The following is a 102,565-nucleotide window of genomic DNA, read 5'->3' as shown; positions in this document are numbered from 1 at the left end:
GGTTGGGTGGATTGGGCGCCTGCGGGCGCGGCGGCGGCCGGGGTGGCAGGCGCCGTCGCGGCAGCCTTGCTGGCGGCGGCAGTGGGGGTGGTGGATGCGGCCTGTGCCGCGCTGCTGGCGGCGGCCCAGGTAATCAATAGCGTGCTTGCGAGCTTGGCGACGTTCATGCAGTCCTTAAGTTGTTACAGCGCGCCATCCTCCACCGGCGCCGGGGTCAGCGGCGTCATCATGTGGCCCAGCTTGGCGGCCTTGGTATCCAGATAATGCTGATTGAAGGCATTGCGGTTGACCAGCAGCGGAACCCGCTCGGCCACCTCAATCCCCAGTTTGGTCATGGCATCGATCTTACGCGGATTATTGGTCATCAGGCGTAAGCTTGTCACGCCGAATTGCGCCAGCATCGGTTTCACCAGCCCGTAGCTGCGCTGGTCGGCCTTGAAGCCCAGTTGTTCGTTGGCCTGCACCGTGTCGGCGCCGGCTTCCTGCAGGCGGTAGGCACGGATCTTGTTGATCAGGCCGATGCCGCGGCCTTCCTGGCGCAGATACAGCACCACGCCACGGCCTTCGTCGGCCACCTTCTTCAGCGCGCCTTCCAGCTGGGCGCCGCAGTCGCAGCGCTGCGAATACAGCACGTCGCCGGTCAGGCACTCCGAGTGCACGCGCGCCAGCACCGGCTCGCCGTTGCCGATATCACCCAGCACCATGGCCAGATGCTCCTTGCCGGTTGCTTTCTCGACAAAAGCGTGCAAAGTGAACTGGGCCCAGGGCGTTGGCAGGGCGCAGGAGGTGACGTAGTTCAATTCGTCGGGGGACGGGATTTCTGCGCTCTGCGACATGGTTTTGCTCTTTATTCTATTCATATCAAGGTAAAAAAGGCGCGCCGGGCTGTTCCAACAGACCCGGCGCGCCCTTCATGATACCAAAACTGGCGGAAATTTATTTTGGGCCAGACTCTAGCCCTTTCCGCTCCACTGCGCTTAGTGCTGTGGCAGGTCGAACACCAGCAGTTCGGCATCTTCCGCCTGTTCCAGCGTAATCAGCGTTTCATCGCTGATTTTCAGTGCATCGCCGGCTTTCAGGTGTACGCCGTTGGCGGTTACCGCACCCCGGATCAGATGGACATAGCCCAAACGGCCAGGTTGCAGCTCATGCTTCAGGCTGTCGCCTTCGGTCATGATGGAGGCGTACAGTGCCGCATTCTGGTGGATCAGCACCGAACCGTTGCGGCCGTCATTCGAGGCGATCAGCGCCAGTTTGCCTTTTTTGCTTTCCGGCGAGAAGTTTTTCTCCTCGTAGCTAGGTGGAATGCCAACCTGGTTAGGCTGAATCCAGATTTGCAGGAAATGCACCTTTTCATTGCGGTCGCCGTTGAACTCGCTGTGACGCACGCCGGTGCCGGCGCTCATGCGCTGGACGTCGCCGTAGTGCAGCACCGAGCCGGTACCCATGCTGTCTTTGTGCTCCAGCGCGCCGCTCAGCACATAGGAGATGATTTCCATGTCGCGGTGACCGTGGGTGCCGAAGCCCTGGCCGCCTTGTACCTGGTCTTCATTGATCACCAGCAGGGGACCGAAGCCGACGTGTTCGGGATCGTGGTAGTGGCCAAACGAGAAGCTGTGTTTGGAATCCAGCCAGCCGTGGTTGGCTTTGCCGCGGGAATCGGAATGACGTACTTGCAACATGATGAGCTCCATTTCTTGTTAGTTAATGTGCGATAATTTTGAAGGTTTGCTTCGCTATCGCCGCATCCATGAATCACATTGTAGACCCCTGATTCCAAATAAAAAAACGGAAAAATTACCCCTCTATTATCGAAAAATTCGAATGCTCAGACTTAGCCTGGAAGCCCTGCAAATCGTGGACGCCATTGACCGGCGCGGTTCCTTCTCCGCCGCCGGCAAGGAATTGCACCGCGTGCCTTCAACCATTTCCTATACCGTCAGCAAGCTGGAGGATGATTTGGGGGTGCAAGTGTTCGAACGCAATGGCCCGCGCGTCGAACTGACCGCCGCCGGCGCCGAGCTGCTGAAAGAGGGCCGTTACCTGCTGAAAGCGGCGCTGGATCTGGAACACCGGGTGCGCCGCGTCGCCTCCGGCTGGGAGACCGAACTGGCGGTCGGCATGGATTCGATGTTTTCGGCCTGCCTGTTCCATGATGACGTGCCGGCCTTCTACGACGTCGCCAAGCAGACCCGGCTGCGCATCGTGCAGGAAGCGCTGTCCGGCACCTGGGAAGCCTTGCTGGACCGCCGCGTCGATCTGCTGGTGGGCGCGGCCGGCGATGGCCCGGCCGGCGGTGGCTATGTTTCCGAAGCGATCGGCAAGATCAAGTTTGTATTCGCTGTGGCGCCCTCGCATCCGCTGGCCGCTGTTCAGGACAAGCTGAGCCGCACCCATCTGCAACATCATCGCGCCATCAGCGTGGCTGATTCCGCGCGCCAGATGGCGCCGCGCACGGTCGGCCTGTTGCTGGGTCAGGACACGCTGACCGTGCCCGACATGAAGACCAAGTACCAGTACCAGCTGGCCGGCATGGGCTTTGGCTTCCTGCCCGAGCCGTGCGCGCGCGCCGCCATCGCCGCTGGCTTGCTGGTGGAGAAGCAGGTGGAGGAGCCCAAGCCGGCCGAGACCTTCTATCTGGCCTGGCGCAGCGGCGAGAATGGCGCCGCGCTTAACTGGTGGATCGACCGCATGCGCCAGCCCGGCTTGTTCGAGCGTTTGCTGAGCCATCTGCCGCATCATAATGTTGACCAAGGCCAATAGTTTCGGAGTACCATAGCGGGATACTGTTAGTGTCTCGCTGGAACTCCAATGACTGCATCGACTGTTACGCCACCCGTGTTTGTACATGCCCTGGCTGACCGCAACGGCAGCCCGGCAGCTTTGTTGTTCGACGCCGCGCGCTTGCCGGCCACGGCGCCGGCATTGCCGATGAATCTGCTTGAAGAATTGGCCGGCGGCGGCATGCCTTGCTACTACCGCGCCGGCGCCAGCGCGGTCATCAACGATGCGTTGCAACAGGCTGGCTGGAAGGCGCTGCCGGAAGACAAGGTGCAGCGCGCCGACCTGCAATTGCCCAAGGATTTACCGCCCGGCGTCAACTGGATTGAAGGCGGCTGGTTCATGGCGCCGCCCTCCAAACCGGTCGGCAACCAGGCCGCCTCGCGCGCACTGGCGCTGCAACTGGTGCAGCTGGTCGCGGCCGATGCCGACACCCACGAAATCGAAGCGCTGCTGCGCCAGGACCCGACGCTGTCGTATCACCTGCTGCGGCTGGTGAATTCGCTTGGCATGGGCACCGGCCGCCGTGTCACCAGTTTTTCCCAAGCCATCTTGATTCTCGGCCGTTCGCAGCTGCGACGCTGGCTCAACCTGATGCTGTTCTCGTCGCGCGAAAACGACCAGCGCTCGGCCATGCTGCTGGCGCGGGTGGCGGTGCGGGCGCGTTCGATGGAGTTGCTGTCCAAGGCGGTGGGCGAGGACAAGCATCATCAGGAGCAAGCCTTCATGGTCGGCATGTTCTCGTTGCTGGGCGTGCTGTTCGGTATGCCGCTGGAAGATGTGCTGAAGCCGCTGGCGGTCAGCGAGTCGGTGCAGCAGGCGTTGCTGTCGCACGCCGGCGAGATGGGCCAGTTGCTGTGCGTGGTGGAATCCGCCGAGCAGGAGGATTATGAGTGCCTGGCCGGCTGTCTGCAGGCGGCGCAACTGGACAGCGCTATCTTCAACCGTATCGCCATCGACGCCTGGCTGTGGATGCAGGACGTGGTGGCCGGCAAAGCAGGCAATCCCCATGCTTGACGTAATCGAGCGCTGCCTTGCGCTGAGCCGGCAAGCCCGCACCGAGCAGGGCGAGGCGCTGGCGCAGACGCTGGCCGCGCTGGATGAGGCGTTGCTTGAGGCACGCGCCGCCATCAAGCCGGCCGATATGCCGCCGCTGCCTTCGGTGTCGTCGGACGCCACGCTGGAACTGGACCTGGCCGGCTACGTGACCGCCTGGAGCGCTGGCGCGGAGAGCATGTTCGGCTACAGCGCGCAGGAAGTGGCGGGGCAGCATGTGCTGTTCCTGTACGCCGAGGATGATGATGACGGCAATATCGCCGAGCTGTTCTTCGAGCACCAGCCCGGCGAGCAGGCGGCCCGCACCGAGGTGCGCCGGCGCCGCAAGAATGGCGACATCATCTGGGTCCATCTGGACATCGAACTGCGCCACGACGATGGCGGCGATCCAGTCGGCATGCTGGTGCGGGTGTCGGCGGCCAACCAGGCGTTGTCGGATCTGGACAAGGTCAATCTGCACGCCCGCATCATCGAGGATAGCGAGCAGGGCGTGCTGATTACCGATGCGCATGAACGCATCGTCTCCATCAATTCCTCGTTCACCCGCATCACCGGCTACACGCCGGCCGAGTCGATCGGCCAGACGCCCGATCTGCTGCGCTCCGGCGCCCACGACGCCGATTTCCGCGCCAAGGTGCGCGCGGCCATGCTGGGCGGCGGTGCCTGGCGCGGCGAGATCATCGGCCGCCGCAAGAACGGCGAACTGTTCCCGCAATCGGTGACCATCAGCGCGGTGCGCGACCCAAGCGGCAAAATCAGCCATACTTTTTCGCTGTTCTCCGACATCAGCGTGCACAAGGATGCCGAGGCGCGCATGCAGCGTCTGGCCAATTACGATCCGCTGACCGGGCTGCCGAATCTGTTCCAGCTGAGCCAGCTGGTCGGCCAGGCCATCACCGAAACCAAGCGCTCCGGCGAGCATGGCGCGGTGCTGGTGGTGGAGATTACCCGCATCGGCGCCATCAGCGACACGCTGGGGCATGAGATTGGCAACCAGCTGTTCTGCGAAATCGGCCGCATGTTCCGTGGCGCGCTGCGCGAGGGCGATGTGCTGGCGCGGTTGGACGGTCATCGTTTCGCAATCGCGCTGCTGCAGGTGGAAAAGCGCGAACATGCCGGCATCGTCGCCAAGAAACTGCTGGCCACGCTGGCGGCGCCGATCGCGATTGCCGCGCACAGTCTGCAGGTGGGGGCGCACATTGGCATCACGCTGTACAACGACGACGGCGCCGATGTGTCGACGCTGATCCGCTTTGCCGACGTGGCGCTGGCCAAGGCGGCGCAAAGCATCGAATCCAATTTCCTGTTCTACAGCGAGGAGATGAATCAGCGCGCCAAGGAGCATCTGCGCATGGAAAGCGAGTTGCGCCACGCGCTGGTGAACAACCAGTTGCAGCTGTATTACCAACCTAAAGTCAGCCTGCGCAGCGGCCGCATTGTCGGCGCCGAGGCGCTGCTGCGCTGGAAACATCCGGTGCGCGGGCTGGTGTCGCCGGGCGTGTTCATTCCGGTGGCGGAGGAGACTGGGTTGATCCTCGATCTCGGCGCCTGGGTGCTGGAGGAAGCTTGCCGCCAGGTCAGCGAATGGCGCGATGCCAATCTGATCATGCCGCCGATCGCGGTCAATTTGTCGGCGCGCCAGTTCGACAGCGGCTTGCCGCAGCGCGTGGCCGAGGTGCTGGAGCGGCACCACGTGCAGCCGGACCAGATTAACCTGGAAATCACCGAAAGCCTGCTGGTGCGCGGCACCGACAAGGTGATCGCCATCATGAATCAGCTGGTGGCGATGGGCATGGCGCTGGCGCTGGATGACTTTGGCACCGGCTATTCCAGCCTGGCCTACCTGAAGAAATTCCCGATCAGCACGCTGAAGATCGACCGTTCGTTCGTGATCGGCCTGCCGTATGAAGAGAACGATTGCGCGATCGCGCGCGCCATCGTCACCATGGCCCAGCAGTTGCGCCAGGAAATCGTGGCGGAGGGTGTGGAGACGGCAGAGCAGATGGCGTTCCTGCGCGAGCTGGGTTGCGATCAGCTGCAGGGCTATCTGTTCAGCCAGCCGGTGCCGGCCGCCGAGTTCGCTGCCATGCTGCGCGAAGGCAAGCGTCTGTCCTTCCCGAACGGCCGGTGAGCAGTGTGATACGGAAGAGAGATGGCGTGCTATGTTACGTGGTGACAGAATGGTCTGTTTGATCCACTCACGGGAGAATTCCATGCTAAAACGTACCTTTGCCGCCATGACGCTGGCCTGTGCCGGCCTCGCGCTGAGCGGTTGCACCACCACCACCAACGCCGCCAAACCGAGTGCCGCCGCCGTCAAGACCGAGATCGAGCAGGGCGCCTACACCACGCTGGAGCGGCTGTACAAGGAAGTTCCGGGTTCGCGCGAACTGGTGCACAAGGCCAATGGCGTGCTGGTGTTCCCGAACGTGGTGGCGGCCGGCCTGGTGGTGGGCGGCGAATATGGCAAGGGCGTGCTGCGCACCGGCGGCCAGACTGTCGATTACTATAGCGTGGCGTCGCTGTCGGTCGGCTTCCAGGCTGGCGCCCAGTCGAAGGCGGTGGTGTTGCTGTTCATGAGCCGCGAAGCGCTGGATAAATTCCGCAGCGGCAAAGGCTGGACTGCCGGCGTCGATGGCTCGGTGGCGCTGATCAAGGTCGGCGCCAACGGCGAAATCGATACTTCCACCGCGAACAATCCAGTTCAGGCATTCGTGCTGACCAACGCCGGCTTGATGGCCAACCTGAACCTGGAAGGCACCAAGATTTCCAAACTCAACCTATAAGGCATACATGACCCGCAAGCTGCTCGACCCCGCCCGCATCCATCCCGCCGCCCTGGCGCAGATCAGCAACTATCACACCGATCTGGTGGCCGAGGTGGAAGCCGCCATTGCCGCCAACAAGGTGGTGGTGGTCGGCATGGGACTGAATCCATTCCCGGCCAAGGCGCGCAAGATTCTCGATGCGCAGGGTACGCCGTACAAGTATCTCGGCTACGGCAACTACTTCTCGCAATGGCGCCCGCGCCTGGCGCTGAAGTTGTGGAGCGGCTGGTCGACTTTCCCGCTGGTGTTCGTCAACGGCACGCTGATCGGCGGCGCCACCGATCTGCAAAAGCTGATCGACAGCGGCGAGTTCGCGCGTCTGGTGGGCTGATGATCACGCTGCCGCTGCGGCTGAGTCCGGGCGACGATCTGCGCGTGGCGGTGGTGGCGGCCTTGCTGGATAGCGGTCAGCAGGCTGGCTTTGTGTTGCAGGGCATCGGCAGCCTGAGTGTGGCGCAGCTGCGTTATGCCGGGTTGCCGCAGCCGACCGTGCTGCAGGGCGATCTGGAGATATTGACGCTGGCCGGCTCGGTGTCGGCCGATGGCGCGCATCTGCACATGTCAGTGTCGGATGCGCAGGGGCGGGTGCTGGGCGGACATGTGGCGGCCGGCTGCATCGTGCGCACTACAGCGGAACTGCTGCTGGCGCTATTGCCGGCGCATCGCTTCACGCGCGAGCATGATGCGCGCACCGGCTATCCGGAGCTGAAGATCAGTCCGGATCCACTTCCTCGTTAAGCTTTTCCGTCAGCTGTTTCAGCGACGGCGAGGCTTCATCCAGGTGATAGCGCACGCAGTGCGCCTGGCCGTCGCCATCCACCTTCAAGTCGTACTGAAAATCCCAGGACTTGGGGGCTTCCTTGATGAGCTTGGGTGGCAGCGCAAAGAAATCGCTGGCGTGCAGCAGCTGTTCCAGCTGGCTGGCTTGTTCCTGCGGCAGTTGAGCCAGATCGACCGTGCGCGTTTGCGCGCCGGCCGGTCCGGCGAAGCCGCCGGTGCATGTCAGAGTCAGGCGCATAATGCTTTCCTAAACAACGCCGACCACTTTCCAAGCCGCCTGCACGGCATGCTGCTCGTCCGAGTCGGCGCCATACAGCAGCGAGGCCGCTTGCGCAGTTGCCTTGGCCATGTCGGCAAAAGTGGCGTTCGGCGTCAGCAGCGACAGCGCCTTGTACCAGATCGGCGCGGCCTTGTCCCAGGAATTGCCCTTGAGCGCGATCGCGGCCGCGTAAAAAGCATGGTTGGGGATGCCGGAATTGGTGTGCACATCGCCGCCTTCGACATATCCTGCCATAGTTTTCGGTTGATCGTCGCCCGACCAGGTGAGCGCCTGATTGCCCGGATCAGCCATCGAGCGCAGCGCCTTGCCGACCGTGGGCGCCATGATGCCGGCGCCGATCAGCCAATCGGCCTGCTCGACGCTTTGTTTCAGCGTCCACTGCTTGACCACGCTGCCGAACACGTCCGAGATCGATTCGTTGAGCGCGCCGCTCTGGTCCTGATACACCAGGCCGCCCGGCACCGCGTATTGGGTGACGCCGTGGGTCAGTTCATGGGCGATCACGTCCAGCGCGCCGGTGAAGCCGAGGAACAGCTTGCCGTCGCCATCGCCGTAGACCATCTGCTGGCCGTTCCAGAACGCGTTGTTGAACTTGTTCTGATAGTGCACGGTCGAGTCCAGTCGCAAGCCCTTGCCGTCGATGGAATTGCGCTTCAGCACTTCGCGATAGAAATCGTAGGTGGCACCGGCGCCGTCGTAGGCCTGATTGACTGCGACGTCGGTGACCGGCTGGCTGCCTTCGTTGCGCACCAGCTTGCCGGGCAAGGTGGACTTGCTCTGGGCATCGTAGATGGTTCGGTTCTTCTCGCCCGTAGCGCCGGCGGTGATGCCCAAGGCGATGGGCGCGACCGAACGCTGGCCCCGCAAATGCGCGGATGTCTCGGCCTGATCTAGCAGGCAGTGGCGTTCGCTTCGGTCTGCTGTCTCTTCAGCCAGCTTGCGCAGCATCTTGGGCGGGATGATGAAGCAGGTGCAGGCATGCGGGTGCGCGGCCATGACATTCTCCTAAACAATGCAATACCGTATTTATACACGGATTTCGGTGTCAGGATGTCACTGTTGCCGATGGGCTGGCCTCAACGGGGCGAGCAGGGCGCGCAGATTGTTGTGATCGATCTCGTACATCAGCGCGATCAGCGCGCCGAGTTCGCCGGAAGGAAAGCCTTCGCGCGCGAACCAGCCCAGATAGTGGCCCGGCAAATCGGCAATTTTGCGGCCCTTGTACTTCCCATAGGGCATTTCGCGGATAGTGAGCAGGGCGAGTTTTTCGGAATTCATGTCGCCACTATAGCAGCCGCTTGAACGCCTCGCGCAGCGCACGTTTCTCGGGATCTGTCAGTGAGCGGCCGAGTGATTTTCGAGCGGCCGTAAGTAAAATCGAATCAACTTCTTTAGGTAGCAGTCGGAGATTTGATATTGACGGCAAGCTTAGCTGGTCTCTTTCCAGTCCGGCCATAATCTGTCTTTTTCCTGCGGTTGCGAGGGCCTCGAACATCTCTTTTGTAATCACCTGTGTACCAAGAGCGGTTGATGCATCGCCTAAAGATGGGCTTACCTGTCTTGCCGCTTTCGCAAACTGCGAGGTTTCTTTTTGACACCAAGAATGCTTGGAGTCAGCTTCCGCTGCGAGATATGGGGATGTTGCAGCAGGCGAGCCCAACGATAGCAAATGCACGCGCAGTCCCATGTTCTGTGCCGCTACCACGCCTGGAGTGATGTCGGAGTCGCCTGTCATCAACAAGGCGTGTGTGATAGCGCGCAACTGTGTTAGGCCAATCAGATCTGCAACGATCAACCCATCCACGCCTTTCTGAGCGCCTATGCTGTTGCGTGTGCCGAGCCGAAGTTTGAAGTCATCTAACAACTCAATTGCGCGGTGCTCTGAGGTTTTTCCGCTAGGCCCAGGCCCGTCATACCAATAAACTCGTAGAAAATGACAGCCTACGCCGAATTGCTTTTCCACCTCTGCCAACATGATTTTGCGCAGTGCTTCATGATCGATGCTGACTTCAGTTCGAAAATTGTACGTACCCAGAACGACCTTGCAGAGTTGCACCCAGAAATAGCCTGCATCAAGAAAAACCGCGACGCTTTTCATCGTTTGCCTCCGCCGGATGGAAAAAGGGCGCATTTGAAAATGCGCCCTTTTAGTAAAGGTACTGTTGAAGTACCGATGGTAGCCGGGTGTGTTTTGACACCAAGGTAAGTACGACTTGATACTAGCCTTACCAGTGGCCACGGTCAATCAGTGTCCATTTGATGTCAGTTCATGCCACGTGAGGATTTTCTGGTATGCGAGCCAGGAGTCTGATTGGACGGATCAGTTTATTTCCCGATAGCTCGATCCGAGCCATTCTACGTTAGAATCTGGCTCGTTTTGGAGACCGGGCTCGTGTCATGCTGACTAATCTTTGGTATGTGGTGCTGCCGTCGGCGCAGTTGAGGGATGGCTTGCAGCCGGTGCAGTTGTTGGGACAGCACTTCGTGGCGTTTCGCGATGAGGGTGGGGTGGCGCGGCTGTTGTCGGATATTTGCGTGCATCGCGGCGGCGCGTTGTCGGCCGGCGCCAAGGTCGGTGGCAGTGTGCAGTGCCCGTATCATGGCTGGCGCTTCGGCGCGGATGGCGTCTGCAATCACATTCCGGCGCAGCCGGATTTGCGGATCCCGGCCAAGGCGCGGGTGGATGCTTATCCGACCATCGAGCGCTATGGCTGGATCTGGGCCTTCCTGGGCGATCTGCCGGAAGCCGAGCGGCCGCCATTGCCGCAACTGGACTGGGTTGATGATCCGAACGTGCGCGTGGTCGCCGGCCACTTCGACTGGGATGCGAGCTGGGACCGCGTGATGGAAAACGGTCTCGATTTCGCTCATGCGCCGTTCGTCCACGGCGACACCTTTGGCGATCCCGATCATCCGGAAATGGCGAGCTTCGAGGTCGAACGTTCGGAATGGGGCGGCAGCGCGCTGATGACCATGCGGCGCCCGGTGCGTAAAGGGCTGTTGCGGCGCCCGACCGGCGAGCATGTGGCGGTGGCCACGCGGCCGGGCTTTCATCTGTCCGGCCCGTGCGCGATTCTGGAAGTGGCGCCGGCCAACGGCTGGAAAATCCACATCGTCTCGGCCCACACGCCGGTCGATGGCCAACGCACCCGCACCTGGTGGATGATGGGCCGCACCTTTCTGCGTTCCGCATTGTTCGACAAGCGGGTGGCGGCCAGCAACCTCAAAATCTTCAAGCAGGATCACGTCATCCTCAGCAAGGTGCGCCCCGAGCGGGTGCCGGATTCGTGGCAGGAGGAAGTCTCGGTCAAGTCGGACGCGTTGCAGATCGCGTTCCGCCAGAAGATTCGCGAGCTGGAACAGCGTGGCTGGCGCATCGACGAAGCCCGCGTCGCCAGCGAATTCACCGGCCGCACCGCCTGCGTGGTGCCCAGCCCGCAGCGCCGCGATGGCGGTGCCTGGGCCATTCAGACCATCCCGATCATCACAGAATAAGCCTTATGTCCGCAGTCTCCCTTTTTAGCCTGATCTTCGCTTATTTCGCGCTGTTGCTGCTGGTGGCCTGGCGCACCTCGCGCAACGCCAACAACGACAGCTTCTACATCGGTAACAAGAGCAGCAACTGGATGCTGGTCGCCTTCGGCATGGTCGGCACCACGCTGAGTGGCGTCACCTTCGTCAGCGTGCCCGGCGCGGTGGGGCGCGACGGCTTCGGCTATCTGCAGGTGATCTTCGGCTATGTGCTGGGCTATATCGCCGTCACCTTCATCCTGCTGCCGCTGTACTACCGCCTCAAGCTGACCTCCATCTACACCTATCTGGAACAGCGCCTCGGCCCGCGCTCCTATCAGAGCGGGGCCGCCTTTTTCATCATCTCGCGCCTGATGAGCGCCTCGGGGCGGCTGTACCTGGTGGTGAATATCCTGCAGATCACCATCCTCGATAGCATGGGCGTGCCGTTCTGGCTGACCACCAGCGTGATTCTCGCCATGATCCTGCTATACACCTACGAGGGCGGCGTCAAAACCATCGTCTGGACCGACACGCTGCAAACCACCGGCATGGTGCTCGGTCTGGTGATCTGCGCCGGCTGGCTGCTGCACGCCTTGAATGTCAGCCCGCTGGACAGCATCGCCCAACTGCAGACACACGGCCTGACGCGGGTAGTGACGACCTCCATCGACAGTCCGGCCAACTTCTGGAAGCAACTGGCCGCCGGCTTCTTCATCGTGCTGGCCATGACCGGCATGGACCAGGAGACCATGCAGAAGAATATCTCGGTGCGTACGCTGCGCGACGCTCAAAAGAATATGCTGCTGACCACCGCTGTACTGACCGCTGTACTGGTGCTGTTCATGTACCTTGGCGGGCTGCTGTACCTGTACGCCCCCACGGTCGGCATTACGGCGACCGGCGACAAGATCTTCCCGGCGGTGGTGATGCAGCACATGCCGGCCGCGCTGCAGCTGATTTTCTTCATTGGCCTGGTGTCGGCCTTGTTCCCCAGCGCCGATGGCGCCATGACCGCGCTGACCGCCAGCTTCAGCATCGACATCCTCGGCGTGCAGCGGCGCGGCATGGACGAGGCGACGCAAAAGCGGTTGCGCCATCGGGTGCACCTCGGCTTCTGCGCGATCTTCCTGGCGCTGGTGCTGATGTTCAAATGGCTGGACAACCCCAGCATGGTCGGGCTGGTGCTGAAGTTGACGGGTTATACCTATGGGCCATTGCTGGGCTTGTTCGCCTTCGGTATCCTGACCCGCCGTTCACTGCGCGACCGCTGGGTGCCGTGGGTGGCGCTGGCCGGCCCGGTGCTGTGCTATGTTGTTGATTTTAATCAGCAATCGCTATTTGGTAGCTACCGTATCGGCCTGGAGCTGCTGATCCTGAACGGCGCGCTGGTGTTTGCCGGCCTGTTACTGATTTCAAAAAAACAGTGTTAGCAGTATCATCATTGCAAAATCCTTAATGAACGGAGTGTTGATGAGCCAATCACCCTTGAGTTATATCCGTCACGGTTTCGTGTTTTTCTGGCGAGCGCTGGACGCCAGCCGCCGGACGGTTCTGAATCTGATCTTTCTGGCGCTGGTGCTGATCCTGCTGTATGCGATCTTCGGCGGTGGCGCCAAGCCGCTGCAGCCCAAGACCACGCTGGTGCTGGAGCTGAAAGGGCAGTTGGTCGAGCAGTCCAGCGTCAACGCCACCGACGCGTTGCTGGCCAACGCGCGCGGCGCCGAAGTGCACAAGATGATCCAGCTGCGCGACGTGCTGGCGGTGCTGGACCACGCCGCCAAAGACCCGGACATTGGCGGCGCAGTGCTGCTGACCGACGAATTGCAAGGCGCCGGCCAGGCGTCGCTGCGTGAAGTGGCCAGCGCCATCGATCGCTTCAAGGCCGCCGGCAAGCCGGTGGTGGCCTGGGGTTCCAGCTACGACCAGCGTCAGTATCTGCTGGCGGCGCACGCCAACGAGGTGTATCTGCATCCGATGGGCATGGTGATGCTGGAGGGCTTTGGCCGCTACCGCAATTACTACCGCGACGCGCTGGACAAGCTGGGCGTGACGGTCAACCTGCTGCGGGTCGGCACCTACAAGAGCTTCGCCGAGCCTTACATCGCCAACGGTCCGTCGCCGGCGGCGCAGGAGGCCGAGTCGTATCTGTATAACGCGCTGTGGGCTTCGTACACCAGCAACGTGGAAAAAGCCCGCAAGCTGCCGGAAGGTCAGATCATGAAGAACATCAATGATCTGCCGACCCAGGTGGCGGCGGTGAATGGCGATCTGGCCAAACTGTCGCTGTCGACCAAGCTGGTGGACGGCCTGAAAACCAAGGATGAACTGCGCGCGATGCTGATCAAGCGCGGTACGCTGGATAGCGAAGGCAAGAGCTTCCGCCAGATCGCGTACGATGATTATCTGCCGCGCGTGCCGCACAAGCTGACCGGCGACGCGGTTGGCGTGATCGTGGCGCAGGGCGAAATCAGCGACGGCACCGCCGGTCCGGGTTCGATCGGTGGCGATTCGACCTCGAAGCTGATCCGCATGGCGCGCGAGGACGATAGCATCAAGGCGGTGGTGCTGCGCATCGATTCGCCTGGCGGCAGCGCGTTTGCGTCGGAACTGATCCGTCGTGAGCTGGAGCTGACGCGCGCGGCCGGCAAGCCGGTGGTGGTCTCGATGGGGAATGTGGCGGCTTCCGGCGGCTACTGGATTTCGATGTCGTCGGATGAGGTGATCGCGGAGCCGAACACCATCACCGGTTCGATCGGCGTGTTTGCGATTCTGCCGACCGCCGACAAGGTGATCGACAAGCTGGGTATCCACACCGCCGGCCAGCCGACCACCTGGCTGGGCGACGCCGGCAATCCGCTGCGCCCACTGGACCCGCGCTTTGGCCAGGTAATCCAGGGCAGCATCAATCATATCTACGCCGAGTTCACCGGCAAGGCGGCGCAGGCGCGCAAGACCACGCCGGAGAAAATCGACGCGGTGGCGCAGGGCCGGGTGTGGACTGGCGCGCAAGCCAAGGACCGTGGCTTGGTCGATCGTCTGGGCAGCTATGGCGATGCGCTGAAATCGGCGGCGGTACGCGCCAAGCTGCCGGCCGATTATCGGGTGGTGTATGTGGAGCGTGATGTCAGCAAGTTCGATCGCTTTGTCGAGATGCTGGGTGGTGGTGCCGCGCAGGCGCTGGTGAAGCAGGTGGCGGCGCAGCTGAAACTGAGCGCTGCGGCCAGCACCGGCCTGCCGCCAAGCGCGGCCACCGGCATTGCCAACGACTTTGGCTGGCTGGCCGATATCACCAGCGCGCACAAGCCGTTCACGGCGATCACCCACTGTCTGTGCGAATCGCCATGACCGTCGTCCCGGCGAAAGCCGGGACCCATGCTGAGCAAGCGTTGCATGGACTCCGGCTTTCGCCGGAGTGACGTCAGGGCCGGAGTGACGTCAGGATTTTAGCGGCAGCGTCACTTCGAAGCAGCTGCGTCCATTCCTCATCAGGGCGCAGCGCGCTTCGCCGCCGTGGCGGCGGGCGATCTGGCGCACCAGTGCCAGCCCCAGTCCGGCGCCATTGTTATCCAGCGTGCCGCGTGGACGGAAGAAGGGCTCGAACACGCGCTCGAATTCCGGGTCCGGCACGCCCGGCCCCTTATCCCACACGCGCAAAGTCGCGATGCCTTGGGCACAGCGGATTTCCACGCTGGCCGGCGGCACGCCGTGGCGGTGCGCGTTCTCCAGCAGATTGCGCAGCAGCCGGCGCAGCAGGCGCGGGTCGCCCATCATGAGTGCCGATTCACCGTCCAGTTCCACCTCATCGTAATGCGCGCATTCCTCGGCGGCCAGGGCCAGCAGGTCCAGCTCCTCGACGTCGGTGTTTTCGGGGATGGCGCCAAGGCGGCTGGCCAGCAGAATTTCGTCCAGCAGGTGATTCAGCTCGGCGATGTCCTGTTCCAGGCCGGCGCGGCGCTTGGCGTCGATACCGTCCTTGATCAGCTCCAGCGCCAGCCGGATGCGCGCCAGCGGCGTGCGCAATTCATGCGAGGCGTTGGCCAGCAGCGTTTTGTGGGCACCGACCAGTTGCTCGATCTGATCGACCGCGCGATTGAAGCTTTGCGCCAGGCGCGCCACTTCATCCTTGCCTTCCACCGGCACGCGCGCGGTCAGGTCGCCGGCGCCCAGCGATTCCACGCCTTGCTGCAAGCGCTCCAGCCGCTTGGTCAGATGCCGCACCAGCGGGAACGCCGCCACGCCCAGGCCGATCGCCAGCAGTATCAGCGCGTTGTGCAGCATGGCCTTGGGCCGCACAAAGCCCAGCGGTTCGCTGGACAGCAGTTTGCGGCCATCGGGCAGACGCACGAAGGATTCCGGCGGCGGCCCGGTCACGCCCTGGCGGCGCCAGTGACGGGCCGGGATCTGCACCCCGACCACGGCCAGCGTCCGCCAGTCGCGGGTGTATAGCGTCATGTTGGCGTTCAGACCCTGGGCCACGCGTTCCAGCGCGGCCTGCTGTACTTCGGGCGGCGCGTCCAGCGGCGCCAGCGCGTTCTGCATCACTTGCGACAGAATCACGTTGGAGCGCTCCAGCGGGCTGCCGGTACGGTTCCAGATCATCATCACCGCCATCGAGAACAGCGCCAGGATCAGCAGCAGCGTGACATAAAAACGGAAATAAAGGCGTGGTAGCCCCATGCTAAATCTGCGCATCAATCCTGCACCTTGGCGAACAGATAGCCGGCGCCGCGCACGGTGATGATGCGGCGTGGCTTTTTCGGGTCATCCTCAACGGTGGCGCGGATGCGCGACATGTGGACGTCGATCGAACGGTCGAAGGCTTCCAGCGGCTCGCCTTTCAGCAGGTCCATCAGCGCGTCGCGCGACAGCACGCGGCCGGCGTGGCGCGCCAGCACCAGCAGCAGGTCGAACTGGTAGGCGGTCAGCTCGCACGGCACGCCGTCCAGGCGGGCGGCGTGGGCGGCCGGATCGATCTCCAGCCGGCCGAAACGCAGGTAGTCGTCGCTTCCTTTGGCCGACGGCGCGTCGAGATGGCGCGGATCGACCCGGCGGCGCAGGATGGCGCGCAGGCGCGCCAGCAGCTCGCGCGGCTCGAATGGCTTGGGCAGGTAGTCGTCGGCGCCGATTTCCAGGCCGACGATGCGGTCGATGGCGTCGCCACGCGCGGTCAGCATCAGCACCGGAATGTCGGAGCCGGCGCGCAGATGGCGGCAGACGTCCAGGCCATCCATATCGGGCAGCATCAGGTCCAGGATCACGGCGTCGATGTCGCCACCGGCGATGTGATCGAGCGCTGCGCGGCCGGTGGCGGCGTGGGTTACGCGGAAGCCGGACTGGCCCAGGTACTCGGTGAGCATCTCGGCCAGGCGCGGGTCGTCTTCTACTAAAAGTATGCGGTCTACAGGGTTCATGCAGTTCATTTTACGCTACAGCGGCTTTACATTTCCCGGTGCGGGCCGAAGCCGCGCATGTGTTCCAGCCGGTCGGCCAGCTTCTTGCGCTGGTCCGGCGTAAGGGCATCCCCTACGTCGGCCACTACCTGGATGATACGTTTGGATGCCTGGTCGGCCAGCGCCAGTCCTTGCTGGCGCGTGGTTTCCAGCGCGGCGCGGTCGATGCTGGGCGCGCTGGCCTGTTGCAGCAGCTGTTTATGCAGCTGGTTTAACTGCTCGTGCAGCGGCTTCAGATCTTTCAGCGCGGCCTGCACCAGCGGGTCGATTTTGGCTTTCTGGGCGTCGCTGGCTTGCACCTCGGCGTACAGGCGCGCCAGCGGTGCGTGCTCGCCGTGACGGTGGTGGCGGTCCACCGCCCAAGCGCCGGCGCCAGCAGCCAGCGCACCGCCTAGCAGGAACGCGGCGATGGTCTGGCGGTTAACAATGCTCATGTCGTCTTCCTTGGCAAGTTGACAGTGAAGCCAGTATGCGCGAGGCACGTGTAGGGGCGATTTCGGCCCGGTAAAGATATGTAAAGGTAGATGAACGATATCGCTCCAAAGTCCTTGATTTGTAGCGAGATTGTATCGTCGGTACTCGACTGGGAGACAGCGTATGAACCTTGTGCTAGAGTCCCACGCTATTGACCCTAGGCGCGTTTGCCGTGGGCACGCACGCCTGAACAAAAAGGATAACGATGGATTCGCAAGCCAAGCCGACTTTGAATGCCAACCCACCTAAGCGCAGCCGCAAGCTACTCGGCAGCGTGATCGCTGTCGCCGCCATGGCCGGTCTTGGCGGCCTGGCGTGGTACCTGACGCACCAGCCGTCGAGCGCTAACGCCGGCGCGCAGGGTGCGGGTGGTCCTGGCCCCGGCGGTCCTGGTGGTCCGGGCGGCCCTGGCGGTGGCGGCGGGCGCCGCATGCCGGCCACCACGGTCGGCGTGGCGACGGCGGAGAAGGCGGATATTCCGGTTACGCTGGAGGCGCTGGGCACGGTGACGGCGGCGGCCACCAGCACGGTGCGGCCGCAGGTGACCGGCATCCTGCAAAGCGTGTTGTTCAAGGAAGGCCAGATGGTCAAGGCCGGCCAGGTGCTGGCGCAGATCGATCCGCGCCAGTTTGAAATGGCACTGATGCAGGCCACCGGCACCCGTCAGAAAGATGAAGCGCAGCTGGAAAACGCCAAGCTGCTGCTGAATCGCTACCGCACTCTGTTGAGCCAGGACTCGATCGCGCGCCAGGACGTGGATACCCAGGCCGCCACCGTTAAGCAGCTGGAAGGCACGGTCTTGACCGACAAGGCGGCCGAAGGCACGGCCAAACTGAATCTGGGCTACACCAAAGTGGTGGCGCCGATCTCCGGCCGGGTGGGCTTGCGCGGTGTGGACATCGGTAACCTGGTCAGCTCCAGCGACACCACCGGCATCGCCACCATCACCCAGCTGTCGCCGATCGACGTTGAATTCGCCATCCCGCAGGATAACGTGCCGTCGGTGGTGCAGCGCGTGAACCAGGGCGCGGCGCTGCCGGCGCTGGCGCTGGACCGCACCCGCACCAATACGCTGGACAACGGCGGCTTCTACGCGCTGGATAACCAGATCGATACGACCACCGGCACGGTCAAGGCCAAGGCGCGCTTCACCAACACCAAATCGACGCTGTTCCCGAGCCAGTTCGTCAACGTGCGCTTGCAGCTGGATACCATCAAGGATGCGGTGATGGTGCCGGTGACCGCGCTGCGTCATGGCACCAACGGCGATTTCGTTTATGTGCTGAAGGAAGACAAGACCGTCACCGTGCGCCAGGTCAAACGCGGCGCTTCGACCACCGACAAGGTGCAGCTCACCGAAGGCGTGAAGCTGGGCGAGCAAGTCATTACCGAAGGCGCGGACCGCCTGAAGGAAGGCGCCAAAGTCACGCTGCCTGGCGCCAAGCCCGCAGGCGAGGGCGCCGCCGCCGGCGCAGCGGCTTCCGGTCAGCACCACCGTCGCAACAAGGAAGGCGCTGCACAGCAATGAGTCCATCCGCACCATTCATTCAGCGTCCGGTAGCGACTTCGCTGCTGATGCTGGCGATCGTCCTGGCGGGCATAGTCGGCTTCAAGTTCCTGCCGCTGTCGGCGCTGCCGCAGGTCGACTTCCCCACCATTCAGGTCCAGACCCTGTATCCGGGCGGTAGCCCGGAAGTGATGGCGCAGACCGTGACCGCGCCGCTGGAGCGCCAGTTCGGCGCCATGGCCGGCCTGTCGCGCATGAGTTCCACCAGCGCTTCCGGGGTCTCCATCATCACGCTGCAGTTCGCGCTGGGCCAGTCGCTGGACGTGGCCGAGCAGGAAGTGCAAGCCGCGATCAACGCCGGCTCCTCGCTGCTGCCGACCGACTTGCCGGCGCCGCCGGTGTACGCCAAGGTCAACCCGGCCGACGCGCCGGTGCTGACGCTGGCGATCACCTCGGACTCGATGCCGCTGACCGAAGTGCAGAACATCGCCAACACCCGGCTGGCACTGAAAATGAGCCAGGTGTCCGGCGTCGGCCTGGTCACGCTCAGCGGCGGCCAGCGGCCGGCGGTGCGCATCCAGGCCAATATCAACGCGCTGGCGTCGTATGGCCTGGGGCTGGATACGCTGCGTACCGCGATCACCGCCGCCAACGCCAACGCCGCCAAGGGCAGCTTCGACGGCCCGACACGCGCCTACACCATCAACGCCAACGACCAGCTGGTGACCGCCAAGGATTACAAGCAGCTGATCCTGGCCTACAAAAACGGCGCCCCGGTGCGCCTGACCGACGTCGCCAGCGTGGTGGATAGCGCCGAAAACGTGGAGCTGGGCGCCTGGTCCGGCACCAAGCCGGCCATCATTCTCAACGTGCAGCGCCAGCCTGGCGCCAACGTGATCGCCACCGTCGACGCCATCAAGCAGCGCCTGCCCGAGCTGCAGGCCAGCCTGCCGGCCGCGATGCACCTGGAAGTGCTGAGCGATCGCACCACCGGCATCCGCGCCTCGGTGGAACACGTGGAGATGGAGCTGGTACTGGCCGTGGTGCTGGTGGTGCTGGTGATCTTCGCCTTCCTGCATAGCCTGCGCGCCACCATCATCGCCAGCCTGTCGGTACCGATCTCGCTGATCGGTACCTGCGGCGTGATGTATTTGCTGGGCTATAGCCTGAACAACCTGTCGCTGATGGCGCTGACCATCGCCACCGGCTTCGTGGTCGATGACGCCATCGTCATGATCGAGAACATCGCCCGTTATATCGAAGAGGGCGAAACGCCGATGGCCGCCGCGCTCAAGGGCGCCAAGCAGATCGGCTTCACCATCATCTCGCTGACGGTGTCGCTGATCGCGGTGCTGATTCCGCTGCTGTTCATGGGCGACGTGGTGGGCCGGCTGTTCCGCGAGTTCGCGATTTCGCTGGCGATCACGATTCTGATTTCCGCCGTGGTTTCGCTGACGCTGGTGCCGATGATGTCGGCGCGTTGGCTGAAGAGCCACGCCGAGGAGCATCAGTCGCGCTTTGCGCGCCGCTTCCAGCAGTTCTTCGACTGGGTGATCGGTCATTACGACAAGGCGCTGACCTGGGTGATCCGCCACAGCGGCCTGACGCTGCTGGTGGCACTGGGCACGCTGCTGCTGACCGTACTGCTGTACGTGGTGATTCCAAAAGGGCTGTTCCCGACCCAGGACACCGGCCAGCTGCAAGCACGGGTTGAAACCAGCAAGGCGGTTTCGTACGACAAGATGGCGGCGCTGCAGCAGCAGGCCGCCAAGGCGGTGCTGGAAGATCCGGACGTGGAAAACCTCAGCTCCGTGGTGGGCGTGGACGCGGCCAACAACACCATGCTGCACACCGGCAGCATGCTGATCAATCTGAAACACAAGCGCACCACCAGCCAGCAAGAGACCATGGACCGGCTGCGCGCGCGTGTGGCGCAGATTCCTGGCCTGACGCTGTACCTGCAGCCGACCCAGGACTTGACCATCGACGCCGAAACCGGCCCGACCCAGTTCCGCGTATCGATCGAGGGTGCCGACAACGCCACCGTCAACGAGTGGGCCACCAAGCTGGCCAACCAGATGCGCACCAAGAAGGAAGTGCGCAATGTGGTGTCGGACGTGGGCGCCAGCGCCAACGCCGCCTACATCAGCGTCGACCGCGACACCGCGTCGCGGCTGTCGGTGACCGCCGCCGCCATCGACGACGCGCTGTACAGCGCCTTCGGCCAGCGTATCGTCTCCACCATCTTCACCGAGACCAATCAGTATCGCGTGATTCTGGAGGCGCGCCGCGACGACGTCACCACGCCGTCCGAACTGGGCAACCTGCAGCTGAAGACCGGCTCCGGCAAAGCCACGCCGCTGTCGGCGGTGGCCACCATCAGCGAGCGTCCGGCGCCGCTGCAGGTGACCCACGTGGCGCAGTATCCGGCCACCACGCTGGGCTTCGACACCGCGCCTGGCGTTTCGCTGGGCACGGCGGTGGACAGCATCAAGGAAGCCGCCGCCGAGATTCACTTCCCGGCCTCGGCGACCATGACCTTCCTGGGCGCGTCCGGCGCGTATCAGAACTCGCTGTCGAATCAACTGTGGCTGATCCTGGCCGCCGTGATCTGCGTTTACATCGTGCTGGGCGTGCTGTATGAGAGCTATATCCATCCGCTGACCATTCTGTCGACGCTGCCGTCGGCCGGCGTCGGCGCCTTGCTGGCACTGCTGGTCTCGGGGCAGGATCTGGGCGTGATCGGCATCATCGGCATTATTCTGCTGATCGGTATCGTCAAGAAGAACGCCATCATGATGATCGACTTCGCGATCGAGGCCGAACGTGACGAAGGCAAGTCGCCGCGTGACGCCATCCACCAGGCCGCGCTGCTGCGCTTCCGTCCGATTCTGATGACGACGCTGGCCGCGCTGTTTGCCGCCGTGCCGCTGATGTTCGGCTGGGGTGAGGGCGCCGAGTTGCGCCGTCCACTGGGCCTGGCCATCTTCGGTGGCCTGATCCTGAGCCAGTTGCTGACGCTGTTCACCACGCCGGTGATCTACCTCGGCTTCGATAACCTGGCGCGCCGCTTCCGCGGCAAGCCGGATCGCAAGCCGGCGCCGCAACCTGAGGGTGGTGCGCTGTGAACCTGTCCTCGCCATTCGTCAAGCGTCCCATCGCCACCGTGCTGCTGACGGTGGGCGTGGCGCTGGCCGGCATCGGCGCCTTCTTCGCGCTGCCGGTGGCGCCGCTGCCGCAGGTGGACTTCCCGATCATCTCGGTGAGCGCCTCGCTGCCGGGCGCCAGTCCGGAGACCATGGCCACCAGTGTCGCCACGCCGCTGGAGCGCCACCTCGGCACCATCGCCGGCGTCAACGAGATGACCTCGCAGTCCAGCAATGGCTCGGCCAACGTGATCCTGCAGTTCGATTTGAACCGCAATGTGGATTCGGTGGCGCGCGAGGTGCAGGCGGCGATCAACGCCAGCCGCGTCGACCTGCCGGCCACGTTGAAGAGCAATCCGACCTACCGCAAGGCTAATACCTCGGGTGCGCCGGCCATCATCCTGGCGCTGACATCACCAACCCGCACCCCGGGCCAGATTTACGACGAAGTCTCCAACATCGTGCTGCAACGCCTGTCGCAGGTGACCGGTGTCGGTGACGTGGAACTGGGCGGCAGCTCTCTGCCGGCGGTGCGGGTGGAGCTGAATCCGTACGCGTTGAACCAGCAGGGCTTGTCGATGGAGGACGTGCGCGCCGCCATCCAGGCCACCAATGCCAATCGGCCGCGCGGCGCGCTGCAGGGCCATGGCCAGCGGCTGCAAATCTATACCGAGTCGGCCAACGCCATCGGCGGCCGCAGCGCCGCCGACTACCGCCAGCTGATCGTCGGCTTCCGCAACAGTGTGCCGATCCGCTTGCAGGACGTGGCGCAGGTGGTGGATGGCGTCGAAGACCAGAACAACCTCGGTCTGTTCAACGGCAAGCCGGCCATCATCGTGATTCTGCGCGCGCAGGCCGGCGCCAACGTCATCGAGACGGTGGACAGCGTACGCGCCCAGCTGCCGATGCTGCAGGCGCAGTTGCCGCCGGACGTCAAGATCCAGGTGGCCAGCGATAGCACCAACTCGATCCGCTCGTCGCTGCATGAAATCGAGATCACGCTGATTATCTCGATCCTGCTGGTGGTGCTGGTGGTGAGCGTGTTCCTGCGTAATGTGCGCGCCACCATTGTGCCGACCGTGGCCACCATCGTTTCGCTGCTGGGCACCTTCGGCGTGATGTATCTGCTGGGCTTCAGCTTGAACAACCTGTCGCTGATGGCACTGACCGTGGCCACCGGCTTCGTGGTCGACGACGCCATCGTGGTGCTGGAAAATACCACCCGCCACATCGAGGCCGGCATGGACCGCTTCAAGGCGGCGCTGCTGGGCGCGCGCGAGGTGGGCTTCACGGTGCTGTCGATTTCGCTGTCGCTGATCGCGGTGTTCATTCCATTGCTGTTCATGGGCGGCCAGTTTGGCGCGCTGTTCAAGGAATTCGCCGTCACGCTGTCGGCGGCGGTGATGATTTCGCTGGTGATTTCGCTGACCACCACGCCGATGATGTGCGCCTGGCTGCTGTCGCCGGACGGTCACGAGACCAAGCCGCAGGGCCGCATCGCGCGCTTCTTCGAGCGCGGATTCGACGTCATCCTCAAAGGCTATGAGCACGCGCTGGACTGGGCGCTGCACAGCGTGTGGCTGGTGATGCTTAGCCTGATATTCGTGGTGGGCCTGAACTTCTACCTGTTCGCGGCGATCCCGAAAGGCGGCTTCCCGCAGCAGGACACGGGCCAGATCAATGGCGGCATCCGCGCCGACCAGTCGATTTCCTTCCAGGCCATGCAGGACAAATTGCGCCAGCTGGTCAACATCATCAAGGATGATCCGGCGGTGGACACGGTGGTCGGCTTTACCGGCGGCCGTCGTGCCGGCGGTGGCTTCATGTTCGTCAACCTGAAGCCGGCCAACCAGCGCACGGTAGCGGGGCAGGCGGTGATCAACCGGCTGCGTCCAAAACTGGCCAAGGTGACCGGCGTCAGCCTGTTCCTCAGTCCCGTGCAGGATTTGCGTGCCGGCGGCCGTTCGGCCAACGCCAACAATCAGTACACGCTGAAGTCCGATAACGTGGCCGACTTGAAGAAGTGGGCGTCGCGTCTGGCGGAGCAGATGAAGACCAAGAAATCGATGACCGACGTCGATTCCGACCAGGCCGACAATGGCGTCGAGACCTTCGTCACCATCGACAAGGACAGCGCTTCGCGCTTGGGCGTGTCGACCAAGGATATCGACAATGCGCTGTACAACAGCTTCGGCCAGCGTCAGGTGGCGACCATCTACGATGAGCTGAATCAGTACCACGTCATCATGGAAGTGCCGCGCGAATTCGCCAAGAGCCCGAATGCGCTGGGCGATGTTTATGTGCCGTCGACCGGGCTGCCGTCGCCAACCGCCGCCAACCCGACCGGGGCGCAGACCGCGAGCACCAGCAGCACGACCAGCAGCACCAGCTCCAGTTCGAGCACCAGCACTGCCACCGCCGCCAATGTGGCCGCACCGGCGGTGAGGGATGCCTCGTCCGGTTCCTCGCTGAGCACCTCGGCCACCACCATGGTGCCGTTGTCGGCGATGGCCAGCTTTGCCGAATCGTCGGCCGCCACTTCGATCAACCACCAGGATGGCGAACTGGCCACCACCATCGCCTTCAACCTGGCCGATGGCTACAGCCTGTCCTCTGCGGCGGCCGAAATCGCCGAGGCGGAAGCGGAAATCGCCATGCCGAACAATGTGCGCGGCAGCTTTGCCGGTTCCGCCAAGGCGGCGCAGGACAGCAACAAGTCGCTGCCGCTGCTGATCCTGGCCGCCATCGTGGTGATCTACATCGTGCTGGGCATCCTGTACGAAAGCCTGGTGCACCCGGTGACGGTGCTGACCACGCTGCCGTCGGCCGGCGTCGGCGCGGTATTGGCGCTGCTGGTGTTCAAGATGGAGTTCTCGACGATTGCGCTGATCGGCATCTTCCTGCTGATCGGTATCGTCAAGAAGAACGCCATCCTGATCATCGACTTCGCGCTGGAAGCCGAGCGCGCGCGCGGGCTGACGCCGATGGAAGCGGTGCGCGAAGCCTGTCTGCTGCGTTTCCGTCCGATCCTGATGACCACCGTGGCCGCCGCCTTGGGCGCGCTGCCGCTGGCGATCGGTTTCGGCGAAGGCTCGGAGCTGCGTCAGCCGCTGGGCGTGGCCATCATCGGTGGCCTGATCGCCAGCCAGATGCTGACGCTGCTGACGACGCCCGTGGTCTACATCCTGATGGACAAGCTGCGTCGCCGCAGCCCGTCCGAACAACAACTGAGCCGCATTCATAGCGACGAGTCGCCGATTACACCATGAGCAAATACGCATTCTCTTTACGTCATCAACCGATCGCGCTGGCCGTAGCTGCCGCGTTGCTGGCCGGCTGCTCGGTCACGCCGACTTATAAGGTGCCGGACGCGCCGGCGCCATCGGCCTACAAGGAAGCGCTGAACGACGCCGACAAAACCGCCGCCGGCTGGACCGCGGCGACGCCGGCCGATACGCTGGAACGCGGCCCGTGGTGGCAGCTGTTCGGTGATCCGATCCTGAACCAGATGGCCGACAGCATCGAGGTGAATAACCAGAACGTGGCGGCCTACGCCGCCGCCTATGCCGAAGCACGCGCCACCGTGGCCGAGCAGCGCGCCACGCTGTTCCCGACCGTGGACCTGAACGGCAGCGGCACCCGCTCCGGCGGTGGCGGCAATACCGCCACCACCAACGCCTATCGCGCCAACATCGGCGCCAGTTGGGAGCCGGACCTGTGGGGCAAGCTGCGCGCCGGCGTCGGCAACGCCAACGCGGCGCTGCAGGCCAGCGCCGCCGACCTGGCCGCCGCGCGCCTGTCGGCGCAGGGCGAACTGGCCACCAACTACTTCTCGCTGCGCCAGGCCGACGCCGAAAAAGCCATCCTCGACGCCACCGTCGACGGCTATGCGCGGGTGCTGCAGATCACCCAGAACCGCTTTGACGCCGGCATCGCCGCCAAGTCCGACCTGCTGCAGGCGCAGACCCAGCTGGCCAGCGCCCGCATCGACCAGATCACGCTGGTGCGCACCCGCGCCACCTATGAGCATGCGATCGCGGTCCTGCTGGGCAAGCCGGCCGGCGACTTCACGCTGCCGGCGGCCGAGTGGAAGATCACCGTGCCGGACATTCCGACCGGCGTGCCATCGACGCTGCTGCAGCGCCGTCCCGACATCGCCGCCGCCGAGCGCCGCGTGGCCGCCGCCAACGAAAGTATCGGCATCGCCCGCAGCGCCTACTTCCCGAGCCTGAGCCTGACCGGCTCCTATGGCTATGGCGCGGCCGCCACCGGCGGCTTGTTCAACGCCTCCAACAATCTGTGGTCGCTGGGCCTGACGGCGGCGCAGACGCTGTTCGACGCCGGCGCCACCAAGGCCAAGGTGCAGGGTGCCGAGGCGGCGCGCGATCAGGCCATCGCCACCTATCGCCAGACCGTGCTGACCGCGTTTGCCGCGGTTGAGGACCAACTGACCGCGACCCGCGCGCTGGCGCAGCAGCAGGACTTGCGCAAGGCCGCGTCGGAAGCCGCCGACCAGGTCGAGGTGCAGCTGCTGAACCGTTACCGCGCCGGCCAGGTGAGCTACAGCGACGTGGTGACGGCGCAGCAGACCGCGCTGACCGCGCGCCGCTCGCTGGTGCAGGCCCAGGCCGACCGCCAGACCACCGCCATCGCCCTGATCCAGGCGCTGGGCGGCGGCTGGCACGCGCCGCAGGAGTAGTATTTTACGGCGCGAGCCATGCTGTATAATCATCTGGCATTATGTACATAATGTACATAACGACACGCCTCGATGACCAAGAAAAGTGCTCTTGCCACTCCCGCTGCTGCAACGCTGATGCCCATCGTGGGCATCGGCGCTTCTGCGGGCGGGCTTGATCCGATCTGTGAATTCCTCGTCAGCGTTTCGCCGCACAGCGGTTTCGCTTACGTGGTGGTGCAGCATCTGGACCCGCTGCACAAATGCATGCTGCCCGAACTGCTGCAGCGCATGACCAGCATGAAGGTGTGCGAGATCGAGGATGGCATGCCGGTGCTGGCCAATCACGTCTACGTCATCCCGCCCAATTCCGATCTCACTGTCGAGCATTATCACTTCGTGCTGCGTCCTGCGGCGGCGCGGCGCGGCCATCATCTGCCGATCGATATTTTTTTCCGCTCGCTGGCCGAGCATAGTTGCGATGTGGCGGTCGGGATTCTGTTTTCCGGCATGGGCGCGGACGGCACGCTGGGCTTGAAGCTGATCCGCGAGAGCGGTGGCCTGACCATGGCGCAGTTGCCGTCGTCGGCGCGGTTCGACCCGATGCCGGCCAGCGCCATCAGCGCGCGCGCGGTAGACATCATTGAACTGCCGGGCCAGATGGCGAGCCACATCGCGGAATGGTGGAGCACCCAGGAATGCGGCTTGCCAGAGCAGGCGATGATACAGCGCGACGGTTTGCAGCAGCTGTTCCAGTTGCTGCTCAAGCAGACCGGCGCCAACTTCTCCGACTACAAACTGAGCACCGTGCTGCGCCGCATCGACCGCCGCATGAAGCTGCGCCAGTGCGCCACGCTGACCGATTACGTCAAATTCTTGCGCGTCAATCCGGCCGAGGTGGAGCTGCTGTTCAAGGAGCTGCTGATCGGCGTGACCAATTTTTTCCGCGATCCCAAGGTGTGGGATTACCTGATGAGCACCGCGCTGCCGCAGCTGATCGGCGAGCATCCGGAAGGCGCGTCTTTCAAGGCCTGGGTCTCGGCCTGTTCGACCGGCGAGGAAGCCTACTCGCTGGCGATCGCCTTCAACGAGGTGCTGGAGCGGTTGCGGCCGACGGCGCGCTACACGCTGCAGATCTTCGCCACCGATCTCGATGAGGATGCGGTGGACAGGGCGCGCCAGGGCGTGTTCGATACCGATATCGAGGCCGATGTGTCGCCCGACCTGCTGCAGCGTTATTTCATGCCGGCCGAGCGAGGTGGTTACCGGATCCGCAAGGACGTGCGCAACTCCATCATTTTCGCGCGTCAGAACGTGATTTCCGATCCGCCGTTCACCAAGCTGGATATTCTGTGCTGCCGCAATCTGCTGATCTATTTCACGTCCAAGCTGCAGGAACAGTTGATTCCGTTGTTCCACTACGCGCTGCGCACCGGCGGCCTGCTGATGCTGGGCAGTGCCGATACGCCCGGCCATTTCAATGAGCTATTCATTCCGATGGCTGGCGCCGGCCGCATCTACCGCCGCCTGGATGCGTCCATTCACCGCGTGGCCAACTATTTCCCGACGCGCGTGAGCAGCTTGTCGGCCCCCACTGTCAATGAACCTGTCAATCCATCCATGAACGGCAATCTTCAAATCCAGGTTGAGCAGCAACTGCTCAAAAAGCATGCGCCTGCGGCTGTGCTGTTGAACACCCATGGTGACATCCTCTACATCCACGGCCGCACCGGCGCCTATCTGGAACCGGCGGCGGGCAAGGCCAATTGGAATATCCACGCCATGGCGCGAGATGGCTTGCGCCACGAGATGGCGGAACTGCTCAAGCGCGCCACCCAGGAGCCGGGCGTGATCGCGGTGCGCGGGCTGATACAGCGCGACGAAACCGGCAAGCCCTCGCAGGCCTTGGACCTGACAGCGGAAGCGATGCCGGAAAACGGTCCGTTGCCCGGCACCGTGTTGCTGACCTTTTCCAGCGTGCCGCTGCCGCCGAAGAAGCGCCGCACCCGCTCCACCAATCCCTATGTGCTGGAGCTGGAGCAGCAGCTGGCGCAGTCGCGGCTGGAGATTCAGGCGGTGCGGGATGAGATGCAGGCGTCGCGCGAGGAACTCAAGTCCTCCAACGAGGAACTGCAATCTACCAATGAGGAACTGCAGTCCACCAATGAGGAGCTGACCACCTCCAAGGAAGAGATGCAGTCGCTGAACGAGGAGCTGTACACCGTCAACGCCGAGCTGCAATCCAAGGTGGATGACCTGTCGCTGGTTAATGGCGATATGAAGAATCTGCTCAACAGCACCGACGTCGCCACCATCTTCCTCGACAGCGAACTGCGCATCCGTCGTTTCACCGACCAGACCACGCAGATCTACAAGCTGATACCGAGCGACGTCAATCGGCCGCTGAGCGACATCGTCAACGACCTGCTGTATACGGATCTGGAGGAAGACGCTCAGCACGTGCTGCGCACGCTGGTATTTTGCGAAAAGCAGATCGAGACCCGCAGCGGCGGCTGGTACACCATGCGCATCCGGCCCTACCGCACGGTGGATAACGTGATCGACGGCGTGGTGGTCACCTTCATCAACATCACCGAGTTGAAGCAGTTGGAGGCGCGGCTGCTGACCATGCACAAGGACGCCGGGCGCGTATGACCAAGCGCTCGCGCCCCGAACTGAACCCCGGACAACTGCGGGAGATGGCGGAGCGTGCGGTCAGCGCATTGCCGCCAGAGGGCGCCGACAGCGATCAGCTGCGCTACTGGCACGAAATGCAGGTCAACCAGATCGAACTGGATCTGCAGCAGGAAGCGCTGGCCGAGTTGCGCAGCGAGCGCGATGAAGCCGACACCATGCATCAGCGCTACGCGGCGCTGTACGACCAGGCGCCGGCCGGCTATCTGTCGCTGAATCATGACGGCGTTATCGTGCGCGCCAATCTGGCGGCCTGTGAGCTGGTGCAATGCGATCGTGATGCGCTGATCGGCAAGCGCTTCGAACAATTCGTGGCGCCACAGGCGCAGGCCGGCCTGCGGCGCTTCCTGTCTTACGTGGGCGAGAGCGGTGCCCGCGCGGTGATGGAGGCGCCACTGTTCGATGGCCAGACAGCGGATGGTGCCTCCACACTGCGCCGTGTGCACATCGAAGCCAACCTGGATGAGGCCAGCGCCACCTGTCGCATGATCTTGACCGACATAGGCAGCGCCGACCTGCGCGACGCGGTCCGGCTGCGCGCCATGCGGGTGCTGGACAGCATCAACGAGGGGGTGCTGGTATGCGATGTCGATCACAACATCGTCTCCGTCAATCACGCATTCACCACGCTGACCGGCTATCCGGTGGAGGAAGCGCTGGGCCGCAATCCGCGCTTCCTCGGGCGGCGGGAGAACCATCCGCCCGGCTACTTTGCCGACGCGATGCGGCAATTGCGCACGGCCGGCCGTTGGGCTGGCGACGTATTCAACAGCCGCCAAGATGGCACGCCCTACACGGCGCACATGTCGCTGACGGTGATCCGTGACGACAACGGCGCGATCAGCTATTTCATCGGCGTGTTTTCGGACGTGACGGCACAGCGCGAGGTCGAGGCGGCGCAACTGCGCTGGTCGCAAGAGCTGGACGCGCGGGTGGCGGCGCGCACGGTGGAGCTGAGCGAATCGCGCGAGCAGTTGCGCAAGCTGGCCGCGCATCAGGAGCAAATCAAGGAGGAGGAGCGCAAGCGCATCGCGCGCGACATCCACGATGAGCTGGGACAGAACCTGCTGGCGCTGCGTATCGACATGTCGATGCTGAGCGCCCGCACCGCCGGCCGCCAGGGCCTGCTGCACCAGCGCGTCAACGCCGCGCTGGAGAACGTGGACGCCACCATCCGCAGCGTGCGCGGCATCATGAACGAGCTGCGGCCACCGGTGCTGGACCTGGGGCTGGCGGCGGCGCTGGAGTGGCAGGCGGCGGAATTCCGCAAGCGCAGCGGCCTGGCATGCGGGCTGACGCTGCCCGACGAAGCGGCATGCGCGACGCTGCACTCGAACGTGGCCACCACGCTGTTCCGCGCCGTTCAGGAGGCGCTCAGCAATGTGCGCCGGCACGCGCTGGCCAGCCGGGTCGACATCGTGCTGGCGGTGGCGGACGGACGGCTGACGCTGAGCATCGCGGACGATGGCGTGGGCATGGCGCCGGAAGCGGCCAGCCGTGCCGGCATCCATTCATTTGGCCTGATCGGCATGGCGCAACGGGTGGCGGCGCTGGGCGGCACGCTGGATATCGACTATGCGCGGCAGGCGCAGGGGGGCAAGGGCTGTAGGCTGACGTTGGGCTTCGATCTATAATACTGGCGCCGAAAATCATTCAGGGGCCATACCTTGTTAAAAAATCTAGTCATTCCCGCCGCGCTGCTGTGCGCCACGAGCGCATATGCCGACGAAGGGCAATGGCAGCCATACCAGCTGCCGCAACTGAAATCCGAATTGAAACGCATCGGCATCACGATTCCAGCCGAGAAGCTGGCCGACCTGTCGAAACATCCGATGAGCGCCATGGTGGCGCTGCCCGGCTGCTCCGCATCCTTCGTGTCGGACGCCGGCCTGGTGGTCACCAACCACCATTGCGCGTATGGCGCCATCCAGCGCAATTCCACGCCTGAACATAACTACATCGCCAACGGCTTCCTGGCCAAGACCCGCGCCGACGAGCTGCCGGGTGGCCCCAACACGCTGGTGTACGTGACCGACAAAGTGGAAAACGTCACCAGCCGCGTGCTGAAAAATATCACGCCCGCGATGAGCGGCAGGCAGCGCAGCGAAGCGGTTGAACGCAATATCAAAGCGCTGATCGCGGAATGCGAGAGCGACAAATTCTACCGCTGCTCGGTGCCGGCCTTCCATCGTGGCCTGGAGTACTACCGCATCCGCCAGATGATGATACGCGACGTGCGCCTGGTGTACGCGCCTGCCAACTCGCTGGGCGACTTTGGCGGCGACATCGACAACTACGAATGGCCGCGCCATGTGGGCGACTATTCCTTCCTGCGCGCCTACGTCGGCAAGGACGGCCGTCCGGCTGAACCGTCGCCGGACAATGTGCCTTACCATTCGAAGGACTTCCTGGTGGTGTCGGCCGAGGGGCTGAAGAACGGCGATCCCGTGCTGCTGGCCGGTTATCCTGGCCGCACCAGCCGCTACAAGCTGCCGTCCGAAATCCGCTATGCGCGCGATGCCGCTTATCCGGCCAAGGCCGGCGAAATCCAGGCCGACCTGGACGTGATCGCCGCCGCCACTAAAGACAGCGAAGCTGGCGTGGTGCGCTATGCCAGCGTGGTCAAGAGCTTGAACAACGTGCTGAAGAAAACCCGTGGCCTGATGGACGGCTTCGCACGCAAGGACATCGCTGCCATCAAGGACGTGCAGGATGCCGAGTTCCGCGCCTGGTACGGCAAGCAGGCCAACGCCGACAAGAAGCTGCTGACCGAACTGGATGCGCTGATCGCCGCCGACATCGCCCTCAGCGACGAGGAATTCGGCCACAGCGTCGCCACCACCAGCGATCTGCTGAAGTCTGGCGCCACACTGTATCGCCTGGCGCTGGAAAGCGCCAAGCCGGACGCAGAGCGTGAGAGCGGCTACCAGCAGCGCGACCTGGCCTTCATCAAGGCGCGCCTGAACCGTCTGGAACAGTCCTACGTCGGCAGCGTCGACCAGGCGCGCTTCAGCGCCGCGCTGCAACGCTACGCCAAGCTGCCGAAATCGATGCACATGAATGGTCTGGACGAGTTGTTGCCAACGGCGGACGCGGTGCCGGCGCTGTACGCGCAGTCGCAACTGGGCGATACCGCGATTCGCCTGTCGTGGCTGGGCAAGGATGCCGCCGCCATCGCCGCATCGGATGACGCCTTCCTCAAGCTGGCGGTGAAGCTGGACGGCGTGTCGCAGGCGTTGAAGGAGCGTCGCCGTGAACTGGACGGCAATCTGGAACGCGTGATCCCGCAATACATGGCGGCCGTGATCGCGTGGAAGAAATCGCAGGGCAAGCCGGTGTATCCGGATGCGAATTCGACCTTGCGCGTTACTTACGGCACCGTGGCGCCGTATTCGCCGAAGGATGGCATCACCAAGGGACCGTTCACCACTATCGAAGGCATCGTCGAGAAGAACACTGGCAAGGCGCCGTTCGACGCGCCGCAGAATCTGCTGGATGCGATCAAGGCCAAGCGCTATGGCCAGTTCAAGGATCCGGTATTGGGCACGGTGCCGGTCGACTTCCTGACCAGCGCCGATACCACCGGCGGCAATTCCGGTTCGGCGGTGATGAACAAGAACGGCGAGCTGATAGGCCTGAACTTCGATTCGACCTACGAGTCGATTACCAAAGACTGGTACTTCGACCGCGACATCACGCGCGCCATCCATCTGGATATTCGCTATATGTTGTGGGTGATGTCGGAGGTGGACCACGCCGACAACGTGCTCAAAGAGCTGACCATCAAATATCCACATAAATAAACGGCTTCCATGAACGATTCCCTGCTCGCCATGGTCAACAGCGGCATCACGCTGTTTGGCCTGCCCACCACGCCGCTCGAAGTGGCGGGCTTTGTGCTGGCGGTGATCACCGTCCTGCTGAACATCTACCAACTGCACTGGGCGTGGCTGTTCGCCATCGTCTCGTCGGCGGTGTATGGCCTAGTGTTCTACGCCTCGCGCCTGTATGGCGACATGGGCTTGCAGCTGGTATTCATCTCGGTGTCGTTCTGGGGCTGGTATCAATGGCTGCGGCCTGGCTTGCAGCACACGCCGGCGTTGCCGGTGACGCGGCTGTCGGCGCGCGGCTGGCTGTGGGCCTTGGCCGGCTGGGTTGCCGGCTTTGGCGCGCTGTGGTGGTTCCTGGCCAGCTACACCGATACTGACGTGCCGCGCGCCGATGCCTTCCTCACCGCCGGCAGTCTGGTGGGGCAGGTGCTGCTGTCGCGTAAAAAGCTGGAAAACTGGCACGCGTGGATCATCGTCGACGTGCTGTACGTCGCGCTGTACATCCACAAGGATCTGCATCTGACCGCGATTCTGTACGCGGTGTTCGTGGCGATGGCGGTGGCCGGCCTGCTGGCCTGGAAAAAGGCGGCGCCGGATGCGCCGGACACCATGGTGCTTAAATGACGCTGCGGCGCATCGCCATACTTGGCGCTGAGTCGTCCGGCAAGTCGACGCTGGCGCGCGCGCTGGCGGAGCGTTACGTCACCGGCTGGGTGCCGGAATATCTGCGCGAATTCGTGCTGACGCGCGAGCGCGTGCCAATGTCTTCCGATCAGTATTTCATCGCCAGCATGCAGGCGCAGCGTGAGGATGCAGCGGCGCAGGATGCGCAGCGCTGGCTGTTCTGCGACACCACGCCGTTGATGACGGCGGTCTACAGCCAGCACTACTTCGGCGGCGCCGATGTGCCGCTGGTCGTGCTGGTGGCCACGCGCCGCTATGACCTGACCATCGTCACCGCGCCGGACAGCCCGTGGGTGGCGGATGGCCTGCAGCGCGACTCCGATGAAGTCCGCCAGCAGGTGCATCGCCTGCTGCTGGCTGAGTTGAGCGCGCGCGGCACGCCGTATGTGCTGGTCAGCGGTGAGCTGGAACAGCGCGTCGCCCAGGTGGCCGACGCGCTGGCCGCGCTTTAAAGGTCGAACTGCACCGAGGCGCGGTAGGTGCGGGAGGCGCCCGGCATCAGGTAACCGCCCAGATCCGGCGTGACGTCGCGCCAGTAGAAGCGGTCAAATGCATTGTCGATACCGGCGCGGAAGGTGGTGCCGACGTTGCCGATGCGGGTGGCGTACGACGCGCTCAGATTCACCACATGATAGGCCGGCACGAACACCGTGTTGGCTGCATCAAACGCCTTCTTGCCCGAGTACTGCCAGTTGGCGCCCAGCTTCAAGCCCGCTACCTGCGGCACCAGATAATCCGCATACACCGATGATTTGAACGCCGCTACATCGGTCACGCGTTTGCCGTCCGTGTCCGCCAAGCCGGTGCCGCTTTGCTGCGTGTTCAGCGCGGTGGCCGAGACGCCCACCGTCAACTCACGCGAAGCGCGGCCGTTCAGCGCCAGTTCCAGGCCACGGCTCTGCGCCTCGCCATTGCGCACGTAGTAATTACTGGCGGCGTCGAGGTACTCCAGTCCCTTGCGGATCTGGAACAGCGCCACGCTGGCGCTGATGTCCTGACGGATGTCAGCCTTGATGCCCACTTCCACCTGCTTCGATTTGCCCGGCGCCAGCGCACGGCCGTAGTTTTTGGCGCCAAGCGGCGCGGTACCGCCATGCTCCAGACCCTGGGCGTAGGACGCATAGGTCGCGACATTCGGGCGCACGTTGTAGACCAGCGCCACGTTCGGCAGCCAGAAGCCCATGTCGGTGTGGGCGTAAGGCAGTACCACGTCATCATCGTCGACGCCGATGTACTCGTCGCGCTTAACTTTGACGTAGCGCGCGCCGGCGTGCAGCTTCAGTTGCTCGTTCAGGCTAACGATATCCTGTGCGAACACAGCGCGTTCGTTGTCGCGACGGCGCTCCGAGACCGGGCCGCTGTCGCCAGTCGCCGGCGTTACCGCAACCGGATGGTAGATGTTGCTGACGCCAGACAAGTCGTACAGATAGTCGCCCCATTTCTCGCTGTTCTTGAAGAACGAGGTGCCGAAGGTAGTGTCGTGCTGAATTCCGGCGGTGGCGAAGCGGCCCTGCAGCAGCGCTTGCGCGGTCAGCGGCGACTTCTTCTCGCCACGGCTGATGTAGTTGTAGACATCGTAATCGCCATTGCCGCAGTAGCCTGGATACAGATCCTGATCGCTGCAGCCGTAAGGGAAGGCGGTGTAATCGTCGCGCTTGAACTGGTGCTGATTGGCGCTCAGCGTCGCGTTCCACTGTGGCGAAAATTTGTACTCGAAGCGCACGCCGACGTTGGTACTGGTGGTTTCCACCGGACGGCTCCATGGCTGATCGTTCAGCATGGTGTCGGCATCGACCACCGGCAGCGTGGTGCCGTTAATCAGCTGGAAGCCAGGCGCCGTGACCTGGGACTTGCGCTGGTAATCGGCATCCACTTGCAGCAGCGCGTCAGGCGAGATGCGCCAGTCGAAAGCGGCCGAGATGAACTTGCGGTTGCCGTCCGCGCCCTTGATGTAAGAACGCAGGCGTTCGGCGGCGGCGTTGATGCGGTAGCCGAAGCGGGTATCCTCAAAGCGGCCACCCAGATCGACCGCGCCGTACAGCGTGCCGCGTTCACGGGTTTCCAGCACCACCGTGCGCAGCGGCGTATCGGTCGGACGCTTGGTGACGTAATTGATGATGCCACCCGGCGCCGACACGCCGGCCTGCAGACCGGACAAACCTTTCAGCACCTCCAGCCGCTCCTTGTTCTCCAGCGGAATCTGGGTATCGCCGGTGATGGCCATGCCGTCCTTGCGGTAGCTCGATTCGTTATCCAGCTTGAAGCCGCGAATCGAGAACTGCTCGGCGTAGCCGACCGCGTTGTACGAATCGCTGAGGCTAGCGTCGTAGCGGGCGGCGTCGGTGGTGGAGCGGATTTGCAGGTCCAGCATCTGTTGGGCGGTCAGCACACTGACTGACGCCGGCGTCTCCAGCAGCGGCGCGTTGCCGAAGCCGGCCACGCTGGCGCTAGCGGCGCGCGCCTTGGCGCCGCTGACAACGACTTCCGGTAGCGATTGATCGGCTTCTTCCGCGCGCGCGGTCACGGTGGTCAACTGTAAAACCGCCAGGGCGATGGCGGACACTGCAAAGTTTGGTGTGGACATATCTGCTCTCTACGTGTTCGGCTGGATGCCGGCGAAGAGAGCCATAAAGGAGGGGAGACCGACTTTTGCGCTTTCCTTCGCTGGCATTATCCAGATCAGGTACGAAGGGTATCTCTCACCCGGAAACAACGTTCCAGGACCCCTAGCGAGCCGCCAGTGTAACACAGATAACTCCGGGGTCAGGTCCATCATTTCTACACGAGCCCAGCTGTAGCCGTACGGCTACAGCTGGGCTCGTGTAGAAATGATGGACCTGACCCCGGAGTTGTGCGACGTGTTTTGCGTGGCGTCGCTACACTTCCGACTTGCGCCGTCGGGCGCTTTTGAAAGGGTTGGAATGAAGCAGTCGTATCAAGAGGGGAGCTGGTTTGCCGTGCCATTGCTGGACGGCGGCTACGGTTGGGGTTTGGTGGCGCGCTTGTCGCCGGGCAGTAAGATTATGCTGGCCTATCTGTTCGGCCCCAAATTGCCGCGCTTTCCGTCGGTGGAGGAGTTGAATACTTTGCAGCCGCACGATGCGGTCAAGGCGTTGCGCTGTGGCGATATGGCGCTGGCCAGCGGCCATTGGCCTGTGCTGGGTCAGATCGAGGTCTGGCAGCCGGCGATGTGGCCGGTGCCGCAGTTCCTGCGCCGCGCCGATGCGCTCAAGCGTGCCTGGCGCGTTACTTATTCGGATGCGGATCCCAGCCGCTCCGAGCGCGAGGAGTCCGTACCCTACGAGACCGAGGGACTGGAGACGGATTCGCTGTATGGCTACGGTTCGACCGAGCTATTGTTGACCAAGCTGCTGGAGGCGCCGGAGCATCCGATCAATCAGCAGAGTCCTGCGCACAGTTGACGTTCCACGCGACGTATTCGCCACGGTGTTTGCGCACCGCGACTTTGACGCGGGTGTCGCGGTCGCTCTCGAATACCATGCCAACCATGGCCGGCGCGCCGTTGGCCGGCGCCGCCGGTTCGATGGCGCTGAAGCGGAACGTCAGCGCGCGCTGGCGCGCACAGGATGAGTTCCCGGCAAACAGTAGCCGCGCCCGCGCCAGCAGTTCGCGGTGCTGGCGCAGCAGGGCGGTGACGTCGGCCGGATTCACCGCCGGGTCCATCCGGGTGGTGTATTGGGCGGCGGTGCAGATGACGTTGGGCGTGGCCAGCCACACATACCATTCTGGCGCGGCGGCGGACGAGATCCAGCGCTGGCCCTTGGGTGCTTTGGCGTCGTAGATGTAGCTGGTGCGGATTTGCCGGCACAGGTCGGGCGTGAAGTGGCGCGGCGAGGAGTCGACGCGGGCGATCACTTGCCACGGCTGGCCGCGCCGGCGCTGGATGTCGAACGCCGGCGCAAACAGCGAGGCGCCGCCGCTGACGTTGGCCGGCACCTGCTGGCGATAGTAGTCGTCAAACGAGCTGCGTTCTTCCGCGCTCGGCTCGCGCGTTTGCGGCGGCTGCGGCGGCTGCGGCGCCTTGGACTTGGCCAATGGCGCGGCATACGCACTCCACGCCATGGCCGCCAGCGCGGCCGGGAGCAGGGCGCGCCGCATCACAATGCCTTCATCACGATCTGGATCAGCAGCCCGCCGCCGTCGCGGTTGCGCACCTGCAGTTCGGCGTTGTGGCGCTGGATCACGCGCTCGACGATGGCCAGTCCCAGCCCGGCGCCATTGGCCTGGCCGCGCGCCGCGTCCAGCCGGGTGAAGGGCTTGAGCAGTTGCTCGATCTGTTCCGCCGGCACGCCGACGCCATGGTCCTGCACTTCGATCGTCACGCGGGCGCTCTTGACGCTGCATTTGATGTCGATCTCGGTGTAGTCCTGCCCCGGCGTTTTGCCATAGCGGCGGGCGTTTTCAATCAGGTTGTTGATGACGCGCTTGATGTCGGTGGGATTGCCCATCGCATGTACGCCTGGCGCGATGTCGGTGGCGATGCGCACGTCCGGCAGCCGCGCCGCTTCGTGCGCGGTGTCGCTCAGTAGTTCGCTGAGGTGGACGTTGGTGAAGCTGGACGCCTCGGTTGGTTTGGCGTAGTCGAGGAACTGGCCGATGATGTCGTCCATCTGGCTGATGTCGGACTGGATGCCGTCGCGCGCTTCGTCGGACAGGTGGGCCATCTCGACCTCCAGCTGCATGCGTGCCAGCGGCGTGCGCAGGTCGTGCGAGATGCCGGCCAGGATCACGGCGCGGTCGGATTCAACCTGCTGCAAATCGTCGACCATCTGGTTGAAGCTGCGGTTGGCCTCCATGATTTCGAGCGGGCCTTTTTCCGGCAGCGGCGCCGGGCGCTTGCCCTGGGCGAAGTCGCGCGTGGCCTGGGTCAGGCGGCGCAGCGGCAGGTTGATCAGGCTGGAGATGAAGGCCGCGCCCAGCAAGGACACCACCGACACCACGCTGGCCCAGCCCAGCCACTGTATGCCGGTCAGGCCGCGTATGCGTTCGCGCTCCAGCATCAGCCAGTACTGGTCATCGTCGATGTTGAAGCTGACCCAGAAGCCGGCCACGCCATTGACCTTGGACGAAAAACGCGTGTCGGCGCCCAGTTTGGCCTTGACCAGCTTTTCGATGTCCGGCATCAGCGCGTTGTCGGCCGGCGGCTCGACTTTGTCGTCGTCCTCCAGCGGAAACACGCGAATGCCTTCGTTGGACACCAGCTCAAACAGCAGCTCGCGCCGCAGTTCGGGCGCGGAGTGGGTGAGGGCGGCGTGGGTGATGGTGACCACCGAGATCACCTGGGCCGAGATCTGCTGCACCATCGGCTCGTGCTGCACCACGCTGATCATGCCGACCCAGGCCGTCATGCTGGTGGTGGTGAGCGCGCCAAGCAGGAAGAAGGTGCGCCAGAATAAGCCGCTTTTCAGGCTGGCCAAACGCAGGGAGAACAGCGACTTCATAGGCATGCGCGGGTTATCGCGGCTGGCCCTCCGGAATGAACACATAGCCCAGACCCCACACGGTCTGGATGTACAGCGGGCTGGATGGATCGGGCTCGATCAGCTTGCGCAGGCGCGAGATCTGCACGTCCAGGCTGCGGTCGAATACTTCGTACTCGCGGCCGCGCGCCAGTTCCATCAGCTTCTCGCGCGACAGCGGTTGGCGCGCGTGGCGGGCAAACACTTTCAGCACCGAGAATTCGCCGGTGGTCAGCGGCACGGTCTCGCCGTTTTTCTTCAGCGTGCGGGTGCCCAGGTCCAGCACGAACTGGCCGAACTCGAAGGTCTGCGGGGTTTCCGACGGCGCGCCGGGGATTTCGTCCGGGCCGCGGCGACGCAGCACGGCGCCGATGCGGGCCACCAGTTCGCGCGGGTTGAAGGGTTTCGGCAGGTAGTCGTCAGCGCCCATTTCCAGGCCGACGATGCGGTCCACGTCTTCACCTTTGGCGGTCAGCATGATGATCGGGGTCTGGTCGCCGGCGCCGCGCAGGCGGCGGCAGATCGACAGGCCATCTTCGCCAGGCAGCATCAGGTCCAGCACCAGCAGGTCGTAGCGTTCGCGCAGCCATAGCTTGTTCATGGCGGTCGCGCTTTCGGCGGTGAAGACGTTGAAGCCTTGCTCGGTCAGATAGCGGCGCAGCAGATCGCGCAGACGCACGTCGTCGTCCACCACCATGATCTTCGCTGCGTGGCCTTGCGAGTTGGCGTTGTTGTTGCCGGATTCAGTCGTTGTGCTAGTCATTTGGCTGCCAGATTTGTCTTATTCATGTTGCTATGGTAACGTCATATTCGTCCTGCGAAAACGAGGACAGATAACCCATTACAAAGTGTTACAAACTTTACCCAATTAGCCTTACCCCCTCAGTCAAAGCATCATACACTGCGGGCATAGATTCAGCTCTTTAGGAACACCATGTTCATCGATCACAAAAAAAAATTCGCGGCAGCTAGCGCATCTTTTTGCGTTCGATCGGCGGTGGTCTTCGCGCTGATTTTGGGTTCGCTGGGTGCCGGTATTGTGCGTGCCGAAGGTCCGGATGGCGGCGGCCCGCAACGCCGCGATCCACCGCCGCAACAGCAACAGGGCAGTGCCTCGCGCAGCAGTTCGTCCGACCAGCGCAGCAGCGATGCGCGTTCGCTGGAGCGCTACGAAGCGCGCACCGAAGAACAGCGTCGCCAACTGCAGGAAGCCAACCACAACGCCGAAATCAACCGTCGCATGAACCGCATGACGCCGGACGAGCGCCGTGATCTGCGCCGCCAGATCAACGAGGTGGGGCAAGACCTGTACGCGCTGCCGCCGCGCCGTTAATTCCACATCAATAAAAGATAATTAAACTGCACTGTTGATGTTTAATTATTATTGATCTGTATCAATATCCTCACAGTCTTTGTGCTTTTAGTGGCAGTCCTCCTATCTTTTGCATGGTCAGCGTGTAAGATTAATTAATTACACGCAATGCCTTCCGGCCCACGCGTGCCGTTTGGAGGAAGACCGTGGTTCAAGACGTTGCATCCGCAGCGCTAGCCGCCGGCTCGGAGTCAGAAGCTCCCGGCCCCGGCTTGCCTCTTGGTTTGGTAAAGCGAGCGGACGGAATTTATATCGATCTGGGCATGAATAAACCGGCGCTGGTGGCGGCGGTCACGCATGTCTATCAATCCGGCTGGTACCTGGCCGGCCTGGATTATCCCGCGCTCATCAAGGCATTGTACGGCGTCGGTCCCGACACCGGCGCGCTACAGGCGTTGCGCCTGGCCGACGAACTGCGGCTGTTCGAGGGCAGCCGGCTGGCGCTGTATAAAAATCCCAAAATGAGTCTGTCGTACGCCGAGTATTACTTCCAGCAGCTGTACACGGAAGAGATGACGCTGCCCGACGGTACCGTGATTCCGGAACGCCCGGTGCAGCTGGATATCGACGAATTCATCGCCGACATGTGGAACAAGGGCATACGCTTCGGCATCGACGTGGCGGCGGTGAAAACCGCGATGGTCGCCATCAAGGCCGATCGCATCACCTTCGCCTCCGACCTGGAGCCGGCGCCGGGGCAGGACGCCACCGTGGTCGAGGTGTCGCAGGATCTGCATCGCAGCAATGCGCCCAAGGCGCGCGCCGATGGCCGCATCGACCTGCAAAGCTTCCAGAACCGCTTCCCGCAGATTCAGGCCAATATGCGGCTGCTGAAGAAGATCCCGTCGGTGCCTGGCCTGCCGGGCTTCGATATGGCGGGCCGCAAGACCGAGCCGGAACCGCCCAAGGATCTGACGCTGCGCTTCTACGCCGGCGAGGGCACCGAGGCGCAGACGCAGGCCGACGGCGAATATCTGGTGTCGACGCGCGAGGGCTTTCTCAGTGTGGATTCGAAATCCAGGCGCATCTCCATCACCGACAAGATCATCAGCCTGGAGGGCGTGAGCGGCCGCACCACCGGCAACCTGCAGCTGGCCGGCGCCTACGAGGAATACGGCGACGTGCAGGAACAGCGCGATGTCACCGGCAGCGACATCACGGTACACGGCCATGTGTACGGCAATATCAACTCGCGCGGCGGCACGGTGGTGCTGGACAAGAACCTGGTCAGCGGCAGCGTGCATAACGCCAGCGGCAGCATCGCCATCGCCGGCGTGGCCTCCAATTCGGTGATTTATGCGGCCAATGGCGCGGTGACCATGAAGCGCGCCGAGAACTGCATCATCTCCGGCACCAGCGTGAAGATCGAGGAAGCCTCCAACTGCGAGATCATCGCGGACGAGGTGTTTATCGAACTGGCCGAGGGTTGCGCCATCGCCGGCCGCAACGTGGAAGTGGAAAGCGCCGGCCCGCGCCGCCGCACCGAGATGATTATCCATGTGCTGGTCAAGGATGTGACCCGCTTCGATCAGGAGATCGCGGATCTGGAAATGCGGATTGCGGCCTTCGCCCAGTCCAATCTGGCCAGCCAGCAGGAGATCGACCGCATCTCGGCGCTGCCGGACGTGCGTCGCTATCTGGCGCTGGCGGCCAAGCTGCGCACCCAGGAATTGATGCTGACGCCGGAGCAGGGCACGCATCTGCGCAAGATCGCCGGCGCGGTGGCGGAGGAGGTGAAAGCGATCCAGAAGCACAAGACCGATCTGCAAGTCGGTCAGACCCAGCACAATCTACTGAGCGACAGGCTGGGACGCGTGATTCAGCAGAAGCTGGAAGCGGCCGGCGTGGCCCGCTGCGGCCTGCACATGACCAGCGGCGAGACGGTGGTGCGCACCATGCCGTTTGCGGCCGATACCGCGGCGCTGCGCCAACTGCCGCCCAAGGACCTGAAGCAGCGGCTGCGCGGCACGCCGAGCGGTGGCGAGTTGCTGTTTGCCGACAGCGCGGGCTCGCTGGACTGGCATCTGAATCCGTTGCAACGGCCGGCATCCCCTTGACCGGCTGGCGCAAGCCCTGTGTAACATGCTAATCTTGGGCTAACATCAAAAAGTGAAGGGCGTCGTCCGCCCGACGTACATCTTCCTGGGGATCACACTGTGTCAGACGACGCCAAGGCGCTGGAACAAACTGCGGAAGGCGAGTTGCCGGCAGGGCTGGTCAGGCGGCCGGACGGCATCTACTTCCTGGCCGATGCGACCGCGGTGACTTGTCTGACGGCGGTGAGCCAGATCTTCCTCAGTAGCGCCTATTTCGCCGGCCTCGATTACGCGGTCTATAGCAAGATGCTGTACAACGTCGGCCCGGACTTGCCGGAGCGCTTGCGCGATCAACCGCTGCTGCGCTTCGCCGACAGCATCCAGCCGTTTCATGCGGCGCGGCGGGCCTTGTACAAGACCGTGAAGATCATCAACGGCGAGGCCGAATACTATTTCGAGCCGGTGTTCTTTGAGGTGCCGGACCTGCCGCCGCAACCGGCGCGGCTGAATTTCGATGAATTCGTGTCCGACATGTGGGTCAAGGGGATACGCTTCGGTATCGATGCGCCGGCGGTGCGCGATGTGATAGCCACCGGCCGGCTGGCACGCATCACGGTGGCGCGCCGGCTCAATGCGACGCCGGGCAAGGATGCTTCTATCGTCGAAGTGTCGCAGGATATCCACCGCAGCAATGCGCCCAAGGAGATGGGCGACGGCCGGCTGGATCTGCAGACTTTCCAGAACCGCTTCCCGCAAGTGAAGCCGCACGTCAAACTACTGCGCAAGGTGCCGAGCGCGCCGGGTGTGCGCGGCTTTGAGTTATCGGGCCTGGTGCTGGAGCCGCCGGTGCCCAAGGATCTGGAGTTGAGCAGCGTGGCCGGCGAGGGCACGGTGATCGAACATCTGCGCGGTGGCGAGTTCCTGTTGTCGGCGGTGGAGGGTTTTTTGAGCGTCGATCCCGGCTCGCGGCGCCTGTCGATCGGGCCCAAGATCATCAGCCGCGAAGGCGTGAGCGCGCGCACCACCGGCAATCTGCAGCTGACCGGCGAGTACGAAGAGTTTGGCGATGTGCAGGAACAGCGTTCGGTCGAAGGCGGCAATATCACCATCCATGGCAACGTGTTCGGGAATATTGTTTCGCGTGGTGGCGACATCGTATTGAGCAAGAACCTGATGGGCGGTACGGCCACCAACGCCGACGGCGGCATCCGCGTGAAGGGCGTGGCATCGGGTGCGGTGCTGCAGACCAAGCGCGGCGAGATCATGCTGACGCGGGCTGAGAGCTGCATCATCTCCGGTTCGCGGGTGGTGATCGGTGAAGCCTCCAACTGCGAGATCATGGCCGACGAGGTGGTGATTAAAGTGGCCGAGGGCTGCGCGATTGCCGCCCGCAAGATCGAGATTGTGCATGCCGGGCCGCGCAAGCAAACCGAGATGCTGTTGTACGCGCTGGTGCCGGATACCTCCAAGTTCGACAAGAAAATCGCGGATCTGCAGCCGCGCGTGGCCTCGGCGGCGCGCGAGGCCGATGTGCGCAGAGCCGAGATGGACGCCATCACCGGTCAGACCGAGGTGCGCAACTACCTGACGCTGGCCAACCGCGTGCGCAAGCGCGAGGTGGTGCTGACACCGGAGCAATTGCCGCTGTTCGAGAAGATGGCGGAAGCGGTGGGACCGTCGCTGCGGCGGGTGGCCAAGATTTCGCTGGCGGTGAAGGCGGCGCAGGTGCAGCAGCAACAGGCGCAGGAAGAGGTCAATCAGGTGCAGCGGCAGAAGCAGGCGCTGGTACGCGGTTCACGCTGTGTGGTGGAACTGCTGACCGGCGACGTGCTGCTGCGGACCATGACTTTCACGCCGGGCGAGCCACCGCCGTATGACCGTGCGCCGAAGGACGTCAAGGCCAAGGTGCGCACCGCCGTGCCGGGCATGAAGGTGCTGCATTCCGGCCCGGTGGGGCCAATCGGCTGGACGCCTTACGAAGAAGAGTGATCGCGGCGCAGCGCCGCCACCAATTCCCTCGCATAGACCGGCAGCGCATCGGCGTCGCGTACACAGATCAGCAGCTTGCGGTCGGCCCATTCGTCGCTGAGTTTGACGATGCGCAGTTGCTCGGCGCTGCGGCGCGCCGCCGCTTCCGGCAGCAGTGCCACGCCGGCGCCGCTGGCGGTCATGCGGCAGATCGCTTCAAAGCTCAGTAGACGGATCTTGGTATGAATGCGCCGCCCCAGCCGCGCCGCCTGTTCGTTGGCGTTTTGCTGGAAGGCGCTGTCGCCATTCAGGCCAATGAAGTCGGGATCCAGTGCTTCCGCGAAGGCGATATGGCGGCGCTGCTTCAACTGATGCGCCAGCGGATGGCTGCGCGCCATCACCAGCACCAGCGGGTCGTCGCGGAAGGGGAAGGTTTGCAATGCCGTGTGGTCGACCGCGTCCGAGATGATGCCAATGTCGGCGGCGCCGTCGGCGATCACCTGCACGATTTCGCGGCTCATGCCTTCTTCCAGATTGATGTTCAGCTGCGGATGGCTGGTGAGGAAGGCGGCCAGCGCATCGGGCAGGAATTCGGTGATGGCGGAGGTGTTGCACAGCAGCCGCACCTGGCCTTTGAGGCCACTGGCGAATTGCGCCAGCTCGGCGTGCATGGTTTCAACCTGCCGGGTGATGCTGCGGGCGTGCTGCAGCAGCGTGCGGCCGGCTTCGGTGGGCTCGGCGCCACGCCGGCCGCGCTGCAATAGCGGCACGTTCAGGGCTTCCTCCATGCCACGGATGCGGGCGCTGGCCGAGGGCAGCGCCAGGTGCGCGCGTTCGGCGCCGGCGGTGATGCTGCCGCTTTCCGCGATGTGGATGAACAGTTTCAGGTCGGTCAGGTCGAAGCGCATAGCCTATGGATAATCCGAAGTCTGACTCAGTATATTCCAGATTTTCAGGCCGCGCGCCGCACGTCACAATGGCTCCCATGGATATCTTGTTTATTGCCGTTGTTTTTATACTGGCCGGCCTGGTGAAGGGCGTTACCGGCATGGGCCTGCCGACCGTCGCGGTGGCTCTGCTGACGCTGCGCATGCCGCCGCTGGAAGCCGCCGCGCTACTGATTGTGCCTTCGTCTGTCACGAATGTATGGCAGCTGGCGTCCGGCAGCGCGCTGTATCCGCTGTGGCAGCGCTTCAAGTGGCTGTTGCTGGCGGTGTGCGCCGGTACCGCGTTTGCCGCCTTGCTGGGCGCCGCCTGGTGGGCCGGCGCGGTGCTCGGGCTGGCGCTGCTGGGCTACGGCGTGCTGGGGCTCACTGGCTGGCGTATGCGGGTCGCGCCGCGCCACCAGGCATGGGCTGGACCGTTGGCCGGCGCCACCACCGGCCTGGTGGCCGGCATGACCGGCGTGTTTGTGATGCCGGTCGCGCCGTATCTGCAAGCGCTCAACCTGAGCAAGGATGAGCTGATCCAGGCGCTGGGCATGGCTTTCACGGTCGGCACGCTGGCGCTGGCCACCATGCTGGCGGTGCGCGGCGAATGGCACGCCACGGCGGCCGGGGCTTCCTTGCTGGCGCTGATCCCGGCCATCGCCGGCATGCGGCTGGGGCAGTGGCTGCGTGACCGCATGCGCCCGGAAGTGTTCCGTCGCTGCTTCTTCAGCGCGCTGGTGGCGCTGGGCGCGCATCAGTTGATCTCCGCCTTCGCATAGATCGCCAGCCGCAGGTGGCGGTCCTCGTCAACGGTCAGGGTAGTGTGCTCATATTCCTCGACGCTGCCGTCAATCAGCAATGGTCGATGGCCGGCGCAGGGCGCGCTCATTTCATGTTGGCGCCACCAGGCTTTGAACTCGGGGGAGGCGCGCGTCAGTTGCTCCACCAGTTGGTGGATATCGGCTTCCTGGGCGGCTCGCACGTAGTCGCGGCGGAAGCTGGACAGCATCTGCTGCGCTTGTCGCTCCCAGCCAACCAGCCGCTCCCGCAGCAGTGGGTCGGTGAACAAGAGCCACAACAAATTGCGCTGACCGGGCGCATGGCCGCCGAAGCCGAACAGTTGGTCGGCGGTGGCGTTGAAGCCCAATACGTCCCAGCGCAGGTTCAGCACATAGGCCGCGTGCGGCGCCAGATCGTGCATCAGGCGACGCACCAGCGGCGGCAGCACGCACCAGGTTTTGCCGGGTTCCACCGGTGGCCGCTGATGCGCCAGCAGGAACAGGTGACGGCGCTCGGCGGCATCGAGTTTCAGCACGCGGGCCAGGTTGTCCAGGAACGCCGCCGACACGCCGATCTCGCGGCCCTGTTCAAGCCAGGTGTACCAGGTTAGCCCGACGCCCGCCAGCGCCGCCACTTCTTCCCTGCGCAGTCCGGGCGTGCGCCGCCGCGCGCCGCTGGGCAGTCCAACTTCGCTCGGCGACAGGCGTTCACGGCGCGCGCGCAAAAACGCGGCCAGATCGTGGCGGTTTCGTTCCAGGGTTCGCATCATTGGCGATTGCTTTCAGTAATAGTATAAACAGTTAAATTGTAACGGTTTAAAAGCGGCTTGATAATCATGCGTTTTATCCCGGACCCGCCCGATGACCCTACCTCCTTTTGCGCTCGCATCGCCTCCGCCCTGGCGCGGACTGGCCGTGCTGCTGCTGGCCGGCTTTGTTACGATATTCGATCTGTTTGTGGTCAATGTGGCCATCCCCAGCATGCAGGCAGGCCTGGGGGCTGATCTGGCGCAGATCGGCTTTATCGTGGCGGCTTACGAACTGGCCTTTGGCGCGCTGCTGATTACCGGCGGCCGCCTGGGCGATCGCTTCGGCCGCCGCCGACTGTTCGTCGTGGGCATGGCAGGCTTCCTGGTCGCCTCGGCCTTGTGCGGGTTGGCTCCCGATACCGTGTTCCTGATCGTCGCCAGGGTGTTGCAAGGGCTGGCGGCGGCGCTGCTGTTCCCGCAGGTGTACGCGTCGATTCGCGTCAATTTCAACGGCGACGACAGTCGCCGTGCCTTCGGCTGGTTGGGGATGACGCTGGGTCTGGCCGCCATCGCAGGCCAGGTACTGGGCGGGTGGCTGGTGCATGCCGATCTGTTTGGGCTGGGCTGGCGCAGCATTTTCCTGATCAACGTGCCCATCAGCCTGATCGCGATCGCGACGGCGCGCGCGATTCCTGAAACGCGCGCGCGCCAGCGGCCGACATTGGATTGGCCTGGTGTGGCACTGGTCAGCACCGGACTGGCGCTGCTGTTGGTGCCGCTGATCGAAGGGCCGGCACAAGGCTGGCCAGGCTGGAGCCTGTGGATGCTGGCCGTGGCCATCGTGCTGCTGGCGGCTTTTTATCACCAGCAGGAACGGCGGCGCGCCGCAGGTTTGCTGCCGCTGGTGGATATGCGCCTGCTGGCGCAGCGCCGCTTCGCGCTGGGGGCGCTGCTGGTGCTGCTGGTCTATTCCACCTCCAGTTCCTTCTTCCTGTGTTTCGCGCTGCTGGTGCAATCCGGCCTGGGGCTTGATCCATTTGTGGCGGGCAGTATTTTCGCGCCCTGTAGCGGCGGGTTTATCGCGGCCTCGCTGCTGGCGCCGCGCATGGTCGCGCGCTGGGGCGTTCGCGCGATACTTGGCGGCGCGCTGATTTACGCCATCGCGATCGGACTGCTGATCGCCCAGGTGCGGGCGGCGGGGGCGACGCTGGCGCCGGCGGCGCTGATACCGCTGCTGATCGTGGTCGGCGCCGGCCAAGGGAGCGTCATGACACCTCTATTGAATCTGGTGCTGGGCGTGGTGGACGAAGCGCAGGCCGGCATGGCGTCGGGCCTGATCTCGACCGTGCAGCAGGTCGGTGCGGCACTCGGTGTGGCGGTGGTTGGCATGCTGTTTGGCGCGCAGCTGGCCGCTGTCGATGGATGGGCCGCGCCAGCCGCGCGCTATGTTTCGGCCTTTGTGGCGGGGATGGGCTACAACCTCGGCGCGGCCTCGCTGGCCTGCGTTTTGTTGTTCATGCTGGTCAGGGTGCAAGCACGCCACTAGATGGTGACTTTGCCGCGCAGCTGTTTGCGGGCGCTGTCCTTGGCCTTGCCGTCAAGCCGGCGACGCTGCGAACTGCGCGTCGGCTTGGTCGGGCGGCGGGTCGGCGGCAGCACGGCCACGCTGTCCACCAGTTCCTGCAGGCGGCGCAACGCGTCTTCCTTGTTGGCTTCCAGGCTGCGCGACTGCTGCGCCTTCAGCACCACCACGCCTTCGCGCGTGATGCGGTTGTCGTGCAGTGCCAGCAGGCGCTCCTTGATATGCTCTGGCAGCGACGAGGCGCCGATGTCGAAGCGTGCGTGCACCGCGTTGGATACCTTGTTGACGTTCTGACCTCCCGGGCCCTGGGCGCGGATGGCGATGAAAGCTACCTGGTCGGGATCGATGTTCATGCGCCGATTGTAGCAAACACGCCCACGCTTCCGAAGACATTGATGTTGCTCAACGCTTGCCGCAAGGCACGCGGTTAGGATGGCACTTGCTGTTCTCCGAACGAAAGGATCATCATGTCTACCCCGAACACGCAGGATGCAGAGGCGCGCCAGTATCTGGTCTTCCGGCTGGGCGGACTCGATTACGCGCTGGAATTCAACAAGGTGCAGGAGCTGCGGCCCTTGCAGGCGCTGGAGCGCTTTTCGTCGGACGGGGAGATCATCAGCGGCGTGGTGGTGTCGCGCGGTGTCATCATGCCGATCGTCGACATGCGCATCGCCTTCGGCCCACGGCCGCCGCAGCACGATCCGCTGACGGACGTGATCATCCTCAAGCTGTCCAGCTGCGTGATGGGAATGGTGGTGGATGGCGTGACGGATATCGTCGCGCTGAAGCCGGAACAGATCCAGCCGATTGCCGGCGCGGCGGCGGTGGATTACCTCACCGGCCTGGTGGAAGTGGACGGGCGCCGTTTAATCGTGGTGGACATCGATAAGCTGATGTCCATCCGCAAAGTGCAATTCGGCGCCCGCCAGGCTGCTTAGGCTAACGCCTCCAACTGCTCATTCAACGCCAGCCACTGCTCTTCCAGTTCACCCAAGTCCTTGGTGAAGAAGGTCTGATCCGCCAGCAGCTGCTTCAACTTGGCCTTGTTGGCGGCGTCGTAGATGGATTCCTCACCCAGCTTGGCATCCACATCCGCCTTCTGCGCGGTGCGCTTGGCGATCTGCTCATCCAGACGCTTGATCTTCTGCTCGATCGGCTTGCGCAGCGCGGACAGGCGCTGGCGTTCTTCCGCGTCCTTGCGCTTCTGTTCCTTGCTGTTGACCGCCACGGCGGCCGGATCGGCCTTGGCTGGCGCCACCGGCGACTGCACCGGGAAATCGGTCTTGTTGTCCTTGCCCGCCGCCGGCAGCACGTCGGTGCCTTTACCCAGCTTGGTCTGGAACAGCCAGTCCTTGTAGTCATCCAGGTCGCCGTCGAACGGCTGCAGCTTGCCGTCAGCGACGATGATGAACTGGTCGGTGGTGGCGCGCAGCAGGTGACGATCGTGAGAGACCACCACCAGCGTGCCCTCAAACTGCGCCAGCGCCTCGGTCAGCGCCTCGCGGGTTTCCAGATCCAGGTGATTGGTCGGCTCATCGAGCAGCAGCAGGTTGGGGCGCTGCCACACGATCAGGGCCAATGCCAGGCGCGCTTTCTCGCCGCCGGAGAACGGCGCGATCGAGCTGGTGACCATGGTACCGGGGAAGTTGAAGCCGCCCAGGAAGTTGCGCAGCTCTTGCTCGCGCACGGTCGGTGCGATCTTCGCCAGGTGCCACAGCGGCGATTCGTCGTGGCGCAGCATCTCCACCTGGTGCTGGGCGAAGTAGCCGATGTTCAGGCCCTTGCCGGTGGTCGATTCGCCGGTCAGCGGCGCAATGTCGCCGGCGATGGTCTTGATCAGCGTCGATTTGCCGGCGCCGTTCACGCCCAGCAGGCCGATACGCTGGCCGATCTGCAGCGAGAAGTTGATGTTGTTGACGATGGTCTTGTGCGTGATCTCGCCGGTGTTCTGGTTTTCGATCTTGTAGCCGGCGTCGACATCTTCCATCACCAGCAGCGGGTTCGGTGCGCTCAGCGGCTCGCGGAACTCGAACGAGAATTCGGCGGCGGCGCGCAACGGCGCCAGTTCTTCCATCTTGGCCAGCGCCTTCATGCGGCTCTGCGCCTGGCGGGCCTTGGAGGCTTGCGCTTTGAAGCGGTTGACGAACGACTCCAGGTGGGCGCGCTTGCGCTGCTGCTTTTCCAGCGCGCCGGCGGCCAGGATCATCTGCGCCGCGCGTTGACGTTCGAAGGCCGAGTAGTTGCCCGAGTAGCGTTTCAGCTTGCGCTCGTCGATGTGCACCACGACGTTGACGATTTCGTCGAGGAAGTCGCGGTCGTGGGAGATGATCAGCAGCGTGCCGGCGTAGCGTTTGAGCCAGTCTTCCAGCCAGATGATGGCGTCCAGGTCCAGGTGATTGGTTGGTTCGTCAAGCAGCAGCAGATCGGAAGGGCACATCAGCGCCTGCGCCAGATTCAGGCGCATGCGCCAGCCGCCGGAGAAGCTGGCCACCGGCTGCTGCATCTGGTCCAGCGAGAAGCCGAGGCCCAGCAGCAGCTGTTCGCCGCGCGACTGCACGGTGTAAGCGTCGGCGTCGGCCAGTGCGCTGTAGACTTCACCGATGGCGATGCCGTTCTCGGTCGATTCCGGCTCGGACTCCAGGCGCGCCAGTTCGGTTTCCAGCTTGCGCAGGTTGACGTCGCCGTCGATGGCGTAATCGAGCGCCGCGCGATCCAGTGGCGGGGTTTCCTGCGCCACGTAAGCGACGCGCCATTTGGCGGGGAAGTCGATATCGCCCTGGTCCGGATGCAGCTCGCCGCGCATCATCGCGAACAGGCTGGATTTGCCGGCGCCATTGGCGCCGATCAGACCGATTTTGTCGCCGGGGTTGAGGGTAACGTCGACTTGTTCCAGCAGCGGCTTCACGCCGCGCATTAAACTAACTTGATTGAAGCGGATCATTTTAGATTTTCAGTTGGTCGGCCGTCAGCAGGAAGACCATGTCATCGCCATTGCTGGTGGTGAGCCAGGTCAGGCCCAGTTCACCAAACGCGGCTTCAGCAAACTCTTTTTCGTTACCGATTTCGACGATCAGGATGCCGTCGTCGGTCAGGCGCTCGGCGGCACCGGCGACGATGCGGCGCACGATGTCCATGCCATCCTTGCCGCCATCCAGCGCCAGTTCAGGTTCGGCGCGGTATTCCATCGGCAGCTTGCTCATCGAGCCGCTGTTGACGTACGGTGGATTGGTGATGATCAGGTCATACTTCTTGGCCGGCACATTGGCGTACAGGTCGGACTGGATCAGCGTCAGACGGTCTTCCAGCTCGTAGGTGGCGACGTTGCGCTTGGCGACTTCCAGCGCGTCGGCCGAGATGTCGACCGCATCGACGGCGGCATCCGGGAAGGCATCCGCCATCATGATGGCCAGGCAGCCGGACCCGGTGCACAGTTCCAGAATGTTGGACACATTTTCAGGCTCGTTGACCCACGGCGCGAAGTACTCGGGAATCAGCTCGGCGATGAAGGAGCGCGGCACGATGGTGCGTTCGTCGACGTAGAACTTGTAGGTACCCAGCCACGCCTCGTTGGTGATGTAGGCCGCCGGCACGCGTTCGTTGACGCGGCGATCCAGCACCGCCATCACCGACGCCACTTCTTCCGGCAGCAGCTTGGCGTCCAGGAACGGGTCCAGCCGGTCCAGCGGCAGCTTGAGCGTGTGCAGGATCAGATAGGCTGCTTCGTCAAACGCTTCCGCGCTGCCGTGGCCGAAGAACAGCTGGGCGGTGTTGAAGCGGGTGACGGCGTAGCGCAACAGGTCGCGCGGCGTGGTGAATGGAGTCGTGGTCATGGCTTTTCAGGTCAACAGGTTTTCCAGCGTACGGCGATAGATGTTCTTCAACGGATCGACGAAACGCAGTTCGATATGCTCGTCGATCTTGTGAATGCTGGCGTTCGGGGGGCCGAATTCTATCACCTGCGGGCAGATCTGCGCGATAAAGCGGCCGTCCGAGGTGCCGCCGGTGGTCGACAGTTCGGTCTCGACGCCGGTTTCCGTCTTGATGGCCGAAGACAGCGCATCGCTCAAGGTGCCGCGCGGGGTCAGGAACGGCAGGCCGCTCAGCGCCCACTTGATGTCGTAGTGCAGATTGTGCTTGTCCAGGATGGCGTGCACGCGGCGTTTCAGATCCTCGTGCGTGCTGGCGGTGGAGAAGCGGAAGTTGAAGTCGACTACCATCTCGCCCGGAATCACGTTGTTGGCGCCGGTGCCGGCGTGGATATTCGACATCTGCCACGACGTCGGCAGGTAGTACTCGTTACCGTGGTCCCAGACCTCGGCCGCCAGTTCGGCCAGTGCCGGCGCGCCCAGGTGGATCGGGTTCTTGGCCAGTTGCGGATAGGCGATGTGGCCTTGCACGCCCTTGATGGTCAGCTTGCCGGACAGCGAACCACGGCGGCCGTTCTTGATCATGTCGCCCAGGGTTTCGTCCGAGGTTGGCTCGCCGACGATGCAGTAGTCCAGCGTTTCGCCACGCTCTTTCAGCAGATTGCAGACGATGACGGTGCCGTCGGTGGCCGGGCCTTCTTCATCGCTGGTGATCAGGAAGGCGATCGAACCTTTGTGGTCGGCGTGCTTGGCGATGAACTCCTCGCAGGCCACCACGAAGGCGGCGATCGAGGTTTTCATGTCGGCCGCGCCACGGCCATACAGCTTGCCGTCGCGATGGGTCGGGGTGAAGGGCTGCGAGCGCCATTGTTCGACCGGGCCGGTCGGCACCACGTCGGTATGGCCGGCGAATACCATCACCGGCGATTCGGTGCCGCGACGCGCCCACAGATTGGTCACGCCATTCGATTCGATGGTCTCGCACTTGAAGCCCAACGGCTCCAGCAGGTCGATCAGGTGGCGCTGGCAGCCTTTGTCGTCCGGCGTAACGGATGACAGGGAGATCAGCTTTTCGGTCAGCGCCAGGGTTTTGGATGGAGTCATATCAGCTGTTGAAGATTTGTTGGTACTGGGCGTCGGAGAAGCCGACGGCGTAGGTGCCGTTCTTGTCCAGCACCGGGCGTTTGATGACCGAAGGGTTCTCCAGCATCAGCGCGATGGCCGCTTCGTCGTCGACGATGGACGCCTTGCGCTCATCGGACAGGGCGCGCCAGGTGGTGCCTTTACGGTTCACCAGCACATCGCGCGACAGGTGCTTGAGCCAACCGGCGACGATGTCGCGGCTCAGACCCTGCTTTTTAAAATCGTGAAAAACAAAATCCTGCTGCTGGTCGGCCAGCCAGGTGCGTGCTTTTTTGACGGTATCGCAGTTAGGGATGCCGTAGACGGTAATGGTCATGATAAGTCGGGGAAGTTAGACCCGGTAGGATACCACGCCGGGTGGGTGCACTGATAGTTGCAATCTATCTATCAATCCTGCGGCGGCAGGAATTATCAAATGGCTATTCTCTCGCTAGTTACCGATACTAAGCTGGCTGTCTGGACCTCACGGGAGAGAAAAAATGAAAATAAAATCAACAATCTTCGCTGGCCTGGCCAGCATGGCGATCGGGCTGCCGGCGGTGCAGGCGGCGGTGCTGGATTTTGACGGCGCCGGTATTTGCACCAGCGACGCCAGCGGCATGGGCGCGGCCAGCAATTGCAATAACAGCGCCTACATCCTGCAATCCTATGGCGATGTGGCGGGTGTGGTGGATGTCAGCTACGCCGCGCCGCGCTACAACGACGGCCGCTCGCTGCGCTGGTGGGCCGACGATTACAACAATCTGCACGGCGTGTTATGGGCGGATGGCAGCGACGCCAATTCGCTGGCGCGTATCGACCTGACGCCAGGATCGGGGCAGTCGGTCACGCTGACGCATCTGGACCTCGGCGCATGGGTCAACACCACGCGCAATACCACGCTGACGATTTCGGACCTGAATGGCAATCTGCTGTACAGCTATAAAGGCCCGGTGGGCGACGGCAGCACCAGCATGCCGACTGCGTTCAACGGCAGCTGGAGTTCGGCCAGCGGCATCCGCATCGAATGGGAGGATAGCGCCTACAACGTCGGTGTCGACAACATCACCTACAACATGGCACCGGTGCCTGAGCCGGAAAGCTACGCCATGCTAGTGGTCGGCCTGGCGGCGTTGGGTGCGTTGGCGCGTCGTCGGCGGGCATGAAGCTGTGGCCTATGCTTCGCAGTTCAGCGACGCCATAATCGGTTTGCGGTAGCGGCGGCTCATGCGCAGGTGCTGCGCGTCGTGCAGCACCACTTCGTATTCGCCGTCCGCGCGTATTTCCAGTGCGCGCACCCGATCCAGGTTGACGATTGCGGAGCGGTGGATGCGCGAGAAGCCGTGCGCCGCCAGCAGTGTCTCCAGGTCCGTCAGACTGCGGCGCAGCATATGCGTGCGGCCTCCGACGTGCAGGGTGGAGTAATAGTCGCTGGCCTCCACCCAGTCGATTTCCGCGAATTTGACCACTTCCAGTGCGCTGCCGTTCTTGATGAGGAAACGCCGCTGTTCGCCGGCGCTGCGCAGGCGCTCTTTTGCGCGTTCCAGAACCTGGGCGAAGCGCTGGTCGTCGAAGGGCTTCAGCAGGTAGTCCAGCGCGCCGACTTCAAATGCGCGCAGCGCAAATTGATGATGTGCGGTGACGAACACGATCGCAAATGTCGGCGCGGGACCGATGCGTTCCAGTAGCTCGAATCCATCGCATTCAGGCATTTCTATATCGAGGAACACCAGATCGGGCATGGTGTCGTCGATTGCCGCCATGGCTTCCTCGGCCGAGCCGCATTGTCCCACCACGGTGATGCCGGTATCGCGCGCCAGCAGCGCGGCGACATTGCTGCGTGCGAGCGGCTCGTCGTCGACGATCAGCGCGCGCAAGGGGGTTCTGGACTTGTCCATCAATGTTCCCGATAGGGCAGGGTGATGGTCGCCAGCACGCCGCTATCGGCGTGGTTCCGCAGCAGCAGTGCCGAGGCGTCGCCGTACAAGGCTTGCAGGCGCTGGCGGGTATTGGACAGTCCGACCTGCTCTTGTGCAGGTGCCGCCAGCGGCGGTCCGTCATTGGCGACGCTCAGGGTAAGTACTTCACCATCGCGGCTGGCGGTCACTGTCAGCTCACCTCCTTTGGCGCGGCGAGCGATGCCGTGTTTGATGGCGTTTTCCACCAGCGCCTGCACAATGAAGTCAGGTACCTGCGCGCGCATCAGTGCAGGTGGAATGTCGATCCGGTAGCGCAGCCTTTCAGCGAAGCGCAGCTGCTGGATCTCCAGGTATTTGCGCAGAAAATCGATCTCCTCTTCCATGCTGACGAACTGGCGCTGGGAGCTGTCGGTCACCCGGCGTAGCAAGTCGCCCAGTGCGGCGATCAGTGCGATCGCATCGTTGTCCTTTTTCTCGCGGATCAAAGCGGTGACGGCGTTAAGGGAGTTGAAGATGAAGTGCGGTTCGATTTGCAGTTTGAGTGCGGATAACTGCGCTTGCGCCAGCAGTTCGGCCAACTGCGCGCTGGCGGCGCGTTGATGCCACAGCCGGTGTTGGGCGTCCAGCGTGATGCATAGCGCGGCGATGGCGCCATACAGCAGGGCGTCGGTGATCAGATTGCCGAGGAATTTTTCCTTCCACAGCAGCGCAAACGGCGCGCTGCCGGCAGCGTAGGCAAACGGATTGGTCGCATGTTCCAGCAGCGCGGCCCACGTCGCCCACGCTGCGCCGACAGCCAGGCAGGCTGCGATATGTACGGTCCACGGCAAGGCATTCCGCGTCGGCAGCGGGAAGCGTTGCAGCAAGCCGAGTATGAGCGGAGTAAGCACAGCCCATGGTGCCCATGAGGCGGCGGTTACGACGAATAGCGTGAGCCAGGCGTGATGCATGCCCATGGCGTGCATGGAGACCACGGTCTGGATTGCGTCGAACAGGCCGAAGGCCAGCCAGCCGCCCGCCATATATCGCCATGAGCCGGTGGGGTAATAGGTGCGTGTCGTCATGGCGCCATCATAGGGGAAAACAGCTCGCCCGGCGACGCTTTGCAGCCAACTCACGGCGGCATGCAGCCAGGGGACTCGTGCTGTTGTCGGCGCGCTGAGAAACTGGATGCCTTGAAAATATCCTGGAGCTTGTAATGAAACGACGTGATTTTTTTGTCTTATCGAGCGCGATGGGGGTGACGGCGGCGCTGCCCGGGCTGGCCCACGCCAGTGGTGGAGACGGGGCAGGGGGAGCACCGCTTGTTGCGCCGGCTGGTGGCAGCATCCTTGTGGCTTTTTTGCTGTCGGATGGCGCGGATGTTATTGATTTCGCCGGACCGTGGGAGGTGTTTGAAAACGTCAGCGTTTCAGGACGTCAGGGAGGGCCGGTGTTCCGTTCCTATACGGTGGCCGAGACCACGGCGCCGATCAAGGCCGGCGGCGCGTTGACCATCATCCCTGAATGCACCTTCGCTACGGCGCCGCAGCCCCAGGTGATCGTTATTCCCGCGCAGGGCGAACCGAGTGAGGCCATGCTGGCCTGGATCCGGCAGGCGGCAAAGACTGCGGATCTGACGATGTCGGTCTGCACCGGCGCGTTTTTGCTAGCCAGGACTGGACTCTTGTCCGGCAAAGCCGCAACCACGCATCATAGCGCCTACATGGAATTCCAGATGGCGCATCCGGACGTTTTGCTCAAGCGCGGAGCGCGCTATGTAGAAGAGGGCAAGGTGGCCAGCGCGGGTGGACTGTCGTCTGGCATCGATCTCGCGCTGCGGGTGGTGGAGCGGTATTTCGGCCGCAGCGTTGCGCTTAATACGGCGGACCAGTTGGAATATCAAGGGCAGGGGTGGTTGAACCCGGAGTCCAACATGGTGTACGCAAAGCGCCGCAAGTCCACCGAGCAGCACCCGTTGTGCGTCGTCTGCGAGATGGACGTGGCCAAGGCGAGCGCGCCGTCATCGGTGTATCGCGGGCAGACGTACTATTTCTGCATGAGCTCTCACAAGCAGATATTCGACGTCGGCCCTGACAGGTTTTTAGCCGGGGGCGCGTAGTTCGCGCTCGATGGCGTCCTTCAGCAGGGCGTCATCGGTGGTCGTGTCGGGCGCGAAGCGGCCGACCACCTTGCCGTCTTTACTGATCAGGAATTTCTCGAAATTCCACAGCACGTCGGTTGGGTTGTCCTGCTTGATGCCGTAGCCGGCCAGCTTGGCGCGGAAATCGCTGCCCGGTTTTTCCTGCGCCTGCGGCTGTTCTTCGATCAGGCGCTGGTACAGCGGATGCTGGCTCGGACCTTTGACCACGATCTTTTCAAACATCGGAAACTTCACGCTGAATTTGCTGGTGCAGAAAGCAGCGATTTCCTCGTTGGTGCCCGGTTCCTGGGCGCCGAATTCATTGGCCGGGAATCCCGCCACCACCAGGCCATCGGCCTGCTTTTCTTCGTACAGCTTTTCCAGACCTTCATACTGCGGCGTCAGGCCACAGGCGGAGGCCACGTTCACCACCAGCACCACTTTGCCGCGATAGGCGCCGATGCTGGTCTCTTCGCCGTCGATGCGGCGTACTGGAATGTCGTAGACAGGTTGGCTCATATGATCCTCAGGTATTCAGGGTGAACTCGGTGAAGGAGGCTTCGCTGGCGGTTGGCGGCTTGGCTTCTGGCGCGGGCGCCTGGGCGATTTTGCTGTCGGGGCCATTGTTCAACAGCCATAGCAGGTTGGTGGCGGAATCGGCGTTGGCCAGCGCTTCGTCCTGGCTGACCACTCCATCCTGCACCAGCTTGAGCAAAGACTGCTCGAACGATTGCGAGCCGGGTGACATGCTCTTTTCCATCGCTTCCTTGATCTGGCCGATTTCGCCTTTTTCGATCAGGTCCGAGATGTAGCGGGTGTTGACCATCACTTCCACCGCCGCCGAGCGCGTGCCGCCATTCGCGGAGCGCACCAGCCGCTGCGACACTATCGCCTTGATGGTGGTCGACAGATCCTGCAGCAGCGCCGCGCGGTTTTCAATCGGGTAGAAGCTGATGATGCGGTTTAAGGCGTTGTAGCTGTTATTGGCGTGCAGCGTGGCCAGCACCAGGTGGCCCGACTGCGCATAGGCCAGCGCCGCCGCCATGGTTTCCTTGTCGCGGATCTCGCCGATCAGGATGCAGTCCGGTGCCTGGCGCATGGAGTTGCGCAGCGCGGTCGCAAAGTCCTTGGCGTCGCTGCCGATCTCGCGTTGGTTGACGATGGATTTTTTATTCTTGAACAGATACTCGATCGGATCTTCCAGCGTCAGAATATGGCCGGAGCGCAGTTCGTTGCGATGATCCAGCATCGAAGCGATGGTGGTCGATTTGCCGGAACCGGTGGAGCCCACCAGCAGCAGCAAGCCGCGCTTTTCCATGATCAGGTCCGCCAGCACTGGCGGCAACTGCAGGTCGGCCAGCACCGGAATCACGGCGGGCACAAAGCGGAACACGGCGGAAATGCTGCCGCGCTGCTTGAACGCGGACAAACGGAAGCGGCCCAGATTCGGCACCGACACGCCCATGTTCAATTCATTGGTGGCGGCCAGTTCGTCCATCTGCTCCGGCGTGGCGATTTCGGCCAGCAGGGCATGGATGTTATCGGGTTCCAGCTTCTGCTGGTTGATCGGGATGAGATTCCCGTTGATCTTGATGTGAACCGGAGAGTTCACCGCGAAAAACATGTCCGACGCGTTCTTTTCCTTCATCAGTTGGAACAGACGATCCATGGCCATGATGACTCTCCGATTTTAGTGGCGAATTAAACGCCGCGCAGCAGTTCGTTGATGCTGGTTTTGGAACGGGTCTGCGCGTCCACACGCTTGACGATCACGGCGCAGTACAGCGAGTACTTGCCGTCATCCGATGGCAGCGAACCCGATACCACCACCGAACCCGAAGGTACGCGGCCGTAGGTCACTTCGCCGGTGGCGCGGTCGTAGATCTTGGTCGATTGGCCGATGTACACGCCCATCGAGATCACCGAGTTCTCTTCAACGATCACGCCTTCGACGATTTCCGAACGGGCGCCGATGAAGCAGTTGTCTTCGATGATGGTCGGATTGGCTTGCATAGGTTCCAGCACGCCGCCGATGCCAACGCCGCCCGACAGGTGGACGTTTTTGCCGATCTGTGCGCACGAACCGACGGTGGCCCAGGTGTCAACCATCGCACCTTCATCGACGTAGGCGCCGATGTTGACGTAGGAAGGCATCAGCACCACGTTCTTGGCGATGAAGGAACCGCGGCGCGCCACAGCTGGCGGCACCACGCGGAAGCCGCCCTTGGCGAAATCGTCAGCGGTGTAGTTGGCGAACTTGGTTGGCACTTTGTCGTAGAACTGCATGGTGCCGTCCGAAGGCAGAACTACGTTGTTCTCCAGGCGGAACGACAGCAGCACGGCCTTTTTGACCCACTGGTTCACTACCCAGGTGCCGGTGGCTTTGTCGGCCACGCGGATGGTGCCCGCGTCCAGGCCGGCCAGCACGTGGTTGACGGCGTCGCGCAGTTCGGCGGAGCCGTTGGCTGGGTTGATGTTCGCGCGGTCTTCCCAGGCGGTTTCGATGATGTTCTGGAGTTGTTGGCTCATGATAGGACTCGATAATTAAAGGGACTTGCAGAATTTGACGATGCGCTGCGCGGCTTCCAGGCCTTCCGCCGTTTCGGCGACCAGCGCCATGCGGATGCGGTTGGCGCCGGGATTGATGCCGTGCGCTTCGCGCGCCAGGTAGCTGCCTGGCAGTACAGTGACATTATATTCGGCGTACAGGCGTTGGGCGAATTCGGTATCGGACAAGCCGGTACGGGTGACGTCCGCCCACAGGTAGAAGCTGGCGTCCGGCAGTTCCACGTCCAGCACTTCCTGCAGCAGGGGCGTGATGGCGTTGAACTTGGCGCAATACATTTCGCGGTTCTGTTCGACGTGGGTTTCGTCGTTCCAGGCCGCGATCGACGCAGCTTGCACGGAGGTGCTCATGGCGCCGCCGTGATAGGTGCGGTACAACAGGAATTTTTTCAGTACGTCGGCATCGCCGGCCACAAAGCCGGAACGCAGGCCCGGCACGTTGGAGCGCTTGGACAGGCTGCTGAACACCACCAGCCGTTTATATGGCTCGCCGATGCTGGTCAGGCCCAGTTTGTGGGCGGCTTCCATCGCGCCCAGCGGCGGCTCGTCGCCGAAGTAGATCTCGGAGTAGCACTCGTCGGAGGCGATGATGAAGCCATAGCGCTCGGACAGCGCGAACAGGTTTTCCCAATCGGTCAGCGACAGCACGGCGCCGGTCGGATTACCCGGCGAGCAGACGAACAGCAGCGCCACGCGCTTCCACACTTCTTCCGGAATGCTGTCGTAGTCGCAGCCGAAATTGCGGGCCGGGTCGGAGTTGACGAAATAAGGCTCGGCGCCGGCCAGGTAGGCGGCACCTTCATAAATCTGGTAAAACGGATTCGGTGAAATCACCAGCGAGTTGGCGTCCTTGTCGATCACCGCCTGCGCCAGCGCGAACAGCGCCTCGCGCGAGCCGTTCACCGGCAGCACCTGAGTAGCGGGATTCAGCTTGGGAATGTCGTAACGGCGTTCCAGCCAGCCGGCGATCGCGGCGCGCATTTCCGGCGTGCCGAGGGTGGTCGGGTAGACGGCCAGGCCATCCAGGTTGTCGATCAGCGCTTGCTTGATGAAGGCCGGCGTTGGGTGTTTAGGTTCACCCATGCCCAGGCTGATGGCCTTGTACTGCGGGTTGGGCGTTACTTGCTCAAACAGCAGGCGCAGTTTTTCGAACGGGTAGGAATGGAGTTTGTCGAGAAGTGGATTCATAGTCTTTGATTATAACGTGTCATCGTCGGACCGGTCATCCATGCTAAATTATTAAAATAACTGAATTGATAATGTGGGCGGGGTATGGAACAACACGAAATCACGCTGGATCAGGAGGTCAGCCGGCGCGTAATGGCGGCGCGGCTGGCCATCGGGCTATTACAGGGCGTGCTGCTGTACTGGCTGTACGCGGCGCACCGCGACCTCGCCTGGCCGGCCACCGAGCCGTATCTGATGGGGCCTTTGACCACCGTGCTGCTGATATTGCCGGTGCTGTCCATCTCCAGCCTGGGGCATCTGGCGCCGCGCAAGGCCGCCATCTGGCTGCTGGTGGCGCTGGCGGTGCTGCTGGTGCTGTCGCTGCACGACAGCTGGCGCGGACTGAATGCCTGGCCGCTGCTCAGCAACTGGGACCAAAAGCCGGTGTTCTCGCCATCCACGCTGGTGGTGAGTTTCAGCGGCGTGTTCTTCTTCATCGCCCACAGCATGGTGACGGCCGGCGCGCAGGAGGGCCGGCGCATCGCCAGCTACAACGCCTACTTCGAAACCGCGTGGAAGCTGGCTATACAACTGTTGTTTTCCGCATTCTTTGTCGGCGCGCTGTTCCTGGTGTTGATGTTGGGGGCGGAGCTGTTCATGCTGGTCAAGCTGCGCTTCCTGCGCGAGCTGCTGCAGAAATCGTGGTTCAACGTGCCAGTGATCTGCACCGCCTTTTCCTGCGCCATGCATGTGACGGACGTGCGGCCCGCCATCGTGCGCGGCATCCGCACTTTGCTGCTGGTGCTGATGTCGTGGATTTTGCCGGTGGCGGTGGTACTGGTCACCGGCTTCCTGTGCACGTTGCCGTTCACCGGCCTGACCGCGCTGTGGGAGACGCGGCACGCCACCGCCGTGCTGTTGAGCGCCGCCGCCGTGCTGCTGGTGCTGACCAACGCCGCGTTCCAGAATGGCGACGCCAAAGTGGCTCTGCCGCTGCGCGTGGCCGCGCGCACTGCGGCGATCGTGATTCTGCCGGTGACCATGGTCGGCATTTACGCGCTCGGGTTGCGGGTGGCGCAGTATGGCTGGACTACGGACCGCGTGATCGCCGCCGCCTGTTTGCTGGTGGCGTCGTGCTACGCGATTGGCTATCTGTGGGCGGCCTACCAGTACGATACTTGGCTGGCGCCACTCACCACGGTTAACATCGGCGCGGCGTTTCTGATTCTGGCCGTGCTACTGTCCCTGTTCACGCCGATTGCCGATCCGGCGCGCATCGGCGTCAATAGCCAGGTGGCGCGGCTGGAGCGGGGCAAGACCGCCGCCGAGCGTTTCGATTTCCGCTATCTGCGCTATGAGGGCGGCCGTTATGGCAAGGCGGCGCTGGAGCGGCTGAAGCAGGCCACCGGCCCCAATGCCGCGCTATTACAGCGCGAGGCCACGGCGGCGCTGGCGCTGCCAGACAAGGATCGTTGGCGGGCGTCGCCGCGCGCCAGCGCGCCGGTCTCGGTGGCGACTAATCTCACCGTGTGGCCGGCCGGCGTGCAACTGCCGGCCAGCTTCCTCGCTCAGAAATGGGACGCCATCCTCGATAACGTCAAGCCATCCTGCCTGACGAGCGCGGAGGGCAAGTGCGATGCTTTTGTGCTGGATCTGACCGGCGATGGCAAGCCGGAGATCCTGCTGGTGGAAGCGCCGCGTGGCGCCCACAGCGTGGTGTATGGCGAAGGGGAGGATGGCAGCTGGAAGGCGATTGCCCATCTGAGCTATCGGCTGTCGGTGTGCCAGCCCTTGCTGGAAAAGCTGCGCCAAGGCGCTTACAGCGTGGTCGAGCCGAGCTTCAAGGATCTGAACGTCGGCGGCCAGCGCGTGGAGCTCGAGCCGGAGTTCGTGGAAGGGAACCTCTGCGATAAATTCAAGTAGCTTGCAGCGGGCAGGCTTGCATGTCCTCGCCGAGGCGGCGTTCCAGCTCGCCGCGCAGCAGGTGCAGGCCGTGGATGCGCTGGTCGATGTCGGCCAGCTTGCGCTCCAGCGCCGCTCGCAGCTGCGGCGCGGCGGCGTCGGGATCGGCCAGCAGCGGCAGGTCGGCCTCGATTTCGGCCAGCGTGAAGCCCAGCGTCTGCGCCAGCCGGATGTAACGCAGCCAGTCCACCGCCTGTGGCGGATAGTCGCGATAGCCATTGGCGTTGCGGCGCGCGCGCAGCAGGCCGCGCTTCTCATAGAAGCGCAAGGTATCGCGACTCAGGCCGGTGGCCTCGGCCACTTCTCCAATTTGCATGCAGGGACTCCAGATTGTGCTTGACCCTGGAGTGTACTCCAGCCTTTAGCATGGCTCCAACTTTGAAACAGGAGACCCGCATGCTCACATCCACCACCTTCCGCAAAATTGTCCTCGGCAGCGCCATCTACGACCTGGTCGTGACCGCGCCCTTCGCGACGCCGTGGAGCTTCGCCTACGCGCACGCGCAGCTGGATGCCATCAACCAGGCACTGGGCGGCACGGCGCTGCCGGCGTTCACGCCATTCCACGTGCTGTTCGCTTGCCTGCTGGGCAGCGTGGTGCTGGTGTGGGCCGCGCTGCGCATCAGCGATCCGCAACCGCGTTATGGCCGCTTTGACGGCGTTGCCCGGCTGCTGTTTACCACCTGGATGATCTGGGCGCTGGTCGCCACAGGCGCGCCGCTGCTGTGGCTTTTCATCGTGCCGGAACTGGCCTGGGGCGTGCTTCAATGGCTGCCGCTGACGGCCAGCACCGCCCCCAGCGCCATCAGGATGGAACCGATGGAGCGGTCGACCGCTCCCTGATGTCGTAACACTCGCGCGCGCAGCGCCTGCTGTGAGAAAAACAGCGCCACTAGCGCAAACCAGGCCAGATGCGTCAGTGACATGAACAGGCCGTAGCCGAACTGCGTCGGCAGGCTGGTGCCGGGATGAACCACCTGCGTGTAGGTGCTGACGACGAACATGGTGGTCTTGGGATTGAGCGCATTGGTGAGAAAGCCGCTGGCCAGCATGCGCAACGGCGGCACCGGCGGTGCGTCGGACAGGTCGATGCTAAGCTTGGCGCGGTTGGCGAAGGTCTTCCAGCCGATGTAGATCAGGTAGGCCGCGCCGGCGATGCGGATTACATTGAACAGCAAGGGCGCGTGCGCGATCAGCAGCGCCACGCCGAACATGGTGTAGAACACGTGCACCTGCACGCCCAACCCTATGCCCAGCGCGGCCAGCAGCCCGGCATTGCGGCCATGCAGATAGCTGTTGCGCGTGACCATGGCGAAGTCCGGGCCGGGGCTGATGGTGGCGAGGATGGTGATGAGGGCGACGGCAATCAGTTCATTCATGGGTTTTCTCCTTGGTTGTGCGGGCATTATGTTTTCGTTGCCGGCGCGCGAAAAGCGATTTATGCTTGCGCTAATGTGTGAGAAAAACTGACAGATATGAGCCGCCAGCCACCGCTGAATTCCTTGCGATTTTTTGAAGCCGCCGCGCGGCTGGGCAGCTTCGTCAAGGCTGGCGAAGAGCTGCATCTGACCCATGGTGCGGTCAGTCGACAGATTCGCATGCTGGAAGAGTCGTTAGGCGTGGCGTTGTTCGAACGGCGCAATCGCGGCGTGTTCCTGACGCCGCAGGGCGATCAATTGCTGGCCGCCGTGCAGTACGCCTTCGGGCATCTGAATACGGCGGTGGAGGCGCTGCGCAAGCCGGCGCATCACCAGCCGCTGGTGGTGTCCTGCGAGCCGACGATTTCGATGAAGTGGCTGATCCCCCGTCTGCCGGATTTTCACCGCCGGCACCCGGACGTCCAGTTGCACATCTTTGCCTCCGGCGGCCCGGTCGCCTTCCAGCGGGACGGCGTGGACGTAGCCTTGCGGCGCAATGACTTCCAGTGGCAGGCCGGCGTGCACGCCGAAAAGGTCTGCGACGAGTGGATAGGGCCGGTGTGTGCGCCATCGCTATTGAAGCGCCGTCAACTGGACCTGTCGACGCAAAAGCTGCTGCACACATCGTCGCGCAAAAACGCTTGGGCGGCATGGCGCGGCGCCACTGGGATGCCTGCCGCCCACAATGGCGCGCAGACCTATGAACATTTCTATCTGACCTTGCAAGCCGCCGGCGCGGGCCTCGGCGTCGCCATCGGTTCGGTGTTCATGGTGGAGGAAGAACTGGCCAATGGTCGTCTGGCCGCACCGTTAGGCTTTGTGCGCGACGGCTCGGAATACTGCCTGCTGTCGCTACAGCCTTTCGAGGCCGACCCACGCCGCGCCGCCTTCCTGCACTGGCTACGCCAGCAGATGCGCTACGGCGCTTAGCAACCGCCGCCGGCCCCACTCGCGAGTGATTTCCACTGCTTATGCCGCTGGCCGAAGACTTCAAACCACCACCATTCGTAGCCGCTGCCGGTCATGACGATTTCATCGCCGCCGTCTCCATCGAGATCGGCGGCCGTCAGGAAATCGTAGTAGCTCATGTCGGCTTCACCTTCGGCGTGATTGAACCAAACCTGGGCGTGCCGCCGTGCGCCGGGATGGCATAGCTTCCTTCGCGTGGGCGTGCGGTCATCTGGCGTGCCACTTCTGGCGGAACGCCGTGCCGCAGCAGTACCTCGCGTGCGATGTGCCGCAGAACCTCGGCCTGAACTGGCGAGGGGCTGAGAATGCGATGCCCCGGATCCGCTGGCAAGGCAAAGGTGGTCAGCAGGCCTGGGCTGGTGGAGCCGGTATCCACGTCAACGCCGGCGCTGTTCGATGAGCAGCCCTGAGTTTGCTCCAGCGGCGTGGTGACAGTGCCGGTGCCGCGTACGCCATCACGGCCAGTGCGATTGCGCACAGCAGTGCTGGCAGCAAGCAGCGCTTCATGCAGCCTTGGCCAGTTGCTCAGGCACGCTCCACACCTGCTGCGCGACACGCATCATGTTGCGGCCGAGGACCAGTTCGATCTCGATGTCACTCATGCCGGCCCTGCGCAGTGCGCCCGGCAGTTCGCGCCAGACTTCCGGCGGCGTGAAGCTGGGCGGCTGGTCCATGCTGTAGCCGGCCGATGCCGGCCACCAGTGGCTTGGATCGAAGTCGCCAGGCGGTGTGTCGTCCAGGCCAGGCTGCTGGAAGCAGATATCGAGGCCGATGCCGACATGCTTCACGCCCACCAGATCGGCGATGTAGGCGGCATGGCGCGCCACGTCGTCCGCGCCCGGTTGCGCGCTGCCGAGGAAGAACGACAGGCCGGACACGCACACCACGCCGCCGGTCGCGGCACAAGCGCGGATCTGCTCATCGGTGACGTTGCGGCCATGCTGCACCAGCGTGTACGGATTGGCGTGACTGAAGATCACCGGCTGCGACGACGCGTTCATGATCTCCAGGCTGCACAGGCGGCCAGTATGCGAGCAGTCCATCAGGATGCCGTTGGCGTTGACGGCTTCCACCATGCGCTGCCCCAGTGCGGTCAGGCCGCGTGGTTCGTCGTGGCAGCCGCCGGCCACGCTGTTGTTACGGTTGTAGGCGAAGTGGATCTGGCGCACGCCCAACTGCGCATACAGCGCCACCATGTCCGGCTGGTCCAGCAGCGGCATCGACCCTTCGAGATCGAAGGTGATGGCCATGCGGCCATCGGCGGCGGCCTGGATGATGTCGTCCACGCTGTTCACCAGCACATAGCGCTGCGGATCGGCGGCGATGGTGGCGCGGTAGCCGGCAATCACCGACATCACCTGCGAAACCGGATTCATGTCGGCGCCGACGTTGAGCGACACATAATTGACCCCGGCCGCGTGCAGCCGGCGTACGGGCGTGAAATCGGCAAGCGGGTGCTGTGGCAGGCAGGCGTGGGCGTCCCAGTTAATCATGATCGTCAACGTTGGTGAAAAGCCTATATTCCCACGAAAGCCGGCGCAGGGCAAATCCGGCGCATGCTTTATACTGGCGGCTTTCTGTTCACACGCTAAAGGCCGACATGTCTTTCTCCACGCTGGGCCTTGCACCCTCACTGCTTAACGCCATCGCCGAAATCGGCTATCACGAGCCGACGCCGATTCAAAGCGCCGCCATTCCCGCCATTCTGCGCGGCGAGGATGTGCTGGGCGCCGCCCAGACGGGTTCCGGCAAGACCGCCGCTTTTGCGCTGCCGCTGCTGCAGTCGCTGCTGGAAAAGCGTGGCGGCCCGCGCCAGCTGCATGGCCTGATCCTGGTGCCGACGCGCGAGCTGGCGGTGCAGGTGGGGGAGGTGGTGCGCAAGCTGGTGTCGCATCTGCCCTCGCCGTACAAGGTGGCGATTGTGTTTGGTGGCGTGTCGATCAACCCGCAGATGATGGCGCTGCGCGGCGGCGCGGATATCGTGGTGGCCACGCCGGGACGTTTGCTCGATCTGGTCGATCACAATGCGCTGAATCTGTCCAGCACCGCCACGCTGGTGCTGGACGAGGCGGACCGCCTGCTGGATCTGGGCTTCAGCGAGGAGCTGGGGCGCATACTGGAACTGCTTCCTGAGCAGCGTCAGAATCTGTTCTTCTCCGCGACCTTCCCGCCTGCGGTGCAGAAGCTGGCGGACAGCATGCTGCGCCAGCCGACGCGCATTGAGGTGCAGTCCGAGGCGGTGAGCAAGCCTGCTATCACCCAGCGCGCCATCTCGGTGGACGTGCCGCGTCGTACCATGCTGCTCAAGCATCTGATCCTCGAAAACAAATGGCGTGGCGTGATGGTGTTTGTCGCCACCCAGTACGCCACCGAGCACGTGGCCGATAAATTGAACCGCAATGGCATCAGCGCCGCGCCTTTTCACGGTGAGTTGAGCCAGGGCGCACGCACCCAGACGTTGACTGACTTCCGTTCCGGCCATGTGCAGGTGCTGGTAGCGACCGACGTGGCGGCACGCGGCATCGACATCGCGCGTTTGCCGGCTGTGGTCAATTACGATCTGCCGCGTTCCGCCGTCGACTACACGCACCGCATCGGCCGCACCGGCCGTGCCGGCGAGAGCGGCGTGGCGATCAGCTTCGTCACTGCCGAGGCGGAGCAGCATTTCCGTCTGATAGAAAAGCGCCAGGACGAGCGCGTGCCGCGTGAAGTGATTGCGGGCTTTGAACCGACCGAAGTAGCAGCGCCGGTCAACGCCGTGACCGATACCGTCAACGGCGGCATCAAGGGTAAGCGCAAGAGCAAGAAGGACAAGCTGCGCGAAGCCGCCGCCCTCGCTGGAGAGCAGTAAGGGTTTCAGCCGCCGGCACGGAACTGGCGGCGGTAGTCCGATGGCGAGGTGCGCAAGTGGGCACGGAAATGCTGTCGCAGTGACAGTGCCGAGCCGAAGCCCGCTTCCTGCGCCACCATTTCCATCGACAGCTCGCTGGTCTCCAGCAGCCGCTGCGCGTGGGTCACGCGCTGGTTCAACAGCCATTGCTTGAACGAGGTGCCGGTGGCGTCGCGGAAGTGGCGCGTGAAATTGCGGCGGCTCATGGCGGCGCGCGTGGCCAGCGTGTCGATGCTGTGGTGCTCGGCCAGATGGCGGTTGACCCAATCCAGAACTTGCGTGAAGCGGTCGTCGCTGCCGCTGGCCGGCACCGGGCGCTCGATGAATTGTGCCTGACCGCCCTGGCGATGCGGCGCCACCACCAGTTGTCGCGCCACGTGGTTGGCCGCATCGGCGCCGCACAGCTGGCGCAGCAGATGCAGGCAGCAGTCCAGGCCCGCCGCCACGCCGGCGGAAGTCAGTATCTCGTCATCCACGTACAGCACCTCGCTATCCACCGCGATGGCGGGATAGCGCTCGGCCAACGTATCCGCATAGGCCCAGTGGGTGGTGGCGCGGCGCTGGTCCAGCAGGCCGGCTTCGGCCAGGGTGAAGGCACCGAGGCACAGACCGACCAGGCGCGCACCGCGTTTGTGTGAGCGGCGCAGGGCTTCCAGCAGTTTGGCTGGCGCTGGGCGGCAGTCGTCGTGCCAGGTCGGGACGATGACGATATCGGCGTCGGTCAGCGCGCGCAGGGTGTGGCGGACCGTGATGTCGAAGCCGGCGGTGGTGCGCAGTGGCGAGGGATCGGCCGCGCAGATCCGCAGATCGAAGATTTGCGCGTCGCGAAACACCATGCCAGGCACGGACAGGTGGAAGGGCGTGATGCCGTCGAAGGCGATGACGGCGATCCGGTGGCGACGGGCGGTTGGCGTGTTCATGGCCCGATTATATCGAATGTATGCCTTCGGGCCGCTTTTGCGCGTGGGCTGGGGGGCGCACAATGGCTGCTCCATCTAACAGGAGAACACCATGCGCCGTGCCTTGATCGTGATTGATGTGCAAAATGAATATGTCAGCGGGCAACTGCCGATTGAATATCCACCAGTGCAGGATTCGCTGCGCAATATCGCGCTGGCGATCGATGCCGCGATTGCGGCTGAAATTCCGGTGGTGGTGGTGCAGCACGATGCGCCGGAACAGTCGCCGATCTTCGCCATCGGTTCGGATGGCTGGCAGCTGCACGCGTCGGTGGCGGAGCGCAAGGCCAGTCACCATATCAACAAGAAGCAGGCTAGTGCCTTTGCCGGCACCGATCTGGCGCAATGGCTGGCTGCGCGCGGCGTCGACACGCTGACGGTGGTGGGCTATATGACGCATAACTGCAATGCCTCGACCATTTTCGAAGCGTCGCACAATGGGCTGACGGTGGAATTTCTGGCCGATGCCGCTGGCTCGCCGTCGTATGCGAATGCGGCCGGCAAGGCCAGCGCGGAGGAGATACACCGCGTATTCAGCACGGTATTTCATTCGAGCTTTGCGGCGGTGGCCAGCACCGAGGCTTGGATTGCCGCCGTGCGTGAAGGGAAGGCGCTAGAGCGGGATAATATCTACTTATCCGCCCAGCGCGCGCGTAACGCGGGCTAGCCGCCGACGCGCTTCGGCTTGTAGCCGTGTTTGAGCAGTTCGGCCATCACGCGTTCGCAATGGTCGCCCTGAATTTCAAGCACGCCGTCCTTGACGGTGCCGCCGGAGCCGCAGGCGCTGCGCAGTTGTTTGCCCAGGGCGGCCAGCGCGTCGGCGTCGAGCGGCAGGCCGCGTACCAGTGTGACGGTTTTGCCGCCGCGTCCTTTGGACTCGCGTGACACGCGCACATTGCCGTCGCCGGCCGGTTTGGTTTTGGCGGCGGCTTTGCACGCGCAGTCGGTCAGCGGCTTGCGGCAGTCCGGGCACATGCGGCCGGTTTCGGTGGAGTAGACCAGGGCCATGGCATCAGTCCTTCAGCAGGCGTGGCATCAGGATTTCGAAGAAGCGCTTCTGGTCCGAGGCCAGGCACACTTGCGCGTTCGGCTTGCCGGCTTGTTCGCGGGTGTAGCCGTCCTTGTCGACCACGATATGCAGCGGCGTGGTCGGGCAGACCGTCGGGTCGATCATCCACGCCACTGGCACCACGTCGAACAGCGATGGCATGTTGCTGGACCAGGGCTGGTAGGCGTCTATCCACTGGTGATAGAGCAGCGCCAGTTGATCGGTGACCGGCGAGCCGTGGCCGAGCAGGGCGTTGCGTTCCACTTCGTCGAGGCGGATCTGGGTCGAGTCGACTGGCATCATCACGATAGGCACGCCGGAAGTGAACAGCTTTTGTGCGCCGGCGATGTCGGAGGCGATGTTGTATTCCTTGTCGGCCGGGCGCGATGGCACGTACTGCGATTTGCGATAGCCGCTGCGCACCGAGCCGCCCATCATGGCCACTTGTTTGAGTTTGCCGAAGGTGGCGGCATCGCGTTCGATGGCGGCGCCGACGTTGGTCAGAGGGCCGAGGGCCAGTAGCGTGATCTGGCCGGGCTGGCGTTTGATCTGCTCCAGCATGAAGTTGACGGCGTCGATCTTGGGCGGCAGCTTGCCGCGCTGGGCGTAGCGCGCTTGCGTGAAGGGCTGCGGATTGTCCTTGGTGAGGATACCTTGCGCGACCGGGATCTGGCTATGGCCCGTTTCGCGCAGCAGGCGCTCCAGCAACTGGGCGCGCAGCGCGGTGTCGCCCCAGGCGGTGGTGATGCCGACGATTTCGATGTCGGGGCTTTGCAGCAGCAGGCCGAGGGCGAAGGCGTCGTCGATGTCGTCGCCAATGTCCATGTCGACGATGACTTTTTGCGGCGCCGCCTGCGCCAGCACGGCGCAAGACAGGGCGAATGCGGTGAACAGCCCGCGCAACGGGCGGGCGAGAGAGTAAGCCATGTGATCCTCAATGCGGTGAAGGAGGAATTTTACCGGATGTACAGACGAGCTCGTGTTGAAATGATGGACCTGACCCCGGAGTTTGGGGATGAGCTCGTGTTGGAATTCGGGACCTGACCCCGGAGGTGGACATTAGTTGGTGATGAGGGCGATGCGGCGGCGGATGCGCTGGGCTTCGGTGCTGTCGCCGGCTTGGTCGGCGCGCATGGCTTGCACGCCTAGCCAGGCTAGCAGGGGGCGTCGCCAGCCTTGGGCGGAGGCGGTGTCGACGGCGTCGGCCAGCACGGACGGGCTGGCGCGGCCGGTGCGCAGTAGTACGCCGCTGGCTACCAGTTTCGATAGCGGGTCGGTGATGGCTTGTGCCGCGCTGGCTGCGGCCGCGTCGCTGCTTGCTGATGCCACGGCTTGATGTTGGGTTGGTAGTAGTGCCACGTCTGCGGCGCTGGATGGGCGGCCGGCGAGGTAGGCGGCGTAGGCGCGATCGGCGGGGCTGGCGTCTTGCGCTAGTTTGTCGTAGCCGGCGCAGTCTTCGAAGACTAGCGAGGCGACGCGGGCGGCGCAGCGTATCAACTCTGCGCGGATGATGAGGTCTACTTTGCCGGTGCTGGCCAGCGCGCTGCGGGCGCGCTGGTATTCGGCGGCTTCGACGCGGGCGTTGCCTTCCATGTAGGCGGCGTTGGCGCGGTCGATGCTGCTGTGCGCTGTCATTTGCCAGTCCGGCACCGGTGGGTTGTTGCCGCAGCCGGCCAGCAGCAGGGCGGTGAGGATCAGGGGCTTGTTCATGGCAGCTTGATCTCCGTGTCGCGTTTGAATGGCCATTTGCGGTTGATTTCATTGACCAGTTGTTCCACCCGCCGCAAGCTGCTTTCGACTTCGCCTCGCAACGCGCCCAGGTCGGCGGTGGCTTCTTTGGTGTTGGAGGCGACGGCTTGTGCTTCTACCAGCACGGCGTCCATCTTCTTCAGGCTATTACGGGCGTCGGCCAGCAAGCCGTTTAGCTGCTGGATGGTGGCTTGGGCGTCGGTCATTACGCCTTGCTGGCCGAAGACGCGATCGTCGGCATGGCCAATCAGGCTATCCGCTTTGACCGCTAGCGCGTTCACTGTCACCAGCAGTTTGTTGGCGCGTTCGGTCAGTTGTGCGGCGTTTTTGTCGTCGCCGGCGATCAGGCCCATGGCGCCGTGCGGGCCATTCAGCTTGCCGGTGACGCCGGCCACGTTGGCCAGGCTGGCGGCCAGCGCGGAGTTCTCGGCGGTGAGGTCGTTCAGGTTTTGCAGCAGGTCGCGCGCGGCCGACAGCAGACGTGGAATTTCGGCGGTAGGGTCGCCCACCAGCAGCGCACGCGAGGCGCCGTCTTCCAACGGTGGATCGGTGGGGATGCCGCTGAAGGCGCGCAGCTTGGCGCCGCCCACCAATGCGCGCTCCAACGTGAAGATGCTGGAACTGCGCAGCCAGTGCGCGTCTTTGCGTGGCACGTCGACTACCACGCGGGCTTTGCCTTCTGGGCTCAATTCGATGCGCCGCACGCGGCCTATGGGGAAGCCGGCGAAGGTGACGTCCATGCCGACCACCACGCCTTCGGAGTCTTCGGCCTGCAGGATCAGGGTTTGCGTGGATTCGAAGGCGCCGCGCGCGTACAGCAGGTAGACGGCGGAGCCGAGTACCAGCACTACCATCAGTACCAGTAGCAGGGCGGCTTTGAATTCGGCGTTGCGCACGGGCGCGGCTTGGTTGGCAGGTTCTGTCATATCAGTAGTAGTTACCCATGAGCGAGGCGACTTCGATCAGCAGCATGACGGCGAACAGGCGCACCATGTCCGACAGGCCGTGCGTGACTTTGTTGCGGTAGCTGGCGCCGAAGTAGAACGAGGACGCCATCGGTATCAGGCCGACGGCAAAGCTGAAGAATACGATCTTCAGTACCAGGATCAGGGTGACGGCGGGATTGAACACTTGTCCCACCACGCGCGTGTAGCCGGGCAGCGCCCACGGCGTGAAGCCGTACAGCGACAAGTAGGCCAGCATCAGCGTCAGCACGCAGCTGACGGCGGCCAGCATCCAGACGGCGAAGATGCCGGACGCCACGCGCGGGAAGAATTCATCGCGCAGTTCCGCTTCGGTGATGCTCGCGGTGGCGACGCGGGATTGGGAGAATTCCAGCCCGGCGGGCAGGGTGGTGCGCAGCGCGACGAAGGCAGCGGCGGTCAGGGGGATCAGCTCCAGCACCAGCACTCGTACCACCATCTCCAGCGCAAAGCGCGACAGGCCGTAGCTTTGTGAGGTGACCACCACGATCCTGATCAGCACCAGGCTGACTAGCGCCGACAGCACGCCGTACCACGCCAGATTGGGCGCGGTGTCCGCCACCAGATGGTGCGCCAGCACCGGCCGTCGCTCGCGTCCATAGCTGGATGGCGACAGCGCCAGGGAAAACATCAGCACCGCAAAGTGCAGCAGCCGCCACCAGCTGTGCAGCCAGGCGACTGTGCCCAGGTGCAGCCGTTGCAGGAGGTGAAGTGTCGATGCTTGGGTGCTCATGTTGGCATCTTAGCACCGTAACGTACAGGAGCGGCGTCCGCTACTCGTCCTGTATGGTGGCGATGACGGCGTCCGCAGCTGCCCGCACCCGCGCGCTGCGGCTTAAGTCGCTGTGCATCACCAGCCACACGTCGTACTGGTCGACGCGCTCCGGCCACACCCGTACCAGACGCGGATCGTGGTCGGCCATGTGGCAGGGCAGTTCGGTGATGCCCATGCCCTGGCGCGCGGCTTCGATCAGCGCCATGCCGCTGTTGACCTCCATCGCCACGCGCGCGTTGTGCACCGGCTCCAGGCAGATCTTTTCCTGATGGCGCTGCGCCACCGAGGGCTGGTAGATGACGATGTCATGCCCGGCCAAGCCGTTGCCCGGCACCGGCATGCCGCGCTCTTTCAGATACTCTGGCGTGGCGTACAGGCCCATGCTGCGCTTGACCAGATGGCGTGTGATCAGGTCTGGGCTGGTCGGCTTCAGCGTGCGCACCGCCAGATCAGCCTCGCGCCGGGTCAGGTTGGTGATATCGGTGCTGGTGCTGAGCACAATGCGGATTTCGGGATGCATCACATGCAGCCGCCGCATGGCGGCGATGACGAAGTGGGCGGCCATGGTGTCCGAGGTGGTGACGCACACGCTGCCGGACAGGCGGTTGTCGATGCCCTGCATCTCGCGCTGGAACTGCAGCGCCGCCTGTTCCATCTTCTCGGCCGCGCTGAGCGCCGTTTCGCCGGCGGGCGTCGCCATATAGCCGGACGGGGTGCGCAGGAACAGCCGCGCGCCGAGCGATTTTTCCAGCGCGTTGAGGCGGCGGCCGACGGTGGCCTGGTCGATATCCAGCAGCGCGGCGGCTGCACGCAGCGTGCCTTTGCGGTAGATGGCGAGGAAGATGCGGGCGTTGTCCCAGTCCATGGTGTGCTCCATGATGCATTTTTGCATCAGAGTGCCGATGTTATGCGTATTTACTGCATCACGCAAGCGGCCTAACATGGGTAAATGACTACTTCCACCATAGTGGCGCCAGCGCGCCAGGTTCCCCCTTTGCTGATGCTGATGACGCTGGCCATCGGCTTTGTGATGGCGATGATCGATGTCACCGCCGTCAATACCGCGCTGTCCGACATTTCGCTCAGCCTGAATGTGCCGCTCACCGGTCTGGTGTGGGTGGTGGACGGTTACACGCTGACCTTTGCCGCGCTGCTGATGGCCGGCGGCGCGCTGGCCGACCGTTTCGGCCCCAAGACCGTGTACCAGGGCGGCTTGAGTGTGTTCATCCTCGGCTCGGTGCTGTGCGCGGTGGCGCCCAGCGGTCATACTCTGATCGCTTCGCGGCTGCTGCAGGGCGTGGGCGCGGCGCTGTTCATGCCCAGTTCATTGAGTTTGATGACGCATGCCTACGAAGACAAGGCGACGCGGGCGCGCATGCTGGGCACCTGGTCGGCCATCGTCGGCTGTTCGTCGGCGGCCGGGCCGCTGGTAGGCGGTGCGCTGGTGCACGCTTTTGGCTGGCGCAGCGTGTTCTGGGTGAACGTGCCGATTGGTCTGTTGGGCATTGTGCTGACGCAGGTGCTGGCGCCAGCTACGCCGCGCCATGCGCGTGATCTGTCGATGCTGAGCCATGCGCTGGGCGTGGCGGCGTTGGCGGCGCTGAGTTTTGTACTGATCGAAGGGCCGGTGTTAGGATGGACCTCGGCCGGCGTGCTGGCGGCCGCCTTGGCGACGCTGCTGGCGACCACGCTGCTGGTGCGGCGCGAACGCACCGGTGCGCATCCCTTGCTGCCTAAAGCGCTGTTCGAGACGCCGGCCTTTGCGGCGGCCAATGGGGTTGGATTCTTAATTAACTTTGCCGTGTTTGGCCAGTTGTTCTTGCTGAGTTTATTCATTCAGCAGGAGGGCTCGGATGCGCTGCAAACCGGCTTGCGGCTGATTCCGATGATGGCGGCTTTCGCCATCGGCAATCTGACCTCGGGCCGGATTACGGCGCGCGTCGGCACGCGGCCGCCGATGCTGTATGGCTTGCTGGCGGGGCTGGCGATGGCCTTGCTGATGCTGGCCGGCCTGCGTCCGGAAACGCCTTACTGGCTGCTGGTGACGGCAGCGGTGGTGATGAATGTGGCGATCGGGATTGCGATTCCGGGCATGACGGCGACCGTGATGCTGGTGGCGGGGAAGGACCACGCCAACAGCGCCGCCGCCGCCCTCAACGCCAACCGGCAGGTCGGCGCGCTGGTCGGCGTGGCGCTGATGGGCACCGTGTTGCACACGGTGCCTGATTGGGCGCTGCGTTTGCCGCTGGCGTTTACCTTGATCGCCGCAGCCTACGCTGGCGCGCTATGCCTGGTGTATCGCTACATCAGGCTGGGCAAGCCGGTTTAGATACCGCGCGTGGTGCGCCATTCGATCATCTCGGCGATGGTCAGAATTGGCATCTGGTGCTGTTCCGCGAAGCGTTCGATGTCGGCGCCGCGCATCATGGTGCCGTCCGGGTTCATCAACTCGCACAACACGGCGGATGGCTGCAGGCCGGCCATGATAGACAGGTCGACCGAGCCCTCGGTGTGGCCTTTGCGGGCCAGCACGCCGCCTGGCGTGGCGCGTAGCGGGAACACGTGGCCCGGATGTACCAGGTCGGCCGGCTTGGCATCGGCCGCAATCGCGGTGCGGATGGTGGTGACGCGGTCGGCGGCGGAAACGCCGGTGGTCACGCCTTCGCGCGCTTCGATCGAGACCGTGAACGGCGTGCCGTAACGGCTGCCGTTATTGGCCGCCATCATCGGCAGTTCCAGTTCGCGCACCTTGTCGGCGCTCAGGCACAGGCAAACGATGCCGCTGCATTCGCGGATCATCATGGCCATGGTCTGCACAGTCATCTTCTCGGCGGCGACGATCAGGTCCGCTTCGTTCTCGCGGTCGAAATCGTCCAGCAGGATGACCGGCACACCGGCGCGCATGGCTTCCAGCGCGGCGTGGATGCGGCCTTCGAGATCATCGGATACCAGGGTATAAGGGGATACTGCGGTTTGGTCCAGCATAGGTGAAACGCTCCTTGATAAAGTCAGGAACGCGACAGGGCAAGCGAATACGCGCAGCCAGCCGCGCCTTAAAAGGCAGGCAGGATGCGTACAGCGCACATCTTCTTTCATCCGGACTGTAACCGTCGGCCCTGGAATTACACCAGATCTGCGCATTTCTGCGCTCGCGGGCTTGGCTGTTAACCTTACCGCCGGTGGGGAATTACGCCCCGCCCCGAAGACGTTGTTGTTGCCTGCCGGGCGGCAGGCCCAAGGATTTTAGCCTAAATCGCGGGTTTCGGTGTAAGGTAGCTGTTCTCTTACATTTTGTGCATTCGGAATGAAGCTGCTTAACCTGCGTACCCTGTCTGGCGCTGTCTTGTTGGCGTGTTCTTTTCTGGCGCAAGCCGACAATCTGCCAGCGCTGAAGCTTAGCGACAAGATACCGGTTGGTCCCCAGGTTAAGGTTGGCAAATTGGCCAATGGGCTGACTTACTACATCCAGCAGAATAGCCGCCCCGAGAAAAAGCTGGAGCTGCGGCTGGTGGTCAAGGCCGGCTCCATCCTTGAAGACGAGGATCAGCAAGGGCTGGCCCACTTCACCGAGCACATGGCCTTCAACGGCTCGACCCATTTCAAGCGCAACGAGATGGTGTCTTACCTGCAGTCGATCGGCGTGAAGTTCGGTGCAGACCTCAATGCCTACACCAGCTTCGACGAAACCGTGTACATCCTGCCCATCCCCACCGATAAAAAGGAAGTGGTGGAGCAGGGCTTCCAGGTGCTGGAAGACTGGGCGCACGGCGTATCCTTCAATAACGAAGACATCGACAGCGAGCGCGCCATCGTGCTGGAAGAACTGCGCCTCGGCAAAGGCGTGGACGACCGCATGAACAAGGTGGTGCTGCCCAAGGTGTTGAACGGCTCGCGCTACGCACAGCGCATGCCGATCGGGCAGGAAGAGATCATCAAGCACTTCAAGTACGACGCCATCAAGCGCTTTTACCGGGACTGGTATCGTCCGGAGCTGATGGCGGTGGTGGCGGTGGGCGATATCGACCCGGCCGAAGCCCAGCGCCTGATCGAGCAGCATTTCGGCAAGCTGAAAAATCCGGCCCATCCGCGTCCGCGTGAATACGCCAAAATCCCGGAGCGCCAGGATTCCGAGGGCATCGTCTTCACCGACAAGGAAGTCAGCGCCAACACCGTCTACATCCGTTATCCGATCCAGTCCTGGCCGGCCGGCGACAATATCGCGGACTATCGCCAGAAGCTGATCGAGGGCATGTACAGCTTTATTCTCAGCCAGCGCATGTACGAGTTGACGCAGCAGGCCAATCCGCCATTCCTGCAAGGCGGCAGCGGCATGAACAAGATCGTGCGCGGCTACCGCTCCTTTGGCGCCGGCGCGGTGCTGGGCAAGGACGGCGTGACGCCGGCCATCAACGCGTTGGTGGAGGAAGATCAGCGCGCGCGCCAGTACGGCTTTACCGAGGCCGAAGTGGAGCGCGCCAAAAAGGGCATGCTGCGCAATTACGAACGCCTGTATAACGAGCGCGATAAATCCGATTCGTCCGGCTATGCGTCCGAATACATCCGCAATTTCCTTGAACAGGAAACCATTCCGGGCATCGCCGCCGAATACCGTTACGCCAACGAGCTGATACCGGGGATTACGGTGGCTGAAGTGAATGCGGCGGTGCGCGCGGCGATTCCGGACAATCAGAGCAAGCTGGTGATCTACAGTGGCGTCGACAAGCCGGGCATCGTGCAGCCCAAGCCGCAGGAGCTGGTGACCACCGCCACCGCCGCCGAGCGCATCGCCGTCAAGCCGCTGCAGGAGAAGGTCTACGCCAACCAGCTGATGCCGGTGCCGCCCAAGTCCGGCAGCATCGTCGCTGAAACCTACAACGAAAAAATCGGCACCACCCAGCTCACGCTGAGCAACGGCGTCAAGGTGGTGCTGAAGCCGACCGACTTCAATAACGATCAGGTGATCCTGGGCGGCTTGCGCTACGGCGGCTGGTCGCTGCTGCCGGACAGCGATGTCTTCGCCGCGCACTATGCCAGCAGCATCGTCGGTCAGATGGGCGTGCTGAATTATTCGCCCAACGATCTGGGCAAAGTCCTGGCTGGCAAGAGCGTCAGTTCCAGCGCCAATGTCAGCTCGCTCAATGAATCGGTGGGCGGCAGCTCCGGGCGCGATGACGTGGAATCCATGCTGCAGCTGGTCTATCTGCAGATGACGCAGCCGCGCAAGGATAACGCGATCTACACCGCTTATGTCGACCGTCAGCGCGAGCTGGCACAGAACAATCTGGCGCGGCCGGAGTCGAAGTTCTACGACACCGTGACCGCCACGCTGTATAACAACAGCCCGCGCGTGCTGCGTGCCGCCAAGCCGGCCGATTTCGATCAACTGGCGCTGGACCGCGTGCTGGACATCTACAACAGCCGTATGTCGAGCGCGCGCGATTTCACCTTCTTCATTGTCGGCAGTTTCGATGTGGAGAAGCTCAAGCCGCTGCTGGCAACCTATCTGGCCAGCCTGCCGGTGGGCGAGATTCCGGTCGCCTTCAAGGATGAAGGCGTGCGGCCGATCAAGGGCGTGGTGAAGAAAGAGGTGCATGCAGGCGCGGAGCCGAAGAGCACCATTTCGCTGTCCTTCACCGGTGACGTCGAGTATTCGCGTCCGTCGCGCATGCGTATGCAGGCGCTGATCGAAGTCATGAACATCAAGCTGATTGAAACCCTGCGCGAGAAGATGGGCGCGATGTACAGCGGCGGCATGAGCGGCAGCATGAGCCGCATCCCTTACGGTAACTTCAACATCAACGCCACGCTGCCGTGTGCGCCGGAGAATGTGGACAAGGTGCTGGCCGCGACCTTTGCCGAGATCCAGAAGGTGCAGCGCGATGGTATCGACGAGGCGGACCTGAACAAGGTCAAGGCATCGTGGATCAAGGGCTACCGCAAGGGGCTGCGCGAAAACGGCTACTGGATGGCGTCGCTGCAGAACGCCTTCTTCAACAATAACAATCCGGACGAAATCCTGACCTACGAAGACCGTGTCAACGCGCTGACCACGGCCGACATCCAGCAAGCCGCGCAGCGCTACCTGGACACCAACAATTATCTGCAGGTGGTGCTCTACCCCGAGCAGTAAGCCTTATTCCGACTGGGGCTCGTGGCAGACCACTGCCAGCTTGTTGCCGTCCGGGTCGCGGAAGTAGGCGCCGTAGTAGTTGGCGTGGTATTGCGGCCGTAGTCCCGGCGCACCTTCGCAGATGCCGCCGTGGGCGCGGGCGGCGTCGTAGGCGCGGTCCACCATGGCGCGCGAGCTGGCCATTAACGCCACCATCTGACCATTGCCGCTGTCGGCGGCCTGGCCGTCATAGGGCGCGCCGATGATGAACAGCGGCCGCGCGCCTTCCGCCGGCTGCCACGCGGCCCAGGGACGGCTGGCGTCGACAAAGCGCAGGCGCGTGCCCAGCGTCACCATCACTGCCTTGTAAAACGCCAGCGATGGTTCGAAGTTGTTAATTCCCACATAAACATGCGACAGCATTGCATCCCCCGGCAAGTGAGTATATCGTCAACATTATGGAGACATTAGTGTACGCGGAGACGGACAACTATGGAAAAAAACACGATAGAACTGACGCCGGGGATGGCGCCGCTACGCAGCATCGCCGAGCTGCCCGGGCCGCAGGGGCGGCCGCTGTTCGGTAACATCCGCGATATTCGCGCCCAGCCTTTTCACCAGGTGATGGAACGCTGGGGGCGCGAGTACGGGCCGCTGTACCGCTTCCGCATCATGCGCCGGACCATGCTGGCCACCGCCGACCGCGATCTGATCGCCACCATGTTGCGCGACCGGCCGGACCTGATACGCCGTTCCACCCGCAGCGCGGACATGCTGAATGAAGTCGGCACGCGCGGCCTGTTCACCGCCGAGGGCGAGGAATGGCGCCGCCAGCGCAAGCTGGTGATGCGGGCGCTGACGCCGGAAGTGATCCATAACTTCTTCCCCACGCTGACCGCCATGACCGAACGCTTGCGGCTGCGCTGGGAGCGCGCGCTGGCCGCCGGCCAGCCGGTCGACCTGCTGCGCGATCTGAAGGCGTACACGCTGGACGTGACCATCGGCCTGGCGATGGGGCAGGACATCAACACGCTGGAGCTGGAGGAGCATCCGCTGCAGCGCGATATCGAATTCCTGTTCAAACTGGTGGCGAAGCGTTTGACTTCGCCGTTCGCCTACTGGCGGGTGCCGGTGCTGCGGCGGGCGCAGGATCACGAGGCCATTGCCGCCTCGGCGCGCATCCAGCAGGCCATCTTCGGGTTTATCGCCGAGGCGCGCAAACGCATCGCGCAGAATCCGGCGCTGCGCGCCAAGCCTTCCAATATGCTGGAGGCGCTGATCGTCGCCCGCGACGAGCCGGATTCGGGCTTCAGCGATGCCGAGGTGGTGGGCAATGCCATCACCATGGTGTTTGCCGGCGAGGACACCACCTCCAACACCATGGCCTGGCTGATCGACTTCCTGGCCGATTATCCGCAGGCGGCGGCGCGCATGAGCGAAGAGGCACAACAGGTGCTGGGCGCGCGCGCGGTGCTGGACGACTATCATCAGCTGGACCAGCTTAAATATGTGGATGCCGCCACCCGCGAAGCGATGCGATTGAAACCGGTGGCGCCGTTCATGGCGGCCGAAACCACGCAGGATGTGACGTTGGGCGACCTGGCGGTGCCGGAGGGGACGGTGATCTTCCTGCTGCTGCGCCACGCGTCCGAGCGCGACGCCGAGTGGTCGCAACCGGACCAGTTTCTGCCGGAGCGCTGGCTGGACGGCGCCCATGGGCCGGGCGATGATCCGGGCCGCAAGGTGTTCCCGTTTGGCGCCGGGCCACGCTTCTGTCCGGGGCGTTACCTGGCGATGGCCGAGATCAAGATGGTGATGGCGATGTTGGCGCGGCAGTTCCGGCTGGAGCGTGTGCCCGGTGCTGCACCGGCGCGCGAGTGCTTCACCTTCACCATGACACCGGATGTGCTGCCGGTGCGGCTGGTGCAGTCATAAATCCAACAACAGGGGGAAGGCCATGTTCAAAAAAATTGTTATTGTGCTGGCGGCGCTGATTGTGATTCTGCTGGGCGTAGCGGCCATGCAGCCGGCCACTTACAGCGTGCAGCGCTCGGTCAGCATCAAGGCACCGCCGGAAAAGATCATTCCGCTGATTAGCGACTTCCACAACTGGGCGCAGTGGTCGCCTTGGGAAAACCTGGACCCGAATATGAAGCGCACCTTCAGCGGTGCGCCCAAGGATCTCGGCGCGGTCTATGCTTGGGAGGGTAACAAGGAGGTGGGTTCCGGCCGCATGGAAGTGGTGAGCCTGACGCCGGCCAAGGTCGGCATCAAGCTGGACTTCCTGGCGCCGCGCGCGTCGTCATCGGTCACGGAGTTCATTCTGGCGCCACAGGGCGACACCACCACGGTGAACTGGACCATGTCCGGCGATAGCGACTTCATGACCAAGCTGATGACGGTGTTCGTTAGCCTGGACAGCATGATCGGACCGTCGTTTGAAAGCGGTCTCGCCAAGATGAAGGCGGCGGCGGAAAAATAAGCGGAGGTGTGCGATGCGGATGCTGGCTTTGATGATGGCGATGACGGCCGCAATGGCCACAATGGCCACTGCGGCTGCGCCCGCGTCGCTGCGGCACGACCATCCCGTCATCGGCATCTGGCGCATCACGCTGCCGGACGGCTCGTGCAGCGAGACTTACCGCATCCGCGCCGACGGCACCACGCTGGTGTTCAGCAACGAGGAGGTGGCCGAGTCCAGCTTCACCATTGAAGACCAGCCGGACAAGAACGGCTTCTACAAAGAAGTCGACACCATCGTCAAGGACAACGGCAAGCGGGATTGCAGCGGCGAGATCACCAAGCCGGGCAAGCCGGTCACCAGCTATCTGAAATTCCATCCCGGCGGCGACATGTTCCTGATGTGCGCCGAGCGTAACACGCAACGCTGCCTCGGTCCCTTCATGCGGGTGCGCGGCAAAGCGATCTAGCCGTTGCGCCAGGCGCCCGGATTGACGCCGGCCCATTCCTTGAAGGCGTGGTTGAAGGCGCTCTGCTCCTGGTAGCCGAGCAGGAAGGCGATATCCACCAGTCCCAGTTCGGGGCGGCGCAGATAATCCTTGGCCAGTTCAAAGCGCACCTGATCCAGCAACTGCTGGAAGGTGGCGCCGGACTCGCTCAGCTTGCGCTGCAGCGTGCGCGGCGTCAGTTTCAATTCCTCGGCCACGCTGGCCAACCGCACCTGTCCGCGCGACAGGCTGGCCGCGATTGCCGCCTGCACCTGATGCGTGATCGACGGCTGACTGGCTGCGCGCTGTAGCAGCAGCTGTTCGGCGTGCTGCTGCAGGACCGGATACAGACTGACGTCGGCGTTGGGCACGGGCCAGGACAACATCATGGCGTTGAAGCTGGCGACGTTGGCTTCGGCGCCGAATACCGGCATGTCGCCCAGCACGCGCACGTATTCGTCGCGCAGTTCGGGCGGACCGCCGTCGTGCGTCAGCGTCAGCTGGTGGGCCGGCAGCGTGATCCCGGCCAGCCAGTTGCTGAATACGCGGATGCCGGCAAACACGCTGTCGGCCAGATGACGGTGCTGGCTGCCGTAGTTGCTGTGCCAGGTGTAGTAGGCGGTGTCGTCATCGATGTCGATCGCGGAGCGGCCCAGATCGTGCGCCAGCTGCTCGTAGCGCATAGTTTGCTCGAACACGTGGCCGAAGTCGCGGCAACTGAGCAGGATCAGGCCATACACGGTATAGGTGCCCAGCTTGACGCACTGGCCGACGTGCAGGCCGAAGTGGGGATCGTCGGCCAGCGTGGCGCCGATGTCGAGCAGGCGCACGTAGTCGTCGGCGGGCAGGGATTCCGGCAGCGGGTCCAGCGAGCCGGCGGCGAGGCCGGCGGCCTGCTCCAGCGCTTGCGGTGTAACGCCGCGCTGAGCGGCGGCTTCCAATAGCGGTTGCAGGTAAGAGCCGGCGACGCGCCTGGCATGATCTAACAAGGCGGATGGCATGAATGCGCAATACCGGCGGGCGGCATTGTTTTACTCTAAAGTCGTCAATATTCGGAGTATACAATGAAGCGCTGGAACGGATGGGGTGATGAGTCGGTGGAGTTTGCGCTGAACGGCGACGCGCTGGCGTTTCTCGCGCAGCGTGTCGGCGCCGGTACGCCGGTGGCGGACGCCGGCTTTGCGCAAGCCTGCGCGCAGCTGGGCGTGTCGCGGCTGCCGCCGCACCGGCTGATCGAGGTATCGCCCGAGGTCCGGCTGCGCAATGCGCTGGGCCAGAGCCTGCCGGACTGGCTGCGGCTGCGCTATGGCGTGATCGGCACCGCGCCGGATGGCGTGGCGTATCCGGAGAGTGCGCAGGATGTGCGCGATCTGCTGGATTATGCGCAGCAGTACCGCGTGGCGGTGATCCCGCAGGGCGGCGGCACCAGCGTGGCCGGCCATCTGACGGCACCGGGCGGCAGCCAGCCGGTGCTGGCGGTGAACATGACGCGCATGCGGCAGTTGCAGTATCTGGACACCGAGTCGCAGCTGGCGACCTTTGGCGCCGGCGTGCTGGGGCCGGACCTGGAGGCGCAACTGCGGGCGCGCGGCTATACGCTGGGCCATTTCCCGCAATCGTTCGAGTATTCGACGCTGGGCGGCTGGGTCGCCACCCGTTCGTCCGGCCAGCAGTCCTTGCGCTATGGGCGGATCGAGCAGATGTTCCGTGGCGGCTCGGTGGAGACGCCGTCCGGCACGCTGCATCTGCCGACTTTTCCGGCATCGGCGGCCGGCACCGATCTGCGCGAGCTGGTGCTGGGATCGGAGGGGCGGCTGGGTATCCTGACCGAGGCCACGGTGCGGGTGACGCCGATGCCGGAGTACGAGGCATTCCATGCGGTGTTCTTCCCGAATTGGGCGGCGGCGGAGACGGCGGTGCGGCAGATTGTGCAGGCCGGCCTGTCGCTGTCCATGCTGCGCTTGTCGAATTCACTGGAGACGGTGACCATGCTGGCGCTGGCCGGCCACCGCAAGCTGATTGGTCTGCTGGAGCGTTACCTGTCGCTGCGCGGCTGCGGCGACGGCAAGTGCATGCTGATGGTGGGCGTGAGCGGTCGGCGCGCTTTGGCGCGGGCGGCGCTGCGCGAGGCGCTGGTGCTGGCGCAGCCGCATGGCGGCGTGCACGTCGGCCGCTTCATGGGCGAGAAGTGGAAGCAGAACCGCTTCCGCAATGTCTATCTGCGCAATGCGGCATGGTCGCACGGTTATGCCATCGATACGGTGGAGACGGCGGTGGACTGGCCGCGCGTGGAAATCATGATGCGGTCGGTGGAGGCGGCGGCTGCGGCGGCGCTCAAGTCGCATGGGGAGCAGGTGCACGCTTACACGCATCTGTCGCATTTGTACGCGCAGGGGGCCAGTGTGTACAGCACTTTTGTGTATCGGCTGGCGGGTGACTACGAAACCGATCTGGCGCGCTGGAAGTCCTTGAAGAAGGCGGTGTCGATGTCGATTGTGGGGAACGGCGGCACCATCAGCCATCAGCATGGCGTAGGGCTGGATCATGCGCCGTATCTGGCGGCGGAGAAGGGGCGGCTGGGGATGTCGGTGATGCGCTCGCTGTTCGAGCATGTGGACCCGCAGCAGATCATGAATCCGGGGAAGCTGCTGTCATGAACGCGCGCGCCGGCATGCTGGCAGGGGCTTGGGATCTGGTGGTGATCGGCGGTGGCATCACCGGGGCCGGTATTTTGCTGGAGGCGGCGCGGCGCGGGTTGCGGGTGCTGCTGGTGGAGCAACGCGATTTCGCGTGGGGTACGTCGAGCAGGTCTTCAAAGTTGGTGCATGGCGGTTTGCGGTATCTGAAGCAGGGACAGTTTGCGCTGACGCGGGAGTCGGTGCATGAGCGCGAGCATTTGCTGCGTCAGGCGGCGGGGCTGGTGGAGCCGCAGAGCTTTGCGTTTGGCGATTATGTGGGACGCAAGCCGGGCCGGCGCGCTTTCCTGGCCGGGTTGGCGATTTACGATCGCATGGCGGGGCAGCACGGGCGTCATTATTTTTCGCGCGACGAGTTTGCGGCGCTGGCGCCGAATGTAGCGACCGAGGGGCTGCAGGGCGGAATGGTCTACACCGACGCCAAGACCGACGACGCGCGGCTGGTGCTGCGCGTGCTGCAGGAAGCCCGCGCGCATGGCGCTGTGGCGTTGAACTACATGGCCGTCGAAGCGCTGCTGCGGGATGGCGCGACATCGCCCGGCGGCGTTGAGGCGGACAGCGACATGCGCGGCGAGGGCAGCGTGTGCGGCGTGAGTTTGCGCGATGGTTTGAGCGACGAGGAGTATGAGGTGCGTGCGCGGCTGGTCATCAACGCCACCGGCGCCTGGGCCGACCAGTTGCGGGCGCAGACCGGGCCGCGATCTGCGTCGGCGGCCACCTCGCCTGGCGGCGTGCAGGCATCGCGGCAATCGTTGCCGCAACGCCTGCGACCTTTGCGCGGCAGTCATCTGCTGCTGCCGGCCTGGCGGCTGCCGCTGGCGCAGGCCATTAGCCTGATGCATCCGGCCGACGGCCGCCCCGTCTTCGCCTATCCATGGGAAGGCGTGACACTGGTCGGCACCACCGACGTCGACCACGGCGCCGATCTGTCGCGCGAAGCCGCGATCACCCGCGCCGAATGCGACTATCTGATGGCCGCCTTGCACACCCAATTCCCGCAACTGCACCTGAACGACGCCGACATCATCGCCACCTACGCCGGCGTACGTCCCGTCATCGACAGCGGCAAAGCCGATCCATCAAAGGAAACCCGCGACCACGCACTGTGGCTGGAAGACGGCCTGCTCACCGTCACCGGCGGCAAGCTGACCACTTTCCGCGTGATCGCCCTCGATACCCTCAAGCTGGCCGCCACGCGTTTGCCGGAACTGCGCGAACGGCTAACGCCACAAGCCGTCTTTGCGCGCACGCCCAAGCTGCGTTACACGCCGGAACTGCCGCCCGGTCAGGCGCAGCGACTGCAGGGCCGCTACGGCGCCCAGGCACAGGCGCTGGTCGGCACAGCCCAAGCCGGCGAACTGGCCTGCATCCCCGGCACCGAAACCCTGTGGGTACAACTGCGCTGGGCCGCGCGCCACGAAGATGTGTGCAAGCTGGAAGACCTGCTGCTGCGCCGCACCCGCATCGGCATCCAGTTGCGCGGCGGCGGCGCCGACATCCTGCCGCGCATACGCGACATCTGCCAGCCGGAACTCGGCTGGAGCGACCAGCGCTGGGACGACGAACAGGCCGCGTACCAGACGCTATGGCAATCCCATTACAGCCTGCCGACAAAATAAAAGAGACACATCATGGCAGACCAATACCTGCTTTCCATCGACAATGGCACGCAGAGCGTGCGCGCGCTGCTGTTCGACTTGAACGGCAACCTCGCCGCCAAATCGCAGATCCATCTGCAAGCCTACTTTTCCGAGCATCCCGGCTGGGCCGAGCATGACGCCGACGGCTACTGGGACGCCGTGGCCGCCGCCTGCCAGCAGCTGTGGCAAACCACCAGCATCCCACGCAGCGCGGTCCGGGGCGTGGCCGTGACCACCCAGCGTGGCACGGTGCTCAACCTCGACCGCGACGGCAAGGTACTGCGGCCCGCCATCACCTGGCTGGACCAGCGTCGCGCCGGCGAGCAACCGCCATTGCGCTGGTGGTGGCGCGCCGCGTTCAAGGCGGCGCGGGTGGATAACACCATCGCCTACTTCCGCCGCGAGGCCGAAATCAACTGGATTGCCGAACACCAGCCGGAGATCTGGGCGCGCACTCACAAATATCTGCTGCTGTCCGGCTTTCTCAATTACCGGCTGTGCGGACGCATGGTTGATTCGACCGGCTCGCAGGTGGCCTATCTGCCGTTCGACTACAAGCGGCACCAATGGGCCGGCGCGCGTGATTGGAAATGGGACGCGCTGAAGATCCGCAAGGACATGCTGCCGGAACTGGTAGCGCCGGGCACTGTCATCGGCGCCATCACCGCCGCCGCAGCCGCAGCGACCGGCATCCCCGAAGGCACGCCGCTGGTGGCCGCCGCCGCCGACAAAGCCTGCGAAGTGATCGGTGCCGGCGGACTGGCGCCGCACATCGCCTGCCTGAGTTACGGCACCACCGCCACCATCAACACCACCAGCCGCAAATACATCGAAGTCACACCCTTTATCCCACCGTATCCGGCGGCGATACCAGGCGCCTACAGCACCGAAGTACAGATCTTCCGTGGCTACTGGATGGTCAACTGGTTCAAGGAGCAGTTCGGCCATCTGGAGCAGATGGCCGGGGCGGAGCAGGGCATGGCGGCGGAAGCGCTGTTCGACCAGTTGGTGAATAGCGTGCCGCCAGGCTCCATGGGCTTGATGCTACAGCCCTACTGGAGTCCCGGCGTGCGCACGCCAGGGCCGGAAGCCAAAGGCGCCATGATCGGATTCGGCGACGTGCACACGCGCGCCCATATGTACCGCGCGATCCTGGAGGGGCTAGCCTATGCGCTCAGGGAAGGCAAGGAGCGAATCGAAAATCGCAGCGGCGTCGCGGTGACGGAACTGCGCATCGCCGGCGGCGGTTCGCAAAGCGACGCCGCCATGCAGCTGAGCGCCGACATCTTCGGCTTGCCGGCGGCGCGCGCGCACGTGTATGAGACCTCAGGCCTGGGCGCGGCGATCGCGGTGGCGGTCGGCCTCGGACTGCACCAGGATTTCGATCGCGCCATCCGCGCCATGACGCGGCCGGGCCAGGTGTTCCAGCCGATCGCCGCCAACCGCAAAATCTACGAGCAGCTTTATCGGCGCGTCTATCTCAAGATGTACAAGCAGCTGCAGCCGATGTACCGGCAAATCGCCGATATCACCGGCTATCCCGAGCAGTTATAAGCTGCCGCGCAATTCGACGGCGATGGTGCGTGGCGCGGTGACACTGGCATAGGGCAGGCCGAATGCTTTGGTCTGGCCATCCAGGTTGTAGACATAGCGTTTGTCGAACAGATTGTTGACCAGCAGGCCGATGCCGAACTTGCCATTGGCCGTGTCCCAGCCCAGCCGCAGATCGGCTTTGCTGCCGGCGGTACCGGTGCTGAAGGCCGGAGAATTCAGGCATTGCAAGGCGCGCGTGTCGTCGTTACAGCGCGATTTGCTGTGATAGCTGCCCTGCAGCGTGGCGCTCATGCGGCCGTTGAGTGCTTCCCAGTTGGTGTTGATGCCGGCCATGCCGTTGAAGAACGGCGTGCCGACCGGTTGGCCGGACAGGTTGAGCGTGGCGCCGCTGGTGTCGCTGGTGGCAAAGCGCTGGTAGGTCTGATCGATGAATTCCAGTCCCGCGAACGCCGTCAGGCGCGGCGTGATGCGGATGCGGCCATCCAGATCCAGCCCTTTGGCCTTTTGGTCGCTGTTGATGATGTTGTAAGTCGGGATGGCGCTGCTGCCACCCAGTTTGACGTCCTGCAGGTTCTTGAAGCGGTAGGCAAACAGGGAACCATTCAGCGTGGCGCGCAGCGATGGCGCGTACAGCTTGAAGCCCAGCTCCAGATTGGTCATCTTCTCCGGACTGAAACTCGGATCGCGTTCGCGCGGATCGGATGACGCGGGATTCGGCGGCGTGAACACATTGAAGCCGCCGGCCTGATAACCGCGCGACAGCGAGGCAAACAGCAGCAGGTCTGGCGTCAGCTTATGGTCCAGCACCAGGCGCGGACTCCAGTCGCTCCAGCTGTGCGAGGCGTTGACCGGCGTGGCGGCCAGCGGTCCTGCGGCGGCGAAGATCACGTTGGCCGGCAGCGCGGAAGCGTCGATGCCGGCCGCCGGGCCGTAGGTGTTGAGCAGCGCGTCCAGCGCCGCGGACTGCCGGCCTGGCACATACCACTGCATCTGCTTGCGGTCGCGGCTCCAGCGCAGGCCCGTAGTCAAGCGCGTTTCGGGCGCCAGGCGCCAGATCAAGTCGCCGTAGACCGAGGCGGCGCGCGTGCGCAGTGTGGCGTAGTTGTCCTCCTGCCAGCTGAATACTGAATTGCCGTCGACGCCAGGCACGCCGGCCATGCCGAGACCCGCGAACAGGTTGGCGAAATCGGCGCCGCCGCCTTGCATCAGGCTGATGCTGTCGAGGGTGGCGGTGTTGACGATGGCGGAGCTGCGCTGGCGTTCGCGGTTGTCGTAGAAGCTAAGGCCCGCAACCCAGTCCAGGCGGTCGTTGGAACCGGACAGTTTGAATTCCTGCTGCCAGTTGTACGCCTTCTTCTGGTCCTGCGTGGCCAGCATGAAGTCGACGCGCGCGGTGCCGTCGTTGTCGGTCAGGTTGCGCGAGGAGAAGGTGCGGTAGGCCGTGATGGAGCGCAGCGTCACGCCACCCAGCGGTATGTCGGCGCGCAGCGTCACGCCATCGAAGTTGCGGGACTCACCGCCATCGATATCGTTCTCCAGCGCCGCCTTGCGCGGATCGCTGAAGTTGGCGACATAGGCGGCATCATAGACGCCGGTGTAGCCGGCCATCGGCAGCGAGGTATCCTTGACCACGCCGAACGCCGGCCAGCCATGCTGGCGCAACTGCTCGTGTTCCCACGACAGCACCAGCGCCGCGTCGCCGAGTTTTTGTTTGACGGCCAGCCGCGTGGCCCATGAGTTGTCGCCGGCGGTGCGGCTGCCGGTGCTGGCATTGCGCACCCAGCCATCGCTGCTGGCGCGCACGAACACCAGGCGCGCGGCGGTGCTGTCTCCCAGCGGCACGTTGAGCATCGCATCCAGATTGGCGCGGCCGTAGTCGCCCACCTTGATATGGCCGGCCGCGTCGAACTCGGCGTCGGGCTCATTGGTGACCACCGAGATGGCGCCGGCCGCGCTGTTGCGGCCAAACAGCGTGCCTTGCGGCCCTTTGAGTACCTCCACCCGCTGTATGTCGATGAAGTTCATCAGCGCGCCGCCGGTTTTGCCGGTATAGACACCGTCGACATAAATGCCGACCGGGGTGTCGGTGCCGATGCCGAAATCGCCCGCCTGCACGCCGCGAATGCCGAATACCGGCTGCGTGGCCTGGGTGGCGTCGACCTGCAGGCCAGGCAGATAGCCGGTCAGATCGCCGAGGTTGCGCGCGCCCAGATTCTGAATGTCGCGCGCGGTGACCACTTCCATCGAGATCGGCACTTCCTGCGCCGACTGCGCGCGCGATTGCGCGGTGACGATCACCTTCTGCATATCGTCGTCCGCCTGCGCTGCGTGCGGAACCAGCGAGCCGGCGAAGGCGAGGGCGATGCTGTGCGCAAGTATGCGCATGTGTGGTGACTTCAAGATCTCTCCTCGGTTGTGTGATTTTTTTTCAATGTAGACGCGCGCCTTGTCGCGCCGGGGGCCGGATCGGACATTAAAGGACGCTGACGCGGCCAAACCGCCCAGCTGTTGCGTGGCCGCTTCGGCTCCCCCGCTGTCCTTTTAGCCCCCATGCGTGACGATCTTTGTTTGCACAATGAAGCCAGGACATTCAACTATGGGGAGATCAAAAAATGAGCAACGAGATTGTCGATTGCGGCAACGCGGTGTGCGTGGTGGGGGCGGGGCCGGGCGGCTTGTCGGCGGCGCGCGCGCTGAAGGCGATGAATCTGGGCTATGAACAGTTCGAGCGGCATTCTGACGTGGGCGGCATCTGGGATATGCAGAATCCGGGCAGCCCGATTTATGAATCGGCGCATTTCATTTCATCGCGCGATTTGTCCGGCTTTATCGGCTTCCCGATGCCGAGCTCCTATCCCGACTATCCGACCAACCAGCAGATACTCGGTTACGTGCGCAGCTATGCGGAAGCGTTTGGCCTGCGCCAGGCGATCCGCTTCAATACGCCGGTGCAGCATGTGCACAAGGAGGACAGCGGCAAGTGGCTGGTGACGCTGGGTGACGGCACGCGTCGCCGTTACCTGGCGGTGATCTGCGCCACTGGCTGCAATTGGGACCCGAATATGCCGCAGGTGAAGGGACAGTTCAACGGCGAGATACGGCATTCGGTCACCTACAAGAGCAGCGACGAATTTGCCGGCAAGCGGGTGATGATCGTCGGCGCCGGCAACTCGGGTGCCGATATCGCCTGCGATGCCGCCAATCGCGCGTACCGCGCCTTCATCAGCATGCGGCGCGGCTATCATTTCATTCCCAAGCATTTGTTTGGTATTCCGGCCGATCAGGTGGGCGAGAGCGGCCCGCCGCTGCCGATCTGGGTGGCGCGTCCGGTCATGAGTTTGTTGTTGAAGATGTTCACCGGCGATCTCACACGCTTTGGCCTGCCCAAGCCGGACCACAAGCTGTTTGAGAGTCACCCACTGCTGAATTCCCAACTGCTGCACAATCTCCAGCATGGCAATATCGCGGTCAAGCCGGACATCTCCCACTACGACGGTGATGATGTCGTGTTCAAGGATGGCAGCCGGGAGAAACTGGATCTGGTGATCTACGCCACCGGCTACAAATGGAGCTGCAAGTATGCCGCCGAATACTTCGAATGGCGTGGCGGCAGGCCGCAGTTGTATCTGTCGATGTTCAGCCGCGATCACCGCAATCTGTTCGGCATCGGCTACGTGGAGACCAATTCCAGCGCCTACAAGCTGTTCGACACGGAAGCCTTCATGATCGCGGCCTATTTGCGCGATCAGCTGGACAATCCCGCCAGCGCAAGCCGTTTCGATGCGCTGATTGAGCGCGACAATCCCGATTTGTCCGGCGGTTTGAAGTTCGTGCAGTCGCAACGGCATGAGGTGTATCTGGAAGCGCATGCCCTGAAGTCCTACCTGAAGCGCCTGCGTCGCAAGATGGGCTGGCCGGAGCTGACCGAAAATTACTACGACAAGCTGCGCGTGGATAGCGCGGCCGCGCAGCCGGTCGGCCTGCGCGCGGCGGCTTGAGGAGCGCGGCATGGAAAAAAACTATGCTTACTACCAGCAGCAGGCCGCGCAGCTGGACTTTGAAACCCGCGCGCTGATTGATGGCCGCTTCGTCAACGCCATCTCCGCTGAAGAATTCGACACCATCAATCCAGCCACCGGCAAGCGGCTGGCCGGCATCGCCCGCTGCGGCGCGCTGGAGGTGGATGATGCGGTCGGCGCCGCGCGGCGCGTGTTCGAGCGTGGCGACTGGTCGCGCGCCTCGCCCAAGCATCGCAAGAAGGTATTGCTGCGTTTTGCCGATCTGGTCGAGGCCAACCTGGAGACGCTGGCGCTGATGGAAAGCCTGGACTCCGGCAAGCCAATACGCGACGCGCTGTCGGCCGATCTGCCGGACATGATAGAAAGCCTGCGCTGGCATGCGGAAGCGGCCGACAAACTGTACGACCAGGTGGCGCCCACCGCGCCGGACATCGTGGCCATGATCGTGCGCGAACCGATCGGCGTGGTGGGCGCGGTCTTGCCGTGGAATTTCCCGATCTATCTGGCCGGCTGGAAGATCGGACCGGCGCTCGCCAGCGGCAATTCCATCGTCATCAAGCCCGCCGAACAAACCACGCTGACGGCGCTGGTGCTGGGACGGCTGGCGCTGGAAGCCGGCGTGCCGGAAGGTGTGCTGAATATCGTGCCGGGCTATGGCGAGACGGTGGGGCAGGCGCTGGGACGGCATCGCGATATCGATTGCATCAGCTTCACCGGTTCCGGCGAAGTGGGGCGGCTGTTCCTCAAGTATTCCGCCGAGTCGAACATGAAGCGCGTGGTGCTGGAATGCGGCGGCAAGAGCCCCGCGCTGGTGCTGGCCGATGCGCACGATCTGGCGGCAGTAGCGCAGCAGGTGGCGCTGGGCGCGTTGTTCTGTCAGGGTGAAAACTGCAGCGCCGGATCGCGGCTGATCGTGCATCGCTCGCGCAAGGACGAATTGCTGGAGCAGGTCAAGCGCGCCTTCGATGAATGGCGGGTTGGCGATCCGCTCGATCCCTCCACGCGGGTGGGCGCGATGATCGAGCCGCAGCACATGCGGCGCGTGCTGGGCTATATCGATGGCGGCAAGGCGCAGGGCGCGCGGCTGGTCTACGGTGGCCACCAGGTACGGCAGGATAGTGGCGGCAGCTTCGTTGAGCCGACCATCTTTGACGACGTGCGGCCGTCGATGACGATTGCCCGCGAAGAGATTTTCGGCCCGGTGCTGTCGGTGCTGACGTTCGACGAGTTGGCGGAGGGTGTGGCCATCGCCAACGACACCAGTTACGGCCTGGCCTCATCGGTCTACACCGGCAGCCTGGATGCGGCGCACAGCGTGGCGAAGGCGATCCGGGCGGGTACCGTGTCGGTCAATTGTTTCTCCGAGGGCGACACCGGTGTGCCATTCGGCGGCTACAAGGAGTCCGGCTTCGGCGGCCGTGAAAAATCGCTGCAGGCGCATGACCAGTACACCGAAACCAAGACGGTATGGATACAGTTGGGAAGGGGAGCTGCATGACGACATCCGCAACGGCGCGCGTGGCGCTGATTACCGGCGGTGCCGGCGGCATTGGACGAGCAATCTGTCGCGGCTTGATTGAGCGTGGCATCCAGTGTGTACTGGCGGACCGGGATCAAGCCGCGCTGGATCGCGCCACCATGGAGCTGGGGCCGTCCGCGACCGGCGTGGCGATCGACCTGACCGATTTCAACAAGCTGCCGGATTTGCTGGCGTTGGTGCAGGAGCGTTACGGCAGGCTGGATATCCTGATCAATAACGCGGCCATCACCGGCACCGGTCATTTCGAAGAGCGCTCGGTGGAGAATATCCTCGGTGAGCTGAATATCAATCTGCTGTCGCCGATTGTGTTGACGCGGCTCGCGTTTCCGGCCTTGCAGCGCGTTGGCGATGGGCGCGTGATCAACACCGTGTCGCTGGGCGGGATTTTTCCGCTGCCGGAAACCGGCATCTACTCGGCCACCAAGTTCGGCCTGCGTGGCGCGATGCTTTGCCTGGGCATGGACGCCGAACGGCATGGGATCAAGATCGGCAGCGTGATGCCGTCCGCGACCGAGACGCCGATGCTGATGCGCGAGGCCATCGAGGGCGGCAACACGCTGCAATTCATGGACCCGCCGCAGCAGCCGGAGGATGTGGCCCGGCAGGTGATGCGCATGCTGGATAGCCCCTGTCTGGAACGTTATCCGCGCATCAGCGAGTCATGGACGGTGCGGCTGGCGATGCTGGTGCCGAATATGCTGCCAAGGCTGATACCGCTGTTCCGCAAGAAGGGCTTGCGCGGCCATGCGCGCTATCTGGAGTCGCTGCGGCGGCGTGGATTGGTGCAGGTCCGCGCCGGTAAATGGGAACTATCCTAGGCCGTCGCTGCAGCCGCCCGCTCCGGCATCAGCATGCGCGGTGCGGGCGCGCCCTGGCGGATCTGGTTGGGCAGCATGCCGCACCAGCGTTTGAAGGCGCGGCGGAAGTTGCGGGCATCAGTAAAACCGGTGGCCATGGCGATATCCACCAGCGGCATGTCGCTGCGCTTCAGCAGATCCAGCGCGCACTCATAGCGCACCTGGTCCACCAGGCGCTGGTAGGAGGTATCCAGCGCCGCCAGCCGGCGCCGCAGCGTGCGTTCGCTCAGGTTGAGCGCCTCGCCTATCATGGCCAGCGCCGGTACTTCGTCGATTGAGCCGCGCAGTTCGTTCATGATGGACTCCACCAGATCGTTGCGCGGCGTATCCTGCTCCAGCAGTTCGTCGATCTGCGCTTGCAGGCTGTCGCGCATGTAGCGATCGTGGGTCGGCAGTGGGCAGTGGTACCAGGCCATGTCGCAGATCAGGCGATTCAGCGGAGCGTTGAAAATGACCGGGCAGCGGAAGTACTCGCTGTAGGCCGCAGCGTATTCCGGACGCGGATAGCGTAGTTCCAGCCGCGCCGGCCGGAAATGCGAACCAACCAGCGCGCGCGAGACTTCCACGCCGCTGACGAAAATCTCCTCGATGAAGAATGGTTCCAGTTCCGGATCATGAAAGCGGGTGCTGACTTCGGTGACGAAGTGGTGCTCGTCCAGGATGCTCATCTCATTAATGGTCAAAGCGCCGGCGGCGCGTTGGTATTTGATCAGATACTGAAAGGCTTCGCCCAGCGTGGCGCAGGTCAGCATGCCCAGTCCCGGCAGGCCGAAACACACCACGGTCTGGCGCGCGCCGGTGGCGATGCCGATCGCTGGATCGCCCCAGCGCTGCATGGCACGCCGCACCAGCAGGCTGGTTTGGCGATAGGAGACGCGGAAATTGGCGTCGCACAGATTCTCCGGCGTGAAGCCCAGCCCTTTGCACAAGCGCTCCGGCGAGTGGCCATGGCTCGCCACCAGTTGCAGTACCTGGCGGATGACGTGCGGCGGCACATCGGCTTCGGCGTCGGGAAGATGCGGTTTGACCGGCATGGACTCTCCTTGTCTGAACTTTGCGGTTAGCATAGTACGGTTTGTGGCGGCTGGATCACGCTGTGGTGAAATGGCCGCTTGGGTGCCATTTTTGGCCATTTTAGACCCGTTATGCGACGGCGCCATCGTAAGCTTGCAAAAAAGGCGGCGCCGCCGTCTGTCACCGGGGACTGACCATGACCACCACACCAGTTGGTGCCGCCCGCCGGGCCGGCCCGACGCTGATCCTCTCCTGCGCCTGGGCGCTGGGTATCGGCGGCACCACCATGATGCCGCTGCTGGTGACCAATGCGATGGCGCGCCTGCACGTGGACGAAGGACAGGCCACCATGCTGACCGGCGCCGAGATGATCGGCATGCTGGCCGGCTGCATCGTGCTGCCGGCGCTGGCGCGGCGCGCGCCGATGGCGTTGACCAGCGCCGCCCTGCTGTTGCTGGCGCTATGCCAGGCGGTGTCCGCGCTGGTGCTGCCGGTGGCGACCTTCGCCGCGCTGCGGCTGGCGGCTGGCGTGTGTGAGGCGCAGATGATCGTCATGGTCGGCATCTGCCTGGCCTGCCATCCGGATGCGGAACGCTTGTGGGGGCTGGTACTGCTGCTATCTGGGCTGGTGGTAGCCGGCGTATTCACCGTGCTGACTTTATTTCCGGACGCGGCCAGCGGCGCGGCGGTGTGGCAAGGATTGGCGTTGATGACGGCGGCGCTGGGCGTGGTGGCGATGCGCGCGCCGTCGCTGATGCCGGCGCGCGCGGTCAGCGTGGCGCTGGAGCGGCGCCACGACATGCTGGGAATTTGGCTGGCCTGGGGCGTGTTTGTCGGCGTGTACAGCGTGCAGGCTGGCGTGTGGGCGGTATCGGCGCTGCAGGGTGAGCGGATCGGCCTGACGCTGCCGCAGACTGGCGTGCTGCTGTCGGTGTCGTCGCTGCTGGGATTCTTCGGCGCCGTGGTGCCGGCGATACCGGCGCTGGCGGCGCGGCGCGGGCTGACGGTGATCGGCGCGCTGGCGGTGATGCTGGCATCGGTGGCGTGCTTCTTCACCGCCCACAGCGCGGCGCTGTTCTTCGTCGGACAGCTGATGCTGAACGCGGCGTTCTACAGCATCATGGCGGTGCTGAACAGCTTCATCTCGGCGCAGGATCGCGATGGCACGCTGCTGTCGCGCTCCGTGGTGGTGACGTTTGCCGCGGTGGCGCTGGGCACGGTGGGCGCCGGCGTTTTGTTCCAGGATGCCGGCGGCGTTGGCGTCATCGTGTTTGCCGCGCTGGCGCTGGCGGGTAGTGTACCGCTCGGACTCAAGGCGCTGCGCGCGCCGGCGGGTGTCAGCGCATCACCAGCGCTTTGACGGCGGCCAGCGAGGCGCCGCCGGTTTTGGTGGCTTGTACCTGATTGCGGCCGCCTTCCTTGGCCACGTACATGGCGCGGTCGGCGGCGACGAACAGCGATTCGGTGTTATCCAGTTGATGCGGGTGGATGGTCGCCACGCCGATGCTGACCGTCAGCCACGGCGAAGTGGTCGAACGCGGATGCGGGATCTGCAGCGATTCGATGTGAGCGCGTATCGATTCGGCCAGCAGGTAGGACGAGTCGCCATCGGTTTCCGCGAACAGCAGCACGAACTCCTCGCCGCCGTAGCGCGCCGCCAAATCGGTCGGGCGCAGCGCGTGCGAGGCGATCGCCTGCGCCACCTGCTGCAGACAGGCGTCGCCGGCCGCGTGGCCGAGGGTGTCGTTGTATAGCTTGAAGTGGTCGACGTCCAGCACCACCAGCGACAAGGGCTGGCCGCTGCGCATGGCGCGCTGCCATTCCTTTTCGAGGAAGGTGTCGAAGTGGCGGCGGTTGGCGATCTTGGTCAGCGGGTCGACCATGGCGGCGCGCTGCAAGGCGTCTTCCGACTGCTTGTGATGGGTGATGTCATGCAGCAGGCCGATGAACAGCGGCTGGCGCAGATACATCGGCGTCAGCGTCAGGTCCATGCACACCGAGCTGCCATTGCGATGGCGGATGATGACTTCGCGCGTACCGTGATTGTGCGCGCTTTGCGGCGCGGCGGCGTAGCGCGCGAAGTAGTCCAGGTATTCCTGCGCCACCAGTGGATTCAACAGGTCGTGGATGCTGCGTCCGGCCAGTTGATCGACCTGATAGCCCAGGTATTTGTCGCAGGCCGGGTTGGTGAACTGGATGCGGCCATCGGCTTCGATAATCAGCAGACCCTCGGCCATGTTGTTGACGATGGTGCGCAGGCGCTCGGCCTGTTCTTCGTGCGTTTCGCTGCGGCTGCGGATGGCCAGCTGGGTGCGCACGCGGGCGCACACTTCGGGCATGCGCAGCGGCTTGCTGATGTAGTCCACCGCGCCCAGGTCGAAGCCGGCCACTACGTCGTCGGTGTCGGTGCGGGCGCTCATGAAGATGACGGGAATGCGCTGGGTCGATGCCTGACTTTTCAGCTGGCGGCAGGTTTCGTAGCCGTCCATCCCCGGCATCATGATGTCGAGCAGGATCAGGTCCGGGTGCACGCGGCTGGCGATGCGCAGCGCGCGTTCGCCGCTGGTGGCCACAAAGGTCTGGTAACCCTGTTCGACCATCATCTTGCGCAGTGCGCCGAGATTTTCGGGTGCGTCGTCGACGATCAATATGGCGGCATCACGCCGCGTGGCATGACTCAGACTTCCAGAATTCATTGGTATGCGCCTTTAACCTGGTGGGTTGTGTTGGCGTGGGACGGCAGTTGCGCGGGTCGGCAACGAAGTGGGCAAGCACGGCTGGTAGGGGCGTGTTTCAACAAAGGCTGGCCTGACTTGAAAGTGACTATCCGTTCAAATCATACCGCTTCATAACGCTTACAGGTGAAAAAAAGTGCTGCAGAATTCTTACAATTGCTTTGGATGCATGATCCGCAGCCAGCCTTGCGCCTAATGGTGTAAGTAATGTTGGCGGGAAGTTATGGCTTTTACCGTTTTTAGTGACTTTTGGTGATAAAGTTTGCGGCGTTGCTGTTGTATTTTTGTGGGCGGCGAGCGCCGCCCACGGCGTGTTACTTAGATCTTGGCGGCGATCAGTTTGCCCAGTACTTCGATGCCGTGACGGATGCGTTCCGGCGGCACGGTGACGAAGGACAGACGCAGCGTATTGGTGGCCGCGTCGTTGGCGTAGAACGGCGAACCTGGCACGAAGGCGACCTTCTGCGCGATCGCTTCATCCAGCAGTTTCAGCGCGTCGACATGCTTCGGCAGCGTGACCCAGATGAACATGCCGCCTTCCGGCTTGGTCCATTCGACGCCGGCCGGGAAGTACTGCGCCATCGCGTCCAGCATGACCTGGCACTGGTCGCCGTACAGCTGGCGGATTTTCGGGATGTGACGTTCCAGGAAGCCATCCTTGACCACTTCGTGCACCACCATCTGGGTCAGCTGCGAAGTGTGCAGGTCGGCGGCTTGTTTGGCCAGCTCCAGGCGGCGCGCCAGCGGCAGCGGGGCGCACACGTAGCCGAGGCGGATGCCAGGGGTCAGCACCTTGGAGAAGGAACCCATGTAGATCACGCCGTCCGGGTTCATCGCCACCATCTTCGGCAGCGGCTCGCCCTTGTAGCTCAAGGCGCCATACGGATCATCCTCGATCAGCGGCAGGCCGAGACGGGCGCAGGTTTCCACCAGCTGCTCGCGGCGTTCCAGCGACATCGAGCGGCCGGTTGGGTTCTGGAAGTTAGGCAGCGAATACAGCATGCGCGCGCCTTCCGCCACGGCGTCGATCGACGACGGCACCAGGCCGTGTTCGTCGGTTTCCACCGATTTGAATTCAGGACGGTACACCGAGAACGCCTGCAGCGCGCCCAGGTAGGACGGGGTTTCGACCAGCACGCGGCTGCCTTCGTCGATCAGCACTTTGCCCAGCAGGTCCAGCGCCTGTTGCGAGCCGGAGGTCATCAGGATCTGTTCCGGCACGATCTTGGCGCCGTTGACCGACAGCTGGTCGGCGATCCATTGACGCAGCGGGGTGTAGCCGTCGGTCGGGCCGTATTGCAGTGCCACTTTGCCATTCTCGCGCAGCACCTTGTCGAAGGCCGCTTGCATTTCGTCGACCGGGAAGGTCAGCGGCGATGGCAGGCCGCCGGCGAACGAGATGATCTCGGGCTGCTGCGTGATTTTCAGGATTTCGCGGATGAACGAGGCTTGCAGCTGCTCGGCGCGTTCAGCGAAGCGCCACTCGATCGGGTTGGAGTTTTCGATTTTCATACAGGTCTCACTAAGAGGATTCAATCAGCGCGCTTGTGGCGTGCTCTTATAAAAGGAACGACAGCGGGTAAGCTGTCGCCCGCTTACGCGACTTCCGCGATCAGTTCGATTTCGACGCAGGCGCCAAGCGGGATTTGAGCGACACCAAAGGCGGAGCGGGCGTGTTTGCCGGCGTCGCCGAAGACTTCGCCCAGCAGCTCGGAGGCGCCATTGGTGACCAGGTGCTGTTCAGTGTAATCCGGGGTCGAGTTTACGAGGCTCATGACTTTGACGATGCGCTTGACGCGATTCAGGTCGCCGCCGACGGCCGCTTGCAGCGTGCCGATCAGGTCGATGGCGATGGCGCGCGCGGCGGCCTTGCCTTCGGCGGTGTCGATGTTCTTGCCCAACTGGCCAACCCAGACGCTGCCGTCGGCGCGTTTGGCGATATGGCCCGACAGGAATACCAGATTGCCGGTTTGGGCGTACATGACGTAGGCGGCGGCTGGGGTGGCCGGTGCTGCCAGGGTGATATCAAGCGCTTTCAGTTTTTCGTAAACAGACATGTGGTTATCCAAATATTAAGGTGTTTTGCACGTGGTAAGACCGTTATTGTACTCTTGCCGCCGTGGATGCTCACAGTGGGGGCAAAATCAAGATACTGTATGGCATCAGGCGCGTTTTACCTGCATTTTGCGTCCCGTGCCCACCACGGCGATGACGGCGATTGCGAACAGCACGGTCTGCAACTCCAGCGGCTCGCCCAGCACCGCGCTGGCGCCCAGTACAGATAAAAAGGGCTGTACCAATTGTACTTGTCCGACCCGGGACACGCCGCCCAGCGCCATGCCGCGATACCAGAAGAAGAAGCCGATAAACATCGAAAACACCGAAACATAGCCGAAAGCGGCCCACGCGGTTAGTGAAGCATGGGCGATCTGCGCGGCCTCGTGCCACGCCATCCAGCCGACCACCGGCAGCAGCGGTGGTGCCGCCAGTACCAGCGCCCAGCAGATGGTCTGTTGTCCGCCCAGCGTTTGCGACAGGCGGCCGCCGGCGGCGTAACCCATGCCGGCCAGCAGGACGGCGGCAAAGATGGCGGCATCGGCGGCGTGCAGGCTGCCGCCGCTCTGGCGCAGCGCAAAGCCGACCACCAATACCGAGCCTAAGATGGCCATTACCCAGAAGCCTTTGGATGGTTTTTCACCGCCCAGCAGCGCCGCAAACACCACAGTGGCCAGCGGCAGCACGCCGACCAGTACAGCGCCGTGGGCGGCCGGCAGACTGCGCATGGCGACGGAGGTCAGCCAAGGGAAGCCGATCACGCAGCCGATGGCGACCATGGCCAGCGCGGGCAGGGCGCGGCGTGGCGGCAGCGGCGCGCGTTTCCAGTACAGCCAGACAGCGGCCAGTACAGCGGCGGCCAAGGCGCGGGCCAGGGCGACGAACAGCGGGGACAGGCCGGCGCCGGCGCTGGATGGCGCACCGCCGACCGCCAGCCGGGTCATGGGCAACGTCAGGCTGAAGATGGCGACGCCGATCAGGCCAAGCAGCATGCCGGCGGTTTCGTCGCTCAGGCGGCTGTGGGTGGGCAGGGCTGGGGTAATGGTGGTTTTATTCATGGGTTTATCGTACGTGACAAAACCAGTACAGTGCCAGTACACTTAACGACATAATTCCTCATACTGTGACGGTAAAATGACCAATACACGACCACGCACTTCGCTGTTGGGGGCCGCTGCAGCGGCGGCGGCAGAAGCAGTCAATGAGGCGCTGGCCGCCGCACAGGCGCGCGCCATGGCGGCGCCGGCGCCCGGACCGGCGGTGGCGTCGGTGCCGCTGCCCAGCGTCG

Annotated in this window: 91 protein-coding genes and 2 riboswitches; of the genes, 44 read left to right on the top strand and 47 right to left on the bottom strand. The window is 63.6% G+C overall.

All coding sequences use genetic code 11. The features are described 5' to 3' along the window. Window positions 1-182 precede the first annotated feature (182 nt). Together ribA and GJ699_RS29415 are read right to left on the bottom strand one after the other, a co-directional pair. Entirely contained in the window at window positions 183-836 is a 654-nt protein-coding gene (gene ribA, locus GJ699_RS29420) for a GTP cyclohydrolase II (protein ID WP_154382989.1), read from the bottom strand. Between the two features lie 141 nt (window positions 837-977). Continuing rightward, window positions 978-1,682, bottom strand: coding sequence for a pirin family protein (locus GJ699_RS29415; RefSeq protein ID WP_154382988.1), 705 nt, complete (start codon window positions 1,680-1,682; stop codon window positions 978-980). A gap of 142 nt (window positions 1,683-1,824) precedes the next feature. Here GJ699_RS29415 and GJ699_RS29410 point away from each other — a divergent pair, with 142 nt between their 5' ends. The 6 genes from GJ699_RS29410 to GJ699_RS29385 all read left to right on the top strand — a co-directional run bounded on the left by GJ699_RS29410 (window position 1,825) and on the right by GJ699_RS29385 (window position 7,403). Beyond that, on the top strand, window positions 1,825-2,763 hold the full coding sequence (locus GJ699_RS29410) for a LysR family transcriptional regulator (RefSeq protein WP_154382987.1): 939 nt from the start codon (window positions 1,825-1,827) through the stop codon (window positions 2,761-2,763). A gap of 48 nt (window positions 2,764-2,811) precedes the next feature. Further along, window positions 2,812-3,798 (top strand): EAL and HDOD domain-containing protein, encoded by a 987-nt coding sequence (locus GJ699_RS29405; protein ID WP_154382986.1) that lies wholly within the window; start codon window positions 2,812-2,814, stop codon window positions 3,796-3,798. Beyond that, window positions 3,791-5,968: a putative bifunctional diguanylate cyclase/phosphodiesterase gene (locus GJ699_RS29400; protein ID WP_154382985.1), complete on the top strand. Its 2,178-nt coding sequence runs from the start codon at window positions 3,791-3,793 to the stop codon at window positions 5,966-5,968. Before GJ699_RS29405 ends, GJ699_RS29400 begins: the two co-directional genes overlap by 8 nt. An 82-nt stretch (window positions 5,969-6,050) precedes the next feature. Next, window positions 6,051-6,623, top strand: coding sequence for a BPSL1445 family SYLF domain-containing lipoprotein (locus GJ699_RS29395; RefSeq protein ID WP_154382984.1), 573 nt, complete (start codon window positions 6,051-6,053; stop codon window positions 6,621-6,623). Between the two features lie 7 nt (window positions 6,624-6,630). Continuing rightward, entirely contained in the window at window positions 6,631-6,996 is a 366-nt protein-coding gene (locus GJ699_RS29390; RefSeq protein ID WP_154382983.1) for a glutaredoxin, read from the top strand. Further along, window positions 6,996-7,403, top strand: a complete 408-nt coding sequence (locus tag GJ699_RS29385; protein ID WP_154382982.1) for a PPC domain-containing DNA-binding protein — start codon at window positions 6,996-6,998, stop codon at window positions 7,401-7,403. The genes GJ699_RS29390 and GJ699_RS29385 overlap by 1 nt, the downstream gene beginning before the upstream one ends. Here the strand turns inward: GJ699_RS29385 and GJ699_RS29380 are convergent. From GJ699_RS29380 to GJ699_RS29365, 4 genes are read right to left on the bottom strand one after another with little or no spacing between them, the layout of a single operon-like run. Beyond that, window positions 7,378-7,683 (bottom strand): protealysin inhibitor emfourin, encoded by a 306-nt coding sequence (locus tag GJ699_RS29380; RefSeq protein WP_154382981.1) that lies wholly within the window; start codon window positions 7,681-7,683, stop codon window positions 7,378-7,380. The two genes, GJ699_RS29385 and GJ699_RS29380, sit on opposite strands and share 26 nt — an antisense overlap. A 9-nt stretch (window positions 7,684-7,692) precedes the next feature. Then, entirely contained in the window at window positions 7,693-8,721 is a 1,029-nt protein-coding gene (locus tag GJ699_RS29375; protein ID WP_154382980.1) for a M4 family metallopeptidase, read from the bottom strand. 57 nt (window positions 8,722-8,778) lie between these two features. Continuing rightward, window positions 8,779-9,003 (bottom strand): DUF3820 family protein, encoded by a 225-nt coding sequence (locus tag GJ699_RS29370; RefSeq protein ID WP_154382979.1) that lies wholly within the window; start codon window positions 9,001-9,003, stop codon window positions 8,779-8,781. A gap of 7 nt (window positions 9,004-9,010) precedes the next feature. Further along, window positions 9,011-9,823: an NYN domain-containing protein gene (locus GJ699_RS29365; RefSeq protein ID WP_195763678.1), complete on the bottom strand. Its 813-nt coding sequence runs from the start codon at window positions 9,821-9,823 to the stop codon at window positions 9,011-9,013. 299 nt (window positions 9,824-10,122) lie between these two features. Between GJ699_RS29365 and GJ699_RS29360 the strand changes: the two genes are divergently transcribed. The 3 genes from GJ699_RS29360 to sppA are packed head-to-tail and all read left to right on the top strand — an operon-like array spanning window position 10,123 to window position 14,583. Beyond that, window positions 10,123-11,220, top strand: a complete 1,098-nt coding sequence (locus tag GJ699_RS29360; protein WP_154382977.1) for an aromatic ring-hydroxylating dioxygenase subunit alpha — start codon at window positions 10,123-10,125, stop codon at window positions 11,218-11,220. Window positions 11,221-11,225: 5 nt separating this feature from the next. After that, complete coding sequence (locus GJ699_RS29355) at window positions 11,226-12,668, top strand: sodium:solute symporter (RefSeq protein WP_154382976.1); 1,443 nt, start codon at window positions 11,226-11,228, stop codon at window positions 12,666-12,668. Between the two features lie 40 nt (window positions 12,669-12,708). Continuing rightward, on the top strand, window positions 12,709-14,583 hold the full coding sequence (sppA, locus tag GJ699_RS29350) for a signal peptide peptidase SppA (protein WP_154382975.1): 1,875 nt from the start codon (window positions 12,709-12,711) through the stop codon (window positions 14,581-14,583). Window positions 14,584-14,673: 90 nt separating this feature from the next. On the opposite strand, the gene GJ699_RS29345 is transcribed toward sppA, so the two are convergent. The 3 genes from GJ699_RS29345 to GJ699_RS29335 are packed head-to-tail and all read right to left on the bottom strand — an operon-like array spanning window position 14,674 to window position 17,122. Continuing rightward, a complete protein-coding gene (locus GJ699_RS29345; protein ID WP_229262356.1) occupies window positions 14,674-15,915 on the bottom strand; it encodes a sensor histidine kinase in 1,242 nt (413 codons plus the stop codon). Window positions 15,916-15,929: 14 nt separating this feature from the next. Next, a complete protein-coding gene (locus GJ699_RS29340) occupies window positions 15,930-16,649 on the bottom strand; it encodes a response regulator (protein ID WP_154382973.1) in 720 nt (239 codons plus the stop codon). A 26-nt stretch (window positions 16,650-16,675) separates the two neighbouring features. Beyond that, the gene (locus GJ699_RS29335; protein ID WP_154382972.1) at window positions 16,676-17,122 is read right to left on the bottom strand and encodes a Spy/CpxP family protein refolding chaperone; all 447 of its coding nucleotides are present in this window, start codon (window positions 17,120-17,122) and stop codon (window positions 16,676-16,678) included. A 245-nt stretch (window positions 17,123-17,367) separates the two neighbouring features. Between GJ699_RS29335 and GJ699_RS29330 the strand changes: the two genes are divergently transcribed. The 9 genes from GJ699_RS29330 (at window position 17,368) to GJ699_RS29290 (ending at window position 34,153) form a co-directional block, all read left to right on the top strand. Then, the gene (locus tag GJ699_RS29330; protein ID WP_154382971.1) at window positions 17,368-18,690 is read left to right on the top strand and encodes an MdtA/MuxA family multidrug efflux RND transporter periplasmic adaptor subunit; all 1,323 of its coding nucleotides are present in this window, start codon (window positions 17,368-17,370) and stop codon (window positions 18,688-18,690) included. Beyond that, a complete protein-coding gene (locus tag GJ699_RS29325) occupies window positions 18,687-21,797 on the top strand; it encodes an efflux RND transporter permease subunit (RefSeq protein WP_154382970.1) in 3,111 nt (1,036 codons plus the stop codon). The genes GJ699_RS29330 and GJ699_RS29325 overlap by 4 nt, the downstream gene beginning before the upstream one ends. Next, window positions 21,794-25,084 carry an efflux RND transporter permease subunit gene (locus GJ699_RS29320; protein ID WP_371867709.1) on the top strand — a complete coding sequence of 1,097 codons (3,291 nt, stop codon included), beginning with the start codon at window positions 21,794-21,796 and terminating at the stop codon, window positions 25,082-25,084. Before GJ699_RS29325 ends, GJ699_RS29320 begins: the two co-directional genes overlap by 4 nt. Continuing rightward, window positions 25,081-26,514, top strand: a complete 1,434-nt coding sequence (locus GJ699_RS29315) for an efflux transporter outer membrane subunit (RefSeq protein ID WP_154382969.1) — start codon at window positions 25,081-25,083, stop codon at window positions 26,512-26,514. The genes GJ699_RS29320 and GJ699_RS29315 overlap by 4 nt, the downstream gene beginning before the upstream one ends. 117 nt (window positions 26,515-26,631) lie before the next feature. Continuing rightward, window positions 26,632-29,148, top strand: coding sequence for a chemotaxis protein CheB (locus GJ699_RS29310; RefSeq protein ID WP_154382968.1), 2,517 nt, complete (start codon window positions 26,632-26,634; stop codon window positions 29,146-29,148). Next, window positions 29,145-30,821, top strand: a complete 1,677-nt coding sequence (locus GJ699_RS29305; protein WP_154382967.1) for a sensor histidine kinase — start codon at window positions 29,145-29,147, stop codon at window positions 30,819-30,821. The genes GJ699_RS29310 and GJ699_RS29305 overlap by 4 nt, the downstream gene beginning before the upstream one ends. Before the next feature lie 33 nt (window positions 30,822-30,854). Beyond that, window positions 30,855-32,990, top strand: coding sequence for a S46 family peptidase (locus GJ699_RS29300; RefSeq protein ID WP_154382966.1), 2,136 nt, complete (start codon window positions 30,855-30,857; stop codon window positions 32,988-32,990). 9 nt (window positions 32,991-32,999) lie between these two features. After that, on the top strand, window positions 33,000-33,641 hold the full coding sequence (gene pnuC, locus GJ699_RS29295; protein WP_154382965.1) for a nicotinamide riboside transporter PnuC: 642 nt from the start codon (window positions 33,000-33,002) through the stop codon (window positions 33,639-33,641). Next, a complete protein-coding gene (locus tag GJ699_RS29290) occupies window positions 33,638-34,153 on the top strand; it encodes an AAA family ATPase (protein ID WP_154382964.1) in 516 nt (171 codons plus the stop codon). The genes pnuC and GJ699_RS29290 overlap by 4 nt, the downstream gene beginning before the upstream one ends. Here the strand turns inward: GJ699_RS29290 and GJ699_RS29285 are convergent. Then, window positions 34,150-36,285, bottom strand: a complete 2,136-nt coding sequence (locus GJ699_RS29285; RefSeq protein ID WP_154382963.1) for a TonB-dependent siderophore receptor — start codon at window positions 36,283-36,285, stop codon at window positions 34,150-34,152. The two genes, GJ699_RS29290 and GJ699_RS29285, sit on opposite strands and share 4 nt — an antisense overlap. A 55-nt stretch (window positions 36,286-36,340) precedes the next feature. After that, window positions 36,341-36,439: riboswitch (TPP riboswitch) on the bottom strand. A 183-nt stretch (window positions 36,440-36,622) separates the two neighbouring features. On the opposite strand from GJ699_RS29285, the gene GJ699_RS29280 reads away from it, so the two are divergent. Continuing rightward, on the top strand, window positions 36,623-37,123 hold the full coding sequence (locus tag GJ699_RS29280; RefSeq protein WP_154382962.1) for an Imm26 family immunity protein: 501 nt from the start codon (window positions 36,623-36,625) through the stop codon (window positions 37,121-37,123). On the opposite strand, the gene GJ699_RS29275 is transcribed toward GJ699_RS29280, so the two are convergent. Genes GJ699_RS29275 through ompR form a run of 3 tightly spaced genes read right to left on the bottom strand, consistent with a single transcriptional unit; the run spans window position 37,095 to window position 39,944 of the window. After that, complete coding sequence (locus tag GJ699_RS29275) at window positions 37,095-37,820, bottom strand: hypothetical protein (protein ID WP_195763677.1); 726 nt, start codon at window positions 37,818-37,820, stop codon at window positions 37,095-37,097. The genes GJ699_RS29280 and GJ699_RS29275 overlap by 29 nt on opposite strands. Next, complete coding sequence (locus GJ699_RS29270) at window positions 37,820-39,169, bottom strand: ATP-binding protein (protein WP_371867708.1); 1,350 nt, start codon at window positions 39,167-39,169, stop codon at window positions 37,820-37,822. The genes GJ699_RS29275 and GJ699_RS29270 overlap by 1 nt, the downstream gene beginning before the upstream one ends. 7 nt (window positions 39,170-39,176) lie before the next feature. Further along, on the bottom strand, window positions 39,177-39,944 hold the full coding sequence (gene ompR, locus GJ699_RS29265; RefSeq protein WP_154382961.1) for an osmolarity response regulator transcription factor OmpR: 768 nt from the start codon (window positions 39,942-39,944) through the stop codon (window positions 39,177-39,179). Window positions 39,945-40,115: 171 nt separating this feature from the next. Here ompR and GJ699_RS29260 point away from each other — a divergent pair, with 171 nt between their 5' ends. From GJ699_RS29260 to GJ699_RS29250, 3 genes are all read left to right on the top strand, one after another. Continuing rightward, window positions 40,116-40,514, top strand: a complete 399-nt coding sequence (locus GJ699_RS29260; protein ID WP_154382960.1) for a hypothetical protein — start codon at window positions 40,116-40,118, stop codon at window positions 40,512-40,514. Window positions 40,515-40,816: 302 nt separating this feature from the next. Continuing rightward, entirely contained in the window at window positions 40,817-42,610 is a 1,794-nt protein-coding gene (locus GJ699_RS29255; protein WP_229262355.1) for a flagellar assembly protein A, read from the top strand. 99 nt (window positions 42,611-42,709) lie between these two features. Beyond that, complete coding sequence (locus GJ699_RS29250; protein ID WP_371867707.1) at window positions 42,710-44,578, top strand: flagellar assembly protein A; 1,869 nt, start codon at window positions 42,710-42,712, stop codon at window positions 44,576-44,578. Here the strand turns inward: GJ699_RS29250 and GJ699_RS29245 are convergent. Continuing rightward, window positions 44,563-45,465: a LysR family transcriptional regulator gene (locus tag GJ699_RS29245; RefSeq protein ID WP_154382958.1), complete on the bottom strand. Its 903-nt coding sequence runs from the start codon at window positions 45,463-45,465 to the stop codon at window positions 44,563-44,565. The genes GJ699_RS29250 and GJ699_RS29245 overlap by 16 nt on opposite strands. 68 nt (window positions 45,466-45,533) lie before the next feature. Between GJ699_RS29245 and GJ699_RS29240 the strand changes: the two genes are divergently transcribed. Next, window positions 45,534-46,265: a sulfite exporter TauE/SafE family protein gene (locus GJ699_RS29240; RefSeq protein WP_154382957.1), complete on the top strand. Its 732-nt coding sequence runs from the start codon at window positions 45,534-45,536 to the stop codon at window positions 46,263-46,265. Here GJ699_RS29240 and GJ699_RS29235 read toward each other — a convergent pair. Beyond that, window positions 46,241-47,035: a helix-turn-helix transcriptional regulator gene (locus GJ699_RS29235; RefSeq protein WP_443093243.1), complete on the bottom strand. Its 795-nt coding sequence runs from the start codon at window positions 47,033-47,035 to the stop codon at window positions 46,241-46,243. The two genes, GJ699_RS29240 and GJ699_RS29235, sit on opposite strands and share 25 nt — an antisense overlap. A gap of 91 nt (window positions 47,036-47,126) precedes the next feature. Between GJ699_RS29235 and GJ699_RS29230 the strand changes: the two genes are divergently transcribed. Continuing rightward, on the top strand, window positions 47,127-48,560 hold the full coding sequence (locus tag GJ699_RS29230; RefSeq protein WP_154382956.1) for an MFS transporter: 1,434 nt from the start codon (window positions 47,127-47,129) through the stop codon (window positions 48,558-48,560). On the opposite strand, the gene arfB is transcribed toward GJ699_RS29230, so the two are convergent. Next, window positions 48,557-48,949: an alternative ribosome rescue aminoacyl-tRNA hydrolase ArfB gene (arfB, locus tag GJ699_RS29225; protein WP_154382955.1), complete on the bottom strand. Its 393-nt coding sequence runs from the start codon at window positions 48,947-48,949 to the stop codon at window positions 48,557-48,559. The genes GJ699_RS29230 and arfB overlap by 4 nt on opposite strands. A gap of 114 nt (window positions 48,950-49,063) precedes the next feature. On the opposite strand from arfB, the gene GJ699_RS29220 reads away from it, so the two are divergent. Next, complete coding sequence (locus GJ699_RS29220) at window positions 49,064-49,534, top strand: chemotaxis protein CheW (protein WP_154382954.1); 471 nt, start codon at window positions 49,064-49,066, stop codon at window positions 49,532-49,534. On the opposite strand, the gene GJ699_RS29215 is transcribed toward GJ699_RS29220, so the two are convergent. The 4 genes from GJ699_RS29215 to GJ699_RS29200 are packed head-to-tail and all read right to left on the bottom strand — an operon-like array spanning window position 49,531 to window position 53,921. Continuing rightward, window positions 49,531-51,510 (bottom strand): ATP-binding cassette domain-containing protein, encoded by a 1,980-nt coding sequence (locus tag GJ699_RS29215; protein ID WP_229262354.1) that lies wholly within the window; start codon window positions 51,508-51,510, stop codon window positions 49,531-49,533. The two genes, GJ699_RS29220 and GJ699_RS29215, sit on opposite strands and share 4 nt — an antisense overlap. Window positions 51,511-51,538: 28 nt before the next feature. Beyond that, window positions 51,539-52,426 (bottom strand): 50S ribosomal protein L3 N(5)-glutamine methyltransferase, encoded by an 888-nt coding sequence (gene prmB, locus GJ699_RS29210; RefSeq protein WP_154382952.1) that lies wholly within the window; start codon window positions 52,424-52,426, stop codon window positions 51,539-51,541. 6 nt (window positions 52,427-52,432) lie between these two features. Beyond that, window positions 52,433-53,566 (bottom strand): succinyl-diaminopimelate desuccinylase, encoded by a 1,134-nt coding sequence (gene dapE / locus GJ699_RS29205; RefSeq protein ID WP_154382951.1) that lies wholly within the window; start codon window positions 53,564-53,566, stop codon window positions 52,433-52,435. A gap of 1 nt (window position 53,567) precedes the next feature. After that, the gene (locus tag GJ699_RS29200; RefSeq protein WP_154382950.1) at window positions 53,568-53,921 is read right to left on the bottom strand and encodes an ArsC family reductase; all 354 of its coding nucleotides are present in this window, start codon (window positions 53,919-53,921) and stop codon (window positions 53,568-53,570) included. A gap of 163 nt (window positions 53,922-54,084) precedes the next feature. Between GJ699_RS29200 and GJ699_RS29195 the strand changes: the two genes are divergently transcribed. Beyond that, window positions 54,085-54,750, top strand: a complete 666-nt coding sequence (locus GJ699_RS29195; RefSeq protein ID WP_154382949.1) for a PEP-CTERM sorting domain-containing protein — start codon at window positions 54,085-54,087, stop codon at window positions 54,748-54,750. A 9-nt stretch (window positions 54,751-54,759) separates the two neighbouring features. Here GJ699_RS29195 and GJ699_RS29190 read toward each other — a convergent pair whose 3' ends face one another. Beyond that, window positions 54,760-55,482, bottom strand: coding sequence for a LytR/AlgR family response regulator transcription factor (locus GJ699_RS29190; protein ID WP_154382948.1), 723 nt, complete (start codon window positions 55,480-55,482; stop codon window positions 54,760-54,762). Next, window positions 55,482-56,567 carry a sensor histidine kinase gene (locus GJ699_RS29185; RefSeq protein ID WP_154382947.1) on the bottom strand — a complete coding sequence of 362 codons (1,086 nt, stop codon included), beginning with the start codon at window positions 56,565-56,567 and terminating at the stop codon, window positions 55,482-55,484. The genes GJ699_RS29190 and GJ699_RS29185 overlap by 1 nt, the downstream gene beginning before the upstream one ends. 134 nt (window positions 56,568-56,701) lie before the next feature. Here GJ699_RS29185 and GJ699_RS29180 point away from each other — a divergent pair, with 134 nt between their 5' ends. After that, on the top strand, window positions 56,702-57,604 hold the full coding sequence (locus GJ699_RS29180; protein WP_154382946.1) for a DJ-1/PfpI family protein: 903 nt from the start codon (window positions 56,702-56,704) through the stop codon (window positions 57,602-57,604). On the opposite strand, the gene GJ699_RS29175 is transcribed toward GJ699_RS29180, so the two are convergent. The 4 genes from GJ699_RS29175 to dapC are packed head-to-tail and all read right to left on the bottom strand — an operon-like array spanning window position 57,587 to window position 61,378. Further along, on the bottom strand, window positions 57,587-58,144 hold the full coding sequence (locus GJ699_RS29175) for a glutathione peroxidase (RefSeq protein WP_154382945.1): 558 nt from the start codon (window positions 58,142-58,144) through the stop codon (window positions 57,587-57,589). The two genes, GJ699_RS29180 and GJ699_RS29175, sit on opposite strands and share 18 nt — an antisense overlap. A 7-nt stretch (window positions 58,145-58,151) precedes the next feature. Beyond that, window positions 58,152-59,300, bottom strand: coding sequence for a PilT/PilU family type 4a pilus ATPase (locus GJ699_RS29170; protein ID WP_154382944.1), 1,149 nt, complete (start codon window positions 59,298-59,300; stop codon window positions 58,152-58,154). A gap of 26 nt (window positions 59,301-59,326) precedes the next feature. After that, a complete protein-coding gene (dapD, locus tag GJ699_RS29165; protein ID WP_154382943.1) occupies window positions 59,327-60,154 on the bottom strand; it encodes a 2,3,4,5-tetrahydropyridine-2,6-dicarboxylate N-succinyltransferase in 828 nt (275 codons plus the stop codon). Between the two features lie 15 nt (window positions 60,155-60,169). Further along, window positions 60,170-61,378, bottom strand: a complete 1,209-nt coding sequence (gene dapC / locus GJ699_RS29160) for a succinyldiaminopimelate transaminase (protein WP_154382942.1) — start codon at window positions 61,376-61,378, stop codon at window positions 60,170-60,172. 84 nt (window positions 61,379-61,462) lie between these two features. On the opposite strand from dapC, the gene GJ699_RS29155 reads away from it, so the two are divergent. Then, window positions 61,463-63,280 (top strand): DUF4153 domain-containing protein, encoded by a 1,818-nt coding sequence (locus GJ699_RS29155; protein WP_154382941.1) that lies wholly within the window; start codon window positions 61,463-61,465, stop codon window positions 63,278-63,280. On the opposite strand, the gene GJ699_RS29150 is transcribed toward GJ699_RS29155, so the two are convergent. Beyond that, on the bottom strand, window positions 63,273-63,635 hold the full coding sequence (locus GJ699_RS29150; RefSeq protein WP_154382940.1) for a MerR family transcriptional regulator: 363 nt from the start codon (window positions 63,633-63,635) through the stop codon (window positions 63,273-63,275). The two genes, GJ699_RS29155 and GJ699_RS29150, sit on opposite strands and share 8 nt — an antisense overlap. Before the next feature lie 80 nt (window positions 63,636-63,715). Between GJ699_RS29150 and GJ699_RS29145 the strand changes: the two genes are divergently transcribed. Beyond that, window positions 63,716-64,162: a hypothetical protein gene (locus GJ699_RS29145; protein ID WP_154382939.1), complete on the top strand. Its 447-nt coding sequence runs from the start codon at window positions 63,716-63,718 to the stop codon at window positions 64,160-64,162. On the opposite strand, the gene GJ699_RS29140 is transcribed toward GJ699_RS29145, so the two are convergent. Further along, entirely contained in the window at window positions 64,084-64,698 is a 615-nt protein-coding gene (locus GJ699_RS29140) for a LysE family translocator (protein WP_154382938.1), read from the bottom strand. The two genes, GJ699_RS29145 and GJ699_RS29140, sit on opposite strands and share 79 nt — an antisense overlap. Window positions 64,699-64,794: 96 nt before the next feature. Here GJ699_RS29140 and GJ699_RS29135 point away from each other — a divergent pair, with 96 nt between their 5' ends. After that, window positions 64,795-65,667 (top strand): LysR substrate-binding domain-containing protein, encoded by an 873-nt coding sequence (locus GJ699_RS29135; protein ID WP_154382937.1) that lies wholly within the window; start codon window positions 64,795-64,797, stop codon window positions 65,665-65,667. Here GJ699_RS29135 and GJ699_RS29130 read toward each other — a convergent pair. The 3 genes from GJ699_RS29130 to GJ699_RS29120 are packed head-to-tail and all read right to left on the bottom strand — an operon-like array spanning window position 65,664 to window position 67,199. Then, window positions 65,664-65,825 (bottom strand): hypothetical protein, encoded by a 162-nt coding sequence (locus tag GJ699_RS29130; RefSeq protein WP_154382936.1) that lies wholly within the window; start codon window positions 65,823-65,825, stop codon window positions 65,664-65,666. The two genes, GJ699_RS29135 and GJ699_RS29130, sit on opposite strands and share 4 nt — an antisense overlap. Further along, window positions 65,822-66,184: a hypothetical protein gene (locus GJ699_RS29125; protein ID WP_154382935.1), complete on the bottom strand. Its 363-nt coding sequence runs from the start codon at window positions 66,182-66,184 to the stop codon at window positions 65,822-65,824. Before GJ699_RS29125 ends, GJ699_RS29130 begins: the two co-directional genes overlap by 4 nt. A gap of 25 nt (window positions 66,185-66,209) precedes the next feature. Beyond that, window positions 66,210-67,199 carry a dipeptidase gene (locus GJ699_RS29120; RefSeq protein WP_154382934.1) on the bottom strand — a complete coding sequence of 330 codons (990 nt, stop codon included), beginning with the start codon at window positions 67,197-67,199 and terminating at the stop codon, window positions 66,210-66,212. A 107-nt stretch (window positions 67,200-67,306) separates the two neighbouring features. On the opposite strand from GJ699_RS29120, the gene GJ699_RS29115 reads away from it, so the two are divergent. After that, window positions 67,307-68,557, top strand: coding sequence for a DEAD/DEAH box helicase (locus tag GJ699_RS29115; protein ID WP_154382933.1), 1,251 nt, complete (start codon window positions 67,307-67,309; stop codon window positions 68,555-68,557). 5 nt (window positions 68,558-68,562) lie between these two features. On the opposite strand, the gene GJ699_RS29110 is transcribed toward GJ699_RS29115, so the two are convergent. Continuing rightward, window positions 68,563-69,516, bottom strand: coding sequence for a GlxA family transcriptional regulator (locus GJ699_RS29110; RefSeq protein ID WP_195763676.1), 954 nt, complete (start codon window positions 69,514-69,516; stop codon window positions 68,563-68,565). Between the two features lie 91 nt (window positions 69,517-69,607). Between GJ699_RS29110 and GJ699_RS29105 the strand changes: the two genes are divergently transcribed. Beyond that, window positions 69,608-70,222, top strand: a complete 615-nt coding sequence (locus GJ699_RS29105) for an isochorismatase family protein (RefSeq protein ID WP_154382931.1) — start codon at window positions 69,608-69,610, stop codon at window positions 70,220-70,222. Here GJ699_RS29105 and GJ699_RS29100 read toward each other — a convergent pair. From GJ699_RS29100 to GJ699_RS29075, 6 genes are all read right to left on the bottom strand, one after another. Further along, window positions 70,219-70,563: a translation initiation factor Sui1 gene (locus GJ699_RS29100; RefSeq protein WP_154382930.1), complete on the bottom strand. Its 345-nt coding sequence runs from the start codon at window positions 70,561-70,563 to the stop codon at window positions 70,219-70,221. The genes GJ699_RS29105 and GJ699_RS29100 overlap by 4 nt on opposite strands. Before the next feature lie 4 nt (window positions 70,564-70,567). Then, window positions 70,568-71,530, bottom strand: coding sequence for a nucleoside hydrolase (locus tag GJ699_RS29095; protein WP_154382929.1), 963 nt, complete (start codon window positions 71,528-71,530; stop codon window positions 70,568-70,570). Window positions 71,531-71,662: 132 nt separating this feature from the next. Further along, window positions 71,663-72,313 (bottom strand): hypothetical protein, encoded by a 651-nt coding sequence (locus GJ699_RS29090; RefSeq protein ID WP_154382928.1) that lies wholly within the window; start codon window positions 72,311-72,313, stop codon window positions 71,663-71,665. Further along, window positions 72,310-73,278 (bottom strand): MlaD family protein, encoded by a 969-nt coding sequence (locus tag GJ699_RS29085; protein ID WP_154382927.1) that lies wholly within the window; start codon window positions 73,276-73,278, stop codon window positions 72,310-72,312. Before GJ699_RS29085 ends, GJ699_RS29090 begins: the two co-directional genes overlap by 4 nt. A gap of 1 nt (window position 73,279) precedes the next feature. Next, a complete protein-coding gene (locus tag GJ699_RS29080; RefSeq protein WP_154382926.1) occupies window positions 73,280-74,068 on the bottom strand; it encodes an MlaE family ABC transporter permease in 789 nt (262 codons plus the stop codon). A 40-nt stretch (window positions 74,069-74,108) separates the two neighbouring features. Continuing rightward, window positions 74,109-74,975, bottom strand: a complete 867-nt coding sequence (locus GJ699_RS29075) for a LysR family transcriptional regulator (RefSeq protein ID WP_154382992.1) — start codon at window positions 74,973-74,975, stop codon at window positions 74,109-74,111. An 84-nt stretch (window positions 74,976-75,059) separates the two neighbouring features. On the opposite strand from GJ699_RS29075, the gene GJ699_RS29070 reads away from it, so the two are divergent. Next, window positions 75,060-76,439, top strand: a complete 1,380-nt coding sequence (locus GJ699_RS29070; RefSeq protein ID WP_154382925.1) for an MFS transporter — start codon at window positions 75,060-75,062, stop codon at window positions 76,437-76,439. Here GJ699_RS29070 and ribB read toward each other — a convergent pair. Continuing rightward, window positions 76,436-77,095: a 3,4-dihydroxy-2-butanone-4-phosphate synthase gene (gene ribB / locus GJ699_RS29065; RefSeq protein WP_154382924.1), complete on the bottom strand. Its 660-nt coding sequence runs from the start codon at window positions 77,093-77,095 to the stop codon at window positions 76,436-76,438. The genes GJ699_RS29070 and ribB overlap by 4 nt on opposite strands. 95 nt (window positions 77,096-77,190) lie before the next feature. Continuing rightward, a riboswitch (FMN riboswitch) is annotated at window positions 77,191-77,321 on the bottom strand. 93 nt (window positions 77,322-77,414) lie between these two features. On the opposite strand from ribB, the gene GJ699_RS29060 reads away from it, so the two are divergent. Then, window positions 77,415-80,240, top strand: coding sequence for a M16 family metallopeptidase (locus GJ699_RS29060; protein ID WP_154382923.1), 2,826 nt, complete (start codon window positions 77,415-77,417; stop codon window positions 80,238-80,240). Between the two features lie 3 nt (window positions 80,241-80,243). Here the strand turns inward: GJ699_RS29060 and GJ699_RS29055 are convergent, their stop codons facing one another. Further along, entirely contained in the window at window positions 80,244-80,642 is a 399-nt protein-coding gene (locus GJ699_RS29055; RefSeq protein ID WP_154382922.1) for a VOC family protein, read from the bottom strand. Between the two features lie 69 nt (window positions 80,643-80,711). Here GJ699_RS29055 and GJ699_RS29050 point away from each other — a divergent pair, with 69 nt between their 5' ends. Genes GJ699_RS29050 through GJ699_RS29040 form a run of 3 tightly spaced genes read left to right on the top strand, consistent with a single transcriptional unit; the run spans window position 80,712 to window position 83,149 of the window. Beyond that, entirely contained in the window at window positions 80,712-82,154 is a 1,443-nt protein-coding gene (locus tag GJ699_RS29050; protein ID WP_154382921.1) for a cytochrome P450, read from the top strand. A gap of 22 nt (window positions 82,155-82,176) precedes the next feature. Further along, window positions 82,177-82,701, top strand: coding sequence for an SRPBCC family protein (locus GJ699_RS29045; protein ID WP_154382920.1), 525 nt, complete (start codon window positions 82,177-82,179; stop codon window positions 82,699-82,701). Window positions 82,702-82,714: 13 nt separating this feature from the next. Further along, window positions 82,715-83,149, top strand: coding sequence for a hypothetical protein (locus GJ699_RS29040; RefSeq protein ID WP_154382919.1), 435 nt, complete (start codon window positions 82,715-82,717; stop codon window positions 83,147-83,149). On the opposite strand, the gene GJ699_RS29035 is transcribed toward GJ699_RS29040, so the two are convergent. Then, window positions 83,146-84,168, bottom strand: a complete 1,023-nt coding sequence (locus GJ699_RS29035; protein ID WP_154382918.1) for an AraC family transcriptional regulator — start codon at window positions 84,166-84,168, stop codon at window positions 83,146-83,148. The genes GJ699_RS29040 and GJ699_RS29035 overlap by 4 nt on opposite strands. A gap of 63 nt (window positions 84,169-84,231) precedes the next feature. On the opposite strand from GJ699_RS29035, the gene GJ699_RS29030 reads away from it, so the two are divergent. The 3 genes from GJ699_RS29030 to GJ699_RS29020 are packed head-to-tail and all read left to right on the top strand — an operon-like array spanning window position 84,232 to window position 89,057. Continuing rightward, complete coding sequence (locus GJ699_RS29030) at window positions 84,232-85,824, top strand: FAD-binding oxidoreductase (protein WP_154382917.1); 1,593 nt, start codon at window positions 84,232-84,234, stop codon at window positions 85,822-85,824. Then, window positions 85,821-87,482 carry a glycerol-3-phosphate dehydrogenase/oxidase gene (locus tag GJ699_RS29025; RefSeq protein ID WP_154382916.1) on the top strand — a complete coding sequence of 554 codons (1,662 nt, stop codon included), beginning with the start codon at window positions 85,821-85,823 and terminating at the stop codon, window positions 87,480-87,482. The genes GJ699_RS29030 and GJ699_RS29025 overlap by 4 nt, the downstream gene beginning before the upstream one ends. A 12-nt stretch (window positions 87,483-87,494) precedes the next feature. After that, the gene (locus GJ699_RS29020) at window positions 87,495-89,057 is read left to right on the top strand and encodes an FGGY-family carbohydrate kinase (protein WP_154382915.1); all 1,563 of its coding nucleotides are present in this window, start codon (window positions 87,495-87,497) and stop codon (window positions 89,055-89,057) included. Here GJ699_RS29020 and GJ699_RS29015 read toward each other — a convergent pair. Next, window positions 89,052-91,457 carry a TonB-dependent receptor gene (locus GJ699_RS29015; protein WP_229262353.1) on the bottom strand — a complete coding sequence of 802 codons (2,406 nt, stop codon included), beginning with the start codon at window positions 91,455-91,457 and terminating at the stop codon, window positions 89,052-89,054. The genes GJ699_RS29020 and GJ699_RS29015 overlap by 6 nt on opposite strands. Window positions 91,458-91,669: 212 nt before the next feature. Here GJ699_RS29015 and GJ699_RS29010 point away from each other — a divergent pair, with 212 nt between their 5' ends. The 3 genes from GJ699_RS29010 to GJ699_RS29000 are packed head-to-tail and all read left to right on the top strand — an operon-like array spanning window position 91,670 to window position 95,434. Next, window positions 91,670-93,055 carry a flavin-containing monooxygenase gene (locus GJ699_RS29010; protein ID WP_154382914.1) on the top strand — a complete coding sequence of 462 codons (1,386 nt, stop codon included), beginning with the start codon at window positions 91,670-91,672 and terminating at the stop codon, window positions 93,053-93,055. Window positions 93,056-93,065: 10 nt separating this feature from the next. After that, window positions 93,066-94,574, top strand: a complete 1,509-nt coding sequence (locus tag GJ699_RS29005; protein ID WP_154382913.1) for an aldehyde dehydrogenase — start codon at window positions 93,066-93,068, stop codon at window positions 94,572-94,574. Continuing rightward, window positions 94,571-95,434 (top strand): SDR family NAD(P)-dependent oxidoreductase, encoded by an 864-nt coding sequence (locus tag GJ699_RS29000; RefSeq protein WP_154382912.1) that lies wholly within the window; start codon window positions 94,571-94,573, stop codon window positions 95,432-95,434. The genes GJ699_RS29005 and GJ699_RS29000 overlap by 4 nt, the downstream gene beginning before the upstream one ends. On the opposite strand, the gene GJ699_RS28995 is transcribed toward GJ699_RS29000, so the two are convergent. Further along, complete coding sequence (locus GJ699_RS28995) at window positions 95,431-96,507, bottom strand: AraC family transcriptional regulator (protein ID WP_195763675.1); 1,077 nt, start codon at window positions 96,505-96,507, stop codon at window positions 95,431-95,433. The genes GJ699_RS29000 and GJ699_RS28995 overlap by 4 nt on opposite strands. 176 nt (window positions 96,508-96,683) lie before the next feature. Here GJ699_RS28995 and GJ699_RS28990 point away from each other — a divergent pair, with 176 nt between their 5' ends. Next, entirely contained in the window at window positions 96,684-97,847 is a 1,164-nt protein-coding gene (locus GJ699_RS28990; protein WP_154382910.1) for an MFS transporter, read from the top strand. Here the strand turns inward: GJ699_RS28990 and GJ699_RS28985 are convergent. The 4 genes from GJ699_RS28985 to GJ699_RS28970 all read right to left on the bottom strand — a co-directional run bounded on the left by GJ699_RS28985 (window position 97,825) and on the right by GJ699_RS28970 (window position 102,335). Beyond that, window positions 97,825-99,183 (bottom strand): diguanylate cyclase domain-containing protein, encoded by a 1,359-nt coding sequence (locus tag GJ699_RS28985; RefSeq protein ID WP_154382909.1) that lies wholly within the window; start codon window positions 99,181-99,183, stop codon window positions 97,825-97,827. The genes GJ699_RS28990 and GJ699_RS28985 overlap by 23 nt on opposite strands. 357 nt (window positions 99,184-99,540) lie before the next feature. Beyond that, a complete protein-coding gene (locus tag GJ699_RS28980) occupies window positions 99,541-100,734 on the bottom strand; it encodes an aminotransferase-like domain-containing protein (protein WP_154382908.1) in 1,194 nt (397 codons plus the stop codon). Window positions 100,735-100,817: 83 nt separating this feature from the next. Continuing rightward, entirely contained in the window at window positions 100,818-101,279 is a 462-nt protein-coding gene (locus GJ699_RS28975; protein WP_154382907.1) for a RidA family protein, read from the bottom strand. A gap of 105 nt (window positions 101,280-101,384) precedes the next feature. After that, window positions 101,385-102,335 (bottom strand): DMT family transporter, encoded by a 951-nt coding sequence (locus tag GJ699_RS28970; RefSeq protein ID WP_229262352.1) that lies wholly within the window; start codon window positions 102,333-102,335, stop codon window positions 101,385-101,387. Window positions 102,336-102,565 lie beyond the last annotated feature (230 nt).

Source organism: Duganella guangzhouensis, assembly GCF_009674535.1.
GTDB classification, from domain to species: domain Bacteria; phylum Pseudomonadota; class Gammaproteobacteria; order Burkholderiales; family Burkholderiaceae_D; genus Rugamonas; species Rugamonas guangzhouensis.
The sequence above is the reverse complement of the archived record's forward strand: the minus strand, read 5'-3'. Positions and strand labels throughout refer to the sequence as shown.

Excerpts from the sequence above, each read along its gene's own strand:
- GJ699_RS29050 (WP_154382921.1), top strand. The coding sequence starts at position 80,712 with ATGGAAAAAAACACGATAGAACTGACGCCGGGGATGGCGCCGCTACGC.
- GJ699_RS29405 (WP_154382986.1), top strand. The coding sequence starts at position 2,812 with ATGACTGCATCGACTGTTACGCCACCCGTGTTTGTACATGCCCTGGCT.
- GJ699_RS29095 (WP_154382929.1), bottom strand. The coding sequence starts at position 71,530 with ATGGCTTACTCTCTCGCCCGCCCGTTGCGCGGGCTGTTCACCGCATTC.
- GJ699_RS29140 (WP_154382938.1), bottom strand. The coding sequence starts at position 64,698 with ATGAATGAACTGATTGCCGTCGCCCTCATCACCATCCTCGCCACCATC.
- GJ699_RS29010 (WP_154382914.1), top strand. The coding sequence starts at position 91,670 with ATGAGCAACGAGATTGTCGATTGCGGCAACGCGGTGTGCGTGGTGGGG.
- GJ699_RS29110 (WP_195763676.1), bottom strand. The coding sequence starts at position 69,516 with ATGAACACGCCAACCGCCCGTCGCCACCGGATCGCCGTCATCGCCTTC.
- GJ699_RS29340 (WP_154382973.1), bottom strand. The coding sequence starts at position 16,649 with ATGAACCCTGTAGACCGCATACTTTTAGTAGAAGACGACCCGCGCCTG.
- GJ699_RS29130 (WP_154382936.1), bottom strand. The coding sequence starts at position 65,825 with ATGAGCTACTACGATTTCCTGACGGCCGCCGATCTCGATGGAGACGGC.
- ribA (WP_154382989.1), bottom strand. The coding sequence starts at position 836 with ATGTCGCAGAGCGCAGAAATCCCGTCCCCCGACGAATTGAACTACGTC.
- GJ699_RS29220 (WP_154382954.1), top strand. The coding sequence starts at position 49,064 with ATGTCTACCCCGAACACGCAGGATGCAGAGGCGCGCCAGTATCTGGTC.
- GJ699_RS29360 (WP_154382977.1), top strand. The coding sequence starts at position 10,123 with ATGCTGACTAATCTTTGGTATGTGGTGCTGCCGTCGGCGCAGTTGAGG.
- GJ699_RS29370 (WP_154382979.1), bottom strand. The coding sequence starts at position 9,003 with ATGAATTCCGAAAAACTCGCCCTGCTCACTATCCGCGAAATGCCCTAT.
- ribB (WP_154382924.1), bottom strand. The coding sequence starts at position 77,095 with ATGCTGGACCAAACCGCAGTATCCCCTTATACCCTGGTATCCGATGAT.
- GJ699_RS29400 (WP_154382985.1), top strand. The coding sequence starts at position 3,791 with ATGCTTGACGTAATCGAGCGCTGCCTTGCGCTGAGCCGGCAAGCCCGC.
- GJ699_RS29355 (WP_154382976.1), top strand. The coding sequence starts at position 11,226 with ATGTCCGCAGTCTCCCTTTTTAGCCTGATCTTCGCTTATTTCGCGCTG.
- GJ699_RS29275 (WP_195763677.1), bottom strand. The coding sequence starts at position 37,820 with ATGCGGCGCGCCCTGCTCCCGGCCGCGCTGGCGGCCATGGCGTGGAGT.
- GJ699_RS29325 (WP_154382970.1), top strand. The coding sequence starts at position 18,687 with ATGAGTCCATCCGCACCATTCATTCAGCGTCCGGTAGCGACTTCGCTG.
- GJ699_RS29060 (WP_154382923.1), top strand. The coding sequence starts at position 77,415 with ATGAAGCTGCTTAACCTGCGTACCCTGTCTGGCGCTGTCTTGTTGGCG.
- GJ699_RS29115 (WP_154382933.1), top strand. The coding sequence starts at position 67,307 with ATGTCTTTCTCCACGCTGGGCCTTGCACCCTCACTGCTTAACGCCATC.
- GJ699_RS29385 (WP_154382982.1), top strand. The coding sequence starts at position 6,996 with ATGATCACGCTGCCGCTGCGGCTGAGTCCGGGCGACGATCTGCGCGTG.
- GJ699_RS29045 (WP_154382920.1), top strand. The coding sequence starts at position 82,177 with ATGTTCAAAAAAATTGTTATTGTGCTGGCGGCGCTGATTGTGATTCTG.
- GJ699_RS29000 (WP_154382912.1), top strand. The coding sequence starts at position 94,571 with ATGACGACATCCGCAACGGCGCGCGTGGCGCTGATTACCGGCGGTGCC.
- GJ699_RS29195 (WP_154382949.1), top strand. The coding sequence starts at position 54,085 with ATGAAAATAAAATCAACAATCTTCGCTGGCCTGGCCAGCATGGCGATC.
- GJ699_RS29070 (WP_154382925.1), top strand. The coding sequence starts at position 75,060 with ATGACTACTTCCACCATAGTGGCGCCAGCGCGCCAGGTTCCCCCTTTG.
- GJ699_RS29075 (WP_154382992.1), bottom strand. The coding sequence starts at position 74,975 with ATGGACTGGGACAACGCCCGCATCTTCCTCGCCATCTACCGCAAAGGC.
- GJ699_RS29190 (WP_154382948.1), bottom strand. The coding sequence starts at position 55,482 with ATGGACAAGTCCAGAACCCCCTTGCGCGCGCTGATCGTCGACGACGAG.
- GJ699_RS28990 (WP_154382910.1), top strand. The coding sequence starts at position 96,684 with ATGACCACCACACCAGTTGGTGCCGCCCGCCGGGCCGGCCCGACGCTG.
- GJ699_RS29235 (WP_443093243.1), bottom strand. The coding sequence starts at position 47,035 with ATGATGCGAACCCTGGAACGAAACCGCCACGATCTGGCCGCGTTTTTG.
- GJ699_RS29020 (WP_154382915.1), top strand. The coding sequence starts at position 87,495 with ATGGCAGACCAATACCTGCTTTCCATCGACAATGGCACGCAGAGCGTG.
- GJ699_RS29185 (WP_154382947.1), bottom strand. The coding sequence starts at position 56,567 with ATGACGACACGCACCTATTACCCCACCGGCTCATGGCGATATATGGCG.
- GJ699_RS29410 (WP_154382987.1), top strand. The coding sequence starts at position 1,825 with ATGCTCAGACTTAGCCTGGAAGCCCTGCAAATCGTGGACGCCATTGAC.
- GJ699_RS29255 (WP_229262355.1), top strand. The coding sequence starts at position 40,817 with ATGAATAAACCGGCGCTGGTGGCGGCGGTCACGCATGTCTATCAATCC.
- GJ699_RS29090 (WP_154382928.1), bottom strand. The coding sequence starts at position 72,313 with ATGAACAAGCCCCTGATCCTCACCGCCCTGCTGCTGGCCGGCTGCGGC.
- GJ699_RS29345 (WP_229262356.1), bottom strand. The coding sequence starts at position 15,915 with ATGGGGCTACCACGCCTTTATTTCCGTTTTTATGTCACGCTGCTGCTG.
- GJ699_RS28995 (WP_195763675.1), bottom strand. The coding sequence starts at position 96,507 with ATGCCGGTCAAACCGCATCTTCCCGACGCCGAAGCCGATGTGCCGCCG.
- GJ699_RS29395 (WP_154382984.1), top strand. The coding sequence starts at position 6,051 with ATGCTAAAACGTACCTTTGCCGCCATGACGCTGGCCTGTGCCGGCCTC.
- GJ699_RS29170 (WP_154382944.1), bottom strand. The coding sequence starts at position 59,300 with ATGGCCATGGATCGTCTGTTCCAACTGATGAAGGAAAAGAACGCGTCG.
- GJ699_RS29040 (WP_154382919.1), top strand. The coding sequence starts at position 82,715 with ATGCGGATGCTGGCTTTGATGATGGCGATGACGGCCGCAATGGCCACA.
- GJ699_RS28970 (WP_229262352.1), bottom strand. The coding sequence starts at position 102,335 with ATGAATAAAACCACCATTACCCCAGCCCTGCCCACCCACAGCCGCCTG.
- GJ699_RS29315 (WP_154382969.1), top strand. The coding sequence starts at position 25,081 with ATGAGCAAATACGCATTCTCTTTACGTCATCAACCGATCGCGCTGGCC.
- GJ699_RS29180 (WP_154382946.1), top strand. The coding sequence starts at position 56,702 with ATGAAACGACGTGATTTTTTTGTCTTATCGAGCGCGATGGGGGTGACG.
- dapC (WP_154382942.1), bottom strand. The coding sequence starts at position 61,378 with ATGAATCCACTTCTCGACAAACTCCATTCCTACCCGTTCGAAAAACTG.
- GJ699_RS29085 (WP_154382927.1), bottom strand. The coding sequence starts at position 73,278 with ATGACAGAACCTGCCAACCAAGCCGCGCCCGTGCGCAACGCCGAATTC.
- GJ699_RS29330 (WP_154382971.1), top strand. The coding sequence starts at position 17,368 with ATGGATTCGCAAGCCAAGCCGACTTTGAATGCCAACCCACCTAAGCGC.
- GJ699_RS29175 (WP_154382945.1), bottom strand. The coding sequence starts at position 58,144 with ATGAGCCAACCTGTCTACGACATTCCAGTACGCCGCATCGACGGCGAA.
- GJ699_RS29335 (WP_154382972.1), bottom strand. The coding sequence starts at position 17,122 with ATGAGCATTGTTAACCGCCAGACCATCGCCGCGTTCCTGCTAGGCGGT.
- GJ699_RS29280 (WP_154382962.1), top strand. The coding sequence starts at position 36,623 with ATGAAGCAGTCGTATCAAGAGGGGAGCTGGTTTGCCGTGCCATTGCTG.
- arfB (WP_154382955.1), bottom strand. The coding sequence starts at position 48,949 with ATGAACATCGATCCCGACCAGGTAGCTTTCATCGCCATCCGCGCCCAG.
- GJ699_RS28985 (WP_154382909.1), bottom strand. The coding sequence starts at position 99,183 with ATGAATTCTGGAAGTCTGAGTCATGCCACGCGGCGTGATGCCGCCATA.
- GJ699_RS29120 (WP_154382934.1), bottom strand. The coding sequence starts at position 67,199 with ATGATTAACTGGGACGCCCACGCCTGCCTGCCACAGCACCCGCTTGCC.
- GJ699_RS29135 (WP_154382937.1), top strand. The coding sequence starts at position 64,795 with ATGAGCCGCCAGCCACCGCTGAATTCCTTGCGATTTTTTGAAGCCGCC.
- GJ699_RS29375 (WP_154382980.1), bottom strand. The coding sequence starts at position 8,721 with ATGGCCGCGCACCCGCATGCCTGCACCTGCTTCATCATCCCGCCCAAG.
- GJ699_RS29035 (WP_154382918.1), bottom strand. The coding sequence starts at position 84,168 with ATGCCATCCGCCTTGTTAGATCATGCCAGGCGCGTCGCCGGCTCTTAC.
- prmB (WP_154382952.1), bottom strand. The coding sequence starts at position 52,426 with ATGACCACGACTCCATTCACCACGCCGCGCGACCTGTTGCGCTACGCC.
- GJ699_RS29365 (WP_195763678.1), bottom strand. The coding sequence starts at position 9,823 with ATGAAAAGCGTCGCGGTTTTTCTTGATGCAGGCTATTTCTGGGTGCAA.
- dapE (WP_154382951.1), bottom strand. The coding sequence starts at position 53,566 with ATGACTCCATCCAAAACCCTGGCGCTGACCGAAAAGCTGATCTCCCTG.
- GJ699_RS29150 (WP_154382940.1), bottom strand. The coding sequence starts at position 63,635 with ATGCAAATTGGAGAAGTGGCCGAGGCCACCGGCCTGAGTCGCGATACC.
- GJ699_RS29080 (WP_154382926.1), bottom strand. The coding sequence starts at position 74,068 with ATGAGCACCCAAGCATCGACACTTCACCTCCTGCAACGGCTGCACCTG.
- GJ699_RS29270 (WP_371867708.1), bottom strand. The coding sequence starts at position 39,169 with ATGCCTATGAAGTCGCTGTTCTCCCTGCGTTTGGCCAGCCTGAAAAGC.
- GJ699_RS29390 (WP_154382983.1), top strand. The coding sequence starts at position 6,631 with ATGACCCGCAAGCTGCTCGACCCCGCCCGCATCCATCCCGCCGCCCTG.
- GJ699_RS29245 (WP_154382958.1), bottom strand. The coding sequence starts at position 45,465 with ATGCGCTTCGACCTGACCGACCTGAAACTGTTCATCCACATCGCGGAA.
- GJ699_RS29230 (WP_154382956.1), top strand. The coding sequence starts at position 47,127 with ATGACCCTACCTCCTTTTGCGCTCGCATCGCCTCCGCCCTGGCGCGGA.
- GJ699_RS29240 (WP_154382957.1), top strand. The coding sequence starts at position 45,534 with ATGGCTCCCATGGATATCTTGTTTATTGCCGTTGTTTTTATACTGGCC.
- GJ699_RS29215 (WP_229262354.1), bottom strand. The coding sequence starts at position 51,510 with ATGCGCGGCGTGAAGCCGCTGCTGGAACAAGTCGACGTTACCCTCAAC.
- GJ699_RS29290 (WP_154382964.1), top strand. The coding sequence starts at position 33,638 with ATGACGCTGCGGCGCATCGCCATACTTGGCGCTGAGTCGTCCGGCAAG.
- dapD (WP_154382943.1), bottom strand. The coding sequence starts at position 60,154 with ATGAGCCAACAACTCCAGAACATCATCGAAACCGCCTGGGAAGACCGC.
- GJ699_RS29310 (WP_154382968.1), top strand. The coding sequence starts at position 26,632 with ATGCCCATCGTGGGCATCGGCGCTTCTGCGGGCGGGCTTGATCCGATC.
- GJ699_RS29025 (WP_154382916.1), top strand. The coding sequence starts at position 85,821 with ATGAACGCGCGCGCCGGCATGCTGGCAGGGGCTTGGGATCTGGTGGTG.
- GJ699_RS29005 (WP_154382913.1), top strand. The coding sequence starts at position 93,066 with ATGGAAAAAAACTATGCTTACTACCAGCAGCAGGCCGCGCAGCTGGAC.
- pnuC (WP_154382965.1), top strand. The coding sequence starts at position 33,000 with ATGAACGATTCCCTGCTCGCCATGGTCAACAGCGGCATCACGCTGTTT.
- GJ699_RS29145 (WP_154382939.1), top strand. The coding sequence starts at position 63,716 with ATGCTCACATCCACCACCTTCCGCAAAATTGTCCTCGGCAGCGCCATC.
- GJ699_RS29200 (WP_154382950.1), bottom strand. The coding sequence starts at position 53,921 with ATGACCATTACCGTCTACGGCATCCCTAACTGCGATACCGTCAAAAAA.
- GJ699_RS29285 (WP_154382963.1), bottom strand. The coding sequence starts at position 36,285 with ATGTCCACACCAAACTTTGCAGTGTCCGCCATCGCCCTGGCGGTTTTA.
- GJ699_RS29055 (WP_154382922.1), bottom strand. The coding sequence starts at position 80,642 with ATGCTGTCGCATGTTTATGTGGGAATTAACAACTTCGAACCATCGCTG.
- GJ699_RS29105 (WP_154382931.1), top strand. The coding sequence starts at position 69,608 with ATGCGCCGTGCCTTGATCGTGATTGATGTGCAAAATGAATATGTCAGC.
- GJ699_RS29380 (WP_154382981.1), bottom strand. The coding sequence starts at position 7,683 with ATGCGCCTGACTCTGACATGCACCGGCGGCTTCGCCGGACCGGCCGGC.
- GJ699_RS29305 (WP_154382967.1), top strand. The coding sequence starts at position 29,145 with ATGACCAAGCGCTCGCGCCCCGAACTGAACCCCGGACAACTGCGGGAG.
- GJ699_RS29260 (WP_154382960.1), top strand. The coding sequence starts at position 40,116 with ATGTTCATCGATCACAAAAAAAAATTCGCGGCAGCTAGCGCATCTTTT.
- GJ699_RS29415 (WP_154382988.1), bottom strand. The coding sequence starts at position 1,682 with ATGTTGCAAGTACGTCATTCCGATTCCCGCGGCAAAGCCAACCACGGC.
- GJ699_RS29030 (WP_154382917.1), top strand. The coding sequence starts at position 84,232 with ATGAAGCGCTGGAACGGATGGGGTGATGAGTCGGTGGAGTTTGCGCTG.
- GJ699_RS29155 (WP_154382941.1), top strand. The coding sequence starts at position 61,463 with ATGGAACAACACGAAATCACGCTGGATCAGGAGGTCAGCCGGCGCGTA.
- GJ699_RS29100 (WP_154382930.1), bottom strand. The coding sequence starts at position 70,563 with ATGGCCCTGGTCTACTCCACCGAAACCGGCCGCATGTGCCCGGACTGC.
- GJ699_RS28975 (WP_154382907.1), bottom strand. The coding sequence starts at position 101,279 with ATGTCTGTTTACGAAAAACTGAAAGCGCTTGATATCACCCTGGCAGCA.
- ompR (WP_154382961.1), bottom strand. The coding sequence starts at position 39,944 with ATGACTAGCACAACGACTGAATCCGGCAACAACAACGCCAACTCGCAA.
- GJ699_RS28980 (WP_154382908.1), bottom strand. The coding sequence starts at position 100,734 with ATGAAAATCGAAAACTCCAACCCGATCGAGTGGCGCTTCGCTGAACGC.
- sppA (WP_154382975.1), top strand. The coding sequence starts at position 12,709 with ATGAGCCAATCACCCTTGAGTTATATCCGTCACGGTTTCGTGTTTTTC.